The organism is Streptomyces violascens (assembly GCF_014649955.1).
Lineage (GTDB): Bacteria > Actinomycetota > Actinomycetes > Streptomycetales > Streptomycetaceae > Streptomyces > Streptomyces violascens.
Map to the genome: position 1 here is coordinate 112,871 of NZ_BMUA01000012.1, position 112,610 is coordinate 225,480.

A 112,610-nucleotide genomic window follows, 5' to 3' on the forward strand; every position below is an offset into this window, starting at 1 on the left:
AAGTCGCCGTCCGCGCCGAGCGGGTGCACGGCGAGGTCGGTCTCGCGAGCGGCACGCTCCCCACTCACCCCGTGCCGGAAGAAAACCCGCCCCTCCCCGCCGGGCGAGCCGACCCACTCGCCCTCGTCCGCCCCCAGCACCCCCGCAACCGACTCCGCGAACGCGGAGGCCCACCGCCAGGTGAGGAACCCCAGCCGGTCCGCTCCCAGCATCCCCCGCAGCAGCTGCCGCGCGATGTCGTCCGGGAGCATCCGGAAGTAGTCCACCGGCGCCCACGGAGTGTGCGAGAAGTGGGCGATGCGCAGATCGGGGCGGAGCGAGCGGAGCATCCCCGGCACCAGGGCCAGGTGGTAGTCCTGCACCAGGACGCGCGCCGCGTCCCCCGCCTCCGCCGCCAGCGCCTCCGCGAAGGCGCGGTTGTACGCCTCGTACGACGCCCACTGCCGCCGGAACTCCGCGTCGAAGACCGGCTCGAGGGGCGTCTGGTACAGCATGTGCTGGACGAACCACAGCACCGAGTTCGCGACGCCGTTGTACGCGTCGGAGAAGACGGCCGGGTCGATGTCCAGCATCCGGACGCCCGTCTCGCCCACGCCGCGCCGCACCGCCTCGCGGTCTCCCTCGCCGAGCGCCGCGCACACCCACACCGACTCCACGTCGGAGCCGATCGCGCTCAGCCCGGACACGAGCCCGCCCCCGCCCCGCTTGGATTCGAGGGACCCGTCCTCCTTCAGCGCGTACGAGACGGGGCCGCGATTCGATGCGACGAGTACCTGGGCCCTGGGGGCGGCGTGCGCGGTGACCATGTTGCGGAACCTAGCCCGCCCCGCAACCCCTCAAACACGCGTACGCCCGCCCCCGGGAGCGGGATCCGGCCGTCCTACGCCGCCCGGTGCACCGCGTACTCCTCGACGTCCCGCATGGGCGGCCGCTCCTCGGTGTCCACGGCGTACGTATGCGGTACGAAGCCGTGCTCGCCGCGTTCGAACTGGGTCAGCTCCGGCCGTACGAGATGGCCCCGGGACAGCCTCAGCTGCGCGGTGCGGTAGATCGCGGCGGCCATCCGGCCGAGCGCCTGCCCGTCCTGGTGGCGGTGCTTGCGTACGCCCACGTCGACCTGCGCCAGCGCGTCGAGCCCCACCGTGTGCAGCGCGTCGACGAGCAGCGCGAGCTCCACCCCGTACCCGACGGGGAACGGCAGCCGCTCCAGGAGCGAGCGCCTGGCCGCGTACTCGCCCCCCAACGGCTGGACGATTCCGGCCAGTTGGGGCCAGTGGAGATTGAGCAGCGGCCGCGCCACGAGCTCGGTGACCCGACCCCCCTGGCCCGGCGTCCTGCCGGAGGCGAGCGAATCGGACTCGGCGCCGAAGGGGCGGTCGTACATCGCCTTGACGAAGTCCACGTCCGGGTCGGTCAGGAGCGGCCCGACGATCCCGGAGACGAACCCCGCGTCGAAGTCCTTCAGGTCCGCGTCGATGAAGCACACGACGTCGCCGCTGGTCACGAGGAGCGAGCGCCACAGCACCTCGCCCTTGCCGGGCAGCGCGGGTATGCGGGGCAGGATCGCGTCCCGGTGGACGACCCGGGCGCCGGCCTTCGCCGCGACCTCGGCCGTGCGGTCGCCGGACCCGGAGTCGATCACCACGAGCTCGTCGACCAGGGGCACCGAATCGGTCATCAGCTCGCGCCGGATCGCGGCCACGATCTCACCGACGGTGGCCTCCTCGTCGAGGGCGGGCAACACGACACTGACGGTCGTACCCGTGCGCTGTTTCGCGGCCAGGATCCGCTCGACCGGCCGCTCACTCGCGGACCAGGAACGCCTGCTCAGCCAGCGCTCCACCTCTTCCAGCACGGTTCCTGGCCTCCTCATGTGATCCATCTCGCGGTTCGGACGACTATCTCAACCGTCCGGGCCTTCGGTTACAGTCTTGAACAACGCGGATGACCGTCGCATGTCGGGGGTCGTCGTCACGCTGACAATCGAATACCGCTCATCCAGAGGGGCAGAGGGAAACGGCCCGTTGAAGCCCCGGCAACCCTCCAGTCGGTTCTCGTCGATCTCTACGATCAAGACACGAGGCCACCGGCTAGGGAAGGTGCCAAATCCGTCTCATGGCGATGTTCGCCATGAGGAAGATGAGGAGAAAGGGCCTCCCCTCCATGTCTGCACAGACTGTCGAAAACCGTACCTCTGCCGACCACGCCGTTGATCTCGGTCCGGCGTCGGGGCTTTCCTGCCGCGAGTGCGGCCAGCGTTTCGAACTTGGCCCGATCTTCGCCTGCGAACTGTGTTTCGGACCGCTCGAAGTGGCTTATGACCTGCCGCTCGGCGACCCCGAGGCGCTGCGCAAGCAGATCGAGGCGGGCCCGGAGAACATCTGGCGTTACGCGCCGCTGCTGCCCGTCCCCGCCGACGTCGCCGACAAGCCGAACCTGAACCCGGGCTTCACCAAGCTCGTCAAGGCCGAGAACCTGGCGCGCGAGCTGGGCGTCGAGCCCGGCAAGCTGTTCGTCAAGGACGACTCCGGCAACCCGACGCACTCCTTCAAGGACCGCGTCGTAGCCCAGGCCCTGGAGGCCGCGCGCGCCTTCGGCTTCACCACGCTCTCCTGCTCCTCCACCGGAAACCTCGCGGGCGCGGTCGGCGCCGCCGCCGCGCGGGCCGGCTTCCGCTCGTGCGTGTTCATCCCGCACGACCTGGAGCAGGGCAAGGTCGTCATGGCCGCGGTGTACGGCGGCGAGCTCGTCGGCATCGAGGGCAACTACGACGACGTGAACCGCTTCTGCTCCGAGCTCATCGGCGACCCGCTGGGCGAGGGCTGGGGCTTCGTCAACGTCAACCTGCGGCCGTACTACGGCGAGGGTTCCAAGACGCTGGCGTACGAGATCTGTGAGCAGCTCGGCTGGCAGCTGCCCGACCAGCTGGTCATCCCGATCGCCTCGGGCTCCCAGCTCACCAAGATCGACAAGGGCCTCCAGGAGCTGATCAAGCTCGGCCTCGTCGAGGACAGGCCGTACAAGATCTTCGGCGCGCAGGCCGAGGGCTGCTCCCCGGTGTCGACCGCCTTCAAGGCCGGTCACGACGTCGTACGCCCCCAGAAGCCGGACACCATCGCCAAGTCGCTCGCGATCGGCAACCCGGCGGACGGTCCGTACGTCCTGGACATCGCGCGCCGTACGGGCGGTGCGGTGGAGGACGTGAACGACGAGCAGATCGTCGACGCGATCAAGCTCCTCGCCCGGACCGAGGGCATCTTCGCGGAGACCGCGGGCGGCGTGACGGTCGGCGTCACCAAGAAGCTCATCGAGGCCGGCCTGATCGACCCGTCGCTCACCACGGTCGTGCTCAACACCGGCGACGGGCTCAAGACGCTGGACGCGGTGGCCGCCACGTCCCAGGCGACCGCGACCATCCGCCCGAGCCTGGACGCCTTCCGCGAAGCCGGCCTCGCCCACTGAGGCGCTGCCCGACGGGGGCCTCGTCCACTGAGCCACTGCCGACCTGAACGACTAGGAGCACCGAACCATGAGCGTGAACGTCCGCATCCCCACGATTCTCCGCACCTACACCGGCGGCCAGGCCGAGGTCGCCGCCGAGGGCGCCACCCTCGCCGAGGTCATCGCCGACCTGGAGAAGAACCACACCGGCATCGCCGCGCGCGTCCTGGACGACCAGGGCAAGCTGCGCCGCTTCGTCAACGTGTACGTCAACGACGACGACGTGCGCTTCGAGCAGGGCCTCCAGACGGCCACCCCCGAGGGCGCGGGCGTCTCGATCATCCCGGCTGTGGCAGGCGGCTGACCGACCGCGCGTTCAACTTCATCCATACCCAGAGTTGAACCCAGAGTTGCCCTCTCCGCACGAGAAGCGGAGGGGGCAATTCAGCATGGTTGAGCGGGGTACAGTTGGGGAAGCGCCTTCGCTTCGAGTGCCAAGTGCATATGAGAACGCGACAACATGAGGTCAAAGTGTGTGTGTCCTTTGTGCCTTAAGTGCGCTTTGCCCGGCCCGACTTGCCCCGGAATGTTGAATTCACGGCATTCCGCTCCCGGTGTGTGCCCGGAATTCTCGTCCGATTGACCTGTTGCAGAGGGCAGTTGGGCAGATACATTCAGCCGCGGTCGACGCGTTCCGGCGCACACCCTCTCCTGTCGGAGGGTGGAGGTCTGACCCGGGTCCGCGAAGTGTGGTCCCGTGCAAGGGCCAGTAATAGGGGAGTTAGGCATGGCTCAGGGCACCGTCAAGTGGTTCAACGCGGAGAAGGGGTACGGCTTCATCGCGGTCGACGGTGGTGCGGATGTTTTCGTCCACTACAGCGCGATCCAGATGGACGGTTACCGCACCCTTGAAGAAGGTCAGCGAGTCGAGTTCGAGATCTCGCAGGGCCAGAAGGGTCCGCAGGCGGACATGGTCAAGCTCGCCGTCTGATCTCGGCGCGATCGGCCACCGACGCACGCACGCATGAAGGGGGCTGCCCAAAAGGGTGGCCCCCTTCACGCGTCCCTGCGTCCTCCGCGGCGCAGCCCGGTGGGTCCCTGCCAGGGCCTTCGCCCCGAACCCCGTTCGCGCCCCTGTCAGAGGCGCGGCGAACGGTGCGACCAGCCAGGTACGACCCGAGGTGGAGATCGGGTTTTTTGGGGTGCGGGGAGCGGCGCGAGCACGACGCACGGCCCGCAGTCGAAAGCGGTCCCAGGGGCGCGGGGAACTGCGCCACCAGGCACGCACGGCCCGCGGCCGGGGGCGGGTTTTTGGGGTGCGGGGAGCGGCGCGGGCACGACGCACGGCCCGCAGTCGAAAGCGGTCCTAGGGGCGCGGGGAACTGCGCGACAAGCTACGCACGGCCCGCGGACGAAACGGACAGCCCTCCGCAGGAGCCGGGGTGTGGGGGCGGAGCCCCCGCCGCCCCGGGAGAACCGGACAGCACCGGTAAGTGGAGGCGCCCGGTTCAAGAGACTCGCTTGCACTCGCAGGTGCCGAGTGCTAATCATTGGGCTTAGCACTCTCCCAGTGAGAGTGACAGAACTTGGATCGGGTCAGTGAGGCCCGCAGCCCGCGTGGGGCAAGGAACCACAAGGGCCGCAGGCCGTCCGTCGCGGGCGCCGGCGCGATCCACGAAGAACGCCACCCCTGTCCGGGAGGACCACTTCACATGGCCAAGATCATCGCGTTCGACGAGGAGGCACGGCGCGGTCTCGAGCGCGGGATGAACCAGCTCGCCGACGCCGTCAAGGTCACCCTCGGCCCCAAGGGCCGCAACGTCGTCCTCGAGAAGAAGTGGGGCGCCCCCACGATCACCAACGATGGTGTTTCCATCGCCAAGGAGATCGAGCTCGAGGACCCGTACGAGAAGATCGGCGCCGAGCTGGTCAAGGAAGTCGCCAAGAAGACGGACGACGTCGCCGGTGACGGTACGACCACCGCGACCGTCCTGGCCCAGGCCCTGGTGCGCGAGGGTCTGCGCAACGTGGCCGCCGGCGCCAACCCGATGGCCCTGAAGCGTGGCATCGAGAAGGCCGTCGAGGCCGTCTCCGCCGCCCTCCTGGAGCAGGCGAAGGATGTCGAGACCAAGGAGCAGATCGCTTCGACGGCCTCCATCTCCGCCGCCGACACCCAGATCGGCGAGCTCATCGCCGAGGCCATGGACAAGGTCGGCAAGGAAGGCGTCATCACCGTCGAGGAGTCGCAGACCTTCGGTCTGGAGCTTGAGCTCACCGAGGGCATGCGCTTCGACAAGGGCTACATCTCGGCGTACTTCGCCACCGACATGGAGCGTATGGAGGCGTCGCTCGACGACCCGTACATCCTGATCGTCAACTCGAAGATCAGCTCGGTCAAGGACCTGCTGCCGCTCCTCGAGAAGGTCATGCAGTCCGGCAAGCCGCTGCTGATCATCGCCGAGGACGTCGAGGGCGAGGCCCTGTCGACCCTGGTCGTCAACAAGATCCGTGGCACCTTCAAGTCCGTCGCCGTCAAGGCCCCGGGCTTCGGTGACCGCCGCAAGGCCATGCTCGGTGACATCGCCATCCTCACGGGCGGCACGGTCATCTCCGAGGAGGTCGGCCTCAAGCTGGAGAACGCCGGTCTCGACCTGCTCGGCCGCGCCCGCAAGGTCGTCATCACCAAGGACGAGACGACGATCGTCGACGGTGCCGGTGACAGCGACCAGGTCCAGGGCCGCGTCAACCAGATCCGTGCCGAGATCGAGAACAGCGACTCGGACTACGACCGCGAGAAGCTCCAGGAGCGCCTCGCCAAGCTCGCCGGCGGCGTGGCCGTCATCAAGGCGGGCGCGGCCACCGAGGTCGAGCTCAAGGAGCGCAAGCACCGCATCGAGGACGCCGTTCGCAACGCGAAGGCGGCCGTCGAGGAGGGCATCGTCGCCGGTGGTGGCGTGGCGCTGCTCCAGGCCTCCGCGGTGTTCGAGAAGCTGGAGCTCGAGGGTGACGAGGCGACCGGCGCCAAGGCCGTGAAGCTGGCCCTGGAGGCCCCGCTCAAGCAGATCGCCGTCAACGGTGGTCTCGAGGGTGGCGTCATCGTCGAGAAGGTGCGCAACCTGCCCGTCGGCCACGGCCTGAACGCCGCGACCGGTGAGTACGTCGACATGATCGCCGAAGGCATCATCGACCCGGCGAAGGTGACGCGCTCTGCCCTGCAGAACGCCGCCTCCATCGCCGCGCTGTTCCTGACCACCGAGGCCGTCATCGCCGACAAGCCGGAGAAGGCCGCTGCGGCCGCTCCGGGCGGCATGCCGGGCGGTGACATGGACTTCTGAGCCCCGGCTCAGTAGCTCCTGGCTGTACGCCGAGGGCGGCACCCCCATAGCGGGGGTGCCGCCCTCGGTCGTTTTTCCAACCCCGTACAGAACCTGTTCCGAACCCTTGGGGTACGGAAAATACGAAGGCCGAAGGTGGTGCTGGCTCCATGGTGCGGGGCCTGCGGGCCGGGCAGAATTTGTGATCAGAGGGGGCGGGACCGGCCCGACTCGCAAGGAAATGACGCACATTCGGGGGAGTTTCATGAGCACCACACGTCTGCGGATCCGAGCCATCGCGGCCGTGAGCCTCACCGCCCTTGCGGCCGGCGCGCTGGGTGCGTGCGGCCCGCTGGACGACAAGACGTTCAAGGACGACGCGACCGTGAAGGACAGGATCACCGCGGTCCGCATAGACGGGAATGCGGACGGCTTCCGGATCCGCGGCAGAAAGGGCCTGGACAAGGCAGCTGTGCACCGGGAGGTCAACTACCGGGGCAAGTCCAAGCCGGACGACACGACGTACCACGTGGAGAACGGCGTTCTGGTCCTTGAGGGCTGCTCGGGCCACTGCTCGGTGGACTACACGGTGGACGTGCCCGCGGGCATCCCGGTCACGGGCTCGACCGAAGCGGGCGGGCTGAACCTGTCGTCGGTGGGCGAGGTGAAGGTGTCCACGACCGACGGCGGGGTGAAGGTGCACGACGCGACGGGCCCGGTCGACATCCGCACGACGAACGGCTCGATCGACGCGGACGCCCTGAAGGGCACGGACATCACGGCCCGGGCGTCCAACGGCTCGATCTCCCTGACCCCGGCCACGGTGCAGAACGTCACGGCCCAGACCACCAACGGCAGCATCACGCTGACCGCCCCGTCCGCCCCGTACGAGGTCTCGGCCCAGACCCAGAGCGGCGGCAGGAAGCTGTCGATACCCAACACGGCGTCGGCCCCCCACCACCTGAACCTGACGACGAGCAACGGTGACATATCGCTGAGGTCCGCCAAGTAGGCACTGGGGTACGGGACTTGAGCCTGGCCTACCGGAACCGCTCGGTGGGCATGACGCGGCTCACAGGGAAACGGTGACAGGGGGCTGTCGCGAAGGGCTGCGATTGTCGACCGCATGACGATCACAGATGAGGACTGCCTCCCCGAGACCTTGGCGTTCAACGAGCAGTTCGAGGCGGCGGCCGCGAGCCGCCCACCTCGCGGGCAGGCACCGAGCGCGGCCACGCTGGCGCTCCTGCGGCGCAACCGGCTCGGCGGCGACGCGCCACCGGTAAGACTGCCGCAGGGCCAGGACCGCGTGGTCGAGGGCGGAGTGAAGGTACGGGTCTTCGTCCCGGACCAGGTCGACGGTGTGTATCTGCACATCCACGGAGGGGGCTGGGCGTTCGGGTCCGCGGACGGACAGGACGAGCGGCTCTGGCGCCTCGCCGAGCAGGCGCGGCTGGCCGTGGTGAGTGTGGAGTACCGCCTCGCGCCGGAGCACCCGTTCCCTGCCGGGCCCGACGACTGCGAAGCCGCTGCCCGGTGGCTGGTGAAACACGCCGCGGCCGAGTTCGGTACGGAACGACTGATGATCGGCGGTGAATCGGCCGGTGCCCACCTCGCCGTCGTGACGCTGCTGCGCCTGCGCGACCGGCACGCCACAGCGGGTGCGTTCCGGGCGGCGCATCTGCTCTTCGGCCCCTACGACCTGTCGATGACCCCGAGCCAGCGATCATTCGGCCCCCGGCAACTGTTGAGCAATACCGACGCGATCCGGGGCAGCTACGAGCTGTTCACACCAGGGATGGGAGAGGAACAGCGCCGCAGTCCGGAGGTCTCGCCCCTGTTCGGGGACTTGACGGGACTGCCGCCCGCCCGGATTGTCGTCGGCACCGAGGACCCGCTGCTGGACGACTCACTGTTCCTGGCCGCACGGTGGCAGGCGGCGGGGGCACCGGTGCAACTGGGCGTCGTCGCGGGCGCGATGCATGGCTTCACTCTGTTCCCCCTGACCATCACCGAGCGGGAACTGCGCCGCGAGCGGGACTTTCTGGCCTCGGCGTGACGGGGGGTCGTGGGCGTTCGCGACTCACATTGGCCTGTTTCTGTCGCTCTTTGCGATGGGCGAACTGTGTTCTGTAACTACCGATAGTTAGAGTTGCACGTGAGAACAGGGCTGTACGGGGGAGGGTGTTTTGGCACCGAGCGAGGACAAGGGTGCGTCGCAGTCGCCGCCGTGGGTGTTCGACGTGCTCGACGTGGCGAGGGCGGCCGCGGGCGATGTGGTCACCGAGCTGTCGTCGTTCACGAAGTTCCAGCAGCGGGTCGATGAACTGATCCGAAACCTCAAGGGCTCGCCGGCCGGCCCGGGCGAGGTGGGCCAGGAACGCCTGGCGCGCGACCAGTTCGGGGGAGGGGCCGGCGCGTTCACCGAGGCATCGGGTCTGTTCACCTCGTACGAGACGGTGATCACCGAACTGGAAACGCTGTCGGGGCTGTTGTCGGACTCCATCGAAGGCATGGGCATCGCGGTCCTCGCCTCGCACAAGGGCTACCAGAACATCGACGCGGAGATCCGTGAGCGTATGGCGGCGATCAGCGTGGAAACGGAGAAGCACTACGGGGGCACCTACGACCCCGCCCAGGCGAAGCCGAAGAGCGACCTGGGCAACACCGATAGCAAGCCCAGTCCGAAGCCGTCGGGCGGCGACGCCGGAGGGACGATCTGATGGGCGGCAGCACGCCGTTTGAGGGCATGAGCCACGAAGCCATGCTGGCCTGGCTGGACCAGGCGAACAGTGGCACGGTGCAGGGGGCTGCCGACCGGCTGGCGGCGGCGGCCAAGGAGATCCGCAAGATCGCGGAAGACCTGAAGGTCCGCCCCCAGTGGGTGGAGTGGAAGGGCGCGGGCGCGGACGCGTTCCGCACCTGGAGCGCAGACCTGGCCAACGCCACGCTGAGACTGGGCGACTTCAGCGAGGGCTCCTCCACCTGGCTGGGCCACGCCTCCGACGCGATCGCCTCGGCCCAGGCCACCATCCCCCGCGACAAGCCGGGCGCCCAGGCAAACCTGGACGCGGCACGAGCAGCCCACAACGACCCGGACGCGGCAGCGATCAGCAAGAAATCCGCGGGCGAACTGGCGGCCCTGGAGGCGGACAAGGAAAAGGTGCGGCAGGAGGCTGTCGCACAGATGCGGAAGCTGGGACAGGCGTATCAGCAGTCTGCGACGCAGATGAACGGCTTGGAGCGGCCTAAGTTTCCTCCGCCGCCGCAGGCGATTGCGCCGCCGACACGTGATTCGTACGACGCTCAGCAAACCAGGACGAGCTCCGGTGGCACGGCTGAGGGTGCCTACTTGGCCGGCCGCGGCTCTGAGCATTCGGTACAAGCCCCCGATTCTGCTTCTGGCGGCTCCAGCCCGAGGACCCATTCGGAGCTCACCTCACCAGTGCACCCCACGTTGGGGGACGCTCACCAGCCCGCGCGGGTGGACATCGACTCGGTGGCCACGCTGCCTCAGACGTCGCCGCCGCCGAGCCCCACTGGGAGTGGCCCGGGCCCGGGCCACGGCGGTGAGACGTCGGCAGTGCGGATGCCGCCGTCGGCTTTCGGCGCAGGACTAAGTGTGCCTCCGGGCCCCTTCGGTACGGGGCGGGCTACCGCCGGGGAGGGCCCCTTGGCGCGGACTGGGCAAGCCGCATCCGGGCGCAGCCCCGTGCGCATGCCGGGCGGCAGCCCCGGCATCGTCGGCGGTCGCCCCGTTCCAGCAGGGCCGGATCGGCCAAACGGTAGTGTCCCGAAGGGAACCGTCGTCGGGGCGGAAGACGCGGGCAGTCACGGAGTGGCCCGGCCCGTCGCGGGAGCTGGCCCTGCTGGGCAGGCAGTGGGGCGTCCGGGAGCGATGCCTGGCCGTGGTGCGCTGACTCCGCGCAACGGGGTGAGCGGCGGAAGCGCACAGCAGTCGGGGCGAGCTGGCGGTCCCCGTTCCGTATCGTCCGGTGCAGGTGCGGAACGAGGAGGCATCTCTGGCGGGCGGCCGGTCGTTGGGAGTCCCGGCGGCGGAGCCCATGGCAGTGGGCGACCGCCCCGAGACTCTCAAAAGGGACGTTCACGGCGTGAGACGGGCGGGAGAGGTCCCGGCTACCTAGTCGAGGACGATGAGACGTGGCTGCGGGACGACCCGCGCGTTGTGCCGCCAGTCATCGACTGATGATGCGTTCAAGAAAGGCGCGAGGGAAGCTCATGCCATCGAGCAGTGTTCGGCGCAGGCGAGGGTCCGCTGCGGTATCGGCGTTGTGTGGCTTGGTACTCGTGGGTGCCACCGCTGCGCCGGCCTTGGCGAGGCCGGCGCGCGAGGATCAGTGGTTCCTCGACTCCATGAAGGCTGAGGAGATGTGGCGGACCAGCACGGGCAAAGGCGTCGTCGTCGCAGTAATCGACACAGGCGTTGACCCGAACAACCGGGACCTCTCGGGACAAGTTCTACCGGGCAAGGATTTCGCGCAGAACCAACCGGGAGATGCACACGTCGACTACGACGGCCATGGCACTGGCATGGCGGGGCTGATCGCTGGCACCGGGGCTTCCGACGGAGGAAGGGGTGCTTTCGGCCTTGCCCCAGGTGCAAAGATCCTCCCGATCCGCATGCCTAACTCGACTGATGGTGCCAACCAGGCCGAGAGCGACAAGCAATTCCACACGATTGCTCCTCAGGCGATCCGATATGCGGCTGACCAGAACGCGAAAGTCATCAACCTCTCCCTGGGGAGGAGTGAGGGCTCGCCGCAGCTGACCGCAGCAGTGAAATACGCCTTGGACAAGGGCTCGTTGGTCTTCGCTGCCGTGGGGAACTCCGGCAACGAGGACAACGGAGTCAAATACCCGGCGGCCACACCAGGCGTGGTGGGCGTAGCGGCGGTGGGCAAGGACCTTCGCAAAACTGCTGAGTCTGAATACGGCCCTCAGGTGGACCTGGCAGCGCCTGGCGACGACATGGTGCACGCCTGCAAGAGCGAGACCGGCGTGTGCACATCACACGGCACCAGCGACGCCACCGCCATCGCCTCCGCCTCCGCCGCCCTGATCTGGTCCAAGCATCCGGAATGGACCAACAACCAAGTCCTGCGGGTCATGCTCAACACGATCGGCGCCCCTACCAACGGAGCCAAGCGCAACGACTCGATCGGCTACGGGATCGTCCGCCCCCGAGTCGCCCTGGAAAACCCCGGTGACCCCGGCCCCGCCGACGTATACCCCCTGACCGACCTCACTCTGCCAGCCGCGCCCCCCGCGCCGAAGCCCAAGGGGAGCTCCATCGAGAGCCCCGCCGGGGATGATGTGCCCCCGACGGCAGAAGCTGGTGAAAGCAAAGCAACAACTTACGCAGTCCCCCTGGGTGTTGGCGCCCTAGGGCTCACAGGCGTGCTCGTCGGCCTCTGGTTTCTTCGCTCTCGCCGCCGCCGAGTTGCAGCCGCCCAGGCTTCAAGTGAGCTCCCCAAGCAGGGGATTGGGGCGGCCAGGGAATAAAGGCAGCAGGCGCACGTGGAGCTTCTGCGATGGCGTGGGACGAGTGGGCGCGGTTAAAGGTCGACGCGGTGGTGCGGCGTCAGAATCAAATGCGGCTGGATGGGTGCGGGCGGTGGCGCAGGGGCAGCGCGGATGCTCTGAGTACGAATGGCTCAGGGAATAGAGCGGTGGTCAAGGCGTTACGGGTGGATATACGGCCCAGGACGGACAAATCTGGCCGTCAAACCGAAGAGCGCTTGGCATCGGTCGCCCGAGCGTCCTCGGGCTGGGCAAATCCGGTTCTGCCCTGGGGGCACGCAGTTTCAAACAGACAGGTACGGTGCAAGCTGAGCACCCGTGTTGCGCCCGCACGGTGCTGGATCACGGGGAGGCGCGTGCATGAGGGGACGGCTTGTGGGGCACGGGGGGCTGGAAGACCAGCAGTTGATACCCAGTCAGGCAAAAGAAGGCGCACTGAGCGGCGGTGACGAGACGTTCGCGAGTTCCGTGAGCGACAAGGCGCGTGCCGCGACGTTTATGGAGAAGCATCTGCTACTGGATACACAGGCTGCCGGTCGCATGGGAGAAGGCGGTGGCCAGGTGCATCCGCCGATGACAGGTCCGGGCGGCGGGCCGCAGTCGATATTTCTTAAGCCAGACACTGGGTTGAAGGGTCTGTCCGCCTGGGCTGCAGAGTCTGGGCTGTCGGAAGCGATGACCGTCTGGCAGGGACAGGTGGACCGCCTGATGGGCCGACTGCATCAGGAACTGAACGCACTGCACGGCACGAAGACCCTCTTCCAGGACCAAGACCACGCCGCAGGAGCACAGTTCGGCCCACCGTATGGCGCGCCCCGTCCGGCCAGCAGTTTCGACCAGTGGTGACCAGGGGACTGCTGTGACACTTAGTTTTCACGACGTGATGACCGCCGACTTGTCGCCGCTGTCAGACGTGTCCGAGGCGTGGCAGAAGATGGGCGAGCGCTTCGGTGAACTGGCAGTCGACTACGGCAAGCACATACAGCGCGCGCTGGCCAACGGCAACTGGCAGGGGCAGGCCTTCGGAGCGCAGCAAGGCAAGTCCACCGCCACGGCGTCTGAATACGAGGCAGCCAAGAAAGAAGCGCTGGCTGTCGCCAGCCTCTTGAAGGAGGCGCATACCCAGCTGACCCGTCTGCAGAAGGCGGTGAAGGACCTGGTCACTGACGCCGAGGCGAAGAACTACAGAGTCGATGGCTCGGGCAAGGCCACTTACACCGGCTTCGACGACCTCTCCGCTCAGGAGCAATACGCCCTCCATCATGATCCGGACTACCCCGCGCTGATGGCAGATGCCCGCCAGAAGGAGCAGGGTTGGACCGAAGACATCGCCAAGGCAGTGCAGGCGGTCGACGAAACCGATCAAAGCGTGAGGCGGGCGTTGACCCGCGCGGCAAGCACCATCTCGCTGGACGGCCGTGGTGGCCTCAGCGGGTTCAATGCGCATGCTGAAGGCGACTTGTCGAAAGCTGGGAAGCCAGACGAGCCCGTGACCACCATGAAGACCGACGGCTTGGATACCGGCGTCTCCGTAGGCGGCCCCAAGTATGGCAAGGAAGCCTCAGTCAAGGCGTATGCGGACCTCCTCCATGGAACCGCGAAGGGGTCGCTTACCGACGGGCCAATGAAGCTCTCGGGCATCGCCGATGCCTACGTGGGATATAGGGCATCGGCGAATTTCGGCATCACCGACAAGGGCGTCACCGGTAAGGCCGAGGCGTCTGAGGGAGTACGGGCCCTTGCTGAAGGGCGTGCCGAATACGGGCATGTCGGCATTTATGGACGGGGTGAGGGTTTCGCTGGCGCTGAGGCCCAAGTCAGCGCCGGGGTCGGTCCGGAGGGTGTCAACGCAGGTGCTAAGGCGTTCGCTGGGGCGAAAGGCACGGTCGCCGGTGGCGCGGAGGTCGCCGGCATCGGAGCCGGCGGGACGGCTGAAGGGTGGGCTGGCGTGGGGGCTGAGGCCAAGGTGACCTTTGGAAAGGGGGACGATGGCAAGTTTCATATCGGCGGCAAGGCAGGCGTTGCTGTCGGTCTCGGAGGCTCTGTGGGCGGGGAGTTTACAGTCGACCCAGGGAAGGTGAGCGACGCAATCAGCGATGCGGCCGAAGCAGTGGGTGACGCAGCCGATGAAGTCGGAGATGTCGCTGGCTCAATCCTCAAGCACACCGTCACCAGCTGGCTCTGATGTACTTTCGCGTGGAAGGAGGGCGTGAGATGCCCACGACGCTGCCAGTCCCGATTCAATTCCGCCTACCCCAAGGTTGGCAGGCGGCGCCTCCGGAGGAGGTCGGCGCTTCGGACGTCGCTTTCATCGCGTTGCATCCGCATCCTGATGCCGGATTCACCGCCAACATCACCATCGATGGCGACTACCGGCCGGACAATGCAACGCTGGTCGACATCGCTGATGCGTCGGTGGAACGCTTGCGTGAAGTAGCAGACTCTGTGGTGGTGACTAGCCGTCGCGAGATCGGCTCCGCAGATGCGCCCGGTCTGACACAGCGGTTGGCTCTCTCTGCCGTCTCCGGCGATGTCCTCCGCGATCTAGTTCAGTCCCATGTCTATCTGTCCATGCTGGACGTCGGAGACCCGCGCAGACGGGCAGTGATCCGGATGGTTCTGACTGCCACCGCGACACAGCACGACAGCATCGTGGGAGACTTCCAAGACTTCCTGCGCACGGTTCGCCCAGACACAGGTACTGGGCCATAGTTCGTCACACCAACGTCGGAGACCTTGTGTTGAACAACTAGATATTCATAGGTTTACCTGATGCGTCTCTTCGACAAGCTGACCGGTACAAAACGCCCGAACAGCGGTGTCGCACCGTTTTCCGCCGAGGACGTCCGAGCCGCACTGCTCGCGCTCAACGGGCCCAATGTGCCCTACCTTGTGCGCAGCGGCACCTCGTCGGAACGCGCCGACCTGGTAGCGGAGTGGCGGATCCGCGAACCCGCTTGGCACACCTTCTTCGCCCGGACCCAGATAAGCCGAGTGCTTCAGGTCCGGCTGCGCATCGTACCGGCGCGCCATGAAGTTCGCGCTCTCGACCGGCAGTGGGACGTCACATGGGTAGGTGGCACCCCCACACTAGCCGTGTCGACTGAGTACACGCGTGGACAGGTACACACGGTTTCCCGACGCTGGACACCCGGACGAGGGCCTGACGGCGGGTTCGAGGCGACTAAGACATTTCACCTAGACAGCTCCGAGATAAAAAAGCCCCTGCAACACACAGTCCTCCAGTCGGGGTGGACATGGCGCGGCGTAGTGGTCGGACGGCTATGACCAACCAGTGAGCCCCGGCTCGGTAGCTCCTGGTTGTAAGCCGAGGTCGGTATCCCCATCAGAGGGGGTGCCGCCTTCGGCGTTTCTCCGACCCTGCTCCGAGCCCGCTCTGCTCTGTCGCTGGGTGCGTGCGGGCTGAACCTGTCGTCGGTAGGTGAGGTGGAGGTGTCCACGACCGACGGCGGGGTGAAGGTGCGCGACGCGACGGGCTTGGTCGACATCCGAGCAGGAACTGCGCCATGAGCGGGACTTTTGGCCTCGGCGTGACGGTGGCGTTCCGCGGCATGAACCTCTACAGCGCGTAGTCCTTGAGCTTCTCGGTTTCCAGGGTGATGCCTACCGGGTCGGGTAGTTGGACAGTCGCGCCGTAGGGGTGGGGGACGGTCTGCGTGTAAGTGCCGTCGTGCGGGTCGCTGTGGACGACGAAGGTGTTGGCGTCGCGGTCGATGAGGAGGTAGACGGGGATGCCGGCCTGGGCGTAGCCGTCGCGTTTTTCGACGCGGTCGCGGCGGTCGGTGCCGGAGTCGTGGGAGGTGACTTCCACGGCCATGAGGACGCCGGCGGGATCTGCCCATTCGCCCAGGCCGGCGAAGTGGCCCACCGGTCCGAGCGAGCCGTCCGCCTGGCCCGGCCGTTGCGGTACGCCCCTACCTTCAGGCCCTGCTCGGGATGCAGGTCCAGGTCGGGCCGATGCCGTATGCATTGGCGGAGCAGCCACATGAAGATCGTTACCTGGTCGCCGTCGGGGAGGGGCTTGTCCGCTGGCTTTCCGTTGATGAACTCAAGAGTCACCGTCTCGGGAGCGTGGCGAGCGAGCTCCTCGAAGTCCTCGACGGACATCTGGGGTGCTCGGCGGTGCTGGGGGTCATCGGATCGCCTCCTCCCCTACGCCGTGCCCCGCCACGCGCGCGGATGGGCTGCATCGTCATGCGGGAGCCCTATCGGGGCGGGACCGGGTTGCTGCCGCGCGGGCCTCGGCGGCGTGGGCGTGGACTTTTTCGCTGGGGAGGGTGGAGACGGTCGGGCGGGGTTCGGGTTCGCCTCGGCAGGGGCCGCATTCGCCGCCCGGCAGGGCCTCCGGGCGGCCCGGGGTGCCGCACTTCGCGCACTCCAGGATGCGCAAGGCCGGGCGTACCGGCGCGGCACGCTCCGGGGGCAGCTTGCCGATGAGGCGGGTCCGGGTGATGGCGGCGGCGCTGTACACCGGGGTCGGGAGGCCGGTCGTCAGGGCGCGCAGTACGTCCTGGTCCGTTGCGCCGCGCTCGAACCACGGCACCACCAGCGGCTCCAGATCCGAGCAGTCCCGTGCGGAGAGGGAGAGCGCTGGGGCGGTACGTCCCAGGGCGGCAAGGAGTATGAACGCCCGGCTCCGGGTGGGGGGTTGAGTCGCTGAGGGGGAGACCGTGGATGCCGGTGCGGGCGGCGCCGGTTCGTCGGCGACACACCCCCGGGTGAATTCGGCCCACCACGTGTCGTCCCTCGCCGTACGCGAGAACCACGTACGGGTCACCCAGCGTGCACTGTCCGAGCCGATCAGATGTTCCCGTCCTCGGCGCAAGTGACCTGCTCCTACGAGGCGTTGGAGCGCGGTGCGCAAGGCGCACTGGCCGTACGGCAGCACCTTGGCCAGCGTTTTCACGGAGATGTCCGCGCCTTCCGGCAGCCGGTCGACGTACGCGGCGACGGCGGCTTCACGGGGCGGAAGGTGCGAGAAGTCGTCGTTCGTGCGGGCTCGTTGGCCGGGTACGCACCGTTTTCCGTAGCCCGGATTGGCCATGGGATGCGGGTCCGCGTGCGCGGCGGGGGGTGCGCTACTAAAGTGGCTGTCAGCCATCGGATCGGTCCTGACGATCTAGGTGGTCATGCCGCCGGATCGTTGCTAGCGATCGCGGCGGTGGCCCCCGGAGGCGTTTCTGCGCCCCGGGGGCTGTTTGTCGTCTTGGACGCTAAAGGGTCGTCACCCTCCGTCGCAAGTCGAACGCGGAAAGTGCGAATTCTCTGTACGGCTCGCTCAACTGGCCGGGAGGGAGGGCGGGTTGAGGCCCTCCGCCCATTCGATTTCAAGCACGGCTCGGGGCTCACCGCTTGAGCTTCGAGCCGTATGCGATGTCCTGGCCATGCCGCGAAATTGGCAAGGTCGGCAACGTAAAAGGGCCCGGGGTTTGAGCCCCGAGCCCATTACGCATTCAGTGCGACGACCCCATCACGACGAGGCCGACGATCACCCCGATGACCGTGACCACGATCAGTACGCGGCCCACCGGGTTCGCTGGGTTGTACTCGTACCTGTTGGTGCCGAACCTGCACTTGCGGAAGACGGGTTCGTCGTCCCCGTCCCTCACGCCCGTACGTCTTCGATGAACGCCGACCAGGCGGCTGCCGGGAAGACGAGCACCGGTCCGTTCGGGTTCTTCGAGTCCCGGACCGGCACGATGTGGCGGAAGTCGTCCGAGACTTCGAGGCAGTCGCCGCCGCTGCCGCCGCTGTGGGTGGACTTGCGCCACTCGCCCACCTCCAGGCAGTCGCCGCCATCGCCGCCGCTGTAGCTGGACTTCTGCCAGCGGGCGATCTCCAGGCAGTTGCCGCCTTCGCCGCCGCTGTAGCTGGACTTGTGCCAACTCGCCTTGCTCAGGTCGTACTCAGGGCTGATCTCCATGGGCGTAATCCTCTGCCACTGATTCGATCAGGGCCAGGGATTCGGACGGTGACAGTGCGCTGGCCCCAACCAAATCGTAGGTCAGTTCGTGCCGGGCGACGGTGGCCGGATCGTCTTCCAGTCGTCCAGTGCCCAGGCCGTCGATGAAAGCCAGTGGGGGAGCGTCGTTGAACGCCATCAGCTTGAGGGCGCCGCTCATTGCTGCATGCGCTCCCGCATTGAATCGAAGTACCTGCACGATGATGCGGTGGCGGAGGCCAAGGGTGGCGACATGGGTCAGGGCCTCTGCCATCACCGTGTCCCCTCCCACCCTCCGACGCAGTACGGATTCATCAAGTACCGCCCACAACAGGGGGATTGTTGGATCATCGAGGAGCCGGGCGCGCTCCAGTCGCGCGGACACTAGGTCGTCGATGACGGCCTCCGTTGCGGTGGGCCGATGGGCGCGGAAGACGGCTCGCGCGTATGCCTCGGTTTGAAGGAGGCCCGGGATGAGAGAGGGGGCGTACTCGCGGATCGTCGTCGCTACCGCTTCCGCCTCTGCCGCCTCGGCGAAGTGGTCCGGGTACTTGGACTTCGCGGCGGCGACGCAGTTGCGGGTGAAGAAACCCTCCGTGCCCAGGATTTGGTCGATCTGGCGGGCGTATTCGAGGTGCATGCGGCGAGTGCCCGATTCGAGCTGGCCGATGAAGGAGCCGGAGACGAAGAGGGGCTGGCCGAGTTCGTCCTGGGTGAGGCCGGATTTTTCTCGGGCGAAGCGGAGTTCGGCGCCGAGGAAGGCGCGAGGGGAGGCGGACGGGTCGAGGTCCTTGGGGCCTGGAATGGGCAACTCCCTGGACATGCGGGGTTGTTGGGTCGCCGTCTGTAGTCAGGCTAGCTGGATTCGGCCACGCTGGGTAAGGAAAGTAGGACACTCGGTTCGCAGGAGGGCAAGGCAGATGGCGCTGACGGCTGTGGAGAGGGTGCGGGCGACGGAAGAGGCGGTGGAGCAGTTGCGGGAGGAGCTGGCGCGGGCCGGGGTGGTGCTGCCGTCGCTGCGGATCGACCCGTTGACCTGCGCGGGGCACGTGCTGTTCCCGCTGGTGGACCTGGGGCGCTGCAACCTGGACATGGCGCTGCGGCTGGTGGCCGTGCTGTCCGGGGCGTACGGCCCTGACGGGGCGCGGGTGGGTGAGGGTGCCCCTTCGAGGCTCAGCAACTGATGGCCCGTCACGCCGAGTTCGCCTCCTGGGGCTCCGCCCCAGACCCCGTTCGCGCCTCAAGGGCGCTCGTCCTCAACTCCCCCAAGGCCTTGAGGGCCAGGGGGACCCCCATGACGGGCTGGGAGTGCCTGCGTGGGCACTCTGCCAAGGACGGCCCCGACAGGGGCCCGGGGCTGTGGCATTGTGCGGCTCCGCCGCGATGGGGGTCCCCCCCTGTTCGAGCGAAGCCGAGAACTTGGGGGAGCGACCAGCCACGACGTACCCGCAGCCGAACACTCAGCCCCCGCACCCCCAGGATTAAGCCCCGCCAGGGCTACGCCCCCGGGGGCCCAGGGGCACGCCCCCGCAGGGGCTAGCCCCCAGGGCCCCAGGTTTACGCAGGATCACGCCCCCCAGGGGCCCCAGGTATACGCAGGGTCAGGCCCCGCCCGAGGCCCTGCGGCGGTGGCGGAGCCACACCAGGCCCGCGCCCGCTGCGAGCAGTGCGACCGCCGCGCCGGCCACCGTGGCGATCTGGGTGCCGGTGTTGGCCAGGCCCCCGCTCGCGTGGTGGTCGTTGGACGGCACCCCGGTGGGGCCGGGGTTCGGGCTGTGTGTGGTCGGCGGAGTCGAGGGCCGGCCGGGGTGGGTCGGTGTGGGGGTCGGGGTCGGGTTCGTGCCGCCTCCCGTGCCGGTGTGGGCGGCGGTGTTGCCGCCGAGCGCGAGCAGCGCCTTGTTCTCGGCGTCGTCGGTCATCGCCTTGACGGAGATGTCGGTCGTACGCGGCAGATTCTTGTGTTCGGCGGTGAACTTGGCCTGGGTGACGTTCTGCTTGGGCGACTTGGAGAAGTCGACGCCGCCCATGACGCAGGTGCCGGGGCGGCCGGCTTTCTCGCAGGGGTAGCTGTAGTCGCCCTGGGTGAAGGACTTCACGTAGTCCTTGTACGTCTGCTCAGGCGTCCAGGAGGCGTTCTTGCCGCGCAGCGGCCAGTCGGCGACCTTGTTGCTGTTGATGGTCGCGTGGTAGTCCGTCGGCGACTTGGCGTCCTGCTGGCGGATCCACTCGGCCGCGACCCGCGCGTTGTAGACGGCACGCAGGTCGGCGTACTTGCCGTCCGTGTTCACCTTCTTCTCGATGTCCGGCACGATCATCGCGTCCATGAGCTCCTGAACGCGCTTGTGCTGGGCCTCGGTGAGGTTGCAACTCCCGTTGGGGCTGGGGGTCTTGAAGTCCTGCGGGACGGAGTTGACCTTGAGCGGGGCGTCGAGGATGTAGAGCCCGCCGTTCTGCTCGCGGACCTCGGCGGGCTTGGGGACGATCCAGTTCCGTACGCCGTGGGTGCAGGGGATGTTCTCGGCGGTGAGCTTGTCCCAGAGCTGCTTGCCGACGCCCGTGCGCGGGTCCATGTCCTTGGCGTAGTCGTGCTTCATCTCCAGGTCGGCCTGGAGCAGGACACGTCCGGCGTCGGTCTTGCCGAACGTCTTGTCCATGATCTTGTCGGGCTGGTCCGGGTTGAGGTTGACCCAGAACTTCTCGGGCGTCAGGGCGAGCCAGGTGAAGAAGGAGTCCGAGATCAGCTCGGCCTTCTGCTGCCCGCCGTAGCCGAGGCCGGACGACTCGTCGACCTTGTTCGCGGAGAACGAGTAGTTGAGGCCCTGGCCCTTGACGGGCTTGCCGACGTAGCGGAGTTCCAGAGTGGAGAAGTCGACGCCACCGGGGCCGCGCACGCGCATGCCCTCGGGGTCGGCGGCCCGGATGCGGTCCATCTGCCGCTTCATGTCGGCCGGGTTGGGCGGCGACTGCCGGACGACGTCGGCGCCGCGGCCGATGCTCTTCGCGGTGTCCTGGGCGGTGTACTTGCCCGGCTGGAACTCGGGCTGCGGCGTGGAGACGTGCTCGTACGTCGTGACCCGGCCCTGCCCGCCGAGCTTCTTGAGCCCGTTGGTGAACTTGAGGGTGTCCTCGGACTGCGGCTGCCCGAAGGCGTACCGGAGTTTGTAGTCCTTGTACTTCGGGTCCTTCAGGAACGCGCGGTCCTTGGGCGCCTGCTCAGTGTCGTGGTTGCCGCCGGACTTGATCTCGACGACTTCCTTGGTCTTGTGGTTGACCGCGTCGAAGCGCCGCTTGTAGGGCTTGCCGGTATCCGGGTCGGTGACGTCGAACGTCTCCTCGCAGATCCAGTCCGGCCCGAGGAGCCCGAGGTCCTTGACGACCTTGCCGTGGAAGGTCTCGCCGCGCGGCTGGCGCCCGTACACCTCGATGTAGGCCTCGTACAGCCAGTTGCCGAAGCCGCCGTACTTGGTGTCGGTGTTGCCGTTGCGCGACAGGTAGTCCTTGTACGTCGCGTAGACCCGGTCGGGGGTGCCCTCCGGGTACTTCTTGTAGGGCAGGGTGAGCTTGTCGAGGATCTTGTCCCGCTCGGCGGGGTCGTCGGGCAGGGTGAGGCCGTCCATGGCCTGGCGCTGGTTCGGGAACCCGTAGGAGTCCCAGTCGGTCTCGGGCCGCACCGCGTCGCCGTTGGCCCACGGCAGCTTGCCCGGGTCCGTGGGCTTGCCCTTGAGCTTGAACATCTGCTCGCAGGGCTGTGCCTTGACGGCTGCGTCGGCCGTGCCCTGGAGCTGCGGCAGGCCGCTGACGGAGAGGATGCCGACGGTGGCGAGAGCGACCGCGGCGCGCGCCCAGAGGTGGTGCCGGCGCGTGGATATCGAAGACGTCGGAGGGGACTTCGGACGGGACATCGGATGGTTCACGCGAGCGTGTCTTTCCCCGGGAGCCCAAAGAGGTGGGCGTGAAGCGTGCAGCGACACCAGGGGCCCCCGTGCTCAATGGCGTCGCGCAGCACCACACGCTAGCCCTCGCGTGCCACAGGAGCCTCACAGTTTTCCGGCCCCCCAAACTCCCAACTCCCCTTCTCCACAAGCCCCTTACGCCACTCCCGTACCCTCGTTGCCCATGAGCGAGCAGCAGTGGACGGACCATCCCCGGCTGAGGACGTGGCTGTCGGACCAGGAGGCGGCGTTCGCGGAGTGGGCGAAGTCGCACCCGGGCACCTGGGACTTCTCGGCCGACTCGGTCGACGGCCTGGAGCGCGCGGTGCAGGCGGACTTCTCGTCGTCCGAGTCGTCCGAGTCGTCCGGATGGGAGGACGTGCGGGCCGCGCAGCACACCCCGAGGGTGACCGCGCCGGCGTGGTACCTGGGCGAGGTGTGCGTACGGGCGGGCGCGGTGTGGAAGGTGAACCCGGCGGCGCCGATGGACTCGGAAACGTGGGAGGGCCCGTTCGTGGGCGTCCCGGACGACCCGATGGAGGACCCGGACCACGAGGACCTGTACGAGGACGAGGACTACCGCCCGGCAGCGGTCCCGGTGGCGGAGCTGCGCGGCATGTTCCTGAAATCCCCGCCGTGGCGGCTGCGGGATGTGGTGGGGGAGTTCGAGGAGTGGGGGCGGCAGAACCCCGAGGGGGATTAACCGCTCTCGTGTGGCGCCGGGTTTGGGTGAAATGGTGCAGTTAGGGACGCCGCAATGGTTGCGCCGGATCTGTCCTGCGGGTGATGGGGATGCGGGGGCGAGCCCGGGAACTAGGGGGCCGGGGTGCTGGGGGGGGGCGGGGTGGTGGCGGACCAGAAGGGGTCGTGGATGTCGGGGGGTTCGCCAGTCCCGCCCGAACTAGGCGGGATCGTCAGGCGGCAGGGTGGGCAGTGAACGTGATCCGTTCTGTCTCCGCGTCCATCGCGACGTACAGCGACGCGTTCAGGCCCACCGCCAGGCGGCGCAGCAGGGGGAGGGTCGGGAACGAGGCCGCGCTTTCGATGCGGGCTATCTTCGCCTGGGAGAGGCCCGCGCGTTCGGCCAGCTCTGCCTGCGACAGGCCCAGTTCGGTGCGGCGGTCCAGGACGGCCTTCGCGAACGACACGGACAGGCGGAACCTGGCCACCTTCGCGGCGCCCTTGGGGGCGGGGGCGTACCCCTTGGTGGGTGAGGTCTCCCCGGTCGGATTCCCTCGGGCGTGGTCCATGACGCGTCCCCCTCTTTGCCTTCGCCGCACGTCAGTTGGTCTGCGCCTACCTTATGAGTGGGCCGGTTCCATCGGCTTCGGGGCGGCGGGCTCCGTCGGGGACGGCGACGCGTTCAGGTCCGTCAACGACTGGCGCGTGAAGCCGAAGTAGTACGTGGCCAGGAAGCCGACCACGTAACCCGTCAGCAGGCCGCCCGCGTAGATCGCGACCGTCGTGCCCAGGCCGTGGTTGCCCTGGAGCAGGGGGAACAATGCCCAGCCGGACGGGCCGATCGCCGTCGAGCCCACCTTGTCGCCCAGCATCGAGAACAGGCCCACGAACGCCCCGCCCGCCGCCCCGCCCACACACGCCGTGACGAACGGGCGGCCCAAGGGGAGTGAAACTCCGTAGATCAGCGGTTCGCCCACGCCCAGCAAGCCTGCTGGGAGGGCTGATTTGATCGTGTTGCGGAGGGATCCATTACGCCTCGCGCGGAGGTATACCGCTACCGCGCAGCCCACCTGGCCCGCTCCCGCCATCGCCAGGATGGGGAGCAGCACCGTGTAACCCTGCTGCTCGATCAGCGTCGTGTGGATCGGGATCAGGGCCTGGTGCAGGCCCAGCATCACCAGTGGCAGGAACAGGCCGCCCAGGACCAGGCCCGCGAACGCGCCCGTGTTGTCCAGGAGCCAGTTCGCACCGTGGCCGATGCCCGTCGAGACCTCACCCGCCAGGAACATCAGGCCGTAGAGAGTCACCAGGCCCGAGAGCAGGACGGTGAGGGTCGGGGTGATCAGGACGTCCAGCGCCTCGGGGACCCAGTGCCTGCACCACCTCTCCACGTACACCGCCAGGAGCGCCGCTCCGAGTGCGCCCAGCACGCCGCCCTGGCCCGGTGCCAGCGTCTGGCCGAAGACCGTGATCTTCGCCACCCCCGCGAACACGATGATCGACGCCACCGCCCCGCCCAGGATCGGCGTACCCCCGAACTCCTTCGCCGTGTTGAAGCCCACGAACACCGCGATCAGCGCCATGAAGCCCGACGCGATGGCGGCGAGCGCGGGGGTCACGCCCGTCAGCCGGCCCAGGTTCACCAGGAGGCCGTTGAGCCCCGCGATGATGCCGCAGCCGATCAGTGCCGGGATCAGCGGGACGAAGATGTTCGCGATCCGGCGGAGGAAGAGTTTGAACGGCGTGGCGTTCCGTTGCTTACGGGCTGCCTTCAGTTCGGCGCCGCGGTGCGCCAACTCGGCTGCGGTGAGCGGGGGTTGGGATGTCTCCTCCGCCATCAGCGCCTCGAACTCCGGGGCCACCCTCGCCACCGTTCCCGGGCCCAGCACGATCTGGTACGTGTCGTCCTCGACCACGCCAAGGACCGCCGGCAGGGCCTTCAGCGCCTCGTCCTGGACCAGAGTGCGGTCCTTCAGGCCGAGCCTGAGGCGGGTCATGCAGTGGGCGATCGAGTCGATGTTCCGGGCACCGCCGACGAGCGGGAGGATCGCGGCGGCTGTGGCGCGGTTCTTGTTCTCTGGTGCCATGGTGCTGGTGCCTTGCTGTGCGGAGCTGTGAGCGGGGTCAGGGGGCCGCGTGCAGGGCCGTGCGCAGGTGGCCCCGGCTCTCCGACAGGAGGCGGGCCGCCGTGCCGCCCTCCACGCCGCCGAGGATGACCAGGATCGCGTTCTTCACCTCGCCGTCCGTCGCGGCGAGCGCGGCCTCGATCTCGGCGTCGTCCGCGCCGGTCGCGAGCGCCACGATGCGGCGCGAGCGGGCGCGGAGCTTCTCGTTGGAGGCCCGTACGTCGACCATCAGGTTCCCGTAGGTCTTGCCGAGCCGGATCATGGTGATCGTCGAGATCATGTTGAGGACCAGCTTCTGGGCCGTGCCCGACTTCAGGCGGGTCGAGCCGGTCAGTAGCTCCGGGCCCACCACGACCTCGATGCCGTGCTCGGCCACCGCCGCGAGCGCGCTGCCCGCGTTGCAGGACAGGCCGATCGTGAGGGCGCCCACGCGCCGGGCGTGCTCGACCGCGCCGATCGCGTACGGGGTGCGGCCCGAGGCCGAGATGCCGACGACGGTGTCGAGGTGGGTCAGGTGAAGGGCGTCCAGGTCCTCCGCCGCAAGGAGCTTGGAGTCCTCGGCGCCTTCGACCGCCTTGACCATCGCGGACGGGCCGCCCGCGATGAGCCCGACCACCTCGGACGGGTCGGTGTTGAACGTCGGCGGGCACTCGCTCGCGTCCAGGACGCCGAGCCGCCCGGCCGTGCCGGCGCCCGCGTAGATCAGCCGGCCGCCCTGCGACATCCGTGCGGCCGTGGCGTCGATCGCCGCCGCGATGTCGGGCAGTTGCTCGGCCACGGCCGCGGGAACCGTGGCGTCCTCGCTGTTCATGATCCGGGCGATCTCGGCGGTCGGCAGCCGGTCGATCTCCGCGAGATCGGGCCGGAACGCCTCGGTGGTGAGAGTGGCGAGCTCGGCGCGGAGTTCGGCGTAGTCCTGGGTGGTCATGGCGTGGGCGGCTCTTTCTCTGCGTACGGCGGCTAGCGGGTGCGGGGGTTGTGGCGGTGGGCGAGTGCCTCGTACGAGGCGGACAGGGCCGGGGCCGCCGTCTCGTACGTGCGCTGGGCGATGCCGATGAACAGGCAGTCCACGACGAGGAGTTGACTCGTGCGGGACGACATGGCGGCCGGGCGCAGTTCGCTCTCGCGGGCCGTGGAGGTGGTCAGCACGTGGTCGGCGTACTGCGAGATCGGGCCGTCCGGCCGGCCGGTGATCGCGATCGTGGTGGCGCCGTGGTCGAAGGCGACCCGCAGCGGCTCGATGACGTCGCCGGTCGAGCCGGAGTGGGTGATCGCGACCGCCGCGTCGCCGGAGCGCAGCTGCACGGCGTTGGTGACGGCGAGGTGCGGGTCGGTGTGGGCGTGCGCGATGAGGCCGATGCGCAGGAGCTTCTGCGCGAGGTCCTGGCCGACCAGGGATGAGGCGCCGACGCCGTAGATGTCGATCCGCCGGGCACCCGCCAACGCGCCCACGGCGGCGCCCAGCTGGACGGTGTCGAGGGCGGCCGCGGTGTCGGCGAGGGTCTGCTGCTCGTCGTAGGCCAGCTTCGCGACGACGTCCGCGATCGGGTCGTCGACGGCTATGTCGGCGGTGACGGCCGGGGCCCGCCCCGACTGCTGCTGGGCGGCGAGCCCGGCGAGCGCGAGGCGCAGGTCGCGGTAGCCGGGGTAGCCGAGCAGGCGGGCGGTGCGCACCACGGTGGCCTCGCTGGTGCCGGTGAGCTCGGCGAGGCCGGTGACCGTGAGGGCCGCGCAGCCGGCCGGGTCCCCGGCGACGGCTTCGGCGACCCGCTGCATGGAGCGGGTCATGGACGGCGCGAGCGTGCGCACCTTGGCCGCGAGGGCCGCCGGTGCGGGCGGGGCGCCGCCGTTGAAACTTTCCTTCACGTCATTGGTCACTCTTGAAAGATATTTTCGGCTTCTTCTCCGGTCAACCCCCCTTTGGTCCCGTCACCGCCCGGCCCCAGGTCCCTCCGCCCGGGCTCCGGGCGCGGCCGGGGTGACAATGGAGGGCATGGACGACGTACAACCTCTGGAGCAAGCCCTGCACGCCGCCCGCGCCCTGGTCCTGGCGGATCTGGCGGCGCGCGACGTGGCGCACGCGGACGTCGTCTCGCTGGTCGAGGACGCGGTCACCCACCGGCGCTGGTGGGTCGAGCAGTGGCCCGAGGGCACGGAGTACGTCGCGGGGCTCGTCGCCCAGGACGTACAGGACGCGCTCCTGGAGCGGTACGGGCGCTGGCCGCTGTGCCCGGTGTGCGACGCGGGCGATCCGCACGCCCTGGACGTGGAGCCGGAGCTCGGGCCCGACCCGCACTGGGTGTGCGGCAAGGCGGGCGTCGTGGTGGCCCCGGTCGGCGGTCTCGGCGGATGACGCTGTACATCGACCCGCCGACGTGGCCGGGTCACGGCCGTATGTGGTCGCACCTGGTCAGCGACGTCTCGTACGAGGAACTGCACGCGTTCGCGGCGTCCATCGGCTGCCCGCCGCGAGCCTTCGAACGTGATCACTACGACGTGCCCGCGCACCGGTACGACGACGCGGTGCGGGCGGGCGCGGTGGAGATCGGCTCGAAGGAGCTCGTACGCCGCCTCACGGAGGCGGGTCTGCGGCGGCCGAAGGGGCGCCCGGCCTGAGGCCGGGCGCCGGGTCGTGGGGCGTCCGGAGGGCGTCCGGGACCCCGCCGGAGGAACACTCTCTGGCGGGATCTTGTCGCCGGTTCGGCTGCGGCCCGTAGCCAGACGACTGCGGATCGGCTAACTTCCTTGCCAGTAGTCGTGGTTCCGAAGTCTCAACGCCCGCGGTTTACGCCGTGGGCGTTTGCTGTGCAGCAATGTCCGAGGACCAGGGCGATCACCTCACCCAGGGGTACTGACAAGCCAGTACCCCGCGATCCTCGACAGGGGAAACACATGGCAACCGGCACCGTGAAGTGGTTCAACGCGGAAAAGGGCTTCGGCTTCATCGCGCAGGACGGCGGCGGCCCGGACGTTTTCGTCCACTACTCCGCGATCAACTCCACCGGCTTCCGTGAGCTGCAGGAGAACCAGCAGGTCAACTTCGACGTCACCCAGGGCCCGAAGGGCCCGCAGGCGGAGAACGTCACCCCCGCCTAAGCAGTGACCTCGTGACCCCGGCTCCGGCCGGGGGAACACCGAAGCGCCCCGCACCCGAGCAATGGGTGCGGGGCGCTTCCGCGTATGCGCTTTTCGCGCGTTCGCTTTCCGTGTACGGGTCAGACCTCCGCGTGGGCCGCCGCGACGGGCCGGTCCGTCGAGCGGGCCACCACGCGGGAGCGGGACTTGTGCAGGCGCAGGGAGGCGGCGACCAGGGCGAGGGCGAGAACCGTCATCGCGGCGCCCGCCCAGGCAGTGGCGGCGAAGCCCAGGTTCGCGCTGATCACGATGCCGCCGAGCCAGGGGCCGGCGGTGTTGCCCAGGTTGAACGAGGACGTCGTGGTCGCGCCGGCCAGCGTCGGGGCGGCGCCGCCCACGTTGAACATGCGGGCGTTGAGCGCGGGGGCCGTGTAGAAGGCCGAGAGGCCGAGCAGGAACGACAGGGTGATCGCGACGGCGGGCGTCGAGGCGAACAGCGCGAGCGCGACCAGGAACACCGTCGAGGCGGTGATGCCGCTGAGCAGCACCCCGAAGAGGTGCGCGTCGGCGACCCGGCCGCCGATCGTCGTACCGATCAGCGCGCCCACGCCGAACAGGCCGAGCACGGCCGGGACCCAGCCCGCGTCCACGTGCGCGACGTCCGTGAGGAGCGGCTTGAGGTAGCTGAACGCGCAGAACACACCACCCGCGGCGAGCGCGGTGATCGCGACGGAGAGCAGCACCTGCGGGTCGCGGTAGATCCGCAGCTCGCGGCTGAGCCGGGGCTTCTCGGTGGGGAGAGGGATGCGCGGGATACGGGTCACGACGCCGACCAGCGCGATCGCGGAGGCGGCGCCGACCGCCCAGAACGCCGCCCGCCAGCCGAGGCCGTCGCCGAGCAGTGCGCCAAGCGGCACACCCAGGACGTTCGCGATCGACAGACCGCCGATCATGACGGCCATCGCACGGGCCCGCGCGGTCACCGGGACCATCGCGATGGCGACCGCCGCGCCGACCGCCCAGAACCCGGCGCAGGCCAGCGCGGACACGACGCGCGAGGCGAAGAGCAGCGCGTAGTTCGGGGCCAGCGCGCCCGCGACCTGGCCCAGGCCGAAGACGGTGATCAGCGCGATCAGGGTGGTGCGGCGCGGCAGCCGCAGGGTCGCCACCGCGAGCAGCGGGGCGCCCACCACCATGCCGATGGCGAACGCCGAGATCAGCAGACCCGCCTGCGGAATCGACACGCTCATGTCGTCCGCGATGGCCGGGAGCAGTCCCGTGAGCATGAACTCGCTCGTGCCGAGCGCGAAGACGGACAGGCCCAGGATGTAGACGGCGAGCGGCATGCGTTTCGCCGCGGAGTTCGCCGCGGAGGCGGAGCCGGAGGAGTTCGCCGGAACGGAGCCGGAGACGCTTTCTGCGGAGGGAGTGGGGGCGGGCACGGGCGTGGGTATGGGCTCGGCGGGCATATCGGGTGCCAACGAGGGTGGCCGGTTCCGTATTCCCCGGGGTATTCCCTCGGGTAGTTCCCCGGGCTGTTCCTCGCCCGCGGAATTCCCTGCCGGGTGCCGGGTGCCGGGCCGGGTCGGCCCGGACGGGCCCGCCGATCCCGGTTCCGGTCAGTCCCGGTTCTGACCGAAGGGGTTCGGTTCGCAGCGGTTCCGCTCGAAGAGGTGCTGGGCCTCGCGGCCGCCTATCGGGCGCGGGGTGTCGCCGATGCGGCGGAAGCCCGCCCGTTCCAGGACGCGCTGCGAGGCGGTGTTGTCCTCGTCGGTCGTGGCGTACACCGTCTCGACGTCGGGCTGCGCCAGCGCCCAGGCGGTCAGCGCCCTGACGGACTCGGTCGCGTACCCCTGGCCCCGTGCGGACTCCGCCAGGTCGTAGCCGATCTCGACGCGGCCGTCCTCCGGCGGGCCGTGGAAGCCGATGCCGCCGATGGCGCGGTCGTCCTCGGTCCGGACCATGACGTACGCGCCCCAGCCGTCACGGTGCCGGCCGGTCTCCATGCCCGCCAGCATCTTCCCGGCGGCGAAGCGGCTGCCCTCGTGGGGGCCGCCGGGGGCCCACTCCCAGCCGCCGTCACCGCCGTCCTGGAGCTCTGCGGCCGACGCGCGGGTCAGCTCGTGAAGGGCGAGGCGGTCGGCCTGGACTGTCACGGGGAGCACGCGGGTTACCTGCTTTCCGGAGGGAGTTGCGGGGTGAGCGGTGGGCTCTGGCTGATTATGCGGCCGGTCATGTGGTGAGCAGGGTCAGTTCCGCCTCGATGTTCTCCCGGGCCGGAGCCTCCCATGCGCGTTCTCCGTGCGGGGTGCGGAACAGCTTTGGCAGGGCGAGCAGTTGGGTCAGCACCTCGGCGCGGCCGGACCGGAACGCCTCGTCCGGTACGAAGGCGTACTCCTCGCGTACGGCGGCGGCGTACGCGGCGTAGGCCTCCGGGGCGGCGGCGAGGATCGCGAGGTCGGCGTCGCACAGGACCGCGCCGTTGCCGTCGCCGTCCTCGGGGGCGTGGGTGACGGTCAGGCGCACGAGGCGGGCCACCTCGGCGGTGTCCTCCTGGCTCAACCCGGCCTCGGGTAGGGCGCGTTCGGCCAGGCGGGCGGAGCGTTCCTCGTTCTCGGAGCGGTCCGGAAGGTACACGGCGTCGTGGAACCACGCGGCCAGGCGCACCAGTTCGGGGCTTTCCGCGTACTGCTCCAGTACGTCGATGTGGTCCAGGACCGCTTGGAGGTGGGCGGTGTTGTGGTATCGGCGGTGGGGCTCCGCCCAGCGGGCCAGGAGGGCGTCGGCGTACGGCTCCGGCCGGGCGGCGGGGGCGGCCGCGAGCAGGGCGCTGTGCAAGCGGGCGCGGAGGGCGTCGGTTTCGGGCATGCGGCCGAGGGTATCGGGGGCCGGTTCTCCCACCCTTCGGTTCATCAGGTGCCGGTAAGCGCCCCGGCACAGACGACGATCCGCCGAATGGTGATCACACAGATGCCGCATCCAAGTGGCGCGAAGGAGCCGACCACCAGGTAATGGCAACAACTGGTAACTCAGTGCACAGGTGGGCCAAAGGTAAACGCACCCGTCCCCATGGAGCCGAGCATGACGACCCCTTCTTCGTCACCCCTACCCGAACCGCCGGGCATACCGCCTCTCCCCTCGGCCGACCCGTACCCGCAGGCCGGGTACGAGGGACGCGTCGCGGAACCGCCCCCGTCCCCGCCCCCGCCGGCCGATGACGTGCCGCCGCCCCTGCCGACCGAGGACACGCCCCCGTCCCCGCCGGCCGAGGTCGCCCGGCCCGTCGCCGGCAAGCGCGGGTCCGCGTACTCCAGCCCGGTCGACAGCCTGGTGCACGCCGCCGTCGCCGACCGGCCGTTGGAAGAGGTCGTCCAGCTCATCACGCTCCTGGAGCAGTCGCCGGAGTACGCGCGGGCCACGGTCGACGCGCTCCACGCGGTCGGCATGGACCGCTCGGTGGAGGACATCTCCCGGCTGGTGGCGCTCCTGACGCGGCCGCCGCGCAGCCCCGACAGCGCCGACGAGGCGATCCGCGCCGCGGCCGAATACCGGCCCGTCGAGGAAGTCACCCGGCTGATGTCGCTGCTGCACCGGTCTCCGCTGGAGCGGCACTGCGGAGAGGAGGCGATCCGGACGGCCGCGACCAACAGGCCCGTCGAGGACCTCGTGCAGCTGATCGGCCACCTGGCCCAGGAGAAGCACGTGGAGGTGCCGCAGCCCGCACCGGAGGCACCGGCATCGGGCCATGTGTCGGACGAACCGGATGCCGCCCTGTTGTTCGTGGACCCCCCTGCGGGCCTCCCCATGGTCGCCCAGGGCGCACCCGCCGACGCCTTCGTCCCGGCCGCCGAACGGCGCGGCCCTGCGCAGGCGCAGGGCAGCAGCACTCCTCGCGCGTGGCCGAGGTGGCTGACGTCCGCGGCGCTCATCGTGTGCAGCCTGGCCTATCTCCCGCTGCACCGGGGCGGCGCGTCGTTCGGCGCCTCCGCCCTCGACCTCGGCGTGTCGGCTGTGTGCTTCCTGCTGGGGGTGGCGCTGGCCTTCACCGGATCGCCGGTGGTTCTCGCCCTCGGCGTGCTGGTGCCCTCCGCACTGGCCTCCGTGCAGCTGCTGCAGGGCCAGTTCCATTCGCGGACCCTCTCCAGTGCTCTGGAGGTCACCGCCGCGCCGTCCTGGGCCGCCGGTGTCGCGGCCGCGATCGCCGTGCTGCCGGCCCTGATGGCCGTGCTCGCCTACATCGCGTCCGTACAGCCGGAGCGGCACCCCGGGACCGAACCCCGGCCCGTGGTGGAGGCGAAACAGCCGGTCGGATGACAGCACCCCCCGTACAAGCGACTCGGGCGGCCGCCTCACCGTGAGGCGGCCGCCGGCGTCGTGTCCCGCCGGATCCGTGTCACATCCGCCGACGCCGGAGCGTCAGCGGTGTGACGGATCGATCGGGTTGCGGCGAGGGGATGCGGGCCATGGACGGGCAGGAATATCTGGCGGAGCGGTTCGAGTCGCACCGGGGGCAGCTGAGGTCGGTGGCCTACCGGATGCTCGGGTCGCTCCACGAGGCCGATGACGCCGTGCAGGAAGCCTGGTTGCGGCTCAGCCGGTCGGACACCCAAGGGGTGGCCAATCTGGGGGGCTGGCTCACCACCGTCGTCGGGCGGGTCTGCCTCGACATGCTGCGCGGCCGGGCCTCCCGCCGCGAGGAACCGCTCGGGCTGCGCATGCCCGACCCCATCGTCGGCGGCGCGGACGGTCCCGGCCCCGAAGGCGATGTACTGCTCGCCGATTCGGTGGGTCTGGCCCTGCTCGTCGTGCTGGAGACGCTGGGCCCGGCCGAGCGGCTCGCCTTCGTCCTGCACGACCTCTTCGCCGTTCCCTTCGACGAGATCGCTCCCGTCATCGGGCGTACTCCGGCCGCGGCCCGCCAGCTGGCCTCCCGCGCCCGGCGCCGGGTCCAGGGCGGCGCCCCGGCCTCCGACACCGACCTGGCGGGCCGCCGCGCGGTGGTCGAGGCGTTCATGGCGGCGGCCCGCGACGGTGACTTCGAGGCTCTGGTCGCCGTGCTCGACCCGGACGTGGTGGCCCGTTCCGACGGCGGCGAGCTCCGGCCCGGCGGCATCCTGCGCGGCGCCGAGGCCGTAGCGAACGGGGCGCTGTTCGGGGCCCGGCTCGCCGAGTTCACCGTCCTCGCGCTGGTCAACGGCAGCCCGGGGCTCGTCTCGCTCACCGAGGGCCGACCCCTGTCGGTCATGGCCTTCACCATCGCCGAAGGCCGGATCGCCACCATCGACATCCTGGCCGACCCCGACCGCCTCAGCCGGATCGATCTGACCGTCCTGACGGCCTGAGCGCCGGTGCCGGTGATCACCTGAATACCGGTGATCAGTGGTTGAGTACCGGTGCTCAGTGGTCCGCCGCCTTGAAGCGCCTCAGGCGCAGCGAGTTGCCCACCACGAACACCGATGAGAAGGCCATGGCCGCGCCCGCAATCATCGGGTTCAGCAGGCCGGCCGCTGCCAGCGGCAGGGCGGCCACGTTGTAGGCGAAGGCCCAGAACAGGTTCGACTTGATCGTGCCGAGGGTCTTGCGGGAGAGCCGGATCGCGTCCGCCGCCGCCCGCAGGTCGCCCCGTACGAGGGTGAGGTCACCGGCCTCGATGGCGGCGTCCGTGCCCGTGCCCATCGCGAGGCCGAGGTCGGCCTGGGCGAGGGCGGCCGCGTCGTTGACGCCGTCGCCGACCATGGCCACCGAGCGGCCCTCCGCCTGAAGGGACTTGACGACGTCGACCTTGTCCTCGGGCATGACCTCCGCGTACACGGTCTCGATGCCGACCTCCGCCGCGACGGCCTCGGCGACCGCCCGGTTGTCGCCGGTCAGCAGGATCGGGGTCAGGCCGAGGGCGCGCAGACGGCGGATCGCCTCGGGGCTGGTCTCCTTGACCGCGTCGGCGACTTCGAGGACCGCGCGGGCCTCGCCGTCCCAGGCGACCGCGATGGCGGTACGTCCCGCGGCCTCGGCCTCCTCCTTGGCCCGCTTCAGGGCCGGGGTCAGCTCCATGGCCCACTCGCCCAGCAGCCTCTCGCGGCCCACGAGCACCGCGTGCCCGTCGACCACGCCCTGGACGCCGAGGCCGGCGATGTTCGCGAAGTCCTCGGGGACCGGCAGCGTGCCGACCTCGGAAGCCGCTCCGTCGGCGACCGCGCGGGCGACGGGGTGCTCGGAGGAGTGCTCCAACGCGCCTGCCAGGCGCAGGACTTCGGCCTTGTCGGTGTTGTCGGCGGTGTGGACGGCGAGGAGAGTCATGCGGCCCGTGGTCACGGTGCCGGTCTTGTCCAGGACGATCGTGTCGACCTTGCGCGTGGTCTCCAGGACCTCCGGGCCCTTGATCAGGATGCCTAGCTGGGCGCCCCGTCCCGTACCGACCATGAGGGCGGTCGGGGTGGCGAGGCCGAGGGCGCACGGGCAGGCGATGATCAGTACGGCCACGGCGGCCGTGAACGCGGCGGTGACGCCGGAGCCGGTGGCGAGCCAGAAGCCGAGGGTGGCGAGCGCGAGGCCGATGACGACGGGGACGAAGACGCCGGAGATCCGGTCGGCGAGGCGCTGGGCGGCGGCCTTGCCGTTCTGGGCGTCCTCGACGAGCTTGGCCATCCGGGCGAGCTGGGTGTCCGCGCCGACGCGCGAGGCATCGACGACGAGGCGGCCGCCCGCGTTGAGAGTGGCGCCGGTGACGGTGTCGCCGGGGGCGACCTCGACCGGGACGGACTCGCCGGTGAGCATGGAGGCGTCGACCGCGGAGGTCCCCTCGACGACCACACCATCGGTGGCGATCTTCTCGCCGGGCCGGACCAGGAAGCGGTCGCCGACCTTCAACTCGTCGGTGGGGACGGTCTCTTCACGGCCGTCGGCGCGCAGGACGGTCACGTCCTTGGCGCCCAGTTCCAGCAGTGCCTTCAGGGCGGCGCCCGCCTTGCGCTTGGAGCGGGCCTCGAAGTAGCGCCCGGCGAGGATGAAGGCGGTGACCCCGGCGGCGGCCTCCAGATAGATGTTGCCCGCGCCGTCCGAGCGGCCGATGGTCAGCTCGAAGGGGTGGGTCATGCCCGGCATGCCGGCCGTGCCGAAGAACAGCGCCCACACGGACCAGAGGAACGCGGCCGAGGTGCCGAGCGAGATCAGCGTGTCCATGGTCGCCGCGCCGTGCCTGGCGTTGGTCCAGGCGGCCCGGTGGAAGGGCCAGGCGGCGTACGTCACGACCGGCGCGGCCAGGGTGAGGGACAGCCACTGCCAGTACTGGAACTGGAGGGCCGGGACCATCGACATCGCGATCACCGGCACGGCGAGGACGACCGCGGTGAGCAGCCGCTGCCGCAGGGGCCGCAGCTCGTCGTCCGGGTCGGTGGTGTCCTGGGCCTGCGCTTCAGCCCTGGGCCGTACGGGCGGGGGTTCCTGGGCGGTGTAGCCGGTGGCCTCGACGGTGGCGATGAGATCGGCGACGGCCACGTCTTCGCGGAAGGTGACCTTGGCCTTCTCGGTGGCGTAGTTGACGGTGGCCTCGACCCCGTCCATGCGGTTGAGCTTCTTCTCGATCCGGGCGGCGCAGGAGGCGCAGGTCATGCCGCCGATGGCGAGCTCGACGGCGGTGGTGGTGGGGGTGGTGGTGGGCATTGCGGCTCCTCGGGGCGGGCGGGCGGGTGCTGGGCGTCGGTGCGCGGTGCCGGGTGCGCGGTGTCGGGTCGGGGTGATACCCCCAGGGGGTATCTCGCTCACCTATATATACCCCCAGGGTGTATGCGACGCAAGAGGTTGCCCCGGGGTTGGGGTGGGGTCAGCGCGGGGTCGGCGCGATACCCCCTATGGGTAGGGCGAACTCCGTCGGCCGCGGCGGAAAGGTCCGTACGGCCGCGTTTACCGTCCACGTGGGTGGGCATTTCGCGGCGTAGGCTGGTCAATGGACTAGACCTATTTGGGCCGAGCCGGGCCCGGGTTACGGAGGAATGGGGTCAGATGAGCAACCGTGCACTGCTTGAGGTGATCGCGCTCGACGCGGAGGACGCCGTCGCGGCCCAGGCCGGCGGGGCGGACCGCCTGGAGCTGGTCACCGACATGGCGGCCGACGGACTGACCCCGACCGTGGAGACCTTCGCGGCGATCCGCGCGGCCGTCGACATCCCGCTGCGGGTGATGCTGCGGGCGGCGGACGGGTTCGCGGCGGGGGACGTCTCCGCGCTCGTGCGGTCCGCGGAGGCGCTGCGGGCGGAGGGGGCGGAGGAGTTCGTCCTCGGCTTCCTCGACGAGACCGGGGGGCCGGACATGGCGGCCGTACGGGCCCTGGCCTCCGCGCTGTCCGGATGCCGCTGGACCTTCCACCGGGCCATCGACCGGGCCGCCTCGCGGGATGCCCTCCGCAAGGAACTCTCGGGCTTGCCGGGCCTCGACACGTACCTGACCGCGGGGTCGGCGCTGGGGGTGGATGACGGGCTGCCCGTCCTCCTGGCGGAGGCGGCGCGTCGGGATGAGCCGGGGTACGAGCCCCGGATCCTCGTGGGGGGCGGGCTGCGGCTGTCCCACCTGCCGGTGCTGCGGGCGGCGGGGATCGACGCGGTGCACATCGGCGGGGCGTCGCGTCCCGGCGGGTGGGGTTCGCCGGTGTCCGCGGCGGCCGTTGCGGAGTGGCGGGCGGCGCTGGACGCGTAGCGGGGGCGGGGTGGGCTGCACCTTCCGGTGCGGGGTGGTGGGGCTCGGGCGGCTCGGGGTTGACCCCGGCCCCCCCTCTCCCACCCACTCGCCCGTGCGCCGGGGTTGGTGTCCCGGGGCTCCGCCCCGGCCCCCGGGGGGTTTGCCCGCCCTCCCGCCCGTGCAGGGGGTGGAGAGGTTGAGCCCTGGGGGCTGTGCCCCCAGACCCCCTGCGGGGACTTCGTCCCCTGCGCCCCTTTCCGGGGCTCTGCCCCGGACCCCGTTCGCGCCTGAAGGGCGCTCGTCCTCAATCGCCGGACGGGCTGGGGATGCCCGCACGGCCCGTACGCAAGAGGCCAGGCGGGCTGAGGATGCCGGTGCCGCCCAGGATCGACCCTGCCAGGGGCGCGGGGAACTGCGCGAGCAACTACCCACGGTCCGCAGTCGAAAGCGTCCATCGTTGGATGGGCTGAGCATGCCGCCCCGGCCGGGATCGGCCCTGCCAGGGGCGCGGGGAACTGCGCGAGCAACTACCCACGGCCCGCAGCCGAAAGCGTCCACCGTTGGATGGGCTGAGGATGCCGCCCCGGCCGGGATCGCCCCTGCCAGGGGCGCGGGGAACTGCGCGAGCAACTACCCACGGCCCGCAGCCGAAAGCGTCCACCGTTGGATGGGCTGAGCATGCCGCCCCGGCCGGGAGCAGCCCTGCCAGGGGCGCGGGGAACTGCGCGACCGGCCACCCACGGCCCGCGGCCGAAAGCCCATCCACAGCGGGCCCCCGGCCGTCCCGCCGTCTCGCCACGAAGAGATCGACGGGGGTGGGCTCTTCATGGCCGGCGCCGCGACGTGTGCCGTAGGTGCTGTTCACCCGGGAGCTCGTACGAAGTGGCTTTCGCCGATTGCCAGTTGGGCCCATACCGTCTTCAGCGGGGGTGGGCCCTCGGCCGTGCCCCAGTGATCGGCGACCCCCTGGACGATGAGCAGGCCGCGTCCCGACTCGGAGTCGGCGGGCGCGCCGACGGCCACCACCGGCAGCGCCTTGTCCGCCCGGGTGTCGGTCACCTCGATGCGCAGTACGCCGTCCTCGCGCAGCAGCAGCCCCAGCTCGAAGCCCCGTCCGGACACGTACGCGTGCAGCACCGCGTTCGCGGCCAGCTCCGCCACGATCAGCGCCGCCGTGTCGGAGGCCTCGCTGCCGTGCGGGACGCCCCACGCGTCCAGCTGCCCCTGCGCCAGCCTCCGGGCCAGGACGGTTGCCCTCCGCGTCGACGCGAACCGCTTTCTGAACACGCGCACGGTAGCGGTGAGTTGACGCGCTCTTGCTTCTGTATCGAGGTGCATACGACCACGTTGGCGGGGCCGGAACACCCGCGACCAGGCATCCGCCGCGTACGCTCCGCGAGCGTACGCGCACGTGGTGTAGACGGTACGAGCCGTGTGCCGTAACTCTGGGTGAGTTGCGAACGCGGGGCGATCCGTTCACCGGGAGGTGGCCGCCGATGGCATGGGACCACGAAGCACACGATGGGGAACCCGACTCCTCCGACAGTCTGCGGACGTTCGGCGCGGTCGTCCAGGCCCTGCGCGAACACGCCGGCCTCAGCCGCGAGGACCTCGCGGCGCTGGTCGGCTACTCCAAACACACGGTCGCCTCGGTGGAGTTGGGCCGCCGCATGCCCTACCCCGACTTCATCGAGGGCACGGAGGCGGCCACGGGCAACACGGGCGCACTGAAGAGGGCGGCCCGCTATCTGAGCAGGCAGCCGGGCCTCGCATCCTGGTTTCGCAAGTGGGCCCTCCTTGAGCGGGAGGCAATCAGCCTGTACACGTACGAGTCCCGGCTGGTGCCGGGGCTGCTTCAGACGGAGGCTTACGCCCGGGTGCTGTTCGGCGAGCGCCTTCCGCCCCTGACTGACGAGCAGCTGGAGTCGCAGATTTCGGCTCGCCTGGAACGGCAGAAGCTCCTGACCGAGCGGCCCAACACCTCGTACAGCTTCATCGTCGAGGAGCACGTCTTCCTGCGGCGTACGGGTGGGCCGGAGGTGACCCGCGAGCTCATCGATCACGTGCTGGCCTGCGTCAAGCCGCGCAACGTCCAGTTGCAAATCATGCCGCTGGAGAGGGGAGTACATGCCGGTCTCAACGGGCCGATCCAGCTGCTGGAGACACCGACCAACAGGTGGTTCGGGTACTGCGAGGGGCAGGAGAGCGGCCAGTTCATCTCCGATCCCCAAGTGATCAGCACGCTCCATATGCGGTATGCGAAACTGCGCTCACAGGCCATGACCTACGAGGAATCCGTAGGCCTGTTGGAGCAACTGCGAGGAGCGCTATGAGCAGCACCGCACTGGCTTGGTTCAAGAGCAGCTACAGCGGCGACTCCAGCGGAGACTGCGTCGAAGTCGCCCTCGACTGGCGGAAGGCCACGTACAGCAGTGGGTCGGACGGCGACTGCGTCGAGGTCGCCGAATGCTGGGCCAAGTCCAGTTACAGCAGTGGTGACGGCGACAGCTGCATCGAAGTAGCCGCCACCCCCGCCACCATCCACATCCGCGACTCCAAGAACAAATCCGGCCCTCAGCTCACCCTCTCTCCCGCCGCCTGGGGCGACTTCGTTGCCTTCGCCGGGCGGGGGTGACGGTCGCGGGTTGTCGCGTAGCCCACCCCAAGTGACAGCAGGGTCAAGGCAGTTGAGGCGAAGGGGAACCATCTGTCTCCCAGGGTCGCTATCGCCGCGCTGCCCGTGACGCCCGCTGCCGCTATGCCCAGGTACAGGGCGGTGGAGTTGAGGGACAGGAGCAGTGGGGCATTCGGCGGGTCGATGGAGACCAGGCGGGCGGGGAGAGCTATCGCTACCGCCCAGCCTGCCAGCGGGTTGAGTACCGAGGCGATGAGGGCGGTCGTCATGGACTGCATGAGCCAGGGCAGGGCGAAGCTGACGGCCGCCTGCACCGTGCCGCCGACCAGCATCACGCCCCTCGGGCCCCCCTTGTCGACGAGGCGGCCGCCCAGGTTGCTGCCCGCCACCGAGAAGATGCCGGACACGAGCAGGAGCAGGGTGAGGCGGGACTGGTCGCCGCCGGTCGCGGGGGCGGCCGCGACCGTGAAGTAGATGAAGACCGTCTGGAAGGCGAGCAGGACCAGGAAGGTCGTGGCGGTCCCGCCGAGTACGTCGCGGTTGGTGAGCGGCGCGAGCCGGGTGCGCAGGGAGACGGCGGGCGCGGGCGCCGGGAGGTCGCGCAGCAACAGGGCGAGGCCCGCGAACGCGGCCGCGCCGAGCACGGTGACCAGCCACATCGTGAGCCGCCAGTCGGAGCGGCCGATCCAGGTGCCCAGCGGTACGCCGAGCGCGGTGGCCACCGTCATGCCGCCCATGACCGTGGCGATGGCCCGCCCCCGGCGTTCCGGCGGTACCAGCGCCGTGGCGGCGGCGCTCGCGGTCGGGGTGTAGAGCGCGGCACCGACGGCGGCCAGGACTCTGGTCAGGAGCAGCGCCCCGAAGGTGGGAGCGAGCGCGGACAGGGCGTTGGCCAGGGTGAAGACGGTGAGCGCGATCAGCAGGGTGCGGCGCCGCGGCCACTTCGCCGTCAGCGTTGCGAGGACGGGCGCGAGCACCGCGTACGAGAGCGCGAAGACGGTGATCATCTGGCCCGCGGCCGCTACGGATACCTCCAGGTCATGGGCGACCAGACCGAGAATTCCGGCGATCACCATGCCGTCCGTTCCGACGGCGAAGGTGCCGAGGGCGAGCAGGATCAGGCGTAAGCGCATGGGTGGTCCCCTTCCACGGGCAGCGCGGTGCGAGAATGGTTTGACGATCATCAAACGAAACGGGCGCCTCGAATCCTAGGTGCTGTTTGATGGTTGTCAAACAGTTTCGGGGGGAGGGAGAGTGCGGGCATGGAGACGGAGAAGGGGTCGCGGAACGACCCGCTGGTCGACGGCGACCCCGGCGGGGAGCAGCTTCCGCAGCCCGAGGTGGCCGACATCGAGCTGGTCAAGGTGCTGCAGGCGCTGGGTGACCCGGTACGGCTGTGGCTGCTCAAGGTGTACGCGGACGGCGACCAGTACAGCTGCCGGCCGGGTGCGCTGGGGCTTGACCACCTGCACAAGTCGACCGTCTCGCACCACATGCGGATTCTGCGTGAGTCCGGGGTTACCTCTACGCGGGTGGTTGGGCGCAACCGGTACGTTCGGCTTCGGCGGGAGGATCTGGATGCGCGGTTTCCTGGGCTGCTTGATGCGCTGATCGGGGCGTTGCCTTACTGAGCGCGCGGGGGGCGGGGGGTTTTGCGCAGTTCCCCGCGCCCCTTAAATGCGCTTTCGGCCGCGGGTCGTTGGTGGCTGGTCGCGCAGTTCCCCGCGCCCCTGAAAAACCCGATGTCCGCTGCGGGCTGTGCGTGGCTGGGCGCGCAGTTCCCCGCGGCTCTTGAAACCCGATGTCTGCTGCGGGTCGTGCGTGGTTGCTCGCGCAGTTCCCCGCGCCACTAAAAGGCCGATGTCTGCTGCGGGGCTCCCCGTGTCGACCGCTGGGCACCCGGGTGGGCCGCACCGGTCGCCGGGTTGTGGTGGGGCGCGTACCGTTCGAAGGCATGGAGACGCGTTTGGACGAGGTCGCCGATGGGATCTATCGGATCTCCACGTTCATCCCCGAGGTGGCCCCACCTGCCGGGTTCACGTTCAACCAGTTCCTCGTGGACGCCGAGGAGCCGCTGCTCTTCCATACGGGGATGCGGCAGCTCTTCCCGCTCGTTTCGGAGGCGGTCGCTCGGGTCGTGCCTGTCGAGTCCCTGCGGTGGATCACGTTCGGGCATGTGGAGTCGGACGAGTGCGGGGCCATGAATGAATTCCTCGCGGCGGCCCCGCACGCCCAGGTCGCCCACGGGCTGCTCGGCTGCCTCGTCTCGCTCAACGACCTCGCCGACCGCCCGCCCCGGCCGATGGCGCACGGCGAGACGCTCGACCTGGGCGGCAAGCAGGTGCGCCGACGACTGCGCCACCTCAACACGCCCCATGTGCCGCACAATTGGGAGGCCCGGGTGCTCTTCGAGGAGACCACCCGCACGCTGTTCTGCGGCGACCTCCTCACCCAGGTCGGCAACGGCCCCGCCGTCACCGGCGACGACCTGACCGACCAGGCCCTGAACGCGGAGGCCGCCTTCCGGCAGACCTCCTGCCTAACCGCCGCCGCGCAGACGCTCCGCTCCCTGGCCGACCTGGAGCCGACGACGCTGGCCGTGATGCACGGCTCCTCGTTCCACGGCGACGGCGGCGCCGCACTGCGCGCCCTGGCCGACGGGCTTGAGGAACGCTTCAGTCCCGAGTCCGAGTTCGCCTCGCAGCCCAGCATGCTGGAGGGGCCGCCCGCCTGATGCGGCCGCCCCGCGTCATCCGGTCAGCTGCCGCGGCAGCGGGGCCGTGTGGACGATGGTCAGGCCCGAGACCGCTCGGGTCAGGGCCACGTACAGGCGGCGCAGGCCCGTGCGCTCGTCCGGTTCGCCGTCCACGACCGCCGCCGGCTCGTCCAGTACCACGTAGTCGTACTCCAGGCCCTTCGCCAGCGAGGCCGGGACCAGGGTCAGGCGGGACTCGGCCGTCGTCTCCTCGCCCGGGGCCAGGCAAGGGAGGTTCGCGGCCGCAAGTGCCGCCGCCAGTGCGGGAATTCGGGCATCCGCCGCGATCAGGCCGATCGAGCCCTCGTGGGCCAGGGACTCCACGCAGGCCGCCACCACATCCGCGTCCAGGCCGGCCGCATCGCGCGATTCCCGCACGTCGAGCGAGCCCGGCGTCTCACGTACCGACTCCACCGCCGCCAGGCCGGGGGAGATCGACGGCAGCAGCTTCGAGGCGTACGCGATGACCTCGCGCGGCACGCGGAAACCGGCCGTCAGCTCCTCGATCACCGCCTCGCCCTTGCCGAGGTGGCGCAGCGCCTCGGCCCAACTCGCCGTCGCCCAGGGCGTGGTGCCCTGCGCGAGGTCGCCGAGCACGGTTGCCGAACCGGTCGTGCAGCGGCGGCCCACCGCGCGGTACTGCATGGGGGAGAGGTCCTGCGCCTCGTCGAGTACGACATGGCCCAGCGAGTGGGTGCGGGCCACCAGATCGCTCGCCTCGTCGATGAGGACCGCGTCCGCCGCCGTCCACTTCGCCGACTTCACGCTCCGGGCGGGCCTGGGGGAGAGGATCGTTTTCTGTTCCTCGGCCGTCAGGATGCCTTCGGCGTGTTCCGCCAGGAAATCCGGGTCGTTGAGGAGGCGCAGGACCAGCTTCGCCGGGTCCACCGGGGGCCAGATCTCCTTCACGGCCGCCTTCACCGCCGTGTTCCGAGCCACCGCGTCCTGGACCCGGTCGTCGGGGGCCTCGCCCGCCTGCTCCATCCGTACGAGAACCGTGTGCGCGATCCGCTGCGGCAGGGCCTCGCGGGCGGCGCCGTAGCGGATGTCCCGATCCCTCAACTCATCGACGATTTCCGTGAGTTCGTACGCCGGGACTCGCCAGCGGCGCGAGCCCCGTACGACTACGAGCGGCTCGGTGGGGGGCGTGACGTGTGACCACACGGCCCTGCGGAGCACCTCGGCCATGCGGGCGTCGCCCTTGACGACGGCCGACTCGGCCTCGTCGGTGCCGCGCACCTCGACGCCCGCCGTCACGAGGTCGTCGACCGTCGCCTGCTTCACCTCCAACTCACCAAGGGCCGGGAGGACTTGCTCGATGTAGTGCAGGAACGACTTGTTCGGGCCGATGACCAGGGTGCCGGTGCGGGCGAGGCGGTCGCGGTGGGCGTAGAGCAGGTACGCGACCCGGTGCAGGCCGACGGCGGTCTTTCCCGTGCCGGGGCCGCCCTGCACGCACACGCTGCCGCTCAGGCCGGACCGTACGATCTCGTCCTGCTCGGGCTGGATCGTGGCCACGATGTCGCGCATCGGGCCGACTCGGGGGCGCTCGATTTCCGCCTGGAGGAGTTTGCTGGTGGTGGCGGCCTCGGTGGGGTCGGTGAGGTGCTCGTCCTCGTACGCCGTCAGCTCGCCGCCCGTGTAGCCGAAGCGGCGGCGCAGCCCGATGTCCATCGGGTCCTTCTTCGAGGCGCGGTAGAACGGCTGCGAGACGGGGGCGCGCCAGTCGATGACCATCGGGTCGCCGTCGGCGTCGTGGACGTGCCGGCGTCCGATGTAGAACTGCTCTCCCTCGGCTCCTTCGGCCAGGTCCGCGCCGGGGGCGTGCAGGTAGTTCAGGCGGCCGAAGAAGAGGGGGGTGTGGGAGAGGTCCGCGAGGGCCTTGATGCGGTCGTCGATCTGGCGCTGGAGGACGGCGGCGTTGACCCAGTTCGCGGTGACGTCCTTGATGTCGAGGTTCTCGACGTCCTCGCGCATCGCGCGGAGGGCTGCGCGGGAGTTGGCGAGGTGGGTGCGTTCGTGGTGCAGGGGGTTCTGGGGGTCCTGCGGTTTTTGGGGGGCGGGGGGTTCTGGGTCGTGCGTCTGCACGGGGTGCCTCCGGCGGTTTGGCGGAGGGGGGATTTTAGGTGGGGGGTGGGGCGGGGGGCCAATGGTTTTCCCCCGCCCCACCCTGCCCCTTCCCGTAGAGGGTCACAGCGGGAAGGGGCGGGGCGGGGGCTGATCACCCCTTCAAGAACGACACGTCCAGGTCCGCCATCCGCTTCGGGTCCGCCAGAATGTTCAGCTCCGTGATCCGGCCGTCCGCACCCAGCGTGAAGGACAGGAGCGAGAACGCACGGCCGTCCTTCGCCGCCACGATGCCCGGCATTCCATTGACAAGCACCGGCTGGTTGAGCGCCGCGAACTTGCGGAAGGTGTAGGCCTGTTCGGCCACCGCCCTCGCCCCCCGCACCAGCTTCGTCGCCGGCAGCGAACCCGCGTCCGCCCGCAGCAACACGTCCGGGTCCAGGAGCGCGAGGAGGGCCTCGAAGTCGCCTCCCCGGGCTGCCGAGATGAAGGCGTCGACCACCTCGCGCTGGCGGGCCCGGTCCGTCGAAGGCGAGGGGGACTGGCCCTGGACCCTCCGCCGCGCCCGGCTCGCCAGCTGGCGCGTCGCCGCCGGTGTCTTGTCCACGATCGGCGCGATGTCCTCGAACGGCACCGCGAACATGTCGTGGAGGACGAAGGAGAGGCGTTCGGCGGGGGACAAGGTCTCCAGGACCACCATCAGCGCCAGGCCCACCGAGTCCGCGAGCAGCACCTCCTGCTCCGGGTCGACCACGTCCACCGAGCCCACGATCGGGTCCGGTACGTGGACGTACTCGTACTCCTCCACGTCCAGCGCCGCCTCCCGCCGGGTGCTTCGCGAGCGCAGCATGTTCAGGCAGATCCGGCCCACGATCGTGGTCAGCCAGCCGCCCAGGTTGTCGACCGCGCTGCTGTCCGCGCGGCTGGCCCGCAGCCAGCCCTCCTGGACGGCGTCCTCGGCCTCGCTCAGCGAACCGAGCATCCGGTACGCCACCGCACGCAGATGCCCCCGGTGCTCCTCGAAGCGCTGCGCGAGGTATTCGTCGTCGTCCATGTCCCGTCGTTCCTCCGTCGTGTGGTGGCACTGCTCTGACAAGGGGGAGAGTGCGGATGTGACAGCTGGGTGGAGATCGCTGCTCATACCCGTAGGGGACGAGGTCGGACCAGAGGACTACGCGGGAGGTGGGGAGGCTCAGCCCCGGGAGCGATGTGCCTGGGTTGTCCGGAATCCATCATGGATACATGAGTGCAGCGACCTTCACCCCAGCCCCCTCCGCCCGCCCCGGCACCCCCAAGGGCGCCACGGCCTCCGGCGCCGCCCCTCACCGTACCCACATGATCGGCAACGCGGTCCGGGCCGCCAAGGTCCTCGCCGGTGCCGCGTTCAGCGTCGTCGTCATGGGGGAGTACGCGGAGGAGGCCGGCGTTCACCGCCGCCACCACTGACGACCCCCCCCCGACGGGTACGGCTTCCCGACAGGTACGGCTTCCGTACGCTGATCACCGCTGCTGCCCGCCACCTGCCCCGCCCCGTCCGCGGCCCCGCGCTCCGGGCAGACCAACCTCGCGCCCGCCTGCCTCGTACTCTGGGACCTCTCCCGGCCGGCGGGCGCGACCGTGGTCGGTCAGGCATCTTGGTGCCGGGTCAGTTGCCCGCCAGGAGTTCGTCCGCGTCCATGATCCGGTAGGCGTAGCCCTGCTCGGCCAGGAAGCGCTGGCGGTGGGCCGCGAAATCCTGGTCGATGGTGTCGCGGGCGACCACCGAGTAGAAGTGGGCCTGGTGACCGTCCGCCTTCGGGCGCAGGACCCGGCCGAGGCGCTGAGCCTCCTCCTGGCGGGAGCCGAACGTGCCCGACACCTGGATGGCGACGGTCGCCTCCGGCAGGTCGATCGAGAAGTTCGCGACCTTGGACACCACCAGGACGCTGATCTCGCCCTCGCGGAACGCGCCGAACAGCTTCTCGCGCTGGGCGTTGGTGGTCTCGCCCTTGATGACCGGCGCGTTCAAGTGCTCGCCCAGCTCGTCGAGCTGGTCGATGTACTGGCCGATGACGAGGATCTGCTGGCCCGCGAACTTCCGTACCAGCGCCTCCGTGACCTTCCGCTTCGTCGCGGTCGTCGCGCAGAAGCGGTACTTCTCCTCGGTCTCGGCGGTCGCGTACGCGAGGCGCTCGGAGTCCGTGAGATTGACGCGGACCTCGACGCAGTCGGCGGGCGCGATGTAGCCCTGCGCCTCGATCTCCTTCCACGGGGCGTCGAAACGCTTCGGCCCGATCAGCGAGAATACGTCCGACTCGCGGCCGTCCTCGCGGACCAGCGTCGCGGTCAGGCCGAGGCGGCGGCGGGCCTGGAGGTCGGCGGTGAACTTGAAGACCGGCGCGGGCAGCAGGTGCACCTCGTCGTAGACGATCAGACCCCAGTCCCGCGAGTCGAACAGCTCCAGGTGCGCGTACACGCCCTTACGGCGGGTGGTGAGCACCTGGTACGTCGCGATCGTGACCGGGCGGATCTCCTTCTTCGTGCCGCTGTACTCGCCGATCTCGTCCTCGGTCAGGCTGGTCCGCTTCACCAGCTCGTGCTTCCACTGGCGGGCCGAGACGGTGTTGGTGACCAGGATCAGCGTGGTCGCCTTCGCCTCGGCCATCGCACCGGCCCCGACCAGCGTCTTTCCCGCTCCGCAGGGCAGCACGACGACACCGCTGCCGCCGTGCCAGAAGCCCTCGACGGCCTGCTTCTGGTACGGGCGCAGCGCCCAGCCGTCCTCGGCGAGCTCGATGGGGTGCGCCTCGCCGTCGACGTACCCGGCGAGGTCCTCGGCCGGCCAGCCCAGCTTCAGGAGGGTCTGCTTGATCTGGCCGCGCTCGGAGGGGTGCACGGCGACCGTGTCCGCGTCGATGCGGGCGCCGACCAGCGGGGTGACCTTCTTCGAGCGCAGGATCTCTTCGAGTACGGGCCGGTCGGTCGAGGTCAGGACGAGGCCGTGAGTGGGGTGCTTGCTCAGGGTGAGGCGGCCGTAGCGGGCCATCGTCTCGGCGATGTCGACGAGCAGCGCGTGCGGGACGGGGTAGCGCGAGTACTCGACCAGCGCGTCGACGACCTGCTCCGCGTCGTGCCCGGCGGCCCGCGCGTTCCACAGACCCAGCGGGGTCACGCGGTAGGTGTGGATGTGCTCGGGGGCCCGCTCCAGCTCCGCGAAGGGCGCGATGGCGCGACGGCAGGCGTCGGCCTGCTCGTGGTCGACCTCCAGGAGCAGGGTCTTGTCGCTCTGGACGATGAGTGGTCCGGTCACCTGGGGCATGTCCCTTCCGACGGATGGCCCGCCGGGCAGGGCGGGCAAACTTCCAGTCTGCCGCATCGGCGGCCCCGGTGGGCTCGCGTACGCGGGGGTGCCCGGTGCCGGCGGTGAGTACGGGGGCTCGTGGATGAGTACGGGGTGAGTATGCGGACGGTGCCGGTGGGGCGGGGGTGGAAGGTGGGATGGGGGCATGACGACGCAGTGGAACCCCTTCGCCTACCGGCCGGACCTGACCCGGCAGGACCTGACCCGGCGCTGGGCCCCGGCCGACGGGCCGGACGCCCGGTGGTGGGTGGCGCCCTCCGTGTGCACGCCGGCGCTGATGCTGTCCGTGTGGCTGGACCTCTCGGTGCTGTCCGGGATCGGGTCCACGCCGGAGGTGGCCGCGCTGATCTACACGCTGCCGGTCGTGCTGGTCGGCGTGAGCTGGCTGCTTCCGCACCGGCGGAGTCTGCGGGGGGCGCGGATCGCTCTGTCGGCCTCGGGCGTGGGCGTGGCCCTCATGGCCTCGAAGGTCCTGGCCATGGGCCTGATGTTCCTGTTCCTGTTCGTCGCCCTGCTCTGTGGGTGGAATTACGAGGGGTAGGTCCCACACAAGGCGGCCCGAGGATAGTCGGCTGATCCCGGCAGGTCTAAGGTCTGGAATCCAGGACCAGAACGATGGGGGGCGCCAGGCCGTGGATCAGGACGATGCCGTCATCGGCTGCCCCGGAGTGCTGCTCGTCGCCACCCGTGGAACCGCCGGACCCGGCGAGGTCGTGGTGAGCGTACGAGGAGGTACCGAGGCCTTCCTCGCCTGGTCGGAGGAACCCCTGCCGAAGGGGGCGACCGTGCTCGTGATCGGGTCCCGTGGCACCCGCCAGGTGGACGTCATCGAGTGGGCCGATCCGTTGGACGCGTTGGGCGGCTTCTCCGCCGACGCCGGCTAAGAGTCGTTTCTAAGGAGACAAAGGATGTTCGGTTACCGGGTGCCCGCCCCCGACGAGGCGATGCTGATCTCGGGTGGCAGGCGCGGTCTCGGGGGTGCCCCCTTCCGCGTAGTGACCGGCCACGGCAAGTTCGTCCTGCCGATTTTCCGCAAGACCCGCTTCCTCACGCTGTCGATGTGCGAGGCCGAGGTCACCGAGACGTGTGTGACCAAGCAGGGCATCGCGCTGCACGTGCGCGCGGTGATCGCGTTCAAGGTCGGCAACGACACCGAGTCCATCGTGAACGCGGGTCAGCGCTTCCTGTCCGACCAGGACCAGATGTCCGTCCTGACCGGCCGGATCTTCGCCGGTCACCTGCGGTCCATCATCGGCTCGATGACCGTCGAGGAGATCGTCACCGAGCGGCAGAAGCTCGCGGCGGAGGTCCTGGAGACCTCGAAGAGCGAGATGGCGAAGATCGGCCTGATCGTCGACTCGCTGCAGATCCAGTCCATCGACGACGGCGACGTCGGCTACATCGACGCGATGTCCGCGCCGCACAAGGCCGCCATTCAGCGGGCCGCGCAGGTCGCCCAGGCGCAGGCCACCCAGGCCTCCGTCGAGGCCGAGCAGGTCGCGGCGCGCAACCAGGCGGAGTACGCGCGGCAGACCGCGGTCGTGAAGGCGGAGTACTCGGCGGAGGTCGACCGGGCGCAGGCCCACGCCGCCCAGGCCGGGCCGCTCGCGCAGGCCCACGCCCAGCAGGAGGTGCTCCTCGCGCAGACCGAACTGGCCCAGCGGGCCGCCGAGCTCCGCCAGCAGCAGCTGGTCGCCGAGATCGTCAAGCCGGCCCAGGCCGAGGCCGAGCGCATCAAGGTACTCGCGATCGCCGAGGCCGAGCGCATGAAGATCCAGGCGGAGGCCGCGGCGTCGTACGACCGGGTCGCGCTCGACCGGATGCTGATCGACCAGCTGCCGCAGATCGTGAAGGAGGCGGCGGGGGGTCTCGCGGGGGCGAACGTCAACGTGCTGAACGGGGCGGACGGGCTCGGCGAGATCGCGGCGGGTCTGGTGGGCCAGGGTCTGACGATCCTGGACTCCGTCCGGCAGAACCTGAGCGGGTCCGGCGACCCGCGCCCGGACTCCAAGACCGGGGCCCAGCTGTCCCTGCCGGGCCTGCTGTCCGGCAAGGCCGAGCGGGGTGGCCCGGAGGGCAGGGGGGACGGGCCGGTCGACATCGACTAGTCGCTTCGCGGGGGGTGCGGTTGGTTCGACTGCGGGTCGGCGGGGGCTGGCCGCGCGGTCCCCGCGCCCCCCAGCAGGGTTGTCCCCAGCGGGATCGATCCTGGCCAGGACCGGCGTCACGCCGGGTCGTCGGCCAGTTCTGATACTCCTGTGATGCGGTGGAGCGGATACGTGCGCACCTCGTCCGCCGTGTGGTCGTACGCGGTGACGAACCCGCCCTCCACCCGCACCGGCGCGATCACCCGCTGGCTCGCCGCCCCCTCCGCGTTCACGTACCCGATCCACAGCGCCGAGCCCGTCATCGCCGCCGCCTGCACCGTCGCCAGGGTCTCGGCCGCCGACGTACGCGGCAGGGAGCCGTCCGTCCGCGCCGCCGCCTCCGGCGACTTGTGTACGACCGTCGCCGCCGTGTCCCCCGCCCGGATCGCCCGTACCGCAGCGTCGAGCAGCGTCTCGTCCGGCAGGGGCGGGCCGTCCGGGACCGGGACGGGCGCCGCGCGGCGCGGGGTGCGGCGGGAGTCGGCGCGGGTGATCAGGACATCGCCCTCGGCGGACTCGGCGGCCGGCGCGTACCCCATCGAGCGAAGCCCGTCGAGCAGCGCGGCCGGCTCGGCGGTGGTGGCCAGGACGGTCGGGGCGAGGCGGCGGAGCCGGAGGGGCTGGCTGCGCTTGTCGGCGAGGATCTCGCCCAGCATCGCCTCGTCGTCGCAGCGTACGTACGCCGAGGCGGCGCCCACCCGGAGGTGGCCGTGTCGGCGGGCCACGTCGTCGATGAGGTAGCTCAGCGGCTGCGGCACCGGCGTACGGCTGTGGTCGGTGAGGAAAGCCTGCAGGTCGGAGGCGGTCTGGCCGGCGTCCAGGGCGCGGCGCACCGAGCCCGCGGTGAAGCGGTAGACGGTGGCGCCGCCCTTGGACTCGACGTCCGCGAGCACCCCGAGCATCGCCGCGAGCGGGCGCCTGAGCGGGCCGGGCGCGACCGCCGTCAGGTCCGCCTGGAGCAGGACGTGGTCGACGGGCTCGGGCAGGTGCGGCGCCAGCGCCTTGGCGGCGAGCAGGCCGAGCGCCTCGCGTTCGACGGGGCCGGAGGCGGGGGCGAGGAGGGCGCGGCCGTGCGTGGTCAGCGCGCCCCGGCCGGTCACGCCCAGCAACTCGGCCTCGGACAGCGTCCACCCGGCAAGCCGCGAGCGCAGGTCCTCGGGGCCGCTGCGGGCCGGGCGCTCCCAGCGCAGGCGGGCGAGCAGCGATTCGGGGTCCGGCGAGGTGGCCTCGGGCAGGGTGGTGAGCAGGGTCAGGACGCGGTGGCGGACCTCGGGCGCGGGCGAGCGGTCGAGGTCGGGGCCGAGCGCCGAGAGGGTGCGGCCCTTGGCGTCCTGCTCGCCGACGAGCCCGGCGGTACGGGTCGCGGCCAGCCAGGCCACCGCGAGCCGGGCCCACCGTTCGGCGGGCGGCAGCTCCAGCCAGTCGTCGTACTCGGGGGTCGGCGCATAGTGCTCGTCCGCCTCGCCGTCGGACGCCAACAGGCCTGCCGCATAAGCGAGTTCGAGCCAGAACGCGGCGACCGGCTCGGGTGCGTCCAGGGCGGTCGCGGTGCGCTTGAGGTCCCGTACGGACAGGCCTCCGGCACGCAGCACGGCGGGGCCGCCCTCGTTCCACTCGGCGAGCAGGTCCTCGACGGTGGTCAGTGCCATGAACGCCTGGCCCGCGGCGGTCGCGTCCACAACCTGTGGACGGTATTCGCGCAGCGGCGCGACGGCGGGCGGCACCGGCTCGGTGGTGCGGTGCGCGCGCCCGGCGCGCAGGTGCAGCGCGACCTCGCGCGGCAGCACCAGGGTGCGGGCGGACGCCGGAAGGAGCAGCCCGTGGTCGCGCAGCCAGCGCACCGGGGGCGGCGGATCGGCGGAGACCTCGCCGTACGGCGGGCCCCACACCAGGCGGTCGAGGACCGTGAGCGCCTCGGACGGCGCGGAGTCGAGCAGTGCCGCCATCCTCGCGCGGTCGGTGAACAGCGAGGTCAGCGCGGCGACCGCGGACACCGGGTCGTGCGTGGCCGGCAGCCCGGCGGCCTGGAGGATCTCCTGGACGCGGCCCGGCGACATCCCCGCGGTCGCCTCGGCGACGGTCGGGCCGAGGCCGGTCGGGGAGGGGTGTGTGGGGGAGGGGGCGAGCAGTTCGCGGGCGGTGCGCACCAGACGAAGACGGTCGTCGCCGCCCCAGACCAGGGCCTGTTCGCGCAGCGCGGCGAGCGCGCCGGGCAGCGCGACCTCGATCTCCGGATCGCCATCGTCTCCGGCGAGCAGGCTGCGTACGGACTCGTACGGGGCCGGGTCCGGGGCCACGGCCAGGACCTGGGCGGTCTGCAGCGTGAACTTGTCCAGCCGTTCGAGGGCCCGTACGACGGAGGCGCGGGTGCCGGCGCGGGTGGCCAGCTGGGTGAGGTCGCCCGGTACGGGGCTGAGCAGGTCGGGGCGGGTGCGCAGCAGCGCGGCGAGGGACTCGTCGGGGCGGGAGCGCAGGGCCTCGGCGAGGGTGCGGGGTGCCGTGGCGGCGGCTCGGGGCGCCGCGGCAGCCCTGTTCGTCGCGCCGGTCGTTCCTTCGGGCACGTGCGCCTCCTGATTGCGCTCGCCGGTCCCCATCCGCCCCACGGTAGCCCGTGCGCGCTACCGTCAGGACCCAGAGCCGGTGTCCGAAACGCGACCGGACCGGCGGACGCGGCCGTCGGTCCGGTCGCGGGTGGGGTCCGCGGAGGGGAAACGGGCGTGGGGATCGAGAGCGACCAGCTGGTCTACGACTACCTGAGCCGGGTCGGCGACCTGGCCCAGCAGCGGCAACTGCCCTCCGGGGACCGGATGCGCCTGGTGTCGTCGCTGCGCAACGAGATCGACAAGCAGCGGGCGAAGTACGGGAGCGAGACGCCGGCGACGGTACGGCGTGTTCTCGGGCGGTTCGGAACGCCGGAGGAGGTCGTGGAGCGGGCTGCCTCCGGGTCGGGGTCGGGTTCCGGTTTTGGTGCGCCGTACGTTGCGGAGTCCGCGCCGGATGTGGCCGTGCCGGTTCAGCGGGACCGGCTGTTCCCGGGGCGGGGCAAACGCGTACCCCGTCCCCGCCCGCGCGAGGCGGACGAGGCGCCGCCCGCGCTGCCGGCGCCGCCGCACCTCGCGGGCATGGACGAGCTCGGCGTGCAGGGCGACGAACCCGACTGGTGGCGGGTCGAGCCCGGCCCTCTCGGGGGCGGCGCGGGCGACTCCGTGGCGGGGTTCGTGGGCGGGGTGGAGATCCCGGAGCTTCTGAAGCCGCCGGAGGAGGGGGAGCAGGAGCCGGGCGATCCGGTCGGGTCGGCCGAGGCGGTGGATGAGGACGTCGAGGCCGACGACCTGGTCGAAGAGGCTCCGGCGCGGCGGCGGGGACTGCGCCTGCGCCGCCGTGCCGCGGAGGTGCGTCCCGGCCTGACGAACCCCCTCCTGCTCCTCGCGGCGGCGCTGCTCGTGGCGGGCGCGCTGTTCGGCCTGTGGCTGGCGCTGGGGGCGGGCTGGCTCCTGGCGTACGCGTCCCGCAGGCTGAGCCGGGCGGAGTCGAAGTGGGCGGTCCTGGGCATGCCGGGCCTGACCCTGCTCGGCGGCCTGATCTGGCTCTGGGGCCGCCAGGACGGACGCTGGGGCGACCCGATCGCGCAGGGTGAGATGGGGGCGGCCCTGACGGGCATGTGGCCGTGGCTGATCAGGGTGGCGGCGGTGTCGTCGGCGGGGTTCTTGGTGTGGAGGTCCCAGCGGGGTGGGAGGTGAGGCTGGGTAAAAACCCCCGGCCCCCTACCGCGGCAGCATCCTCCCCAGCTCCCCCAGGACGGCCATTGCCGCCCCGTACCCGATCCCCTGGATCCACAGCTGGTCGTCCACCGCGTGGGCCCGTCCCGCGCGCACCGCGGGCAGGCCCTTCCACAGCGCGCTGCCCAGCGTCTGCGTCGCCTTCGCCTTCGCCGGGTCGCCGTACGTCGTGTGGAAGATGACGTCCGCGTCCGCGAGGTCGATCCGCTCGGGGCTCACGTCGTACGAGAAGCCGTCCTTCGCCTTGTCGACGACGGCGGGCCGCCCGAGGCCGACGTCGGCGAGGATGGTCGCGATGTAGTTCTTGCGGCCGTAGATGCGGATGTCCGCGCCCTCGACGAAGCGGACGACGTTGACCTTCAGCGCCGCCGCCTTGGCCGGACCGCCGAGCCGCGCCGTCAACTCCCGTACATGCGCGCCGTATTCGTCCGTGATCGTTTTCGCCTCGGCCGCCTTGCCCAGTGCCAGCGCGTGCAGCTGGAAGTTCTGCTTCCAGGGGTAGCCCGTGGTCTCCGACATCACCGTCGGCGCGATCTTCGACAGCTCCGCGTACTTGTCGCCGTGCCGCACCTTGCTGGTCAGGATCAGATCGGGCCCGAGCGCCGCGACGGACTCCAGGCCGGGGCTCATCACCGCGCCGACGTCCTTGATCCCGGCCACCTTGTCCTTGGGCAGGTAGTCGAGGAACCCGGAGGCCGCGTCGGCGTGCGTCGCGCCCACCGGCTTCACGCCCAGCGTGATCGCCGAGTCGAGTTCCGCCGTGTCCAGGACGACGACCCGCTGAGGGTGCTCCTTGACCCGTACGTCCCCCATCGCTGTCTTGACGAGGTGTGAACTGCCGCCCTTGGAAGGAGAGTCGGGCTTCCCCGAGGAGCATGCCGTCGCCGTCAGGGCCAGCGCGCCCGCCAGTGCGGTGCGGCGGGGGATCGTCATCGGGGAATCCTCTCCGAAGGGGGCGAGTAGGGGGCGCCGGGCACCACCAGCGGCGAGCCCGTCACCGGGTCCGGGACCACCACCGAGTCCAGGCCGAACACCTCGCGTACGAGATCCGCCGTCACCACGTCCTCGGGGCGGCCCTCGGCGACGATCCGCCCCGCCTTCATCGCCACGAGGTGGTCGGCGTACCGCGCGGCCTGGTTGAGATCGTGCAGCACCATCACCACCGTACGGCCCCGCTCATGGTTCAACTGCCGTACCAGGTCCATTACTTCGACCTGGTGGGAGATGTCCAGATAGGTGGTCGGCTCGTCGAGGAGGAGTACGTCGGTCTCCTGGGCGAGTGCCATCGCGATCCACACGCGCTGGCGCTGGCCGCCGGAGAGCTCATCGACCGGGCGGTCGGCGAGCGCCGCCACATCCGTACGCTCCATCGCGTCCGTGACCGCCCGCTCGTCCGCCTGTGACCACTGCTGCCACCAGTGCTGATGCGGCTGGCGCCCGCGCGAGACCAGGTCGGCCACCGTGATCGCCTCGGGCGCGACCGGCGACTGCGGGAGCAGCCCGATCGACTGGGCGATCTTCCTGGTGGGGATGCGCGCCAGCTCCGTACCGTCGAGCAGCACCGCACCGCCGCGCGGCTTCAGCAGGCGCCCGAGCGCCCGCAGCGTCGTGGACTTGCCGCACGCGTTCGGGCCGACGATGACGCTCACCCGCCCGTCCGGCACGGCGAGGTCGAGGCCGTGCACGACGGTGCGGTCCTCGTAGGCGAGGGTCAGCTCGCGGGCCGTCAGCCGGCTGGTCATCTACTTTCCTCCAGTCGTACGGCTGCGCACGATCAGCCAGATCAGGTACGGGGCGCCGATCACCGCGGTGAGCAAGCCCACCGGCAGCTCGGTCGGCGAGAAGAGCTTGCGGGCCAGCAGATCGGCGAGAACGACGATGACCGCACCAGTCAACGCCGAGCAGAACAAGGGTATTTGGGCCGTCCGCGTCATCCGGCGGGCGATCTGCGGGGCGAGCAGCGCGACGAAGTCGACCGGCCCCGCCGCGCCCGTCGCGACCGAGGCGAGGACCACGCCGATGACGACCAGGCCGAGCCGCACCCGGCCGAGCCGCACGCCGAGCGCGGTCGCGGTGTCGTCGTCGAGGGAGACCGTGCGCTGCGCGCGGGCCGCCCACAGCACGGCGGGCACGAGCGCGAGCAGCACCCAGGAGAGCGGAGCCGCCTCCTCCCAGCCGCGCCCGTTGAGCGAGCCCGTCATCCAGATCTGCGCCTGCTGGGCGACCAGATAGTCGCCCTTGGTCATGAACAGCGTGGTGACCGAGCGGAGCGCGATCGCGAAGCCGATGCCGATCAGCACGAAGCGCGTCGCGTGCAGCCCGCCCCGCCACGCGAAGACGTACACGAGGGCGGCCGCCAGGACCCCGCCGACGACGGACAGGTACGGCAGCACGGTGTACGAGGTGACGCCGAACGTCATCGCGCCGACCGTGAGAGCCGAGGCGCCCTGGCTGATGCCGATGATGTCGGGGCTGGCGAGCGGGTTGCGCGCGACGGTCTGGATCAGCCCGCCCGCGATGCCGAACGCGGCGCCGACCATCAGGCCGACCACCATGCGGGGGAGCCGCAGCGTGCCGACGACGAGCTCGGCGTACGAGTCCTGGCCGGTCAGCACCTTGAGCACGTCACCGGGCGCCACGAAGCTCTCGCCCACGCAGAGGTAGGCGACGCAGATCGCGGCGAGGAGGACGAGGAGCGAGGCCGCGACCACAGCCGCCCTGCAGTGCAGGAGGAAGGCCGCGCGTCCTGCCCGTACGACGGTGTAGCCCGCGGGGCGGACAGGCGTGGTGACGGTGCTCATGCGGCGACCGCCTTTCCGGAGAACCGCATGCCGCTCATGCCGGCACCGCCTTCCTGCGGACCAGCGCCACCAGGAACGGCACGCCGATCAGGGCGGTCATCACGCCCGCCGGGATCTCGCTCGGCGGGAACACGATCCGGCCGACGGTGTCGGCGACCAGGAGCATCACCGGGCCCACCAGGGCCGCCATCGGCAGCACCCAGCGGTGGTCGCTGCCCACGATCGCGCGGGCGATGTGCGGGATTGCGAGACCGATGAAGGCGATCGGCCCGGCCGCCGCCACCCCGACGCCGGTCAGCACGGTCGCGCCGATGCCGCCCAGGACGCGTACCGCCGCGACGTTCTGGCCGAGGCCCTTCGCCACGTCCTCGCCGAGCGCCAGCGCGTCCAGGCCGCGCGCGACCCAGGCGACAAGGACGACGCCGACGAGCAGGAACGGCCAGATCTGGTGGGCTACTTGGGCGTCCCGTCCGGCCAGGGAGCCGACCTGCCAGAAACGGAACTCGTCCAGCGCCGCGGCCTTCGTGGTGAGCACGCCCATCGTGACCGACACGAGCAGCGCGTTGATCGCGGCGCCGCTCAGCGCGAGCTTCACCGGTGTCGCACCGCCGCGCCCGCTGGAGGCGATCGCGTACACGACGACGGAGGCGACGGCCGCGCCCGCGAACGCGAACCACACGTACCCGGTCAGCGTGTGCACGCCGAGGAACGCGATCGCCAGGACCACCCCGACCGAGGCGCCCTGGCTGATGCCGAGGATGCCGGGGTCGGCGATGGGGTTGCGGGTGATGCCCTGAAGCACCGTGCCCGCGACGGCGAGTGCGGCGCCGACCATCAGGCCGATCAGGGTGCGCGGCACGCGCAGTTCGCGGACGACCTCGGCGTCGGGGGTGTGCGCGCCGCCGAACAGCGCGTCCAGGACCTGTGACGGCGGGATCTGGCGCGCGCCGACGGCGAGCGAGAGCAGGACGGCGACCAGGAGCGCCGCGACGGCCGCCGCCGTCGCGAGCACGCGTCTGGTCCGGCGGGGTGCGGCTGGCATAGGGCCCATCACAGGTCGGTGTTCGGCGGGGAAGACGGTCGGGTTTTGGTAAGGCTTGGCTAACTGCGGCCGTCAGTCTAAGGGCCCGGCCGCCCCGCCCACCTGGGCACAATGGCCTTCATGCCCCTAGACGCGCCCACGGTCGGCTTCGACCTCGACATGACCCTGATCGACTCCCGGCCCGGCATCCACGCCGTCTACCAGGAGCTTTCCGCCACGACGGGGACGTACATCGACGCCGACCAGTGCGTCAGCAGGCTCGGGCCGCCGCTCGACTGGGAGCTGCGGCACTGGTTCCCCGAGGAGCTCATCGCCGAGATGGTGCTCAAATACCGTGAGATCTACCCCACACGCGCGATCCTGCCCACGCCCGCGATGCCGGGAGCCGCCGACGCGATCCGCGCGGTGCGGGAGCTCGGCGGCCGGGCCGTCGTCGTCACCGCCAAGAACGCGCCCCAGGCGCGGCTGCACCTCGACCACCTCGGCATCGCCCCGGACGAGGTCGTCGGCGGGCTGTGGGCCGAGGGCAAGGCGACCGCGCTGCGCGAGCACGGTGCCGCGGTGTACGTCGGCGACCACCTCGGGGACGTCCTCGGGGCTCGCGCCGCGGGCGCCCTCTCCGTCGCGGTGCCGACCGGGCCGATCGGCGCGGACGAGCTGCGCGAGGCCGGCGCCGATGTCGTCCTCGACGATCTGACGTCATTTCCGGCCTGGTTGAAGGGTTACGCCGCCGAACGCGCTTGACAGCGGGGCCTCGTACTTGCGTACGGGACCGGCCGGTTCAGGTGAGCGGCGGGCGGGTCAGGCGCGGGCCTGGCGGCGCTGCTCCGCGATGGTGCGCAGCACGCCCGCCCCCGCGATCAGGAAGCCGACGCCCATCAGCATGCACACGAGATAGGCGAACGACGGGAACCGCGCGGTGTGCAGGAACAGCGGCGCCACCGTGACCAGCGTGGCGAGCGCGCCGACGAAGAACACGACGACGCCGATGCGAACCAGCCGATCACCGGTGGTGGGGGCGTCGCGGTCGGTCTTGGCCTGGGTTTCGGTACTCACCCCGCCAGGGTAGTTCCCTGCTCGTAAGGACAGGCCGGGACGTCTTGTCAGCTGCCCCTGGACCATTAGCCTTGGTGTCGGCGGGTCGGAAGGCGACCCGCTGTAGTGCTATCCAGAGCCGTTTTCGGCGCCCCGCACACAACGACGAGTACGAGGACGAGGACAGACGTGCCTACCGGCAAGGTCAAGTGGTTCAACAGCGAGAAGGGCTTCGGCTTTCTCTCCCGGGACGACGGCGGCGACGTCTTCGTCCACTCCTCCGTGCTCCCCGCCGGGGTCGACGCACTCAAGCCCGGACAGCGCGTCGAGTTCGGCGTCGTCGCCGGGCAGCGCGGTGACCAGGCCCTCTCCGTCACGGTCCTCGACCCGGCCCCCTCGGTGGCGGCCGCGCAGCGCCGCAAGCCCGACGAACTGGCCTCCATCGTGCAGGACCTGACGACGCTCCTCGAGAACATCACGCCGATGCTGGAGAAGGGCCGCTACCCCGACAAGGCGGCCGGCAAGAAGATCGGCGGCCTGCTGCGCGCGGTGGCCGACCAGCTCGACGTCTAACTCCGTACGAAATTCAGCGCATCGCGGCCGAGGGGCGGTACGAGCCCCTCGGCCGCGGCGCGTGTCAGGAGGCCGCGCACCGCGGCGTAGCCGTCCTCGCCGAGGTCGGCGGTGAACTCGTTGACGTAGAGCCCGATGTGCCGGTCGGCCACGGCCGGATCCATCTCCTGGGCGTGCTCCAGTACGTAGGGCCTCGATGCCTCGGGGTCGTCCCAGGCGAGCCGCACGGAGGTGCGGGCCGACTCGGCGAGCAGCCGCAGCGTGTCCTCGCCGAGGGAGCGCTTGGCGATGATCGCGCCGAGCGGGATGGGCAGTCCGGTGGTCGACTCCCAGTGCTGGCCCATGTCGGCGAGGCAGTGCAGGCCGTAGTTCTGGTACGTGAAGCGGGCCTCGTGGATGACGAGTCCTGCGTCCACCTTGCCGTCGCGCACCGCGGGCATGATCTCGTGGAACGGCATGACGACGACCTCGCCGACCCCGCCCGGCACGACGTCGGCGGCCCACAGCCGGAACAGCAGGTACGCCGTCGACTTCTCGCTCGGCACGGCGACGGTTTTGCCCGTGAGTCCCCCATTCCCGGCTTCCCGGGTGAGGACCAGCGGACCACAGCCGCGTCCCAGCGCGCCGCCGCACGGCAGCAGCGCGTACTCCTCAAGCACCCACGGCAGCACCGCGTACGACACCTTGAGCACGTCGAACTCGCCGCGCTCGGCCATGCCGTTGGTGATGTCGATGTCGGCGAACGTCACGTCGAGTCCGGGCGCGCCGGGCACCCGGCCGTGCGCCCACGCGTCGAAGACGAAGGTGTCGTTCGGGCAGGGAGAGTAGGCGATCTTCAGCGCCGGTTCAGTGCTCATGTGACGTCCAACTCTCCAGTACGGGCGGGAGCTTCCCGAATGCGTCGGTGAGGGCGGCGAGCGCGTCGCCGATCCGCCAGGCCGAACGGTCGCGCGGGCCGACCTCGTTGGAGATCGCGCGGATTTCGAGGGCGGGCAGGCCGTACTGGTCGGCGGCCTCGGCGACACCGAAGCCCTCCATCGCCTCGGCGGCGGCCGAGGGGTGGCGAGCCAGGAGTTCGGCGGCGCGCCCGGCGGTGCCGGTGGCGGTGGTGACGGTGAGGACGGGGCCGTACAAGGCGCCCAGCGCCCGCATCGCGCGGCGGCCGAGCGAGCCGAGTACGTAGACTTCGTGGCGGCCGAAGCCGAGTTCGGTGACGGGGATGAAGCCCTCGGCGGAGCCCGCGCCCAAGTCGGCCGCGATGATGCGCGAGGACACGACGACGGAGCCGATCGGGGCGACGGCGGGGAAGCCGCCGCCGATGCCGGCCGAGATCACCAGGTCGTAGCGGGAACCCCGGCCGAGGGCGTGGGCGGTGCCCGCGGCGGCCGCGGCGGGGCCGACGCCCGCCGGGTAGACATCGATCTCGTGCCCCGCGCGTCCGTGCCGGGTCAGCGGTGCGGGGCTGTCCGGCCCGGCGACCAGGGCGCGCCGGACGAACTCCTCGCCGAGGCGCGCGTATCCGGCGGCGCCGAGACCGGCGGCGACGGCGTCCGCCTCCGCCGCCACCGCGGTCACGACCAGCACACGCATCAGGCGGGGCCCGGCCGTCAGGAGTTGGTGCGCTTGAGCGTGAAGCTCCAGACCGACTCGGGCTTGTTGTCCTTGTCGACCTGAATGATGCTGACCTTCTTCTCCTTCGGCGCGGCACCCTGCCCGCCGGTCGAGAAGACGTCGGCGCCGGGGAAGCTCCGGTAGGTCTGGGCGGACGGCTCGGTGATCGGGCTGCCGTCGAGCAGTGCGATCCACTTGCTGCCGTCCTCGACGACCTTGGGGTCGACGCCGAGGCGCAGGGTCGAGCCGGGCGCGTAGTCGATCGACTTGGCGTCCTTGACGCCGCTGAGGCAGCTGGTGAGCTTGGCCTCGGCGAGCGGCTTGCCGTCGCCGCGGCAGGACGCCTCGGTGCTGACGGAGTGCGTGCCGACCGTCACGGTCGCGAGAGGCGTCGGCTTGTCGCAGGCGGAGAGGACGAGGAGTCCGGCGGAGGCAGCGGCGAGTGCGAGGCCGGCCCGGCGGGTCCTACCGGAAGTGAACGCAACGGTCATGAAGCGAAGGCTATCGGTCGCCCCTGGCCAAGCCGCGCGGGGGTGCGGCGTGCCGTGTCGTCCGTCGTCGGACATCCGTCGTCCGTCGCTCACGCCACCCGGGGATGCGGGGTGCCGCGCCGGGCCGCGCCCAGCAGGCCCCGTACCGAGGCGGCCGCTCCAAGGGCCAGCAGGGCCGCGGCCACCGACATGCCGAGGATGCCGTTCAGCGGAAGCGCTATGCCGATCGCGCCGCCGAGGACCCAGGACACCTGGAGCAGCGTCTCCGAGCGGGCGAACGCGGACGTACGGACCTCTTCCGGTACGTCGCGCTGGATCATCGCGTCCAGGGACAGCTTGGCGAGCGCCTGGGTGAACCCGGCCGTCGCGCCGAGCACGGCGACCATCAGGCCGCTGAAGAACGCCGCCGACAGGACGGCCGCTCCCAGCGCGATGGACAGCATGGTCACGATCAGCACCTCGGGCCCGCGCGCCTTCAGCAGCGAGCCGACCGCCGTACCCAGCGCGTTGCCGACGCCCGCCGAGACGCCGACGATGCCGAGCGAGACGGCCGCGCTCTGGCCGGACAGGGGGTGTTCGCGCAGCAGGAACGCCAGGAAGAAGATCAGGAACCCGGAGAGCGCGCGCAGCGCGGCATTGGCGTACAGACCGTTCAGGACGGACACGCCGACCGTACGCAGGCTGGGCTTGCGGCCGCTGCGGTCGGAGAGCTGCGCCCTGGCCTCGCCCTTCGCCGAGTCGACCTTGTGGGGCAGCGTGAACGCCAGGAACGTACCGCCGACGAAGACGCAGAACGCCCCGTAGAGCGGCCATTGGGGCCCGATACGGGAGAGCCCGGCGCCGATCGGGGCGGCGATGCCCGTGGCGAGCAGGCCGGCCAGGGTGACCCGCGAATTGGCCTTCACCAGGGAGAAGCGGGGTGGCAGCAGGCGCGGCACCACGGCGCTCCTGACCACGCCGTACGCCTTGGACGCGACCAGTACGCCCAGCGCCGCGGGATAGAGCTCCAGGCCGCCGGTGGCGACCGCGCCGGACATCGTCAGGGCGAGCAGCGCGCGGGCCAGCATCGCGCCGGCCATCGCGGCGCGCCGGCCGTGCGGCATCCGGTCGAGCAACGGGCCGATCACGGGCGCCAGGAGAGTGAACGGCGCCATCGTGATCGCGAGGTAGAGGGCGACCCTGCCGCGTGCCTGGTCGGTCGGCACGGAGAAGAACACGGTCGAGGCGAGCGCCACGGTGATCATCACGTCGCCGGCGCCGTTCACCGCGTGCAGCTCGATCAGTTTGCCGAGCCCCGACTCACCGGCGCCGTGCGCGTGGGTCGCTTTTCTGATCGAACGGACCGTCCCGGTGAACGGCAGATGCAGGGCGCGGCCCACCGTCCGGCCTGCCTTGCGCAGGCGGCCGGCGGTGTCCGAGGACCCTGACGACCTTGCGGTTGCCACCCCGCCATAGTGCCCCAAGCCCGTCCGACCCGAACCAGGATTCGGACGCGCAGGTGGGCCGGGGGCCACGAAGGGGGTAGCGTGACAGGCGCGCCGCCCGCGGCTGCCCAAGGCCGCGCGCCTCTCCGCGATCCCGCAGAATGGATCGTAGAAGGTGCGCCTCCACGCTCATACGGAGCAAGGGGGACTCCCTTGGTCAGTGAAACTGGACAGCCGCTGGGCAGTTGATCGCCCGGGCGCGGACGTTGACGCGGCCCCCTGGTCCGCTCCGCCCGCCACCCGTACGCATTCGGCTCCCCGGCGCACCCGTGAGACGGCGTAGGAGAGAAGCGAGACCTGTGAGTGCTGCGACGACGCGAAGCCGTACCCCTGACCGCCTGTGCGCCGAGGCGGTCGACCTAGCCCGCGAGGCGGCGGAGGAAGCCGCCGCACCCGGTGTGGTCGGCGAGCATGTGGCCCTGGTTTCGGAGGGCGACCGGGTCGTCACGCACTTCTTCGAGTGCAAGGAGTTCGGCTACCGGGGCTGGCGCTGGGCGGTGACCGTCGCCCGGGCGTCGCGCGCCAAGCTGGTCACCCTGGACGAGACGGTCCTGCTGCCCGGCCCGGACGCGCTGCAGGCACCGGAGTGGGTGCCGTGGAGCGAGCGCCTTCGCCCGGGCGACATGGGCCCCGGCGACCTGCTGCCCACCGAGGCCGACGACCTGCGCCTGGAGCCGGGGTACTCCGGCGAGGACGCGCCGCCGCCCAACTCCGTGGTCTCCGAGGAGATGGCCGAGCGGGTCGACGCGGAGGACGCCGAGCTGTCCGACCTGGAGGCCCCTGCGGCCACCGCGCGCGGCTCCGTCGCGGCCGTCGCCGAGGAACTCGGCATGCGGCGGGCGCGGGTCCTTTCCCGGTACGGGCTGCACACGGCGGCCGACCGGTGGGAGGAGTCCTTCGGCGGCAAGACCGCGATGGCTCAGGCGGCGCCGGCCTCGTGCGTGTCCTGCGCGTTCCTCGTCCCGATCGCGGGATCGCTCTCCCAGGCGTTCGGGATCTGCGCCAACGAATTCGGTCCTGCGGACGGGCGTGTCGTGGCGCTGGACTACGGCTGCGGGGGCCACTCCGAGGCGGCGGTCATGCCGAAGCCGCCCCGTCCGGCGCCGCCGGTCCTGGACACGGTGGCCCCCGACGTCCTGGCCCTGCGGCCCCCGCGCGAGGGCTCCGTCCCGGACACCGCGCCGGACGCGACGGAGGATCTGGGCCACTCGTAGGGGCCTTTGCGGCGCCGGGCTCCCCGACCTCCTGGGGGGTTTGCGCGCCCTCCCGCCCGTGCAGGGGGTTGAGAGGTTGAGCCCTGGGGGCTGTGCCCCCAGACCCCTTGCGGGGACTTCGTCCCCTGCGCCCCTTTCCGGGGCTCCGCCCCGGACCCCGTTCGCGCCTGAAGGGCGCTCGTCCTCAATCGCCGGACGGGCTGGGTATGCCCGCATGGCCCGTACGCAAGAGACCGGCCGGGATCGACCCTGCCAGGGGCGCGGGGAACTGCGCGAGCAACCACCCACGGTCCGCAGTCGAAAGCGTCCACCGTTGGACGGGCTGAGGATGCCGCCCCGGCCGGGATCGACCCTGCCAGGGGCGTGGGGAACTGCGCGAGCAACCACCCACGGTCCGCAGCTGAAAGCGTCCACCGTTGGACGGGCTGAGGATGCCGCCCCGGCCGGGATCGACCCTGCCAGGGGCGTGGGGAACTGCGCGAGCAACCACGCACGGTCCGCAGCCGAATGACCCCATCACATCCCGCATCCCCCGGAGGGTTTAGGGAAGGGGCGGGGAGGGGCCTTCCGGGGTCTGGGGCGGAGCCCCAGCGCAGCCCCCGCAGAGGCGACCCCCGCCCCGGAGGGGCACACCGGGCACGGGCGGGGTGGGGGAAATTGAAGGACCGCGGCCGACGCGCGGTACCTTCGGCCCGCAGCCCCGGCACCCGCGGGGGCAGGACAGAGCGGAGTACGGCGTGATCGTCAAGGCGATGGCGGCCGAAGGGGCCGACCCCTTCGGGACGGCGCGGCTGCGGCGCGGAGTCCTGAACGCCTGGGGCGCGGGCCCGGCCAGATTCCGCGAGGACGCCAACGCCGAGGAGGACCTCGCACTGGGCGGCTACCGCGACCGCCTCGTCGTGGAGCTCGCCCAGAACGCCGCCGACGCAGCCGCCCGGGCGCGCACCACCGGCCGGCTCCGGCTGACCCTGCACCCCGCCACCCACGACACCCCCGCCCTGCTGGCCGCCGCCAACACCGGCGCCCCCCTGGACGCGCTCGGCGTCGAGTCGCTGTCCACCCTGCGCGCCAGCGCCAAGCGCGCCGACACCGAGGTGGCCGTGGGCCGGTTCGGCGTCGGGTTCGCCGCGGTGCTCGCCGTCAGCGACGAGCCCGCCGTGGTGGGACGTACCGGCGGCGTGCGCTGGTCGCTCGCCGAGGCCCGCGAACTGGCCGCCGACGCCGCCCGCGTCAGCCCCGGCCTGGGCGACGAGCTGCGCCGCCGCGACGGACACGTACCGCTGCTCAGGCTGCCGCTGCCCGCCGAGGGCGCCGCCCCCGAGGGGTACGACACCGTCGTGCTGCTCCCGCTGCGCGACGGCACCGCCGAGGATCTCGTACGCCGCCTCCTCGACGGCATCGACGACGCCCTCCTCCTCACCCTCCCCGGCCTGACCGAGATCGTCGTCGAAACGCCGGACGGGACAAGGGTGTTGAGGCGCGCCGTGCCCGCCGACGGCGGCGACGCCTACGTGCACATCGACGACAGCCGGGACGGAGTCGCTCATCGCTGGCGGGTCGTCAGCCATCACGGGCCGATCACCCCGGACCTGCTCGCCGACCGGCCCGTCGAGGAGCGGCTGCGGCCGCACTGGACGGTGACCTGGGCGGTCCCGGTGGACGAGGACGGCGCGCCCGCGCGGCCCCGTACCGCCGCCGTCGTGCACGCGCCCACCCCCACCGACGAGCCGCTCGGCATCCCCGCGCTGCTCATCGCCTCGTTCCCGCTGGACACCGCGCGCCGCCACCCCGCACCCGGCCCGCTCACCGACTTCCTGGTGCAGCGCGCGGCCGACGCGTACGCCGAACTGCTCGGTGCCTGGCGGCCGGTGTCGGCCGGCACCGTCGACCTGGTGCCCGGCCCGCTCGGCCGGGGCGAGCTGGACGGCGCCCTGCGCGCGGCGGTCCTGGAGCGGCTGCCCCGCGTCGCGTTCCTGGCGCCCGCCGCGCCCACCGAGGAACTCGTCGCGCTGCGCCCGTTCGAGGCGGAGGTCGTCGAGGGCGCGGGCGCCGACACGGTGCGCGTCCTCGCCGAAGTCCTGCCCACCCTGCTGCCCGCCGGGCTCGAACGCCGCCCGGAACTGCGCACGTTGGAGGTCGGGCGGCTGCCGCTCGGCGACGCCATCGAGCGGATCGCCGGGGCGGAGCGGGCCCCCGAGTGGTGGTACCGGCTGTACGACACGCTCGCCGGGGTCGACCCCGACCGGCTCTCCGGGCTCCCCGTGCCGCTCGCGGGCGGCCGCACCGTGATCGGCCCCCGCCAGATCCTGCTGCCGCTCTCCGACACCCCGGCCGACCTGGGCCGCCTCGGCCTGAAGGTCGCCCACCCGGACGCGGCCCACCCCCTGCTCGAAAAGCTCGGCGCGCTGCCCGCGACCCCGCGCGCCGTTCTGACGACCCCTCAGGTGCGGGCGGCCGTCGCCGGCTCGCTCGACAGCGGCGAGATCTGGGACGAGGACGCCCTCGACGCGGACGAACTCGCCGACACCGTACTGATGTTGGTGCGCGAGGCGAACCTCTCGCCCGGCGACGAACCCTGGCTCGGCGCGCTCGCCCTGCCCGACGAGGACGGAGAGCTCGCCCCCGCCGGCGAACTCGTCCTGCCGGGATCGCCCTTCGCCTCCGTCATCCGTGAGGGTGAACTCGCCGAGGTCGACCGCGAGTTGGCGGACCGCTGGGGAGAGCAGCCGCTCACGGCGTGCGGGGTGTTGGCGACCTTCGCCCTCGTGCGCGCCACCGATGTCGTCCTGGACCCGGACGAACTGGAGCCCCGTGACGGCGACTTCGCCGAACCGGACGACGCGGGTCTCCTGGACGCGGTGGACGTCTGGTGCGAAGACGCCCTGGACCGCCTCCCGGACTCGCCCGTGCCCCCGGTCGCCACGGAGATCATCGCGGTCCGGGACCTGGACCTGGTGGACGACGACTGCTGGCCGCAGGCCCTCGCCCTGCTCGCCCGGCCGCCGCTGCGGGACGCCTTGATCCAGCCGGTGCGCGTCCTGCTGCCCGACGGCACGACCGAATCCGTACGCCCCTACACGGCCTGGTGGCTGCGCGACCACCCGGTCCTCGGCGGCCGCCGCCCCGCCGGCCTGCGCGCGGCGGGCTCCGACCCGCTGCTCGCCGGCCTGTACGAGCCCGCGGACGCGACGGGCTTCGACGACGCGCAGGTCCTGCGGGCGCTGGGGGTACGCACGTCGGTGCCGGCGCTGCTCGACGAGCCGGGGGGCGCGGCGGAGCTGCTCGGCCGCCTGGCGGACGGGACGCGCCCGGTGACCGGGTCCCAACTCCACGCCCTGTACACGGCGTTGGCGGACCTGGACCCCGAACAGGTGACGCTGCCGGACGAACTGCGGGTGGTGGTGGACGGGGAGGTGCGGGTGGTCGACGCGTCGGAGGCCGTGGTCGCGGACGCACCGGACTTGTTGCCGCTCGCTGCCGGCCGCGCCCTGCTCCCGGTGGCCCCGGCCCGCGCGGCCGAACTCGCGGAACTGCTCCAGGTGGGGCGGCTGAGCGAGCTGGGGTCGGCGGAGGTGACGTCGACGGGCGTCGAGCACGAGGTGCCGGAGGCGGTACGCGCTCTGCTGGGCCCGTCCACGCCTGCGACGTACGTCGAGCACGAGGAACTCCTGGCAGGCGGCGTGGAACTGGACTGGCGCCGCCCGGCCGACGGGGTGGTCCACGCGGCGACTCTGGAGGGCGTGGCAGCGGGCCTCGCCTGGGCGGCGGGCCAGTGGCCTCGCCGCTTCGAGGTGGCAGCGCTTTTGGAGGACCCCTCCAGGACGGATGAACTGGCCCGGGACCGCTGGTTCGACTAGACGCGCTGGTCCGGCCCCTCTCCCCTTGCAGGGGAGGGGGGCGGCTGATCCCCTAGTCGGGCCAGCGGCGTACGACCCAGCGCCATGCCAGCTCCAGCACCCCCGACGCCACCACCGCAATGCCGACGGCGGTCCACGGCATCACCGCCCCCACCAGCTTCAGCGCGAAGAAGTGCTGAAGCCACGGCACCGCCAGCACCAGCAGGAACGCCGCCCCCATGGCCACCACCAGCGCGATCCGCCACCACGTGTACGGGCGGGCGATGATCGCCAGGACCCACATCGAGACCAGGAACAGCGTCAGGGTCGTGACGCTGGTTTCCGCGTCCAGTTCGCCCGGTCCCGAGTAGTACGCCCGCGCGATCATGTACGTCACGAACGTGGCCACCGCCGCGATGACCCCGCTGGGGATCGCGTACCGCATCACCCTCCGCACGAAGTGCGGTTTGGCGCGCTCCTTGTTGGGGGCCAGGGCCAGGAAGAACGCCGGGATGCCGATCGTGAACGTCGAGAGGAGGGTCAGGTGGCGCGGCAGGAACGGGTACTCCACCTGCGAGCACACCACGAACACCGCAAGCAGGACCGAGTACACCGTCTTCGTCAGGAACAGCGTCGCCACCCGCGTGATGTTGCCGATCACCCGCCGGCCCTCCGCCACCACCGACGGCAGGGTGGAGAAGCTGTTGTTGAGCAGGACGATCTGAGCCACCGCTCGCGTCGCCTCCGAGCCCGAGCCCATGCTCACACCGATGTCCGCGTCCTTGAGGGCCAGGACGTCGTTCACGCCGTCACCGGTCATCGCCACCGTGTGGCCGCGGGACTGGAGGGCCGCCACCATGTCGCGCTTCTGCTGCGGGGTGACCCGGCCGAAGACCGCGTTGGAGTCGAGGACGTCGGCCATCTCGGCCTGGTCGGCGGGGAGTTGGCGGGCGTCGACCGTGTTGGCCGCGCCGGGCAGGCCGAGCTTTCCGGCCACCGCGCCCACCGACACCGCGTTGTCGCCGGAGATGACCTTGGCCTTGACGTTCTGTTCCTCGAAGTAGCGCAGGGTGTCGGACGCGTCGGGCCGCAGCCTCTGTTCGAGGACGACGAGCGCGCTGGCCTTGGCGTCGGAGGCGATGTCGGGGTCGTCGAGCTCGCGGGAGGCACGGGCGAGCAGCAGGACGCGCAGGCCCTTCTCGTTGAGCGTGTCGATCTCCGTCAGCGCCGGGTCGCCCGGCTTCAGGAGCACGTCGGGCGCGCCGAGGAGCCAGGTGCTGTTCTCGCCGTCGCCCTCGCTGAACGCGGCGCCGCTGTACTTGCGGGCGGAGGAGAACGGCAGCGACTCGGTGCACCGCCACACCTCGCTGTCCGGATAGGCGTCGATGATCGCCTGGAGGGAGGCGTTCGGGCGCGGGTCGGACTCGCCGAGCGCGCCGAGCACTTTGCGTACGTAGGCCTCGTCCGAGCCGTTGAGGGGGCGCAGCTCCGTGACGTCCATGCCGCCCTCGGTGAGCGTGCCCGTCTTGTCGAGGCACACCACGTCGACGCGGGCCAGGCCCTCGATCGCGGGCAGTTCCTGCACCAGGCACTGCTGGCGGCCGAGCCGGATGACGCCGATCGCGAAGGCGACCGAGGTCAGCAGCACGAGGCCTTCCGGGATCATCGGGACGATGCCGCCGACGGTGCGGGCGATGGAGTCCTTGAAGTTGTTGTCCTTGACCACGAGCTGGCTGATGACCAGGCCGAGCGCGGTCGGGATCATCATCCACGTGACGTACTTGAGGATGGTGGAGATGCCGCTGCGCAGCTCGGAGTGGACGAGGGTGAACCGGCTCGCCTCCTCGGCGAGTTGAGCCGCGTACGCCTCGCGGCCGACCTTGGTGGCGGTGAACGCGCCGCCGCCCGCGACCACGAAGGCGCCCGACATCATCTTGTCGCCGGGCTTCTTCAGGACCGGGTCGGCCTCGCCGGTCAGGAGGGATTCGTCGACCTCCAGGCCGTCGGCCTCGACGGCCTCGCCGTCCACCACGATCTTGTCGCCGGGCCCGAGTTCGATGACGTCGCCGAGCACGATCTCGGAGGTGGAGATCTCGGCGGCCCGCCCGTCGCGCCGCACCGTGGGCTTCGCCTCGCCGATGACCGCGAGCCCGTCCAGGGTCTTCTTGGCGCGCATCTCCTGGATGATGCCGATGCCGGTGTTGGCGATGATCACGAAGCCGAAGAGGCTGTCCTGGATGGGCGCGACGACCAGCATGATCGCCCAGAGCACGCCGATGATCGCGTTGAACCGGGTGAAGACGTTGCCGCGGACGATCTCCGCGGTGGACCGGCTGCTGCGGACCGGAACGTCGTTGACCTCGCCGCGCGCCACCCGTTCGGCGACCTCGGCCGTCGTCAGCCCGCCGGCCCGCCCCGCCGGAGCGGGCGGCTTCATGGGATGGACGGGGTCGAGCTCCGCCCCGGCGTCGATCTTGGCACGCTGCGTCATGATTTCGACGGTACGGCGGGAACGGCCGCTTCACCTGCCGGGACGGCCGAACATCCGACCCTGGTAGGAGGCGAATGGTCCTCTGGCGGTACGCAGGGCCCGGGAGTTACTGACTTTCGGCTCTTGCGCCCCGCTCGGCGTCGGCCGCCTGCTGTGCGGCATGCCGCTTGATCGCCGCGTCGCGGCCGCGGACGTACCAGATGCCGATGAGGCCGAGGCCGCCGCCGGCCAGGCAGGTCCACACCCACCACAGGTGGCCGTGGTCGTCGAACCAGCCGTAGAAGGGGAGCTGGACGAGGAAGAGGACGAACCAGAGGATCGTGCCGCCGGTGATGGTGGCGACCACGGGGCCCTCAAGGGGCTCCGGCGCCTCGTGCTTCGGTGTCCACTTCGCCATGCGATCAGTGTAGGGCGCGGCTATTCACGGGAATCCGGTCTGCGGCTCGCCCAGTCGGCCCTTGGGTCTACGCGCGGAGATGGTGATCTTCGCCTTATGTATTCATACTGAAACGGCTTACGGCTGACTCATTCTGTTCGTTAAAACGTCCAAAGAAGTTCGGGTACGTGCCGTTTTCCTGCCCCTTCACGACTGAGGTTCCGCATGCCCTCCTCGGCCCCCGACAAGGTCGACGCCGCAGCTCAGCCGCCGGTACCCGCCCAGCCGACCAACGGCCTGGACCGCTACTTCAAGATCTCCGAGCGGGGCTCCACCATCGCCCGTGAGATCCGTGGCGGATTCGCGACCTTCTTCGCGATGGCGTACATCATCGTGCTGAACCCGATCATTCTCGGCAGCGCGAAGGACATGTACGGTCACCAGCTCAACAGCGGGCAGCTGGTCACCGCGACCGTGCTCACGGCGGCCTTCACCACGCTGCTCATGGGCGTCATCGGCAATGTGCCGATCGCGCTCGCGGCGGGGCTCGGCGTCAACACCGTGGTCGCGCTCCAGCTGGCGCCCCGGATGAGCTGGCCCGACGCCATGGGCATGGTCGTCCTGGCCGGCTTCGTGGTGATGATCCTGGTCGCCACCGGGCTGCGCGAGCGCGTCATGAACGCGGTGCCGCTCGGCCTGCGCAAGGGCATCGCGATCGGCATCGGCCTGTTCATCATGCTGATCGGCCTGGTCGACTCCGGCTTCGTCTCGCGCATCCCGGACGCCGCGCACACCACCGTGCCGCTGCAGCTCGGCGGCAACGGGCACCTGCTCGGCTGGCCGGTCCTGGTCTTCGTCCTCGGCGTGCTGCTCACGCTCGCGCTGATGGTCCGCAAGGTGCCCGGCGCGATCCTGATCTCCATCGTGACGATGACGGTCCTCGCGATGATCATCAACGCGGTGGCCACCGTGCCGTCCTGGGGTCTGACCACCCCGAAGTGGCCGGGCAACCCCGTCGACACCCCGGACTTCGGGCTCGTCGGCCAGGTCAGCCTCTTCGGCGGGTTCTCCAGGGTCGGCATCCTGACCGGCGTCCTCTTCGTCTTCACCGTGCTGCTCTCGTGCTTCTTCGACGCGATGGGCACGATCATGGGCGTCAGCGACGAGGCGGGCCTGACCGACTCCGAGGGCAACATGCCCGGCATGAACCGGGTCCTGTTCGTCGACGGCATCGCGGTCGCGGCGGGCGGCGCGTCGTCCTCGTCCGCCACCACCTGCTTCGTGGAGTCCACGGCGGGCGTCGGCGAGGGGGCGCGGACCGGGTTCGCGAACGTGGTCACCGGCGGGCTCTTCACCGTCTCCCTCTTCCTGACCCCGCTCGCCACGATGGTGCCCTCCCAGGCCGCCACCCCCGCGCTGCTCGCGGTCGGCTTCCTGATCCTGTCCGCCTCGATCAAGGAGATCGACTGGGCGGACTGGACGATTGCCATCCCGGCGTTCGTGACGATGCTGATGATGCCGTTCACGTACTCGATCACCAACGGCATCGGCATGGGCTTCATCACGTTCACGATGCTGCGGCTGGTGGCCGGACGTGCCCGCGAGATTCCGGTCGCGATGTACATCGTCTCGGCGGTGTTCGCCTTCTACTACCTGATGCCGGCGCTCGGACTCACGTAGCCCGGCCCACCGCGCGGATCACGCCGCCCCGTAAAACCGCTCCGTCTCGTCCACCGCCGCGTTGAAGCGTTCGTCGAAGTCGTCGCGTATGAGCGTCCGGACCACATAGTCCTGGACGCTCATACCGCGTTTCGCGGCATGGTGCCTGAGCCGTTCGAGCAGCTCACCGTCAATCCGCAGGCTGAGCACGCTGGTCCCCATGGAGCGAGGGTCGCCGCCCGCAGGGGCCGCGCGCGTCACTTTTCGCAGGCGTCTCACTCGTTCGGGTGAAGTGTGGCGCGATGGTGCCGGTGTGGCGCTGGACACCTGGGCTTAACCCGGTGGTATTTAGCCAGAGTAATGAGTTATGCTAACGAACATGTCTGACCTGTCCCACGGCAGTGGCGAGGACGCCGCCGCCGTGAACTCCCTGCGCTCAGCCGTCATGCGGCTGGGCCGGCGCCTCAAGCACCAGCGCGTCGACGAATCGCTCAGCCCGACCGAGATGTCGGTGCTCGGCACCCTGGCCCGTTGCGGCTCGGCCACCCCCGGTGAGCTGGCCCGCAAAGAACACGTACAGCCGCCGTCGATGACCCGAATCGTCGCCCTGCTTGAGGCGAAGGGCCTGGTCAGGCTGGAGCCGCATCCCGACGACCGCCGCCAGAAGGTGGTCAGCCAGACCGAAGAGGCCGAGGCGATGCTCGAAGAGAGCCGCCGAAAGCGCAACGCCTGGCTGGCTTCCCTCGCGGAAGGTCTGGACGAGGACGAATGGGCGAAGCTGCGCGCGGCCGCCCCGGTCCTGGAGAAGCTCGCACACCTGTAAGGCGCATAGCTAGGAGGCGAACCCTTTTTGAGTACGGGAACCGGATCACCATCCGCCCCCGCACCTACTCCCACCTACAACAAGCGCGGCGGGGGGACGTTCTCCTCGCTTGCGGTACGCAATTACCGGCTGTTCTTCTCCGGCGCCATCGTGTCCAACATCGGCACCTGGATGGCCCGGATCACCCAGGACTGGCTGGTCCTGACGATCACCGGCTCCTCCGTGGCGGTGGGCATCACCACGGCCATGCAGTTCCTGCCGATGCTCCTGTTCGGCCTGTACGGCGGCGTCATAGCCGACCGGTTCGCCAAGCGGAACATCCTGTTCGTGACGCAGGCGGCGATGGGCCTCGGCGGCCTGTTCCTCGCCGTGATGACCCTGTCCGGTCACGTCCAGGTGTGGCACGTCTACCTGACGGCCTTCTTCACCGGCCTGGTCACCGTCGTCGACAACCCGACCCGGCAGTCGTTCGTCTCCGAGATGGTCGGGCCCGACCGGGTGCGCAACGCGGTCAGCCTCAACTCGGCGAACTTCCAGTCCGCCCGGCTCGTCGGCCCCGCCGTCGCGGGTGCCGTCATGGCGGCCGTCGGACCCGGCTGGGCCTTCCTCGCCAACGGCCTGTCCTTCACCGCCCCGCTGATCATGCTGACGCTGATGCGGACCAAGGAGCTCCAGCCGACCCGCCTCGCCCCGCGCGGCAAGGGCCAGCTGAAGGAAGGCCTCGCGTACGTCTCCGAGCGGCCGGAGCTGATCTGGCCGATCGTGCTGGTCGGCTTCGTGGGCACCTTCGGGTTCAACTTCCCGATCTGGCTGAGCGCGTTCGCCTCCGACGTCTTCCACGGCGACTCCGGCATGTACGGCCTGTTCAACAGCCTGATGGCGATCGGCTCGCTGATCGGCGCGCTGCTCGCGGCCCGGAGGTCCTCGACCCGGCTGCGGATGCTGGCGCTCGCGGCGTTCCTTTTCGCGGTGCTCGAACTCGTCGCCTCCGGGGCCCCCGACCTCGGCGTGTTCATGGCGCTGCTCATCCCGGTCGGCATCCTCGGCCTGACGGTGAACGTGACCGCCAACGCCTCGGTGCAGATGGCCACCGACCCCGAGATGCGGGGCCGCGTGATGAGCCTGTTCATGATGGTCTTCACCGGCGGCACCCCGCTGGGCGGCCCGCTCTTCGGCTGGCTGACCGACGTCTACGGCGTCCGCGTCAGCCTCGCGCTCGGCGGTCTCATCTGCGGCGCGGCGGCGATCGGCGTGGGCCTGATGCTGGCCCGCGCGGCCAACCTGCGCCTGAAGGTCGACGTACGGCCCGGCCACCGGCACCTCGCGTTCGTCCCGAGGAATCCCGCTCTGGTGACGGCCGCCTGACGGCACCCGGTACGGGAAACGGCCCGGCCCCCGCATGCGGGGGCCGGGCCGTTTCCCGTACCGGGTTCAGAAGATGTCGCTCCTCGCCCAGTTCCAGTCCTCGCGCCCCTCGCCCAGGGTGCCCGTGCCCGTGCCCGGGTACGTCGTGAGCTCGCGGTCCGACTTGGCGAGGAGGTCGGGCGCGTTCCAGGCGAGGTCGTCCAGTACGTCGCCGACGCACAGCAGCGTCGGGTACTTCTGCCAGCCCCCGCTGCCGATCAGGACCCGCGGGCCGAACCCGCCGTGCCCGTTGCCGGGGTAGCGCCACAGCCTGCCCGCCGTGTCGCTGGCGACGACGTCAGCGTGCCCGTCGCCGTCGAGGTCGCCCGTGCCGGTGAACGTCAGGACCGAGCCCCAGCCGGCGCCGAGGCTCTTGCGGTGGCCGAAGCCGCCGTGGCCGTTGCCCGGGTAGAGCCAGGCGTGCCCGGACGCGTCGAGGGCCATGAGGTCGCCGCGGCCGTCGCCGTCGAGGTCGCCCACCGGCGCGAAGCGGCGCATGCCGGACCAGCCGGCGCCCACGCGCGAGCGCTTGCCGAGGCGCCCGTCGCCCTTGCCCGGGTACAGCCACAGCACGCCGGCCTTGTCCCGGGCGAGCAGGTCCTCCTTGCCGTCGCCGGTGAGGTCGCCGTGCCGGGCCAGCGTCATGCCGTTCCAGCCGCGGCCGAGGAAGGTGCCGTTCCCGTCGCCGTCGAGGAAGTACAGGCTGCCGTTCCAGTTGCGCTGGAGGAGGTCGGCCTGGCCGTCGCCGTTGAGGTCGCCGAAGGGCAGCGCCTTCGCGTCCTCGCCGTCGCCGGAGTTCCAGTCGGAGTACTCCTTGCCCGACTGGCACTCGCGCAGCGTCCGCCCCCAGCGGAACGAGCTGTTCTCGTCCTTACGGGGCTTCGCGCCGTGCGGCGGGGCGGGCTTGGGCGCGGTGCCCATGCCCGGGGCGCGCACGTACATGTCGCGGCCCGGGTCCAGGTACTGGAACTCCGCCGGGCTCCACATGCACGAGAAGTCGCCGCCCGAGCGGTTGTAGACGGCCGGCGCCTCGTCGTCCCACGGCTCGGCGGAGGCCTGCGGGCCGGCGTACGCGTCCATCGAGGCCTGGCTGTCGGCCCGGTCGAAGACGCAGAACTTGCCCACCGGACAGTGGTCGAGGCCGACGGAGGCGTCGGCCGGGGCGACCGCGGTCGCGGTGAACCCCACGACGGCGGCAGCCGTCGCCAAAGCGGTGCGGATGGTCGGCCGCATGGATGATTTCCCCCCAGGGAAGCCGGGGCCGGGGCCCCGCAGAAACGAGCGACGGGATCTTACGCCTGCCCCTTCGGCGGCTTCGCACAGGGGGCCGGTCTTGATTGACTGTCCCCATGCGCCTCTTCGCCGCCGTGCTGCCCCCAGCGTCGGCCATCGACGAACTCGGCCGGACCGTACGGCAGTTGGAGCACCTGCCCGGCGCGCAGGGGCTGCGCTGGACCGGGCGCGAGGGCTGGCACCTGACCCTCGCGTTCATGGGCGAGACCGACGAGGCGGTCCTGGCCGAGCTGCACGAGCGGCTGCGCAGGGCGGCCCGCCGCACCGACCCGTTCACGCTGCGGCTGCACGGCGGCGGCCGCTTCGACGGGCGCGCCCTGTGGGCCGGCGTCGCGGGCGGCCTCGACCAGCTGCGGCTGCTCGCCGAACGCGCGGACGCCGCCGCCCGCCGCTCCGGCATCCCGATGGACCAGCACCGCCGCTATGTGCCGCACCTCACCCTGGCGCGGTCCCGGGCGCCGATGGACCTGAAGACGTACGTCGAAGTCCTCGCCGCGTTCGAGGGCAGCCCGTGGCAGGTCGGCGAGTTGGCGCTGATCCGCAGCACCCTCCCGGGCGGCGGCACCCCCGGCGAGCGCCCCCGCTACGAGGCGGTCGCCCGCTGGCCTCTCGGCCAAGGCGGTTAGGCTCAAGGGGTGGACCCGAAGACCAGGAACCGGATCATGGCCGGTGTGCTCGTGCTGATGTTCGTCGTCGTGGCGGTGGCGGCCGCCGTCGGCTGACCGCCCCCGCCCCCACGCGTACGCACTCGCGGGCGCGTACCGCCTGCGAGGTCCTGCGGACCTACCAGGCGAAGGCCTCCGGGGACGGCCCGGGGCCCGGGAAGATGTCGTCGAGCGCGGTCAGGAACTCCTGCGGCAGGTCGAGTTCGACCGCCCGCAGCGGCGCGTCCAGCTGGTCCGCCGTGCGCGGCCCGACGATCGGACCCGCCACGCCCGGCCGGGTGAGCAGCCAGGCCAGCGCCACCTCGGCGGGGTCGAGGTCGTGCTTGGCGACGAGCTCCTCGTACGCCTGGACCTGCTCCCGCACGCCCGGCTTCGCGAGGGTCTGGACCGCGATGCCGCCCTGGGAACGCGAGCCCGAGCCCTCGCGCTCCTTGCGCAGGATGCCGCCGAGCATGCCGCCGTGCAGCGGCGACCAGGGGATGACCCCGAGCCCGTACTCCACCGCCGCCGGGATGATCTCCATTTCGGCGCGGCGTTCGGCGAGGTTGTAGAGGCACTGCTCGCTGACCAGGCCGAGGCGTCCGGTGCGGGCGGCGATTTCGTTGGCCTGGGCGATCTTGTAGCCGGGGAAGTTGGACGAGCCGGCGTACAGGATCTTGCCCTGGGTGATCAGGACGTCGATGGCCTGCCAGATCTCCTCGAACGGGGTGTCCCGGTCGATGTGGTGGAACTGGTAGACGTCGATGTGGTCGGTGCCGAGCCGCTTGAGCGAAGCCTCCACCGAGCGGCGGATGTTGACCGCGGACAGCTTGTGGTGGTTGGGCCAGGGCTCGTCGACGCCCATGTTGGCGTAGAGCTTGGTGGCCAGGACGGTCTTGTCGCGCCGGCCGCCGCCCTTCGCGAACCAGCTGCCGATGATCTCCTCGGTGCGGCCCTTGTTCTCGCCCCAGCCGTAGGCGTTGGCGGTGTCGAAGAAGTTGATGCCCGCGCCGAGGGCGGCATCCATGATCGCGTGGCTTGCGCCTTCGTCGGTCTGCGGTCCGAAGTTCATCGTCCCCAGGACGATCCTGCTCACCTGGAGACCCGTGCGTCCGAGCTGCGTGTACTTCATGGGAATCAAGCCAACGTCTTCGAGCGCGCTCAAGGCAAGGGGCCGGGCCGGGACTTCCCGGCCCGGCCCGGCCCCTTGGCGTACGTGACTACCAGGCGAAGGCCTCCGGAGAGGGACCGGGGCCCGGGAAGATCTCGTCGAGCGCGCCGAGCAGCTCCTCGCTCAGCTCCAACTCCACGGCGCGCAGCGCCGATTCGAGGTGGGCGGGCGTGCGCGGGCCGACAATGGGGCCGGTCACGCCGGGCCGGGTGAGCAGCCAGGCGAGCGCCACCTCGCCGGGGTCGAGGTCGTGCTTGGCGAGCAGGTCCTCGTACGCCTGGATCTGCGCCCGCACGGCCGGGTCGGCAAGGCCCGCCGCCGAGCGGCCGCCCTTGGTGCGCGAGCCGGCGCCCTCGCGCTCCTTGCGCAGCGCGCCGCCGAGCAGGCCCTGGTGCAGCGGCGACCAGGGGATGACGCCGAGCCCGTACTCCTGGGCGGCCGGGATGATCTCCATTTCGGCGCGGCGTTCGGCGAGGTTGTAGAGGCATTGCTCGCTGACCAGGCCGAGGCGTCCGGTGCGGGCGGCGGTCTCGTTGGCCTGGGCGATCTTGTAGCCGGGGAAGTTGGACGTTCCCGCGTAAAGGATCTTGCCCTGGGTGATCAGGACGTCGATGGCCTGCCAGATCTCCTCGAACGGGGTGTCCCGGTCGACGTGGTGGAACTGGTAGATGTCGATGTGGTCGGTGCCGAGCCGCTTGAGCGAAGCCTCCACCGAGCGGCGGATGTTGACCGCCGAGAGCTTGCTGTGGTTGGGCCAGGAGGGGGTGTTCCAGGCCTTGCCCTGCGTCATGTCGCCGTACATCTTGGTGGCGAGGACGACCTTGTCGCGCCGGTCGCCGCCCTTCGCGAACCAGGAGCCGAGGATCTTCTCGGTGAGCCCCTTCTCCTCGTCCACGCCGTAGATGTCGGCGGTGTCGAAGAAGTTGATGCCCGCGTCCAGGGCGGCGTCCATGAGGGCGTGGCTGCCGGCTTCGTCGGTCAGCGGTCCGAAGTTCATCGTGCCGAGGACGAGACGGCTGACCTGGAGTCCGGTGCGTCCGAGCTGTGTGTACTTCATGGGGCCATCAAAGCGTGTTCGAGTGTGCTCAAGGCAAGGGTTTCGTTCAACTGCCCAGCCAGCTGGACGCGTCGAGGCGGAAGGCCTCCGGGGGCACGGCGGCGCGCAGCGAGGCTTCGAGCTCGCGCAGCCGGTCATGGCCCAGGGTGTCGGCCCAGCTCGCCCGCAGCTCGTCGAAGACGGCCGCCGACCGGGCGAGCGCGTCCAGGCCGTGCGGGGTGAGCCGGACCAGTTTGCGGCGGGCGTCGTCGGGGTCGTCGGCGCGCTCCGCGTAGCCAAGGGCGATGAGACGGTCGACGGTCTTGCCGGCCGCCTGCTTGGAGACGCCGAGCCGCCGCCCGATCTCGCTGGCGGTCGACCCGGGCAGGCCGATGGCCTGAAGGGCGAAGCCGTGCGCGGGCCGGATGTCCGGGTGCCCCTGGCGCGCGAGCTCGGCGTGCAGCCGGTCGATGAGCGAGCGGAACCCGGCGAACAGGAGCAGCGGGAGCTCGTATCCGGGCGCGTCGGGGTGGCCCGCAGGCCCGGGGGCGGCGTTGTGCGCACCGCGATCCGAACGCGGGCCGTTGCGCGAATCGACAACCTGGTTTACCTTTTTTTCGTCAACCACGTTGTCCATTCTAGGGCCCGGGTCCGATCCGGGCCGTACGGAAAGTGGAGTCGCGTCATGTCCCTGTTCACCGAGCACACCCTGGAATCGGCCCCGGCCGCCTCGCGCAAGTCGATGGAGGCGACCGTCCGCCACCTGGGCCGGCTCGCCCCGCCGGTCGCCCGGCTCGCCACCTCCCCGCACCTCCTGGACGGCTTCCTCAAGCTGACCGGGATCTTCGAGCAGACCACCCTGGGGCCGGTGGCGCGCGAGGTCGTCGTCATGACGGTGGCCGTCCGCAACGAGTGCCACGTGTGCGTGGCCATGCACACCGGCAAGCTGCGCGAACTGGGCGCCGACGAGGACCTGGTGACCGCCCTGCACGAGCGGCGCCCCCTCGCCGACCCGAAGCTCGATGCCGTACGCCGCTTCACGCTCGCGGTCCTGGCGACCGCGGGCGGCGTCGAGGACGAGGCCGTCAAGGACTTCCTGTCGTACGGATACACCGAGCAGAACGCCCTCGAGGTCGTCCTCGGCATCGGCACCTACACGCTGTCCACCTACGCCAACCGCCTCACGGGCGCGGGCCTGTGAGGCGCCAACTCGTCGTGTTCGTACGCTACTTGGAGCCCACCGGACTGATGTAGGTGCCCGGGTGGGTGGCCCCGTCCTGGAGCAGGACCGAGGAGAACTCCCACGGCAGGGTGTGGGAGTGGGTCTCGTTCGGCGGGGTGATCACGATGCTCTTGGGCTTGAACTCCTGCCCGTCGCCCTTGTTGAACGGCAGATAGAAGATGTTGAAGGTGGTCGTGGCATTCGGCCGTACCGTGACCGTCTTCGGGGTCTCGGCGGTCCCGCGGGTGAGCGACCACCTGGTCGAGCCGCCGACCAGGTCGACCCCCGGATAGCCCTTCATCGTGCAGGACTTGGCGCCCTTGTTGGTCAGCGTGATGGTCACGGCGCCCTGCGAACCCTGCGACTGGGCGCCGCTGCCCGGGGCGACGGCGAAGGCGAGCTGGGAGGTCAGGCAGTGGTCGCCGCCGGTTCCGGTCCCCGCGTCCGTACCGCCGCCGACGCTGCCGCCGGAGGGGGCCATGGTGCGGCCGCCGTCCGCGCCGGGGGAGCTCGATCCGGTGCCGGTGCCGTTCGGGGCGGTGGTGCTCGGGGTGTCGGTGGCGACCTTGTCCGAGCCGCCGTTGTCGCTGCCGCAGGCGGTCAGGGTCAGGCCGGCGGCGATGACGGCGATCGCGGCCAGGGGGGCGGTACGCAGGCGCAACACGGCGGTCCTTTCGGTCGTTGTCCGTTCGGATGCCCAGCGGGCCCGGTCCCAAGCGGAACTCGGGACGCGTTGTGGACGTTCCGCACCGCCCGACGGTTTCATCGCGCACCCGTGATCATGGAGGCGGCGCGCCGAAACTTGTCCACAGGCTGTGGGCGGCCGGGCCTATTCCTGCTCGCGCACGGCCGCCGCGTACACCTCGATCGCGGGCTTCGGGGCGCGGCCGAGCAGGTGGCGCAGCTCGCCGGTGTCGGTCGCGCCGAGGAAGCCGTGCGCGATGGCGGAGTACGTGCCGACCAGCATCGGCACCTGGAAGGGCTCGGCGCCGGACGCGGCGAGGGCCGCCCGTGCCCCGGCGAGCGTGCCGGGCTCGTACGCGGTGGAGGTGGCGGCGGCCAACTCGGCGCCACCCAGGGCGTGTTCGCCCACCAGCTCGTAGGTCCGGCCGGCGTGGGCCGCCGGATCCAGGGCCACCCGGGCCGCGATGTCGGCGAGGTCCTCGCGGGCGACCGCCGCGAGCCGGCCGGTGCCGAGCGGTGCGGTGATGCGGCCGTCCGCGCCGGGTGCGGCGAGGTGGGCGAGCAGCTCGGCGTACAGGCCGTTGCGCAGCACCGTCCAGCTCAGCGCGGACGCGCGCAGCCGGCGCTCGGTCCAGCGGTGGGCCAGCGCGTAGGGGAGGTGGTCGCCGGGGGCGGCCAGGCTGGTGTAGACGACATGGCGCACGCCCGCCTTCTCGGCGGCCGAGACCGCGGCCTCGTGGCGGGCGACGACCGTGTCGTCCTCGCCGTACCCGGCCGACACGAGCAGCAGGGTGTCGACGCCGGCGAAGGCCTCCGGGAGGGAGGCGGGGTCGTCGAAGTCGGTGCGGCGGGCGCCGGGCAGGGCCGCGCGGGTGCCGGTGAGTACGTCGTCGCGGCCGGCGAGGCGTTCGGCGATCAGCCCGCCGAGCCCGCCGGAGGCCCCCGTGATGAGCAGCATGGAAGCTCCCCCCGTTTCGTTGTCGCGTTCGTTTGCTGGGACGATCGTGATCGACAGCGGGCGGATCGGTAAGGAGGCACTTTCATGTCAGTGGGGCACATCGCGGTAACCACCCCGGCCCCGGCCGAGCCGGTCATCAGCTGCGAGACGCCGCAGGAGGAGTGCGGGGTGCGCGACGTGCTCGACCGGCTCGGCGACAAGTGGTCGGTGTACGTGGTCGTCGAACTCGCGGCGGGCGTGCACCGCTTCCGCCAGTTGCAACGGGCCGTGCCCGGCATCTCCCAGCGCATGCTGACCCTCACCGTACGGCGCCTGGAGCGCGACGGGCTGGTGAAGCGGACCGTGTATGCGACGGTGCCGGCCCAGGTCGAGTACGAGCTGACCGCGATGGGCCACAGCATGACGCACCTGATCAAGGCGCTCGCGGACTGGTCGATCGACCACCGCGGCGCGATCGCGGACGCCCGGCGGTCCTGGGACGCGGAACACGAGGCGCCCTGATGGAGGCCGTCGACCGCGCGTTCGCCGCGGCGCTGTACACCGAGGGCGACGCGGCCCTCGACACCGGCGCCTCACTGCTCGCCGCCGCACCGGACACCGATGCCGAACTTGCCCTGCGGGGGCGGGAGTTCGTGCGCCGCGCCTGGGACCGTGGCTGGCAGCCCGCCGATGTCGTACGGATCGTACGGCGTGATCTGGACGAGCCGCACGTACGCATCCTGAGCGGGCTGATCCGCGACGAGCTCGGGCGCTACGAGCGGCTGCCCGCGCGGTGGCAGGGCCAGCTGGACGAGCTGCCCGACGAGGCGTGGCGGGCCGACCGGTTCTCGTACGCCACCGCCGTCCTGGAGCTCTACCGGCTGCTGCTCGCGCTGCCCGCGATCGAGCCGGCCGGGCCCGCGCCGGGGGCCGGCGTGCTCGGGCCGCCGGTGCACGGCGAGCCCAAGATGCTGGGCCGCATCCGGGCGCTGCTCGCCAAGGCCGAGGCGACCGGGTTCCCCGAGGAGGCGGAGGCGCTCTCCGCCAAGGCGCAGGAGCTGATGGCGCGGCACAGCGTGGACGAGGCGCTGCTCGCGGGGCGCGGGCCGGGCGACGAGGTGCCGGGGGCCTGCCGGATCGGGGTGGACGCCCCGTACGAGACGGCCAAGGCGATCCTGCTCGACGCGGTCGCGTCCGCGAACCACTGCCGGGCGGTGTGGAACGCGGAGCTCGGCTTCTCGACGGTGGTGGGCTTCGAGGCGGACCTGGAGGCGGTGGAGCTGCTGTACACCTCGCTCCTGGTCCAGGGCACGGCGGCGATGACGAAGGCGGAGGCCGCGCAGCGGGCGGGCGGCCGCAAGCGCACGAAGACGTTCCGCCAGTCCTTCCTGCTCGCGTACGCGGGCCGGCTGGGCGACCTGCTCGCGGCGACCGCCCGCGACGTGGAGGCGGAGTTCGGCAGCTCGCTCCTACCGGTCCTGGCGACGCGGGCGGTGGCGGTCGCGGGGCGGGCGGAGGAGATGTTCCCGCGGACGGTGTCGACGCGGGTGCGGGGCGTCTTTGACGAGTCGGGCTGGCGGGACGGCCGCGCGGCGGCGGACCGAGCGCATCGGGCTTCGCCCCAGCCCCGAGAACTTCGCCCACCCGCCCACCCGTAGCCCCAGGGTTGGTTGGGCTGGCCTCCCTGGGGCTGCGCCCCAGACCCCGGGGGGTTTGCCCACCCGCCCGCCCGTGCAGGGGGCGGAGAGGTTGAGCCCTGGGGCTGCGCCCCAGACCCCGGCGGGGGCTCTGCCCCCTGCGCCCCCGGGGGGTTTGCCCGCCCTCCCGTCCGTGCAGGGGATTGGATGGCCCGGCTCCTGGGGGCTGTGCCCCCAGACCCCCTGCGGGGACTTCGTCCCCTGCACCCCTTTCGGGGCTCCGCCCCGGACCCCGTTCGCGCCTGAAGGGCGCTCGTCCTCAAACGCCGGACGGGCTGGGTATGCCCGCACGGCCCGTACCCAAGAGACCGGCCAGGATCAACCCTGTCAGGGGCGCGGGGAACTGCGCGAGCAACCACGCACGGTCCGCAGTCGAGTCCACTGTTTGGACGGGCTAGGGATCAGCCCTGCCAGGGGCGCGGGGAACTGCGCGAGCAACCACCCACGGTCCGCAGCCGAATGACCCCATCACACCCCGCATCCCCCGGAGGGTTTAGGGAAGGGGCGGGGAGGGGCCTCCCGGGGTCTGGGGCGGAGCCCCAGCGCAGCCCCCCGGGACGGTTCGTCGGGGCGCACCCCGGTGGCCCGGAATGCCGGGATCGTCCAGGTTCCCGATACCCTCGGGGCATGAGCTGGCTTCGGGCGCTGAGGGAGACCGCCCGCTCGGGGCTGACGGTCGAGCGGCGGCGGCTCGAACCGCTCGTCGCGCTGCGCGGAGCCGCGGGACTCGCCATCGTCGTCGGCATCAGCCTCACCCTCTTCGGCCCCTCCGTCGCCGCAAGCTCCGCGTTCGGCGCGTTCCAGGGCGCCATCGCCACGTACCAGCGCAGCTGGCGCCCGAGGCCCGTGCTCGCCCTCGCCTCGGGCCTCTCGCTCGCGATCTCCACCTTCCTCGGCTATCTCGTCGGCACCCACTCCCCGTTCTTTCTCGTGCTGCTCGCGCTGTGGACGTTCCTGGCCGGGCTCGCCTGGGCCGTCGGCCCGACCGTCGGGGTCATCGCCTCGTCCAACGTCGCGATCATGCTGGTCACCGTCACCCTGCCGAGCTCGCTCGTCGACGCCGCCGGGCACGCCGGGATGATCGCGTTCGGCGGGGTCGTCCAGGCCGCCCTCGTCGTCCTGTTCCCGATCCGCAGATGGGGCGCCCAGCGTGACGCGCTCGCCGACGCCCTGGCCGCGGAGGCCGACTACGCGCGCCGGCTGCGGCACGACCCCGTCGCCCCCTTCGACCCCCAGCCCCTGATGACCGCCCGCCTCGCCGCCGCCGTCACCCCGCGCGAGGCCCGCCGCCGCCCGGCCGAACTGCACGGAGCCCGCGGCGTCGCCGAGCGGATCCGGCCGGTGCTCGCCTCGCTCGCCGACCCCGCGCTCGGCGTCCCCGCGGAGGGCGAGGAACGCCACCGGGTACGGGAGTTGCTGGCCGCCGCGGGCACCGTCCTCGACGCCGCCGCCCGAGCCGTCCGGCACGGCGAGGCCCCCGTCATCCCGCCCGCCGCCGAGGCCGCCCTCGCCACCCCCGACACCGGCGCCATCCTCACCGGCCCCGCCCGCCGCGCCGCCGCCCGGCTCACCGCACTGCTCGCGGACGTCGTCGAAACCGCCCAGGGCAGCGGCACCGGCGCAGGAGCGGAACCCCTGCTGCGGCCCACCCTGCCCCGCCTGGTCCCGCTCGCCCTGCGCACCATGCGCGACGAACTGGGCCACCGCCGCTCCCCGGTGTTCCGGCACGCGGTACGGGTCTGCGCGGTGGCGACCGCGGGCTATCTGCTCGGCCACGTCCTGCCGTTCGGCCACGGCTACTGGGCCCCGATGGCCTCCGTAATGGTGATGCGGCCGGACTTCTCGCTCACCTACGCCCGCGCGGTCGCCCGCTTCGGCGGCACCCTCGTCGGCGTCGCGCTCGCCACCGGCATCGTCCAGCTCACCCACCCGGACACCGGCCTGTCCGCCGCCATCGCGGTGACCTGCGCGTTCCTGGCGTACCTGCTGATGCGTACGGGCTATGCGGTGCTGAGCGGCTGCGTCTCCGCGTACGTCGTGTTCCTGCTCGGCATGGGCGGCCTCCAGTGGACGCAGACCGTGCCCGACCGGGTGTTCCTGACGCTGATCGGCGGCGCCCTCGCGATGATCTCGTACGCCGTCTACCCGGCCTGGGAGACACCGCGCCTGCGCACCCGACTCGCCGACTGGCTTGCCGCGAACGGCCGTTACGCCTCCGCCGTCGTCGCCCACTACGCCGACCCGGGGCGCGCCTCCGACGAGATCCGCCAGGCGCTCCTCGACACGCGCGCGGCCCGCATCGCCTGGCAAGAGGCGCTCGACAAGGCCACCCACGAGCCGGTGCGGCACCGGGGACTGTCGCGTTCGGCGGCCGAGGAAGCCGCCCACGCGCTCAGCCAGTTGGGGCGTACGGCCATGCTGATGGAGGCGCACCTGCCGGACCGGGACGCGGTGCCGGTACCGGCCGCCGCGAAGTTCGCCGAGGCGCTGCGGGAGGCCACCGAGCAGGGCGCGAAGGCGGTGCGCGAGCGGCGCGTGCCGCGGTGGGAGGGGGTCGAGCAGGCCCTGGCCGCCTGGGACGGCGAGGGCGTGCCCGACCGCGTGGTGCGCAGGGGCGCCGGCCTGGTCGTGCACTGCCTCGACGACCTGACCGACGCCCTGACGGTACCCAGCTCTCCCAAGCCGTAAGGGAGTCGGGTTCACCTGTAGTTCTCAGGTTTTCCCGGCGTCACGGGGTCGGGAGGCCGGCCGTCGGGAGACCTGCCGTGGGGAGGTCGGTCGGGAGCGAGCCCGCCTTGCCGCGGGTGAAGGATTCCGTCCCGCCACCCTCCCACTTGACCTCGAGGTTGCCGCCCTTGATCGTGGCCATGCCCTGGGTGCGATCGGTGTTCCCGTCGGCGCACTTCATGGTCAGCATCGTCATGCCGGAGGTCTCGGCGACGGTGCCGGAGCACACGTGCGGGGAGAGCAGGGCCACGCCCTTGTCCGCGATGGCCATGGTGACGGCCTTGGTACCGACCTTCGCGGTCCAACTTCCCTGCAGGTCACTGGACTTGGCCGGAGTGCCGTTGCCGCCCCTCGCCGGCGAGGAGCTGTCCGAGCCGGACGGTGACTTGGTGGCCGGCTTGTCATCGCTCTTGCTGCTGCCGCAGCCGGTCAGGACGAGTGCGACCGAGAGCCCGGCCGCGGCGAGTCCGGCGGTGCGTATGTGCCTGTGCACGGTGTGTCTTCCCCCTGTGAACGGTGTCTGGGACCGCGACAAGCTACCAGCCGTGCCGCGCCGCACAGGTCTGAACCAGCGGGCCCTCCTGTGCGTCTCTTGCTGAGGGACGTGCAGGTACGCGTCGGGCACGTGTCGGCGGCCGCGCCCCGGCGGGCCCGCACGAGCGGTCCGGCCCGGGAGCGGGTGTAATTGCCCGGGCACCCCCCGTGCACGTGCATCTTCCCATGCATGCGCACATGAACACAGATATGATCCGGGGCAGTTGACCATTCACAGTTGCACGTCTGCACATCCCGGGAGCGACCTTGCACCACGCGTACAACGGCATGGCGGCAGCGGAGCTTCAGGGTGCCGCGTGGCAGAAGAGCAGGCACAGCAACTCGCAGGGATCCTGCGTCGAATTCGCCAAACTGCCCGGTGGAGGGGTGGCGGTACGCAACTCACGCCATCCGGACGGGCCTGCCCTGGTCTACACCAGGGCGGAGATAGAGGCGATGCTGCTCGGCATCAAGGACGGCGAGTTCGACCATCTGATAGTCGACTGAGGGCCGCGGCCGACAGGCGGCGACCCGCCGGTGACCACTTACGCATGACCACTCACCCATGACCACTCGCCCACGACCACTCGACCAGGACGACTCAGGGATGGCGACTCACGGCCGTCGGCTGACAGACGACCACTGACAGACGACCACTGACAGGTGGCCGCTGACAGGCGGCAGACTCTGAAATCTGTCAGCTCACTCCGCCGGTGCCAGCCGGAACAGCGCCCATACGACCTTGCCGCTGATCGCGCCCGACAGCGGGTGCCAGCCCCAGCTGTCGGCGAAGGACTCGACCAGGAACAGGCCGCGGCCGGACTCCGCCCCGAAGTCGTCGCTCTCGCGCTCGATCGGGCTCTCGTTGCTGGGGTCGCGTACCGCGCACACCAGCCGGCTCGTCCAGCGCATGAGATGGAGCCGCACCGGCACCTCGGTCTCGCGCGGGGTGTCGGCGGGCAGGGCGTGCCGCAGTGCGTTGGTGACGAGTTCCGAGACGACCAGGGCGACGTCGTCGAAGCGCTCGCCGAGGCCCCACTGCGTGAGCGTCGACCTGGTGAACTTCCGGGCCCCGCGCACCGCTTCGTAACGGGCGGGCAGCGCACAGGACGCGGAACCGGCCACGGTCGAGGGGTCGATGGGGGGAAGCGCCTGCCTTAAGGGCTCAAAAGGCTCCAGCATGGTCGATCCATTCGTCCCCATGCGAGGCACTCCCGTGGTTCGCGGCCGTGGCGGTACAGGACGCAAGCGACTAGACGCAGTTGAGCACGCAGGTGCGCGGGGACCATGGTTCCGAATGCTTCGGCACGATGCAAGGGCAGATGCACGTGCACGCGACCGACCTGTCCCCGCCCGTGCCGTTTCTTGCTCATTTCTTCCTCGGAAGTTCCTCAGGCCGATTTCACTCCTTGACCATTTCCGTAATCACGCGGGTACGGGGTGAAGCGTTTTGATGGCAGACTGCCCACCACCATTGGATGGGGAGGACGGCGAAGTGACCGCAGGGGAGGCATGGGGATCCCCCCGGCCGAGCGCAGTCGAGGCCGGCGGAGGTTCGGTGGTCCGGCGCATTCTGCTGGGCTCTCAGCTCAGGCGCCTGCGTGAATCGCGCGGCATCACGCGGGAAGCAGCCGGCTATTCGATCCGGGCGTCCGAGTCCAAGATCAGTCGTATGGAGTTGGGGCGGGTGAGCTTCAAGGCCAGGGATGTCGAGGACCTGCTCACGCTCTACGGTGTCGGCGACGAGTCGGAGCGCATGTCGCTGCTCGGCCTCGCCAAGGAAGCCAACATCGCGGGCTGGTGGCACAGTTTCGGCGATGTGCTGCCCGGCTGGTTCCAGACGTACATCGGCCTGGAGGGCGCGGCCTCGCTGATCCGCGTCTACGAAGTTCAGTTCGTACACGGTCTGTTGCAGACCGAGGCGTATGCCCACGCTGTGGTCTCGCGGGGCATGCGGGGCGCGCCCGCGGCCGAGATCGACAAGCGCGTCGCGCTGCGGCTCGAGCGGCAGAAGGCCCTGGTGTCCGAGCGGGCCCCGCAGTTCCACGCGGTGCTCGACGAGGCCGCGCTGCGTCGGCCCTACGGCGAACGGGATGTGATGCGGGGGCAGTTGAAGCATCTCATCGAGATGTCGGAGCAGCCCAACATCAACCTTCAGGTCATGCCGTTCAGCTTCGGCGGGCACGCGGGGGAGAGCGGCGCCTTCACGATGCTGCGGTTCCCGGAGTCGGACCTGTCGGACATCGTGTATCTCGAACAGCTCACCTCCGCACTGTATTTGGACAAGGCGGAAGAGGTCGCGCAGTACGAACGGGCGATGGCCCGGCTCCAGCAGGACAGCCCAGGCCCGGAGGAAAGCCGCGATCTTCTGCGCGGACTCCTCCAACTCAGCTGACTCATCAGTAGGATGACGTCACATCAGGCCAGTAACGCGGTTGACCGCGCGGAGCCGGCGGACACAGCAGTAGGGGATGGCATGTCCTTCTTCACCGACCTCGCCCACCAGTTCATAGACGGCCAGTGGCGCACCGGCAGCGGGTCGTGGGACATCATCGACTTCGATCCGTACAACGGGGAGAAGCTCGCCGCCATCACCGTCGCCACCGTCGAAGAGGTCGACGAGGCCTACCGTGCGGCCGAGCGCGCCCAGCGCGAATGGGCCGAGACCAATCCGTACACCCGCAGACTCGTCTTCGAGCGCGCCCTGCGCATCACTGAGGAGCGCGAGGCGGAGATCATCGAGGCGATCACCACCGAGCTCGGCGGCACGCGGCTGAAAGCGGTGTACGAGGTCCATCTCGCCAAGGAATTCCTGCGCGAGGCGATCCAGCTGGCGCTGCGCCCCGAGGGCCGGATCCTGCCGTCGCCGGTCGACGGCAAGGAGAACCGCGTCTACCGCCTCCCGGTCGGCGTGATCGGGGTGATCAGCCCGTTCAACTTCCCGTTTCTGGTCACCCTCAAGTCCATAGCCCCCGCACTGGCGTTGGGCAACGCGGTCGTCATCAAGCCGAACCAGAACGCGCCGGTCGTCGGCGGCGGGCTCATAGCGAAGATATTCAAGGACGCGGGACTGCCCGCCGGGCTCCTGAACGTCCTGGTCACCGACATCGCCGAGATAGGCGACGCGCTCATAGAGCACCCCGTCCCCAAGGTCATCTCGTTCGCGGGCTCGGACCGCACCGGCCGCCACGTCGCCTCGGTCGCCGGCAGCCATTTCAAGCGCGTCATCCTGGAGCTGAGCGGCAACAGCGCCCTGGTCGTCCTCGACGACGCCGACCTCGACTACGCGGTGGACGCGGCGGTTTTCAGCCGCTTCGTGTATCAGGGCCAGGTCTGCATGGCCGCCAACCGGATCCTGGTCGACCGCTCGATCCTGGAGGAGTTCACCGGCAAGTTCCTCGCCAAGGTGACCTCGCTCAGAACCGGCGACCCGGCCGACCCCGCCACCGACATCGGCCCCGTCATCAACAACTTCCAGGCAGAGGCGCTGACTTCACTGGTCGACCAGGCCCTCGCCGAGGGTGCGACCGCGCTCGTACGGGGCCGCACGCGCGGCAACCTGGTGGAGCCCACCGTGCTCACCGGACTGCCCGCCGACTCTCCCGTACTGCGCCAGGAGATCTTCGGCCCGGTCGCCCTGCTCATCCCGTTCGACGGGGAGGAGGAGGCCGTACGCATGGCGAACGACAGCCCGTACGGACTCAGCGGCGCCGTGCACACCGCCAACGTGGAGCGCGGGGTGCGGTTCGCCAAGCGGATCGACACCGGGATGATGCACGTCAACGACTCGACGATCCAGGACGAGCCGCTGGTCGCCTTCGGCGGCGAGAAGTACTCGGGGCTCGGGCGGCTGAACGGCGACTCGACGGTCGAGGCCTTCACCACCCAGAAGTGGATCTCGGTCCAGCACGAGCGCAGCCCGTTCCCGTTCTGACGGATATCGGCGGGCGGCTGACACTGGACAGAGAGGGCAGCGGCTGACAGCTGAAGGAGGACAGCTGACAGCTGACAGAGGACAGAATCTGACCTCTTTCCTTCGTACCGTGTTTCTTGTCAGCAGGCCGGTACACCGGATGCAGCACTCGAACGAAGGCGGTCGGATCATGCCCACTCACGTTCCCGCAGAGGCGCACGGCGACGAGCGCGGCGCTCTCCTCAACTTCGTGGAAGCCCAGCGCGGCGGGCTGCGCCGCGCCGTCCTCGGCCTCACCGAGGAGCAGGCCACCAGCCGCCCGAGCACCAGCGAGCTCTCCCTCGGCGGACTGATCAAGCACGTCGCCGAGACCGAACTGAACTGGCTGAGGATGGCTCAGCAGCGCCCCAACGAGAAGCAGCGGGACCAGTCGAACTGGCACGAGAGCTTCCAGCTCATGGGCGACGAGACCACTGCGGGCATGCTGGCCTTCTGGGACGAAGTGGCCGCCGAGACCGAGGAGTTCATCCGCAAGGTCCCCTCGCTCGACGACACCTTCCCGCTGCCGCCGGCCCCGTGGTTCCCGAAGGAGGGCCGGGTCTCGATGCGCTGGCTGATGATGCACCTCGTGGAGGAGACGGCCCGGCACGCCGGGCACGCGGACATCATCCGCGAGTCGATCGACGGCAAGACGGCGTTCGAGCTGGTGGATCTCGCGAACGGCTGAGCCGGGGTGCGGCGGGCCGTCACGGCGGAGGTCACGAGCCGTCGTGACGGCCGAGGCCGCAGGCAGTCGCGACAGGTGAAGCCATAGGCTTGCGGCCATGTCAAGCATCCGTCTCCTCGTCCTCGGCGCGGTACGTCAGCACGGCCGGGCGCACGGCTATCAGGTGCGCAACGACCTGGAGTACTGGGGCGCCCATGAGTGGTCCAACGCCAAGCCGGGTTCGATCTACCACGCGCTCAAGCAGATGGCGAAGCAGGGCGTCCTCCTCGCCCATGAGGTGGCGCCCAGCACGGTCGGCGGCCCGCCGCGCACGGAATACGAGCTGACGGATGCGGGCCGCGAGGAGTTCTTCCGGCTGCTGCGCGAGGCGCTCGCCTCGTACGACCAGAAGATGGACGTCCTGTCGGCGGCGCTCGGCTTCATGGTGGACCTGCCGCGCGCGGAGGCGGTCGCCCTGCTGCGCGACCGGCTGGACAAGCTCGCGGGCTGGCGCGCCTCGGCGACGGAGTACTACACGCCGGAGGAGGGCCCGGGCCAGCTCGGCCACATCGGCGAAATCATGAACATGTGGGTCCACTCCGCGGATGCCGAGGCGGAGTGGACCCGCGGCCTGATCGCCCGGATCGAGGGCGGGGCGTACGTCTTCGCGGGCGAGGGCGAGCCGTTCGTGGGCGTCCTGGCTGACGGTGAGGAGAACCCGTTCGCGACGGGTGAGCGGGACCCCGGAGACGATCTCTAATCAAGTTTGACGAGTGGAGGGAGGTCGGTTACCTTCGATGAGGTAATCAAGTTTGATTACCTCGCGAGAGTCGCTGAATGCGCGACATCTGCTGCCTCGCGAGAGCTGGTGAAGGAGAAGAGATTGCCGGACGCGGACGTGAACGGAAACTCGATCCTCGTGGAGGACGTGGGCAAGCGGTACGGGGCGAAGCGGGTGCTCGACGGGCTCGACCTGGCCGTGCGGCGCGGCACGGTGCACGCGGTGCTGGGGCCCAACGGGGCCGGCAAGACCACGGCCGTACGGATCATGACCACGCTGTTGCGCCCCGACGCGGGCCGGGTGCTGGTCGCGGGCCACGACGTACAGCGGGAGGCGGGCGAGGTGCGGCGGCGGATCGGGCTGCTCGGGCAGCACGCGGCCGTCGACGAGGAGCTGGGCGGGCGGCAGAACCTGGAGATGTTCGGCCGGCTCCACCATCTCGGGGCGCGCCGGGCGGGGGAGCGGGCCGATGAGCTCCTCGCCCGTTTCGGCCTGGCGGACACCGGGCGCAAGGCGGTCGGGAAGTACAGCGGGGGCATGCGCAGGCGGCTCGACCTGGCGGCGTCGCTCATCACCGACCCGGAGGTGCTGTTCCTGGACGAGCCCACGACGGGCCTCGATCCGCGCGGCCGTGCGGAGGTGTGGGGGGCGGTTCGCTCGCTGGTGGGCGGCGGCACGACGGTCCTGCTGACCACGCAGTACCTGGAAGAGGCCGACCAGCTGGCCGACCGGATCTCCCTGATCGACGGCGGCAGAGTGGCCGCCGAGGGCACGGCGGACGGGCTGAAGGCGACGGTGGGCTCGGACCGCATCGAGGTGGTGGTGCGAGACCCCTCTCAACTGGCGGACACCGTACGGGTGTTGGGACTGCCCGGGGTCACCGTGGACCGGGACCGGCGCTTGCTGAGCGCGCCGGTCACGGACCGGATGGGGGTGCTGGTCGATGTCGTACGGGAACTGTCGGCGGCGGGTATCGAGGCGGAGGACATCGCGGTGCGCAGGCCGACGCTGGACGAGGTGTTCCTGTCCCTGACGGAGGGCGGGCCTGTGGGGGACGGAGAGTCTCTGGCGGAGAGCGACCGGGGCGAGCGGGGGGTGGCGGTGTGAGCGCGGTCGGCTGGGTGGTCGCGGACTCCTGGACCATGACGCGGCGCGAGCTGGCGCACTGGGCGCGGCAGCCGGTGCAGGTGGTGGTCGGGCTGGTCTTCCCCGTGATGCTGCTGCTGGTGTTCGGCTACCTGATCGGCGGCGGACGGGGCGTGTCCGGCCCGTACGTCGACTTCCTGGTCCCGGGGATGCTGGCGCTGACCATGGCGTTCGGGCTCGAAGGCACGATGCTGGCGGTGACGCAGGACCTCAACAAGGGGGTGGTCGACCGGTTCCGCTCGATGCCGATGGTGTCGGGGACGGTGCTGGTCGGGCGGGCGGTGGCGGACATGCTGCAGTCGGCGGTGGGACTGGTCGTGCTGATCGGCGTGGGGTACGCGATGGGGTGGCGGCCGGGAGGGGGCGCTGGGTTCCTCGCGGCTGTGGGCCTCCTGCTGCTGTTCCGCTTCGCCATGCTCTGGGTCGGGATTCACCTGGCGATGGTGGCGGGGCGGCCGGAGCTGGTGCAGGCGGTGCAGATCCTGGTGTGGCCGGTCGGCTTCCTGTCCAACGCGTTTGCCGTGCCGGCGTCGATGCCGGGGTGGTTGGGGGCGGTCGTGGAATGGAACCCGCTGTCCGCGACGGCCACGGCGGTGCGGGAGTTGTGGGGCGCGGGGGCGGGGGGTTCGTCCTGGGCGGCCGAGCATGCGGGGGTGTTGGCGGTGGGGTGGCCGGTGGTGCTGGTGGGGTTGTTTCTGCCCCTGGCGGTGGGGCGATTCGGGAGGCTGAGGGGGTAGGGGACGGCCCGGCGGGGTGCGCTGGGGCTCCGCCCCAGGCCCCGGGAGGCCCCTCCCCGCCCCTTCCCTAAACCCTCCGGGGGATGCGGGATGTGATGGGGTCATTCGGCTGCGGACCGTGGGTGGTTGCTCGCGCGGTTCCCCGCGCCCCTGGCAGGGTCGATCCTGGCCGGTCTCTTGGGTACGGGCCGTGCGGGCATACCCAGCCTGTCCGGCGTTTGAGGACGAGCGCCCTTCAGGCGCGAACGGGGTCCGGGGTGGAGCCCCGGAAAGGGGTGCGGGGGCGCAGCCCCCAGGGGCCCAGGGGCTAGTGGTGGAACGCTGTTGCTACCGATTCGTCCCGGCCCAGTGGGCCGGCCTGGCGGCGGAGTTCCGGCAGCAACCGCCCCAGGTCCTCAAGGAGCAGCGCCCCCAGGTCCGAGGAGAACCCGTTGCGGCACACCACCCTCAGCACCGACAGGTCCTCCCGGTTCGCCGGGAAGGTGTAGGCCGGCACCAGCCAGCCCCGCTCGCGAAGGCGCCGCGACACGTCGAACACGTCGTACCGGTGCACCTCCGGCGCCGTAGTGAAGGCGAACACGGGCAACTCGTTGCCCCGCGTCAGGAGCTGGAAGTCCCCGAGCGCCTCGATCCGTTCCGCGAGCCCCCGCGCGACGTCCCGCGTGGTCTGCTGCACCGCCCGGTAGCCCTCGCGCCCGAGCCGCAGGAACGTGTAGTACTGCGCCACCACCTGCGCCCCCGGCCGCGAGAAGTTCAGCGCGAAGGTCGGCATGTCGCCGCCGAGGTAGTTCACCCGGAAGACCAGTTCCTCGGGCAGCTCCGCCGCCGAGCGCCACAGCGCCCAGCCCACCCCCGGGTACACGAGCCCGTACTTGTGCCCGGAGGTGTTGATCGAGGACACCCGGGGCAGCCGGAAGTCCCACACCAGGTCCTCGTCGACGAAGGGCGCGACCATCGCCCCGGACGCCCCGTCGACGTGCACCGGGATGTCCAGACCCGTACGCTCCTGCAAATCGTCGAGCGCCGCGCACAGCGCGCCGATCGGCTCGTACGAACCGTCGAAGGTCGAGCCGAGCACCCCGACGACGCCGATCGTGTTCTCGTCGCAGAGCGCGGCCGCGGCTGCGGGGTCTAGGTGGAAGCGGTCGCCCTCCATGGGCACCTGCCGCGCCTCGACCTCCCAGAAGTTGCAGAACTTCTCCCAGCACACCTGCACGTTCACGCCCATGACGAGGTTCGGGCGGGCCTCGCGCGAGGGGTAGCGGTCGGCGTTCTTCTGCGCCCAGCGCCGCTTGAGCGCCATCCCCGCCAGCATGCACGCCTCGCTCGACCCGGTCGTCGAGCAGCCGACCGCGGTGTTCGGGTCCGGCGCGTGCCACAGGTCCGCGAGCATGGCCACGCACCGCCGCTCCAGCTCGGCGGTGCGCGGGTACTCGTCCTTGTCGATCATGTTCTTGTCCCGGCACTCCGCCATGAGCACCGTGGCCTGCGGCTCCATCCAGGTGGTGACGAACGTCGCCAGGTTGAGCCGGGCGTTCCCGTCGAGCATCAGCTCGTCGTGGACCAGCTGGTACGCGGTCGACGGGGCCAGCGGCCGGTCGGGGAGCCGGTGCCGCGGTGGCGCGGAGGTCATCGAGCCGACCGGGTCGGCCTCCCCGTAGAAGGGGTTCAGCGCGAGCCGCCCGTACTCCTTCTCGTCGCCGTGCTCCTTCTCGCTGCCGCCGCGGTGCAATGCCATGAACTGTCAACTGCCTTTCCAGAGAGGAGAGTTGATGCAGTGGAGCGTGTGCTCAGTTCCGGGTCAGGACCACCGCGGTTCCGTACGCGCAGACCTCCGTACCCACGTCCGCCGCCTCGGTCACGTCGAACCGCATCATCAGGACCGCGTTCGCGCCGCGCGCCTTCGCCTGCTCCACGAGCCGCTCCATCGCCTGGTTCCGCGTCTCGACCAGCGTCTTGGTCAGGCCCTTCAGCTCGCCGCCGATCATGGACTTGAGGCCGGCGCCGATCTGGCTGCCCAGGTGCCGGGAGCGTACGGTGAGGCCGAAGACCTCCCCGATGACCTGTTGCACGGTGTAACCGGGTACGTCGTTGGTGGTCACCACCAGTACGTCCGACTGCGGGCCCTGTCCGCCGCCGTACTCCTCGATGCCCATGTGGTTTCCCCTTCGGTAGCCCTTGTCGGCCCTACCCAGCCTGCCCCTGGAACCACGAGTTCGCGCGTTACGTTGATAACTTTGGCTGCCGACGGCAGACAGCCCGCCCGATACCCACACCCAGGAGCCCGGTACCCGTGACTTCCCTTGCCCTCGGGCCGAGCTGGCTGGACCCCGACTATCTGCTGGGGACCTTCGGCCTGGCCGGTCTGCTGATCATCGTGTTCGCCGAGTCCGGGCTGCTCGTCGGCTTCTTCCTGCCGGGCGACTCGCTCCTGTTCACCACCGGTCTCCTGGTCACCACCGGCAAGCTGGACACCCCGCTGTGGCTGGTGTGCGTGCTCGTCGTGCTTGCCGCGGTTCTCGGTGACCAGGTGGGTTACCTCTTCGGCAAGAAGGTGGGGCCGTCCCTCTTCAGCCGGCCCGACTCGAAGCTCTTCAAGCAGGAGAACGTCGAGAAGGCCCACGAATTCTTCGAGAAGTACGGCCCGAAGTCGCTGGTCCTGGCCCGCTTCGTGCCGATCGTGCGCACCTTCACGCCGATCGTCGCGGGCGTCAGCGGCATGAACTACCGCCCGTTCGTCACCTTCAACGTCATCGGCGGCACCCTGTGGGGGGCGGGCGTCACGCTGCTCGGCGCGGCCCTGGGCAACGTCGACTTCGTGCACAAGAACATCGAGCTGATCCTGGTCGCGATCGTGCTGGTCTCGGTCGTCCCGATCGCCATCGAGTTCCTGCGGGCCCGCTCCAAGGCCAAGAAGAACCCGCAGGTGGCAGACGGGCAGGCGCCTCAGCGTGGCGGCCGCCACGCCAAGCGCTGACCCCACCGGAGGCCTAGGGGGTGTCCCCCTAGAACCCGCGCGTCCGCTTCGCTGCCGCGCGGCCCGCGCCCGGGGCCCGCAGGAACATGCGGGCGATCTCGTTGCCGAGGTTCACGCCGATCGCGATGGCCAGGGCGAGCGCCGACGCCTTGGCGAGCGAGGCGAAGCCCCGGTCCAGATGGTTCTGGGCGATCAGGAGCACCCCGAAGTACGTGGCGCTACCGGGCAGCAGCGGGCCGATCGCGGCGGTGACGTACAGCAGCGCCGAGGTGTTCCAGTACCGCGAGAGCAGCTGGCCGAAGAGGCCGACCACGCCGGCCGCGACCGCCGTCGCCATGATCGGCGAGCCCCCCGCGGTGACCGCGATCGCGGCGTAGATCACCCAGGCGACCGCGCCGTTCGCGGCCGCGATCAGCACGGTGGAACGATCCTGCTGGAGCAGGACCGCGAAGGTCAGACAGAGCACGAACGACGCCAGGATCTGGACGACCGGGCGGTCGATGGGCTTGAACGTGCCCTCCGGATTGAGCTCGGCGTGGATCTGGAGCCCGCCGTACAGGACGCTCAGGACGCCGACGACGATCGCGACGAAGAAGTACCCGACTTCGAGCAGCCGCGCGGACGCGGTGACGTAGAAGCCGGTCAGGCCGTCCTGGACGGCCGCCACCAGGGCCCGCCCGGGGATCAGCGCGAACAGGCCACCGGTGATCACCGCGGATGGACTGAGGTTCCAGGAGAGCAGGCTGAGCGCCACGCCCATCGCGGCGGGCGGCATCGCGGCCACCACGAACTGGTAGAACTCCGGCAGCCCGCGCGCCGCGCACAGCCAGGCGAGCCGGTCGCCGAGAACCGCGCCGACCGCCGCCACCAGGAACACCGCGACGCCGCCGCCGAGCAGCACGGAGGCCGCTCCGGCAAGAAGGCCGCAGGCGGTGGTCAGGACCCAGCCGGGGTAGGGGTGGCGGTTTCGCCGTATCTCCGCGAGGCGCCGGTAGGCCTCCTCCAGGGAGACCTCGTGCTCCTCGGTGGTCATGTCCGTGACGAGCCGGTGCACGGCCGCCAGGCGCGTGTAGTCGGTGCCGCGGCGGCGCACCGTGCGGTTGGCGGTCACGGGGTCGTCCACCAGGGACGGCTGGTGCGTGATGGCCAGCATGGTGAAGGTGACGGTCGGCTCGCAGCGGTCCAGGCCGTAGCTGCGGCAGATCGCGAACATCGCGGCCTCGACGTCCTCGGCGCCCTCGCCGCCGGAGAGCAGCAGCTCGCCGATACGCAGCGTCAGGTCGAGCACGCGGGGCACGGCGGGGCCGGTGTCGTCGTGCTTCTGGATCGGCTCGGCCACCGGCCGGTCGCCCACCGGCATCCGCAGCATGGTGCGCATCCGGTCCTGCCAGGGCGCGTCCTTGGACAGCCGCACCAGCGGCAGGCCCGCCGTGGTGATCAGGGCGTTCGGGGTGTCACGGGCGCTGTAGGTGCTCGGCGTGGCGAACGCGGAGGCCGACTGGTCGGCGGGCGCCTCCACGACCGGAGCGGCGAGCCCCGCGGGCAGCGCGAACTCGGAGGTGGGCGATTCCTCTTCGGGCACCTGCGGCTGCTCCACGCCCTCGGGGGGTGCGAAGGCGCTGCGTGCCTCGTCGGACTGCGGCTTGCGGTCTTCCACCGCATCGTGCTGCTCGGCCACCACTGGTCCCGTGCCTCCCTCCGGCCGCTTGGGTGCGTGTGCCCAGTATGTGGTCGGTCATGAGCCGACACGACAGCGGGCGGCGCACCGTGAAGGTGCACCGCCCGCTGTTCACGGAAGATCGCGCGTCAGTGCGCGCCGCCCTGCGCCTCGAGGCGCTTGTAGGAGGCCTCGACCTCGGCCTCGGCCTCGACGCGGCCGACCCAGTTGGCGCCCTCGACGGACTTGCCGGGCTCCAGGTCCTTGTAGACCTCGAAGAAGTGCTGGATCTCCAGGCGGTCGAACTCGGAGACGTGGTGGATGTCGCGCAGGTGCTCCACGCGCGGGTCGGACGCCGGGACGCACAGCAGCTTGTCGTCGCCGCCGGCCTCGTCGGTCATCCGGAACATGCCGATGGCGCGGCACTTGATGACGCAGCCGGGGAACGTCGGCTCGTCCAGCAGGACCAGCGCGTCCAGCGGGTCGCCGTCCTCGCCGAGGGTGTCCTCGACGAAGCCGTAGTCGGCCGGGTAGCTGGTCGAGGTGAAGAGTCGACGGTCCAGGCGGATCCGGCCGGTCTCGTGGTCGACCTCGTACTTGTTCCGCGACCCCTTCGGGATCTCGATGGTGACGTCGAACTCCACGGGTGGCTCTCCTCCATGATCAGCACATGCATCGGACGGGTGCTGCGTCGATGCCGTGTTCGCGGCAGGACGCAGTTCTGGTGATTAAGTGTCCCTCACGCAGGTGTGTGATCGCGAAAGGGGCTGGTCCTCGGTGCCGGGACCCAAGACATGGCAGCTCACAGCGGGTGCGGCGGCGGTCGGCCTGGCACTTTCGGCCGGGGCCGTGGCCCTCGCCGGACCGTGGGACTCAGGCCAGCGTAAGGCCGAGCGTGACCGGGCCGCATCGTGGGCCGGCAGGGGTGGCGCACATCACGGGCCCCCCAAGGATCCGGAAGCCCCGGCTCCGGCGCCGAGCGCGCCCGGCGTGCTCGCGGCCCTCGGCGCCCCGGTCGCGGCCCCCGTCCCGGCGGCCCTTCCCTCCGACCTGGGCCGGCTGCTCGCCGACCCCGCGCTCGGCCCGAACCCGGCGGCCTCGGTCCTGGACACCGCCACCGGGCGGGTGCTGTATGCCGTCCGGGCGGACGCGGCCATGACGCCGGCCTCCACCGTGAAGATCGCCACCGCGACCGCTGTGCTCAGCGCGCTGCCGCCCGACCACCGCTTCGCGACCAGGGTGGTGGCCCCGCCCGGCTCCGCCGCGCTCACCCTGGTCGGCGGCGGCGACCCCACCCTGGACAAGGCTCGCCTGGCCGCCCTGGCCGACGACACGGCCCGCGCGCTGGGGGCGCGCTCGCTCGGCAACGTACAACTGGCCTACGACACCGCGCTGTTCAGCGGCCCTGCGGTGCATCCGATCGGGGCGAACGAGAACCTCGCGCCGGTCGTCGCGCTGATGACCGACGAGGGGCGTACGGACAGCTCCGACAGCGGGCCCGCGGCGCGCACCTCCGACCCCGCGGGCGACACCGCACGGGCCTTCGCCGAGCTGCTGCGCGCCCGCGGGGTGCGGGTGGACGGGCCGGTGTCCGCCGCCGCGCCCGCCGGTGCCAAGCCGGTGGCGAGCACGCTGTCCGCGCCGCTGCCCGAGATCGTCGAGCGGATGCTGACCAACAGTGACAACGACATCGCCGAGGCCCTGAACCGCGCGACCGCGATCGCCACCGGCAGGCCCGCGAGCTTCGACGGCGGCGCGGCGGCCGTGCCCGCGCAGCTCGCCAAACTCCAACTCCCTTTGAACGGAGTCGTGTTCGCGGACGGCAGCGGCCTGAACCGAGTCGACAAGGTCACCCCGGACCTCCTCACCCGGCTGCTCGCCAAGGCCGCCGACCCGGCCCGGCCCGAGCTGCGCCCGATCCTGACCGGCCTGCCCGTCGCCGGCTTCACCGGCACCCTCAGCGGGCGCTACGACACGGCCTCCGCGGCCACCGGCCTGGTTCGCGCGAAGACCGGCACGCTCAGCGGCGCGGGGGTCAACACCCTGGCCGGGACGGTCGTGGACGCGAGCGGCCACCTCCTCGCGTTCGCGTTCCTGTCGACGGGCACTCCGGGCGCCGACCCGGCCCCCGTACAGAAGGCGCTCGACCGGCTCGCCACCCGGCTCACGGCGCACTGAGCGGCGCCAACCGGGTTCCCTTCAGGGGCCGACAACGTACGGTTGACGCATGACTGGCATCGGCGGTGCAGGTACCTCTGGGATGGTCGACTGGAACCTCGCGGTCGCGACCGCGACCCGACTGGTGCGGCCGGGCCCCGACGTGAGCCGCGACGAGGCGCGCGAGATCGTCGCCGAGCTCCGCCGGCACGCCAAGGCCGCCGAGGAGCACGTACGGGCGTTCACCCGGATGATCCCGGAGGGCGCCGAGCCCGAGGACACCCCGGTCCTGGTCGTCGACCGGGCCGGCTGGGTGCGGGCGAACGTCGCGGGCTTCCGCGAGGTCCTGCGGCCGCTCCTCGACAAGATGCAGGAACGCCGCGGGAACATCCCCGGCGGGGCCGTGCTCGGCGCGGTCGGCGGCAAGGTCACCGGCGTCGAGCTGGGCATGCTCCTGAGCTTCCTCTCCTCGCGGGTCCTCGGCCAGTACGAGACGTTCGCGCCCGCGACCCGCGAGCTCCCGGCGGCGCCCGGCGGCGGGGGCCGGCTGCTCCTGGTGGCGCCCAACATCGTCCACGTCGAGCGCGAACTCGACGTCGCCCCGCACGACTTCCGGCTCTGGGTGTGCCTCCACGAGGAGACCCATCGCACCCAGTTCACGGCCGTGCCCTGGCTGCGCGACCACCTGGAGGGCGAGATCCAGTCATTCCTCGGCGAGACCGAGGTCGACCCGATGACGGTCCTGGAGCGGCTGCGCGAGGCCGCCCAGTCGCTGGCCGGGGGCCGTCCCGAGGGCGAGGAGGGCGAGGAGGGACGCTCGCTCGTGGAACTGGTGCAGACGCCGGCCCAGCGCGAGATCCTCGGCCGGCTCACCGCCGTCATGTCGCTGCTCGAAGGCCACGCGGACTACGTGATGGACGGGGTCGGGCCGCAGGTCGTGCCCTCGGTGGCCGAGATCCGCGAGAAGTTCAAGGAGCGCAGGGCCAAGGGGGCCTCCCGGCTCGACATGGCGCTGCGCAAGCTGCTCGGCCTCGACGCCAAGCTGCGTCAGTACCGCGACGGCGAGCGCTTCGTGCGGGCCGTGGTGGACGAGGTCGGCATGGACGGCTTCAATCGGGTGTGGACATCGCCGAACACGCTCCCCACCAAGGCCGAGATCGCCAAGCCGGCGGACTGGGTCGCGCGCGTGCACCGCAAGGCGGAGTCCTGAGCGAAAAGCCGCCGGTAGGCGGGTGTCAACGCGGGAATCACCCATCCGAGGGACCGTGAGGCATGGGTAGGCGTGCAATGCTCGGGTAACGGCTCTGTTCTGTCACCATCTACGCACTCTGTGTGACTGAACTTCCCTCCTGCTCCCTCTGATTCCCCCCGCTTCCTCTCCGCACCAGAGGCACCCCCAACACCGAAGGGCACCGGACATGGGTCCCCATCCTGCGGTCGCAGCGATACGCCTGGCGGTTCGCCGCGTACTCCACGACGTACTGAACGAACACTCCCGCGACCATGAGAGCGCCGCTGCCGCCGTGAGCGCGGGAGCCTGTGCCGGTCCCGGGGCCGGCCTGCTCACCGCGCCGCCCGCGCCCCTCGTGCTCGTGGCCTGCTCCGGCGGCGCCGACTCCATGGCGCTCGCCTCCGCCCTCGCCTTCGAATCCCGCAAACTCTCGCTGCGCGCCGGCGGCATCACCGTCGACCACGGCCTGCAGCACGGCTCCGACCTGCGGGCCGCCGAGGTCGTGTCCCGCATGACGGGCCTCGGCCTGGAGCCCGCCGAGGCCATCGCCGTCCACGTGGGCCGTGAGGGAGGCCCCGAGGCCGCCGCCCGGGACGCCCGCTACGCCGCCCTGGACGCCGCAGCCGAGCGCCACGGCGCCGCCGCGATCCTGCTCGGCCACACCCGCGACGACCAGGCCGAGACCGTGCTGCTCGGCCTCGCCCGCGGCTCCGGCACCCGCTCCCTGTCCGGCATGGCCGCCGTCTCGGGGGCGGCGGGCCGCTACCGGCGCCCCTTCCTGGAGATCGACCGCCAGACCGCCCGCAAGGCCTGCATGGTGCAGGCGCTGCCCGTCTGGGACGACCCGCACAATGCCGACCCCGCCTACACCCGCTCCCGGCTGCGCCAGGAGGGCCTGCCCGCGCTTGAGAAGGCGCTCGGCAAGGGCGTCGTCGAGGCGCTGGCCCGCACCGCCCAGCTCTCCCGCGACGACGCCGACGCCCTGGACGCCTGGGCCCTCCAGGCGGACGCGACCGTACGGGACGACGCGGGGCTGCTCGAATGCGCGAAGCTCTACGCGCTGCCGCCCGCCGTGCGCCGCCGCATCGTGCGCCGGGAGGTCATCGGGGCGGGCGCGCCCGCCGGTTCGCTCTTCGCCCGCCATGTGGAGGAGGTCGACAAGCTGATCACCAGCTGGCGCGGCCAGCGGGCCATCAATCTCCCCGGCCGCGTCGTCGCTCGTCGCCAGGGTGGCAGACTGGTCATTCGGCAGAGCTGAGACCACGCACGTCACTCGGCTCGCGTACGGACAACAGAACCCCCCAAGAAAGCGGCCCGGGTGAACGAGAAGGACATGGGCACCGACCTCCAGTCGGTGCTCATCACCAAGGAAGAGATCGACGCGAAGCTGGCGGAGCTGGCCGGGAAGATCGACGCGGAGTACGCGGGCAAGGACCTGCTCATCGTCGGAGTCCTCAAGGGCGCCGTCATGGTCATGGCGGATCTGGCCCGCGCGCTGTCCACCCCGGTCACCATGGACTGGATGGCCGTCTCCTCGTACGGTGCGGGCACCCAGTCCTCCGGCGTCGTGCGGATCCTCAAGGACCTCGACACCGACATCAAGGGCAAGCACGTCCTGATCGTCGAGGACATCATCGACTCGGGCCTGACCCTGTCGTGGCTTCTTTCCAACCTCGGATCGCGCGAGCCCGCCTCCCTCGAGGTCTGCACGCTGCTCCGTAAGCCGGATGCCGCAAAGGTTGCGATCGACGTGAAGTGGATCGGCTTCGACATTCCCAATGAATTCGTCGTGGGTTACGGCCTCGACTATGCCGAGAAGTACCGCAATCTCCCCTTTGTCGGGACACTTGCGCCGCACGTGTACGGCGGCTGACGCAACCCGGCCCGTTCGGGGAACCACAGGCCTCCTCCCGCCGTTGGAGCAGGGGAAGGGCCCTTTGTCAGCCGTACCGTGCGACCACGGGTGACAATGCTGGGGTACCGTCCGAAGAACAGTCTTTACACACAGTCTTAGTCATACTCACAGCAGCATTTACCTACGGGCAGGAGGGACGGGGCGTTCTCGCTCCGTATGGATGGACGTGAAGCGATACTTCCGTGGGCCGGTCATGTGGATCGTGCTGGCCGTCCTCGCCGTGGTCGTGTTGATGCAGGTCGTCGGCTCGTCGGGCGGCTACAAGACGGTCGACACATCCGATGTCGTTCAGGCGATCAACAACAAGCAGGTCGAACAGGCCAAGATCACCACTGGTGACAGCCAGGTCATCAAGATCGACCTGAAGGACGGCCAGAAGGTCAAGGGCAGCAGCAAGGTTCAGGCCAACTACATCGGTGACGCCCAGGCGACCTCGATGGCCGACTCGCTGCAGACCGGCGTGAAGGGCGGTGACATCCCGAAGGGATACACCGTCTCGCCCGACAAGCAGAACCCGTTCCTCGGGATCCTGCTGTCCCTGCTCCCCTTCGTCCTCATCGTCGTGGTCTTCCTGTTCCTGATGAACCAGATGCAGGGCGGCGGCTCCCGAGTCATGAACTTCGGGAAGTCCAAGGCCAAGCTCATCACCAAGGACACCCCGAAGACGACCTTCGCCGATGTGGCGGGGTCCGACGAGGCCGTCGAGGAGCTCCACGAGATCAAGGAGTTCCTCCAGGAGCCGGCGAAGTTCCAGGCCGTCGGCGCCAAGATCCCCAAGGGCGTGCTGCTGTACGGCCCGCCCGGTACGGGCAAGACGCTGCTCGCCCGTGCTGTCGCGGGTGAGGCCGGTGTCCCGTTCTACTCGATCTCCGGCTCCGACTTCGTCGAGATGTTCGTCGGTGTCGGCGCCTCGCGTGTCCGCGACCTCTTCGAGCAGGCCAAGGCGAACGCCCCGGCCATCGTCTTCGTCGACGAGATCGACGCCGTGGGCCGGCACCGTGGCGCAGGCCTCGGCGGCGGTCACGACGAGCGCGAGCAGACCCTCAACCAGCTGCTCGTCGAGATGGACGGCTTCGACGTGAAGGGCGGCGTCATCCTGATCGCCGCCACGAACCGGCCCGACATCCTCGACCCTGCGCTGCTGCGGCCCGGCCGTTTCGACCGCCAGATCGCGGTCGACCGCCCGGACATGCAGGGCCGTCTGGAGATCCTCAAGGTCCACCAGAAGGGCAAGCCGGTCGCTCCGGACGTCGACCTGTCGGCCGTCGCGCGGCGCACCCCGGGCTTCACCGGCGCCGACCTTGCGAACGTGCTGAACGAAGCGGCGCTCCTGACGGCGCGCAGCGACCGGAAGCTGGTCGACAACAACGCGCTCGACGAGGCGATCGACCGCGTCGTGGCGGGTCCGCAGAAGCGGACGCGGATCATGTCCGAGAAGGAAAAGAAGATCACCGCGTACCACGAGGGCGGTCACGCCCTGGTCGCCGCGGCTTCCCCCAACTCGGACCCGGTCCACAAGATCACGATCCTGTCGCGCGGCCGGGCCCTGGGTTACACCATGGTCCTGCCGGACGAGGACAAGTACTCGACCACGCGCAACGAGATGCTCGACCAGCTGGCGTACATGCTGGGCGGTCGCGCGGCCGAGGAGCTCGTCTTCCACGACCCGACGACGGGCGCGGCCAACGACATCGAGAAGGCCACGGCCACCGCCCGCGCGATGGTCACGCAGTACGGCATGACCGAGCGTCTGGGCGCGATCAAGTTCGGTGGCGACAACACCGAGCCGTTCCTCGGCCGTGAGATGGCGCACCAGCGCGACTACTCGGAAGAGGTCGCGGCGCTCGTCGACGAAGAGGTCAAGAAGCTCATCGAGACGGCGCACAACGAGGCCTGGGAGATCCTGGTCGAGAACCGCGACATCCTCGACAACCTGGTCCTGCAGCTCCTGGAGAAGGAGACGCTGGGCAAGGAGCAGATCGCCGAGGTCTTCTCGGGCATCGTCAAGCGCCCGGCCCGCCCGGCCTGGACCGGCTCCTCACGGCGTACGCCGTCGACGAGGCCGCCGGTGCTCTCGCCCAAGGAGCTGGCGCTCACCAACGGTGCTGCCACCAACAACGGCTCCGTGCAGATGGACAAGACGACGGAGGCGATCCCCGCCCCCGAGGACCGTCCCGAGAGCTGAGCACCGGGGCCGCACCGGCCCCGGAATGCATGCCGCGCCCCCCAGGTTTTAGCCTGTGGGGGCGCGGCTGTTTTCCGGCCACGCGCATGAACGACTGTCGAGGAACGAGGCACAGATGACCGACCCGGTGACGCTGGACGGCGAGGCGCAGATCGGCGAGTTCGACGAGAAGCGGGCCGAGAACGCCGTGCGCGAGCTCCTCATAGCAGTCGGCGAGAACCCGGACCGCGAGGGCCTCCTGGAGACGCCGGCGCGCGTGGCGCGGGCCTACCGGGAGATATTCGCGGGGCTGTGGCTGAGGCCGGAGGACGTGCTGACGACGACGTTCGACCTCGGGCACGACGAGATGGTCCTGGTGAAGGACATCGAGGTGCAATCGAGCTGTGAACATCACCTTGTCCCGTTTCACGGCGTCGCCCACGTCGGCTACATCCCGTCCACGGACGGCAAGATCACCGGCCTGTCGAAGCTGGCCCGGTTGGTGGACGTCTACGCCCGCAGGCCGCAGGTGCAGGAGCGCCTGACCACGCAGATCGCGGACTCGCTGATGGAGATCCTGGAGCCGCGGGGCGTGATCGTGGTCGTCGAGTGCGAGCACATGTGCATGACCATGCGGGGTGTCCGCAAGCCCGGCGCCAAGACGATCACCTCGGCGGTGCGCGGCCAACTGCGCGACCCGGCGACCCGTAATGAGGCAATGAGCCTGATTATCGCGCGATAGGTCGATTGTCAGTGGTGCCCGGTACGGTCCCGGATCAGCAGAGTTGGTCGCTGGTCAAAGGGGATCGCGATGGGGCTTCCGAGTAAGCAGATCGTCAACATGGTCGGGGGGCATGCGCAGGCCAGGAACGTATGTGTCGGCCATAGTTTGTGGAGCCTGGATGGTGAGCGCACCGTCGCGACGGAGGTCACTGAGGTCTCGGTGGCCAAAGCGCGGGACGTCGTCGATGTAGTGACTGATCGGGCGACGTTCACTGTTGCTCGCGATCAGGAACTGGGCACCCCAATGGCTGGTCGCCTGTGCTGGACGCGACAGGCGCCATGGTGGCGTGGACGCCTGCGCGGAAGCTATGCCGAGTTCGGCCGACGCTTCGACCCGGTTATGACTTCGGTTACTTCGTGGGAGCCACGTGCGCCGACGGAACCGTCGGCAAGAACTATGTGTCGTTGGTGGTTAACGACGAGGGCTTCGCGGAGCGGTACGCGGCCAGCCTGATGGCTGCTACTGGGCTGGCCGCGCGTTTGGAAGCCGTGACGCGGCCCTCCGGCTTCCTGCAGCGGGATGTGCCTGGCTTCAGGGTGCGGGTGGTTTCGTCGTACTTGGCAGATCTCATGCGGCAGTTCGTGGGCGGCGATGCCCATCACATGCGGCAACGCTTCCCGCGAGTGGTGCTGAGTAACACTGATGCCTTCGAAGGGTTCCTGGATGGCTATGTTGATGGCGACGGGTTCCGGGCCAAGACCTGGCGCGGTCGGATCGTCATCAGTGCGAACGTGCCGTTCCTTGCCGAGCTGGCGGAGATCATAGGTGCCAGCTTCACCCCGGTGGTCAACGGGCGGGCGTCCAAGCTGGTCATAGCGGATAGCTGGCCCAGACGAGGCACCTTCCAGCCGGAGGAACATTCATGGGAGTTGGCTGAGTCGGAGTGGATCCGGGTGCACGAAGTGCGTCCGCGCAGGGCAGAGGGAACGAAGCGCTTCACGCTGTATGGCTTCCGGCTTTCTCCCCATCCAGGGTTCCTGGTGAACGGCCATCTCGTGCGTGCGTCACGGTGACCGGGGTCAGGTTCTACGTCAGGTAACCGGGGCCTTGTTGTCGTCCTCGTCCTCGGGGAGTTTGCAGATGCGTTCCAGGAACAGGGCGGCCGCCACGACTCCGATGCCGGCCAGGACCGAGAAGCCGGCGTAGATCGCCTGGTCGCGGCGGGCCGGCACATCGAGATAGCTGAGCAGATAGACGCCGGTGCCGCCGTACATCCCGCACACCAGGGCCGCGACCAGCGCGCTGGCCTGGCCGAAGACCACCGCGCGGGCGGCCATCAGCGGCTCGACGCCCTTGGCCTCCGGGCGGCGCTCGCGCTGGGCGCGCAGCCGGGAGCGGATGGACAGGGCGGTGGCGAGCAGGATGACCGCGATCACCCCGAGCACGATGGGCGCCGCGATCGGCACGCTCGGCAGCGTGGACACGGAGTCCCACAGCCGGGCGGCCGCCCAGGAGAGCACCCCGGCGACGACGAACAGACCGGCCAGCACGCCCAGGCGCAGTTGCTTCACGGAGTAGTGCCCTTCGGGTCTCGGGAGATCGACCTCAGAAGCGTAACGACTACTCGGGCAGCCGGAGTTCCAGATCGGCGCGCGGCAGCACACCGTCGCGGCCGACGGCGCTCAGCAGGTCGGCGACCGAGCCGTGTCCGGGCAGCTGGGCCTCGGGGTCCACGTCGTGCCAGGGGGCGAGCACGAAGGCTCGCTGGTGGGCGCGCGGATGGGGGAGGGTCAGGACCGGGTCGTCGGAGACGACGTCGGCGTAGGCGACGATGTCCACGTCGATGGTGCGCGGGCCCCAGCGCTCGTCGCGGACCCGGTCGAAGGCCTCCTCGATGGCGTGGCCGCGCTCCAGGAGCGAAGCCGGCGGCAGGGTGGTCTTCACGACGACGACCGCGTTGAAGTACGAGGGCTGCGAGCCCGCCTCGACGCCCCACGGCTCGGTCTCGTACACCGGCGAGACGGCTTTGACGCGCAGGCCGGGGGTGTCCTCCAGGGCGTCGATGGCGCCCTGGAGCGTCTCCAGGCGGTTGCCCAGGTTGGAGCCGAGGGCGATGACCGCGCGGCGCGGGTTGGAGAGCGTCACGTCGGCCGCGTCCACCTGCTCGACCACGGAGGCGGGCACCGGCTGTACGGTCGGGTCGCTCTGGGCGGCCCCGTGCGAAGACACGCTCATACTCGGCTCCGGGTGATCGTGATGGTCACGTCGTCGAACGGGACGGTGATCGGCGCGTCGGGCTTGTGGACGACCACCTCCACCTCCTGGACGCCTTCGTGCTTGAGGCACTGCTGGGCGATGCGCTCGGCGAGCGTCTCGATCAGGTCGACGGGCTCGCCCTGGACGACGTCCACGACTTCTTCCGCCACCACGCCGTAGTGCACGGTCTTCGCCAGGTCGTCGTCCGCCGCCGCGAGGCGGGTGTCGAGGCCGAGCACCAGGTCCACGATGAAGGTCTGGCCCTCCTCGCGTTCCCGGGGGAAGACGCCATGGTGCCCACGGGCCTTGAGGCCGCGCAGCGCGACACGATCCACGCGAATCACTCCTGCTGTCGTTGGTCAGACGGACATGCGGCCGCGTGCGGGCGGCACGGTGCCCACAATCGAATCTACCTGCGGGCACTGACAGTGCTCGCCCACGGGGGCTATGGACAGAACCGGACAGGCCTGGTAGCCGCCCCTACCCGATGGCTCCGGATTCAATCCTGCAAAGCCCGCAATCGTGCCCGGATTCAGCCCTGCGAGGCCCGCAACCGGGCCCGGATTCAGTCCTCTTCCGGCTCTTCGTCTCCCGATTCGGCGAGCACCGGCGAGCCGTGGTGGGACCAGAGCCGCCAGCCCTGGGATGTGCGGCGGAACACATTGGTGGCGACCACGAGCTGGCCGACGAGCGGGCCCAGCTCGCCGCTCTCCTCGGCGGGGCCGCCGCTGAGGATGTTCTCGGTGCAGGTGACGAGCGCGGTCTCGCCGAGGATGACGACCTTCACATCGGTCAGGAAGAACTGGATGTACTCGGTGTTCGCCATGATCAGCGCGTACGAGCGGAGCACCTCGCCGCGCCCGGAGAGCACCGGCCAGCCCGGGTGGACGCAGGAGATCCCGGTGTCGCCGGCCTCGGTGGCGTCCAGCCAGAGCTCGGACAGCTCGTCGAAGTCGCCGCGCTCCAGCGTCTCGTAGAACGCGGTGTTGGCGCGCTCGACCGCCTCGCTCTCGGTGCGCCGGCTCACCGGGCTCCCTCGACGGCGCGCGCCACGCGGACGGCGTCGGCGGTGGCCCGCACCTCGTGGACACGGACCGCCCAGGCGCCCTCGTGGGCGGCGATGGCGGAGACGGCGGCGGTGGCCGCGTCGCGCTCGCGGGCGGGTGGCGGGGAGCCCTCGTCGCCGGCCAGGACGTGGCCCAGGAACCGCTTGCGGGAGGCGGCGACCAGGACGGGGCGCCCGAGCGCGCGCAGCTCGGCGAGGTGGGCGACCAGGGCGAGGTCGTGCCCGGCCTGCTTGGCGAAGCCGAGGCCGGGGTCGATGACGAGGCGCTCGGGGGCGATGCCGCCCTCGATGACGGCCTCCATGCGCAGGCGGAGCTCGGCGACGACCTCGCCGACCACGTCGTCGTACACCGCGCGGCTGTTCATGTCCTGGCTGAAGCCGCGCCAGTGCATGACGACGAAGGGGGCGCCGGTGGCGGCGACGGCGGGGATCATCGCGGGGTCGGCGAGCCCGCCGCTGACGTCGTTGACCAGGACCGCGCCGGCGGCGATCGCCTCTTCGGCGACGCGGGCGCGCATGGTGTCGACGGAGACGGTGACGCCCTCGGCGGTCAGGCCCCGGACGACGGGGATGACGCGGCGGAGCTCTTCGGTCTCGTCCACGCGGGAGGCGCCGGGTCGGGTCGACTCGCCGCCGACGTCGACGAGGTCGGCGCCCTCGGCCACCAGGTCGAGGCCGTGCTTGACGGCGTTGGAGGTGTCGAACCACCGGCCGCCGTCGGAGAAGGAGTCGGGCGTCACATTGACCACGCCCATGACCGCGCAGCGGTCCCATTCGGGCAGGCCTTCGACGGACCCCCGCCCGTTCAACGTACTCATACGTCAAGCGTAGGCGTCAGCCCGGCGTTCCCGGACCACGCTCGGGGGTGGCGAAAAGGCGCTGGAGGAGATCGTGCAGGGCGACGCGGTCGGCGTCGGGCAGCGCGTCGAGGGCGCCGTGGGTGGCGAGCATGCCGGTGCGGATGGTCTCCACGGTGCGGATGCCCTCGTCGGTCAGGACGACGTTCTTGACGCGGCGGTCGGTGGCGCTGGGCTCGCGGCGCACCAGGGCGCGGGCCTCCAGGCGGTCGATGATCCCGGTCACGTTGGAGGCGTCGCAGTGCAGCGTGGTGGCGAGCGAGCGCATGGAGGCGGGGCCGCGGCGCAGCACGGTCAGGGTCTTGGCCTGGCTTGAGGTGAGGCCCTCGTCGGCGGCGGCCGACGTGAAGTCGCCGTAGAAGCCGGCCAGGGAGTCCCAGATGGCGTCCATGAGCGTGGCGTTGCTGACGGCGGTCGGGCGGCTGGTTCCAGGCATGCCGTCCACTGTACCCGCGATTCGAGCGAAACTTGACTACCTCAACCTTTGATGTTTACCTTCATTAAGTTGCTTGAGGTAATCAAGCTCCATCTGCTCAAGTACCTACTCCTGCCGTACGGAAGAAAAAGTGACCACTAACCAACGCCCCAGCGGCGGTACAGGGCTCGTCCTGGTGCTCGGCCTCGCCGCCATGGTCGTCTCGATGATGCAGACCCTGGTCGTGCCGATCCTCGGGATCATCCAGAACGACCTCGGCACCACCACCTCGGGCGTCAGCTGGGTCACCACCGCGACCCTGCTCTCGGCGGCCGTCTTCACCCCGCTGCTCGGCCGCTTCGGCGACATGCACGGTAAGAAGCCGACGCTGATCGGCGTGCTCGTCGTCATGGTCGCGGGCTCCGTGCTCGCCGCCACCACGAGCTCGCTGGTGCTGCTCATCGTCGGACGGGTGCTCCAGGGCGCGGCCACCGCGATCTTCCCGCTGGCCCTTTCCGTACTGCGCGAGGAGATCCCGCCGCAGAAGCTGCACGGCGCGATGGCGCTGGTCAGCGGCACGCTCGCATTCGGCAGCGGGCTCGCGCTCGTCGGCGCCGGCCTGCTCACGCAGGGCTCGCACCCCGATTACCACCGGGTGTTCTGGCTCGCCGTGATCCTCGCGGTCGTCGCCCTGATCGCGGTCATCGCGGTCGTGCCGGCCTCCCGTACGAAGACGGGCGGGCGCACCGACTGGTTCGGCGCAGCCACCCTGGCCGTCTTCCTGGTGCTGCTCCTGCTGCCCATCTCGCAGGGCCACGAGTGGGGCTGGTCCTCCGGCCGTACGATCGGGCTCTTCGTCGGCGCCGTCGTGATGGCCGGGGTCTGGGTCCTGGTCGAGCGCAAGGTCGCCGAGCCCATGGTGGACATGCGGATGTTCGCGCACCGGCCGGTGCTCTTCACCAACCTGGCCGGGCTGCTCCTCGGCTTCGCGATGTTCTCGCAGTTCATCGGCGTCTCGTACCTGGTGCAGATGCCGGACAAACTGACCGGTTACGGCTTCTCCGCCTCGGTGCTCCGCGCCTCCGTCGAGTACCTGCTGCCGACCACGCTCGTCTCGCTGATCGCCGCGCCGCTGGGCGGGCAGCTGGTCGGACGGATCGGCGCGCGCTTCACGCTCGCGGCGGGTGCGGCCTTCGGCGTGCTCGGCTTCGCCTGGCTGACCGGCGCGCACGACTCGACGGCGTCCGTGATCCTCGCGGGCATGCTGATCGGTGCCGCTATCAGCTTCGGGTACGCGGCGATGCCGGCGCTCATCGTGGCGAGCGTCCCGCACCACCAGACCGGGATCGCGAACGGGATCAACTCGATCTCGCGCTCGGTGGGCTCCGCGATCGCCAGCGCAGTGATCACCTCTCTCCTTGCTTCAAAGGTGATCTCCGGCCTGCCGGCCGGGGTGCCGCCGCTGCCGGCCGAATCGCAGTTCACGCTGAGCTTCGCGCTCGCCGGGATCGCGTTTGTGCTGGTCGTGGGGGTGGCTCTGGTGGGCCTGTCGTCCGACGGGGCTCGGTCGCGGCGCGTGACGGCCTCGTCGACGGACGCGGCGGGCACGGCGGAGCCGGAGCTGGAGCGCGCCTGAGGTTTCGGGGTGGGCGCACCGG

At 70.7% G+C, this 112,610-nt stretch carries 107 protein-coding genes, 1 pseudogene and 1 riboswitch (1 of these 109 cut by a window edge); of the genes and pseudogenes, 56 read left to right on the plus strand and 52 right to left on the minus strand.

The window, feature by feature from the left end:
- Together IE206_RS23415 and IE206_RS23420 are read right to left on the minus strand one after the other, a co-directional pair.
- A protein-coding gene (locus IE206_RS23415) for an alpha,alpha-trehalose-phosphate synthase (UDP-forming) (protein ID WP_189965128.1) crosses the window boundary here: on the minus strand, positions 1-806 show its 5' portion. It extends 667 nt beyond the left edge of the window; only the first 806 of its 1,473 coding nucleotides appear in the window; its start codon is at positions 804-806; the stop codon falls past the left edge of the window.
- A gap of 74 nt (positions 807-880) precedes the next feature.
- On the minus strand, positions 881-1,855 hold the full coding sequence (locus tag IE206_RS23420; RefSeq protein ID WP_189965130.1) for a glucosyl-3-phosphoglycerate synthase: 975 nt from the start codon (positions 1,853-1,855) through the stop codon (positions 881-883).
- A gap of 136 nt (positions 1,856-1,991) precedes the next feature.
- Positions 1,992-2,146, plus strand: a riboswitch (SAM riboswitch).
- A gap of 17 nt (positions 2,147-2,163) precedes the next feature.
- Here IE206_RS23420 and thrC point away from each other — a divergent pair.
- The 11 genes from thrC to IE206_RS23475 all read left to right on the plus strand — a co-directional run bounded on the left by thrC (position 2,164) and on the right by IE206_RS23475 (position 15,008).
- On the plus strand, positions 2,164-3,462 hold the full coding sequence (thrC, locus tag IE206_RS23425; protein WP_189965131.1) for a threonine synthase: 1,299 nt from the start codon (positions 2,164-2,166) through the stop codon (positions 3,460-3,462).
- Positions 3,463-3,529: 67 nt separating this feature from the next.
- Positions 3,530-3,805: a MoaD/ThiS family protein gene (locus IE206_RS23430; protein ID WP_189965133.1), complete on the plus strand. Its 276-nt coding sequence runs from the start codon at positions 3,530-3,532 to the stop codon at positions 3,803-3,805.
- Positions 3,806-4,228: 423 nt separating this feature from the next.
- Positions 4,229-4,432 (plus strand): cold-shock protein, encoded by a 204-nt coding sequence (locus IE206_RS23435; protein WP_005315736.1) that lies wholly within the window; start codon positions 4,229-4,231, stop codon positions 4,430-4,432.
- Between the two features lie 721 nt (positions 4,433-5,153).
- Complete coding sequence (gene groL, locus IE206_RS23440; RefSeq protein ID WP_189965136.1) at positions 5,154-6,776, plus strand: chaperonin GroEL; 1,623 nt, start codon at positions 5,154-5,156, stop codon at positions 6,774-6,776.
- Between the two features lie 244 nt (positions 6,777-7,020).
- Positions 7,021-7,767: a DUF4097 family beta strand repeat-containing protein gene (locus IE206_RS23445; protein ID WP_226598992.1), complete on the plus strand. Its 747-nt coding sequence runs from the start codon at positions 7,021-7,023 to the stop codon at positions 7,765-7,767.
- A gap of 114 nt (positions 7,768-7,881) precedes the next feature.
- Complete coding sequence (locus IE206_RS23450; RefSeq protein WP_189965138.1) at positions 7,882-8,814, plus strand: alpha/beta hydrolase; 933 nt, start codon at positions 7,882-7,884, stop codon at positions 8,812-8,814.
- A gap of 130 nt (positions 8,815-8,944) precedes the next feature.
- Entirely contained in the window at positions 8,945-9,478 is a 534-nt protein-coding gene (locus IE206_RS23455; RefSeq protein ID WP_226598993.1) for a DUF2563 family protein, read from the plus strand.
- A 1,585-nt stretch (positions 9,479-11,063) separates the two neighbouring features.
- Positions 11,064-12,278 carry a type VII secretion-associated serine protease mycosin gene (mycP, locus tag IE206_RS23460; RefSeq protein WP_308433943.1) on the plus strand — a complete coding sequence of 405 codons (1,215 nt, stop codon included), beginning with the start codon at positions 11,064-11,066 and terminating at the stop codon, positions 12,276-12,278.
- A 378-nt stretch (positions 12,279-12,656) separates the two neighbouring features.
- Complete coding sequence (locus tag IE206_RS23465; RefSeq protein ID WP_226598994.1) at positions 12,657-13,142, plus strand: hypothetical protein; 486 nt, start codon at positions 12,657-12,659, stop codon at positions 13,140-13,142.
- Positions 13,143-13,179: 37 nt separating this feature from the next.
- Positions 13,180-14,481, plus strand: a complete 1,302-nt coding sequence (locus tag IE206_RS23470) for a hypothetical protein (RefSeq protein WP_226599017.1) — start codon at positions 13,180-13,182, stop codon at positions 14,479-14,481.
- Between the two features lie 29 nt (positions 14,482-14,510).
- Complete coding sequence (locus IE206_RS23475) at positions 14,511-15,008, plus strand: hypothetical protein (protein WP_189965143.1); 498 nt, start codon at positions 14,511-14,513, stop codon at positions 15,006-15,008.
- Positions 15,009-15,876: 868 nt separating this feature from the next.
- Here IE206_RS23475 and IE206_RS23480 read toward each other — a convergent pair.
- From IE206_RS23480 to IE206_RS23500, 5 genes and pseudogenes are all read right to left on the minus strand, one after another.
- Positions 15,877-16,453 (minus strand): annotated as a pseudogene (locus tag IE206_RS23480) (Uma2 family endonuclease).
- 56 nt (positions 16,454-16,509) lie between these two features.
- Positions 16,510-17,361, minus strand: a complete 852-nt coding sequence (locus IE206_RS23485) for a hypothetical protein (protein ID WP_226598996.1) — start codon at positions 17,359-17,361, stop codon at positions 16,510-16,512.
- A 409-nt stretch (positions 17,362-17,770) separates the two neighbouring features.
- Positions 17,771-17,926, minus strand: coding sequence for a hypothetical protein (locus IE206_RS23490; protein ID WP_189965147.1), 156 nt, complete (start codon positions 17,924-17,926; stop codon positions 17,771-17,773).
- The gene (locus IE206_RS23495; protein ID WP_189965149.1) at positions 17,923-18,240 is read right to left on the minus strand and encodes a DUF397 domain-containing protein; all 318 of its coding nucleotides are present in this window, start codon (positions 18,238-18,240) and stop codon (positions 17,923-17,925) included. The genes IE206_RS23490 and IE206_RS23495 overlap by 4 nt, the downstream gene beginning before the upstream one ends.
- Positions 18,224-19,081 carry a helix-turn-helix domain-containing protein gene (locus IE206_RS23500; RefSeq protein ID WP_373300971.1) on the minus strand — a complete coding sequence of 286 codons (858 nt, stop codon included), beginning with the start codon at positions 19,079-19,081 and terminating at the stop codon, positions 18,224-18,226. Before IE206_RS23500 ends, IE206_RS23495 begins: the two co-directional genes overlap by 17 nt.
- Positions 19,082-19,178: 97 nt before the next feature.
- Between IE206_RS23500 and IE206_RS23505 the strand changes: the two genes are divergently transcribed.
- Entirely contained in the window at positions 19,179-19,442 is a 264-nt protein-coding gene (locus IE206_RS23505) for a hypothetical protein (protein WP_189965151.1), read from the plus strand.
- 417 nt (positions 19,443-19,859) lie between these two features.
- Here the strand turns inward: IE206_RS23505 and IE206_RS23510 are convergent, their stop codons facing one another.
- Positions 19,860-22,160 carry a hypothetical protein gene (locus IE206_RS23510; protein ID WP_189965153.1) on the minus strand — a complete coding sequence of 767 codons (2,301 nt, stop codon included), beginning with the start codon at positions 22,158-22,160 and terminating at the stop codon, positions 19,860-19,862.
- Between the two features lie 214 nt (positions 22,161-22,374).
- Here IE206_RS23510 and IE206_RS23515 point away from each other — a divergent pair, with 214 nt between their 5' ends.
- A complete protein-coding gene (locus IE206_RS23515; RefSeq protein WP_189965156.1) occupies positions 22,375-22,893 on the plus strand; it encodes a hypothetical protein in 519 nt (172 codons plus the stop codon).
- A gap of 211 nt (positions 22,894-23,104) precedes the next feature.
- On the opposite strand, the gene IE206_RS23520 is transcribed toward IE206_RS23515, so the two are convergent.
- From IE206_RS23520 to IE206_RS23535, 4 genes are read right to left on the minus strand one after another with little or no spacing between them, the layout of a single operon-like run.
- Entirely contained in the window at positions 23,105-23,440 is a 336-nt protein-coding gene (locus IE206_RS23520; protein ID WP_189965158.1) for a helix-turn-helix domain-containing protein, read from the minus strand.
- A gap of 51 nt (positions 23,441-23,491) precedes the next feature.
- Positions 23,492-24,958: a PTS transporter subunit EIIC gene (locus IE206_RS23525; RefSeq protein WP_189965160.1), complete on the minus strand. Its 1,467-nt coding sequence runs from the start codon at positions 24,956-24,958 to the stop codon at positions 23,492-23,494.
- A 37-nt stretch (positions 24,959-24,995) separates the two neighbouring features.
- Positions 24,996-25,925, minus strand: coding sequence for an N-acetylmuramic acid 6-phosphate etherase (gene murQ / locus IE206_RS23530; protein ID WP_189965162.1), 930 nt, complete (start codon positions 25,923-25,925; stop codon positions 24,996-24,998).
- 32 nt (positions 25,926-25,957) lie between these two features.
- Entirely contained in the window at positions 25,958-26,875 is a 918-nt protein-coding gene (locus IE206_RS23535; RefSeq protein WP_189965164.1) for a MurR/RpiR family transcriptional regulator, read from the minus strand.
- Positions 26,876-26,990: 115 nt separating this feature from the next.
- Here IE206_RS23535 and IE206_RS23540 point away from each other — a divergent pair, with 115 nt between their 5' ends.
- From IE206_RS23540 to IE206_RS23550, 3 genes are all read left to right on the plus strand, one after another.
- The gene (locus IE206_RS23540) at positions 26,991-27,350 is read left to right on the plus strand and encodes a DUF8819 family protein (protein WP_053724152.1); all 360 of its coding nucleotides are present in this window, start codon (positions 26,991-26,993) and stop codon (positions 27,348-27,350) included.
- On the plus strand, positions 27,347-27,613 hold the full coding sequence (locus IE206_RS23545; protein WP_189965166.1) for a DUF4031 domain-containing protein: 267 nt from the start codon (positions 27,347-27,349) through the stop codon (positions 27,611-27,613). Before IE206_RS23540 ends, IE206_RS23545 begins: the two co-directional genes overlap by 4 nt.
- 276 nt (positions 27,614-27,889) lie before the next feature.
- Positions 27,890-28,093: a cold-shock protein gene (locus tag IE206_RS23550; protein ID WP_053724154.1), complete on the plus strand. Its 204-nt coding sequence runs from the start codon at positions 27,890-27,892 to the stop codon at positions 28,091-28,093.
- Between the two features lie 119 nt (positions 28,094-28,212).
- Here the strand turns inward: IE206_RS23550 and IE206_RS23555 are convergent, their stop codons facing one another.
- The 3 genes from IE206_RS23555 to IE206_RS23565 all read right to left on the minus strand — a co-directional run bounded on the left by IE206_RS23555 (position 28,213) and on the right by IE206_RS23565 (position 30,940).
- Entirely contained in the window at positions 28,213-29,418 is a 1,206-nt protein-coding gene (locus IE206_RS23555; RefSeq protein ID WP_189965356.1) for a Cmx/CmrA family chloramphenicol efflux MFS transporter, read from the minus strand.
- Between the two features lie 273 nt (positions 29,419-29,691).
- Positions 29,692-30,237, minus strand: a complete 546-nt coding sequence (locus IE206_RS23560) for a GNAT family N-acetyltransferase (protein ID WP_189965168.1) — start codon at positions 30,235-30,237, stop codon at positions 29,692-29,694.
- Positions 30,238-30,304: 67 nt separating this feature from the next.
- Positions 30,305-30,940 (minus strand): HD domain-containing protein, encoded by a 636-nt coding sequence (locus IE206_RS23565; RefSeq protein ID WP_189965170.1) that lies wholly within the window; start codon positions 30,938-30,940, stop codon positions 30,305-30,307.
- Positions 30,941-31,153: 213 nt separating this feature from the next.
- Between IE206_RS23565 and IE206_RS23570 the strand changes: the two genes are divergently transcribed.
- Together IE206_RS23570 and IE206_RS23575 are read left to right on the plus strand one after the other, a co-directional pair.
- A complete protein-coding gene (locus tag IE206_RS23570; RefSeq protein WP_189965172.1) occupies positions 31,154-32,386 on the plus strand; it encodes a hypothetical protein in 1,233 nt (410 codons plus the stop codon).
- 149 nt (positions 32,387-32,535) lie between these two features.
- Positions 32,536-33,414, plus strand: a complete 879-nt coding sequence (locus IE206_RS23575; RefSeq protein ID WP_189965175.1) for a sigma-70 family RNA polymerase sigma factor — start codon at positions 32,536-32,538, stop codon at positions 33,412-33,414.
- Between the two features lie 55 nt (positions 33,415-33,469).
- On the opposite strand, the gene IE206_RS23580 is transcribed toward IE206_RS23575, so the two are convergent.
- Positions 33,470-35,731 (minus strand): heavy metal translocating P-type ATPase, encoded by a 2,262-nt coding sequence (locus IE206_RS23580; RefSeq protein WP_189965177.1) that lies wholly within the window; start codon positions 35,729-35,731, stop codon positions 33,470-33,472.
- Positions 35,732-36,070: 339 nt separating this feature from the next.
- On the opposite strand from IE206_RS23580, the gene IE206_RS23585 reads away from it, so the two are divergent.
- Entirely contained in the window at positions 36,071-36,760 is a 690-nt protein-coding gene (locus IE206_RS23585) for a copper homeostasis protein CutC (protein ID WP_189965179.1), read from the plus strand.
- An 843-nt stretch (positions 36,761-37,603) separates the two neighbouring features.
- Here the strand turns inward: IE206_RS23585 and IE206_RS23590 are convergent.
- A complete protein-coding gene (locus IE206_RS23590; RefSeq protein ID WP_308433944.1) occupies positions 37,604-38,035 on the minus strand; it encodes an ATP-binding protein in 432 nt (143 codons plus the stop codon).
- A gap of 203 nt (positions 38,036-38,238) precedes the next feature.
- Between IE206_RS23590 and IE206_RS23595 the strand changes: the two genes are divergently transcribed.
- Together IE206_RS23595 and IE206_RS23600 are read left to right on the plus strand one after the other, a co-directional pair.
- Positions 38,239-39,075, plus strand: coding sequence for a helix-turn-helix domain-containing protein (locus IE206_RS23595; protein ID WP_189965184.1), 837 nt, complete (start codon positions 38,239-38,241; stop codon positions 39,073-39,075).
- Entirely contained in the window at positions 39,072-39,377 is a 306-nt protein-coding gene (locus tag IE206_RS23600) for a DUF397 domain-containing protein (protein ID WP_189965186.1), read from the plus strand. The genes IE206_RS23595 and IE206_RS23600 overlap by 4 nt, the downstream gene beginning before the upstream one ends.
- Here IE206_RS23600 and IE206_RS23605 read toward each other — a convergent pair.
- The gene (locus IE206_RS23605; RefSeq protein WP_189965188.1) at positions 39,317-40,510 is read right to left on the minus strand and encodes an MFS transporter; all 1,194 of its coding nucleotides are present in this window, start codon (positions 40,508-40,510) and stop codon (positions 39,317-39,319) included. The two genes, IE206_RS23600 and IE206_RS23605, sit on opposite strands and share 61 nt — an antisense overlap.
- 129 nt (positions 40,511-40,639) lie before the next feature.
- Here IE206_RS23605 and IE206_RS23610 point away from each other — a divergent pair, with 129 nt between their 5' ends.
- Together IE206_RS23610 and IE206_RS23615 are read left to right on the plus strand one after the other, a co-directional pair.
- Positions 40,640-41,008 (plus strand): ArsR/SmtB family transcription factor, encoded by a 369-nt coding sequence (locus IE206_RS23610; RefSeq protein WP_226598998.1) that lies wholly within the window; start codon positions 40,640-40,642, stop codon positions 41,006-41,008.
- A gap of 323 nt (positions 41,009-41,331) precedes the next feature.
- Positions 41,332-42,111 (plus strand): oxygen-binding di-iron domain-containing protein, encoded by a 780-nt coding sequence (locus IE206_RS23615; protein ID WP_189965190.1) that lies wholly within the window; start codon positions 41,332-41,334, stop codon positions 42,109-42,111.
- A 15-nt stretch (positions 42,112-42,126) separates the two neighbouring features.
- On the opposite strand, the gene IE206_RS23620 is transcribed toward IE206_RS23615, so the two are convergent.
- Entirely contained in the window at positions 42,127-44,220 is a 2,094-nt protein-coding gene (locus IE206_RS23620; RefSeq protein WP_506005478.1) for a HelD family protein, read from the minus strand.
- Between the two features lie 133 nt (positions 44,221-44,353).
- On the minus strand, positions 44,354-45,253 hold the full coding sequence (locus tag IE206_RS23625) for a sigma-70 family RNA polymerase sigma factor (protein WP_189965192.1): 900 nt from the start codon (positions 45,251-45,253) through the stop codon (positions 44,354-44,356).
- A 188-nt stretch (positions 45,254-45,441) separates the two neighbouring features.
- Here IE206_RS23625 and IE206_RS23630 point away from each other — a divergent pair, with 188 nt between their 5' ends.
- The gene (locus IE206_RS23630; RefSeq protein ID WP_189965194.1) at positions 45,442-45,645 is read left to right on the plus strand and encodes a hypothetical protein; all 204 of its coding nucleotides are present in this window, start codon (positions 45,442-45,444) and stop codon (positions 45,643-45,645) included.
- 199 nt (positions 45,646-45,844) lie between these two features.
- On the opposite strand, the gene IE206_RS23635 is transcribed toward IE206_RS23630, so the two are convergent.
- Entirely contained in the window at positions 45,845-47,488 is a 1,644-nt protein-coding gene (locus IE206_RS23635) for a DNA repair helicase XPB (RefSeq protein WP_189965197.1), read from the minus strand.
- A gap of 196 nt (positions 47,489-47,684) precedes the next feature.
- Between IE206_RS23635 and IE206_RS23640 the strand changes: the two genes are divergently transcribed.
- The 3 genes from IE206_RS23640 (at position 47,685) to IE206_RS23650 (ending at position 49,647) form a co-directional block, all read left to right on the plus strand.
- Positions 47,685-48,080, plus strand: a complete 396-nt coding sequence (locus tag IE206_RS23640; RefSeq protein ID WP_189965199.1) for a hypothetical protein — start codon at positions 47,685-47,687, stop codon at positions 48,078-48,080.
- Positions 48,081-48,171: 91 nt separating this feature from the next.
- The gene (locus IE206_RS23645; RefSeq protein WP_189965201.1) at positions 48,172-48,423 is read left to right on the plus strand and encodes an NfeD C-terminal domain-containing protein; all 252 of its coding nucleotides are present in this window, start codon (positions 48,172-48,174) and stop codon (positions 48,421-48,423) included.
- 24 nt (positions 48,424-48,447) lie between these two features.
- Positions 48,448-49,647, plus strand: a complete 1,200-nt coding sequence (locus IE206_RS23650) for a flotillin family protein (protein WP_226598999.1) — start codon at positions 48,448-48,450, stop codon at positions 49,645-49,647.
- Positions 49,648-49,763: 116 nt separating this feature from the next.
- Here the strand turns inward: IE206_RS23650 and IE206_RS23655 are convergent, their stop codons facing one another.
- Positions 49,764-52,280: a helicase C-terminal domain-containing protein gene (locus tag IE206_RS23655; protein ID WP_189965202.1), complete on the minus strand. Its 2,517-nt coding sequence runs from the start codon at positions 52,278-52,280 to the stop codon at positions 49,764-49,766.
- A 123-nt stretch (positions 52,281-52,403) separates the two neighbouring features.
- On the opposite strand from IE206_RS23655, the gene IE206_RS23660 reads away from it, so the two are divergent.
- Positions 52,404-53,426 (plus strand): hypothetical protein, encoded by a 1,023-nt coding sequence (locus IE206_RS23660; protein WP_189965204.1) that lies wholly within the window; start codon positions 52,404-52,406, stop codon positions 53,424-53,426.
- A 24-nt stretch (positions 53,427-53,450) separates the two neighbouring features.
- On the opposite strand, the gene IE206_RS23665 is transcribed toward IE206_RS23660, so the two are convergent.
- Genes IE206_RS23665 through IE206_RS23680 form a run of 4 tightly spaced genes read right to left on the minus strand, consistent with a single transcriptional unit; the run spans position 53,451 to position 57,308 of the window.
- Positions 53,451-54,398 (minus strand): ABC transporter substrate-binding protein, encoded by a 948-nt coding sequence (locus IE206_RS23665; RefSeq protein ID WP_189965206.1) that lies wholly within the window; start codon positions 54,396-54,398, stop codon positions 53,451-53,453.
- Positions 54,395-55,207, minus strand: coding sequence for an ABC transporter ATP-binding protein (locus IE206_RS23670; RefSeq protein WP_189965208.1), 813 nt, complete (start codon positions 55,205-55,207; stop codon positions 54,395-54,397). The genes IE206_RS23665 and IE206_RS23670 overlap by 4 nt, the downstream gene beginning before the upstream one ends.
- Complete coding sequence (locus IE206_RS23675) at positions 55,208-56,266, minus strand: FecCD family ABC transporter permease (RefSeq protein ID WP_189965210.1); 1,059 nt, start codon at positions 56,264-56,266, stop codon at positions 55,208-55,210. It lies immediately after the preceding gene.
- A gap of 34 nt (positions 56,267-56,300) precedes the next feature.
- Entirely contained in the window at positions 56,301-57,308 is a 1,008-nt protein-coding gene (locus IE206_RS23680) for a FecCD family ABC transporter permease (RefSeq protein WP_189965212.1), read from the minus strand.
- Positions 57,309-57,419: 111 nt separating this feature from the next.
- Here IE206_RS23680 and IE206_RS23685 point away from each other — a divergent pair, with 111 nt between their 5' ends.
- Entirely contained in the window at positions 57,420-58,052 is a 633-nt protein-coding gene (locus IE206_RS23685) for an HAD family hydrolase (RefSeq protein ID WP_189965214.1), read from the plus strand.
- A gap of 57 nt (positions 58,053-58,109) precedes the next feature.
- Here the strand turns inward: IE206_RS23685 and IE206_RS23690 are convergent, their stop codons facing one another.
- Positions 58,110-58,397, minus strand: a complete 288-nt coding sequence (locus tag IE206_RS23690) for a hypothetical protein (RefSeq protein WP_226599018.1) — start codon at positions 58,395-58,397, stop codon at positions 58,110-58,112.
- Between the two features lie 135 nt (positions 58,398-58,532).
- Between IE206_RS23690 and IE206_RS43435 the strand changes: the two genes are divergently transcribed.
- On the plus strand, positions 58,533-58,916 hold the full coding sequence (locus IE206_RS43435) for a cold-shock protein (protein WP_189965218.1): 384 nt from the start codon (positions 58,533-58,535) through the stop codon (positions 58,914-58,916).
- Here IE206_RS43435 and IE206_RS23700 read toward each other — a convergent pair.
- The 4 genes from IE206_RS23700 to IE206_RS23715 form a co-directional block, all read right to left on the minus strand.
- Positions 58,913-59,773, minus strand: coding sequence for a 1,4-dihydroxy-6-naphtoate synthase (locus IE206_RS23700; RefSeq protein ID WP_189965220.1), 861 nt, complete (start codon positions 59,771-59,773; stop codon positions 58,913-58,915). The two genes, IE206_RS43435 and IE206_RS23700, sit on opposite strands and share 4 nt — an antisense overlap.
- Complete coding sequence (locus IE206_RS23705; RefSeq protein ID WP_189965222.1) at positions 59,763-60,506, minus strand: futalosine hydrolase; 744 nt, start codon at positions 60,504-60,506, stop codon at positions 59,763-59,765. Before IE206_RS23705 ends, IE206_RS23700 begins: the two co-directional genes overlap by 11 nt.
- 17 nt (positions 60,507-60,523) lie before the next feature.
- On the minus strand, positions 60,524-61,018 hold the full coding sequence (locus tag IE206_RS23710) for a DUF2771 domain-containing protein (protein WP_189965223.1): 495 nt from the start codon (positions 61,016-61,018) through the stop codon (positions 60,524-60,526).
- An 89-nt stretch (positions 61,019-61,107) separates the two neighbouring features.
- Positions 61,108-62,463 (minus strand): MFS transporter, encoded by a 1,356-nt coding sequence (locus IE206_RS23715; RefSeq protein WP_189965225.1) that lies wholly within the window; start codon positions 62,461-62,463, stop codon positions 61,108-61,110.
- Positions 62,464-62,801: 338 nt separating this feature from the next.
- Between IE206_RS23715 and IE206_RS23720 the strand changes: the two genes are divergently transcribed.
- On the plus strand, positions 62,802-63,716 hold the full coding sequence (locus IE206_RS23720) for a DUF3027 domain-containing protein (RefSeq protein ID WP_189965227.1): 915 nt from the start codon (positions 62,802-62,804) through the stop codon (positions 63,714-63,716).
- A 752-nt stretch (positions 63,717-64,468) separates the two neighbouring features.
- Positions 64,469-67,573 carry a sacsin N-terminal ATP-binding-like domain-containing protein gene (locus IE206_RS23725; protein WP_189965363.1) on the plus strand — a complete coding sequence of 1,035 codons (3,105 nt, stop codon included), beginning with the start codon at positions 64,469-64,471 and terminating at the stop codon, positions 67,571-67,573.
- Positions 67,574-67,625: 52 nt separating this feature from the next.
- On the opposite strand, the gene IE206_RS23730 is transcribed toward IE206_RS23725, so the two are convergent.
- Complete coding sequence (locus tag IE206_RS23730) at positions 67,626-70,043, minus strand: cation-translocating P-type ATPase (RefSeq protein ID WP_189965229.1); 2,418 nt, start codon at positions 70,041-70,043, stop codon at positions 67,626-67,628.
- Between the two features lie 106 nt (positions 70,044-70,149).
- Positions 70,150-70,440: a DUF2530 domain-containing protein gene (locus tag IE206_RS23735; RefSeq protein ID WP_189965231.1), complete on the minus strand. Its 291-nt coding sequence runs from the start codon at positions 70,438-70,440 to the stop codon at positions 70,150-70,152.
- Between the two features lie 204 nt (positions 70,441-70,644).
- Between IE206_RS23735 and IE206_RS23740 the strand changes: the two genes are divergently transcribed.
- Positions 70,645-72,099 carry an NCS2 family permease gene (locus IE206_RS23740; protein ID WP_189965233.1) on the plus strand — a complete coding sequence of 485 codons (1,455 nt, stop codon included), beginning with the start codon at positions 70,645-70,647 and terminating at the stop codon, positions 72,097-72,099.
- 18 nt (positions 72,100-72,117) lie between these two features.
- Here IE206_RS23740 and IE206_RS23745 read toward each other — a convergent pair whose 3' ends face one another.
- Positions 72,118-72,300 (minus strand): ribbon-helix-helix protein, CopG family, encoded by a 183-nt coding sequence (locus IE206_RS23745; RefSeq protein ID WP_053724844.1) that lies wholly within the window; start codon positions 72,298-72,300, stop codon positions 72,118-72,120.
- Positions 72,301-72,457: 157 nt separating this feature from the next.
- On the opposite strand from IE206_RS23745, the gene IE206_RS23750 reads away from it, so the two are divergent.
- Together IE206_RS23750 and IE206_RS23755 are read left to right on the plus strand one after the other, a co-directional pair.
- Positions 72,458-72,901, plus strand: a complete 444-nt coding sequence (locus IE206_RS23750) for a MarR family winged helix-turn-helix transcriptional regulator (RefSeq protein ID WP_053724836.1) — start codon at positions 72,458-72,460, stop codon at positions 72,899-72,901.
- A gap of 27 nt (positions 72,902-72,928) precedes the next feature.
- Positions 72,929-74,266: an MFS transporter gene (locus IE206_RS23755; RefSeq protein WP_189965235.1), complete on the plus strand. Its 1,338-nt coding sequence runs from the start codon at positions 72,929-72,931 to the stop codon at positions 74,264-74,266.
- A gap of 66 nt (positions 74,267-74,332) precedes the next feature.
- Here IE206_RS23755 and IE206_RS23760 read toward each other — a convergent pair whose 3' ends face one another.
- Complete coding sequence (locus IE206_RS23760; protein ID WP_189965237.1) at positions 74,333-75,538, minus strand: FG-GAP repeat domain-containing protein; 1,206 nt, start codon at positions 75,536-75,538, stop codon at positions 74,333-74,335.
- Between the two features lie 116 nt (positions 75,539-75,654).
- Here IE206_RS23760 and thpR point away from each other — a divergent pair, with 116 nt between their 5' ends.
- Complete coding sequence (thpR, locus tag IE206_RS23765; protein WP_189965239.1) at positions 75,655-76,224, plus strand: RNA 2',3'-cyclic phosphodiesterase; 570 nt, start codon at positions 75,655-75,657, stop codon at positions 76,222-76,224.
- Positions 76,225-76,381: 157 nt separating this feature from the next.
- On the opposite strand, the gene IE206_RS23770 is transcribed toward thpR, so the two are convergent.
- From IE206_RS23770 to IE206_RS23780, 3 genes are all read right to left on the minus strand, one after another.
- Positions 76,382-77,374, minus strand: coding sequence for an aldo/keto reductase (locus IE206_RS23770; RefSeq protein ID WP_189965241.1), 993 nt, complete (start codon positions 77,372-77,374; stop codon positions 76,382-76,384).
- An 88-nt stretch (positions 77,375-77,462) separates the two neighbouring features.
- Positions 77,463-78,470, minus strand: a complete 1,008-nt coding sequence (locus IE206_RS23775; protein WP_189965243.1) for an aldo/keto reductase — start codon at positions 78,468-78,470, stop codon at positions 77,463-77,465.
- A gap of 46 nt (positions 78,471-78,516) precedes the next feature.
- The gene (locus tag IE206_RS23780; protein WP_189965245.1) at positions 78,517-79,086 is read right to left on the minus strand and encodes a MarR family winged helix-turn-helix transcriptional regulator; all 570 of its coding nucleotides are present in this window, start codon (positions 79,084-79,086) and stop codon (positions 78,517-78,519) included.
- Positions 79,087-79,134: 48 nt separating this feature from the next.
- Here IE206_RS23780 and IE206_RS23785 point away from each other — a divergent pair, with 48 nt between their 5' ends.
- Positions 79,135-79,650 carry a carboxymuconolactone decarboxylase family protein gene (locus IE206_RS23785; protein ID WP_226599000.1) on the plus strand — a complete coding sequence of 172 codons (516 nt, stop codon included), beginning with the start codon at positions 79,135-79,137 and terminating at the stop codon, positions 79,648-79,650.
- 25 nt (positions 79,651-79,675) lie between these two features.
- Here IE206_RS23785 and IE206_RS23790 read toward each other — a convergent pair whose 3' ends face one another.
- Positions 79,676-80,332: a DUF4232 domain-containing protein gene (locus IE206_RS23790; protein ID WP_189965247.1), complete on the minus strand. Its 657-nt coding sequence runs from the start codon at positions 80,330-80,332 to the stop codon at positions 79,676-79,678.
- 168 nt (positions 80,333-80,500) lie between these two features.
- Positions 80,501-81,313: an NAD(P)H-binding protein gene (locus tag IE206_RS23795; protein ID WP_189965249.1), complete on the minus strand. Its 813-nt coding sequence runs from the start codon at positions 81,311-81,313 to the stop codon at positions 80,501-80,503.
- Between the two features lie 84 nt (positions 81,314-81,397).
- Between IE206_RS23795 and IE206_RS23800 the strand changes: the two genes are divergently transcribed.
- From IE206_RS23800 to IE206_RS23810, 3 genes are all read left to right on the plus strand, one after another.
- Positions 81,398-81,814, plus strand: a complete 417-nt coding sequence (locus IE206_RS23800; protein WP_189965251.1) for a winged helix-turn-helix transcriptional regulator — start codon at positions 81,398-81,400, stop codon at positions 81,812-81,814.
- A complete protein-coding gene (locus IE206_RS23805; protein ID WP_189965253.1) occupies positions 81,814-82,950 on the plus strand; it encodes a DUF2786 domain-containing protein in 1,137 nt (378 codons plus the stop codon). The genes IE206_RS23800 and IE206_RS23805 overlap by 1 nt, the downstream gene beginning before the upstream one ends.
- A gap of 666 nt (positions 82,951-83,616) precedes the next feature.
- Positions 83,617-85,677: an FUSC family protein gene (locus IE206_RS23810; protein ID WP_189965255.1), complete on the plus strand. Its 2,061-nt coding sequence runs from the start codon at positions 83,617-83,619 to the stop codon at positions 85,675-85,677.
- Positions 85,678-85,717: 40 nt separating this feature from the next.
- Here IE206_RS23810 and IE206_RS23815 read toward each other — a convergent pair whose 3' ends face one another.
- The gene (locus tag IE206_RS23815; protein ID WP_189965257.1) at positions 85,718-86,209 is read right to left on the minus strand and encodes a hypothetical protein; all 492 of its coding nucleotides are present in this window, start codon (positions 86,207-86,209) and stop codon (positions 85,718-85,720) included.
- A 308-nt stretch (positions 86,210-86,517) separates the two neighbouring features.
- Between IE206_RS23815 and IE206_RS23820 the strand changes: the two genes are divergently transcribed.
- Positions 86,518-86,757 carry a DUF397 domain-containing protein gene (locus IE206_RS23820; RefSeq protein WP_189965259.1) on the plus strand — a complete coding sequence of 80 codons (240 nt, stop codon included), beginning with the start codon at positions 86,518-86,520 and terminating at the stop codon, positions 86,755-86,757.
- Positions 86,758-86,952: 195 nt separating this feature from the next.
- Here IE206_RS23820 and IE206_RS23825 read toward each other — a convergent pair whose 3' ends face one another.
- Complete coding sequence (locus tag IE206_RS23825) at positions 86,953-87,453, minus strand: ATP-binding protein (protein ID WP_189965261.1); 501 nt, start codon at positions 87,451-87,453, stop codon at positions 86,953-86,955.
- A gap of 292 nt (positions 87,454-87,745) precedes the next feature.
- On the opposite strand from IE206_RS23825, the gene IE206_RS23830 reads away from it, so the two are divergent.
- From IE206_RS23830 to IE206_RS23855, 6 genes are all read left to right on the plus strand, one after another.
- Positions 87,746-88,645: a Sco1979 family transcriptional regulator gene (locus IE206_RS23830; RefSeq protein WP_226599001.1), complete on the plus strand. Its 900-nt coding sequence runs from the start codon at positions 87,746-87,748 to the stop codon at positions 88,643-88,645.
- A gap of 81 nt (positions 88,646-88,726) precedes the next feature.
- Positions 88,727-90,184, plus strand: a complete 1,458-nt coding sequence (locus IE206_RS23835) for an aldehyde dehydrogenase family protein (protein ID WP_189965265.1) — start codon at positions 88,727-88,729, stop codon at positions 90,182-90,184.
- Between the two features lie 169 nt (positions 90,185-90,353).
- The gene (locus tag IE206_RS23840) at positions 90,354-90,890 is read left to right on the plus strand and encodes a DinB family protein (protein WP_189965267.1); all 537 of its coding nucleotides are present in this window, start codon (positions 90,354-90,356) and stop codon (positions 90,888-90,890) included.
- A gap of 97 nt (positions 90,891-90,987) precedes the next feature.
- Positions 90,988-91,629, plus strand: coding sequence for a PadR family transcriptional regulator (locus IE206_RS23845; RefSeq protein WP_189965269.1), 642 nt, complete (start codon positions 90,988-90,990; stop codon positions 91,627-91,629).
- Between the two features lie 123 nt (positions 91,630-91,752).
- A complete protein-coding gene (locus IE206_RS23850; RefSeq protein ID WP_373300973.1) occupies positions 91,753-92,757 on the plus strand; it encodes an ATP-binding cassette domain-containing protein in 1,005 nt (334 codons plus the stop codon).
- 35 nt (positions 92,758-92,792) lie between these two features.
- Positions 92,793-93,533, plus strand: a complete 741-nt coding sequence (locus IE206_RS23855; protein WP_189965369.1) for an ABC transporter permease — start codon at positions 92,793-92,795, stop codon at positions 93,531-93,533.
- 307 nt (positions 93,534-93,840) lie between these two features.
- On the opposite strand, the gene gad is transcribed toward IE206_RS23855, so the two are convergent.
- Positions 93,841-95,271: a glutamate decarboxylase gene (gene gad, locus IE206_RS23860; RefSeq protein WP_189965271.1), complete on the minus strand. Its 1,431-nt coding sequence runs from the start codon at positions 95,269-95,271 to the stop codon at positions 93,841-93,843.
- Positions 95,272-95,323: 52 nt separating this feature from the next.
- Positions 95,324-95,689, minus strand: coding sequence for a YbjQ family protein (locus IE206_RS23865; protein WP_189965273.1), 366 nt, complete (start codon positions 95,687-95,689; stop codon positions 95,324-95,326).
- Between the two features lie 137 nt (positions 95,690-95,826).
- Between IE206_RS23865 and IE206_RS23870 the strand changes: the two genes are divergently transcribed.
- Entirely contained in the window at positions 95,827-96,510 is a 684-nt protein-coding gene (locus tag IE206_RS23870; protein ID WP_189965275.1) for a DedA family protein, read from the plus strand.
- A 28-nt stretch (positions 96,511-96,538) separates the two neighbouring features.
- On the opposite strand, the gene IE206_RS23875 is transcribed toward IE206_RS23870, so the two are convergent.
- Both IE206_RS23875 and IE206_RS23880 read right to left on the minus strand, forming a co-directional pair.
- Entirely contained in the window at positions 96,539-98,188 is a 1,650-nt protein-coding gene (locus tag IE206_RS23875; RefSeq protein WP_373300974.1) for a threonine/serine exporter family protein, read from the minus strand.
- Positions 98,189-98,316: 128 nt separating this feature from the next.
- A complete protein-coding gene (locus IE206_RS23880) occupies positions 98,317-98,811 on the minus strand; it encodes an inorganic diphosphatase (protein WP_053731216.1) in 495 nt (164 codons plus the stop codon).
- A 133-nt stretch (positions 98,812-98,944) separates the two neighbouring features.
- On the opposite strand from IE206_RS23880, the gene dacB reads away from it, so the two are divergent.
- The 7 genes from dacB to IE206_RS23915 all read left to right on the plus strand — a co-directional run bounded on the left by dacB (position 98,945) and on the right by IE206_RS23915 (position 107,431).
- A complete protein-coding gene (gene dacB / locus IE206_RS23885; RefSeq protein WP_189965279.1) occupies positions 98,945-100,345 on the plus strand; it encodes a D-alanyl-D-alanine carboxypeptidase/D-alanyl-D-alanine endopeptidase in 1,401 nt (466 codons plus the stop codon).
- Between the two features lie 49 nt (positions 100,346-100,394).
- Positions 100,395-101,534, plus strand: coding sequence for an Rv3626c family coenzyme F420 biosynthesis-associated protein (locus tag IE206_RS23890; RefSeq protein WP_189965282.1), 1,140 nt, complete (start codon positions 100,395-100,397; stop codon positions 101,532-101,534).
- Between the two features lie 208 nt (positions 101,535-101,742).
- Positions 101,743-102,813: a tRNA lysidine(34) synthetase TilS gene (gene tilS, locus IE206_RS23895; protein ID WP_189965283.1), complete on the plus strand. Its 1,071-nt coding sequence runs from the start codon at positions 101,743-101,745 to the stop codon at positions 102,811-102,813.
- Positions 102,814-102,888: 75 nt separating this feature from the next.
- A complete protein-coding gene (hpt, locus tag IE206_RS23900; protein WP_053731222.1) occupies positions 102,889-103,428 on the plus strand; it encodes a hypoxanthine phosphoribosyltransferase in 540 nt (179 codons plus the stop codon).
- Positions 103,429-103,630: 202 nt separating this feature from the next.
- Positions 103,631-105,655 (plus strand): ATP-dependent zinc metalloprotease FtsH, encoded by a 2,025-nt coding sequence (gene ftsH / locus IE206_RS23905; protein ID WP_189965286.1) that lies wholly within the window; start codon positions 103,631-103,633, stop codon positions 105,653-105,655.
- 115 nt (positions 105,656-105,770) lie between these two features.
- Positions 105,771-106,376, plus strand: a complete 606-nt coding sequence (folE, locus tag IE206_RS23910) for a GTP cyclohydrolase I FolE (RefSeq protein WP_189965288.1) — start codon at positions 105,771-105,773, stop codon at positions 106,374-106,376.
- A gap of 398 nt (positions 106,377-106,774) precedes the next feature.
- Positions 106,775-107,431: a hypothetical protein gene (locus IE206_RS23915; protein ID WP_226599002.1), complete on the plus strand. Its 657-nt coding sequence runs from the start codon at positions 106,775-106,777 to the stop codon at positions 107,429-107,431.
- A gap of 18 nt (positions 107,432-107,449) precedes the next feature.
- Here the strand turns inward: IE206_RS23915 and IE206_RS23920 are convergent, their stop codons facing one another.
- The 6 genes from IE206_RS23920 to IE206_RS23945 all read right to left on the minus strand — a co-directional run bounded on the left by IE206_RS23920 (position 107,450) and on the right by IE206_RS23945 (position 110,973).
- Positions 107,450-107,929 carry a DUF3180 domain-containing protein gene (locus tag IE206_RS23920; protein ID WP_189965290.1) on the minus strand — a complete coding sequence of 160 codons (480 nt, stop codon included), beginning with the start codon at positions 107,927-107,929 and terminating at the stop codon, positions 107,450-107,452.
- A gap of 49 nt (positions 107,930-107,978) precedes the next feature.
- Entirely contained in the window at positions 107,979-108,593 is a 615-nt protein-coding gene (folK, locus tag IE206_RS23925) for a 2-amino-4-hydroxy-6-hydroxymethyldihydropteridine diphosphokinase (RefSeq protein ID WP_189965291.1), read from the minus strand.
- Positions 108,590-108,949, minus strand: coding sequence for a dihydroneopterin aldolase (gene folB / locus IE206_RS23930; RefSeq protein ID WP_053731208.1), 360 nt, complete (start codon positions 108,947-108,949; stop codon positions 108,590-108,592). Before folB ends, folK begins: the two co-directional genes overlap by 4 nt.
- Positions 108,950-109,179: 230 nt before the next feature.
- Positions 109,180-109,641: a nuclear transport factor 2 family protein gene (locus tag IE206_RS23935; protein WP_189965293.1), complete on the minus strand. Its 462-nt coding sequence runs from the start codon at positions 109,639-109,641 to the stop codon at positions 109,180-109,182.
- Positions 109,638-110,498 carry a dihydropteroate synthase gene (gene folP / locus IE206_RS23940; protein ID WP_189965295.1) on the minus strand — a complete coding sequence of 287 codons (861 nt, stop codon included), beginning with the start codon at positions 110,496-110,498 and terminating at the stop codon, positions 109,638-109,640. Before folP ends, IE206_RS23935 begins: the two co-directional genes overlap by 4 nt.
- 16 nt (positions 110,499-110,514) lie before the next feature.
- Positions 110,515-110,973 (minus strand): MarR family winged helix-turn-helix transcriptional regulator, encoded by a 459-nt coding sequence (locus tag IE206_RS23945; RefSeq protein ID WP_373300975.1) that lies wholly within the window; start codon positions 110,971-110,973, stop codon positions 110,515-110,517.
- Between the two features lie 130 nt (positions 110,974-111,103).
- On the opposite strand from IE206_RS23945, the gene IE206_RS23950 reads away from it, so the two are divergent.
- Positions 111,104-112,588, plus strand: coding sequence for an MFS transporter (locus tag IE206_RS23950; protein WP_226599003.1), 1,485 nt, complete (start codon positions 111,104-111,106; stop codon positions 112,586-112,588).
- The last annotated feature ends 22 nt before the right edge of the window (positions 112,589-112,610 follow it).

Excerpts from the sequence above, each read along its gene's own strand:
- IE206_RS23735 (WP_189965231.1), bottom strand. The coding sequence starts at position 70,440 with ATGGCGAAGTGGACACCGAAGCACGAGGCGCCGGAGCCCCTTGAGGGC.
- IE206_RS23680 (WP_189965212.1), bottom strand. The coding sequence starts at position 57,308 with ATGCCAGCCGCACCCCGCCGGACCAGACGCGTGCTCGCGACGGCGGCG.
- IE206_RS23465 (WP_226598994.1), top strand. The coding sequence starts at position 12,657 with ATGAGGGGACGGCTTGTGGGGCACGGGGGGCTGGAAGACCAGCAGTTG.
- IE206_RS23890 (WP_189965282.1), top strand. The coding sequence starts at position 100,395 with ATGACTGGCATCGGCGGTGCAGGTACCTCTGGGATGGTCGACTGGAAC.
- IE206_RS23825 (WP_189965261.1), bottom strand. The coding sequence starts at position 87,453 with ATGGGGACGAATGGATCGACCATGCTGGAGCCTTTTGAGCCCTTAAGG.
- IE206_RS23570 (WP_189965172.1), top strand. The coding sequence starts at position 31,154 with ATGACGACCCCTTCTTCGTCACCCCTACCCGAACCGCCGGGCATACCG.
- IE206_RS23945 (WP_373300975.1), bottom strand. The coding sequence starts at position 110,973 with ATGCCTGGAACCAGCCGCCCGACCGCCGTCAGCAACGCCACGCTCATG.
- IE206_RS23475 (WP_189965143.1), top strand. The coding sequence starts at position 14,511 with ATGCCCACGACGCTGCCAGTCCCGATTCAATTCCGCCTACCCCAAGGT.
- IE206_RS23605 (WP_189965188.1), bottom strand. The coding sequence starts at position 40,510 with ATGCGCTTACGCCTGATCCTGCTCGCCCTCGGCACCTTCGCCGTCGGA.
- IE206_RS23575 (WP_189965175.1), top strand. The coding sequence starts at position 32,536 with ATGGACGGGCAGGAATATCTGGCGGAGCGGTTCGAGTCGCACCGGGGG.
- IE206_RS23510 (WP_189965153.1), bottom strand. The coding sequence starts at position 22,160 with ATGTCCCGTCCGAAGTCCCCTCCGACGTCTTCGATATCCACGCGCCGG.
- IE206_RS23730 (WP_189965229.1), bottom strand. The coding sequence starts at position 70,043 with ATGACGCAGCGTGCCAAGATCGACGCCGGGGCGGAGCTCGACCCCGTC.
- IE206_RS23615 (WP_189965190.1), top strand. The coding sequence starts at position 41,332 with ATGGAGACGCGTTTGGACGAGGTCGCCGATGGGATCTATCGGATCTCC.
- thpR (WP_189965239.1), top strand. The coding sequence starts at position 75,655 with ATGCGCCTCTTCGCCGCCGTGCTGCCCCCAGCGTCGGCCATCGACGAA.
- IE206_RS23805 (WP_189965253.1), top strand. The coding sequence starts at position 81,814 with ATGGAGGCCGTCGACCGCGCGTTCGCCGCGGCGCTGTACACCGAGGGC.
- IE206_RS23700 (WP_189965220.1), bottom strand. The coding sequence starts at position 59,773 with ATGAGCACTGAACCGGCGCTGAAGATCGCCTACTCTCCCTGCCCGAAC.
- IE206_RS23650 (WP_226598999.1), top strand. The coding sequence starts at position 48,448 with ATGTTCGGTTACCGGGTGCCCGCCCCCGACGAGGCGATGCTGATCTCG.
- thrC (WP_189965131.1), top strand. The coding sequence starts at position 2,164 with ATGTCTGCACAGACTGTCGAAAACCGTACCTCTGCCGACCACGCCGTT.
- IE206_RS23430 (WP_189965133.1), top strand. The coding sequence starts at position 3,530 with ATGAGCGTGAACGTCCGCATCCCCACGATTCTCCGCACCTACACCGGC.
- IE206_RS23610 (WP_226598998.1), top strand. The coding sequence starts at position 40,640 with ATGGAGACGGAGAAGGGGTCGCGGAACGACCCGCTGGTCGACGGCGAC.
- IE206_RS23495 (WP_189965149.1), bottom strand. The coding sequence starts at position 18,240 with ATGGAGATCAGCCCTGAGTACGACCTGAGCAAGGCGAGTTGGCACAAG.
- IE206_RS23770 (WP_189965241.1), bottom strand. The coding sequence starts at position 77,374 with ATGAAGTACACGCAGCTCGGACGCACGGGTCTCCAGGTGAGCAGGATC.
- IE206_RS23795 (WP_189965249.1), bottom strand. The coding sequence starts at position 81,313 with ATGCTGCTCATCACGGGGGCCTCCGGCGGGCTCGGCGGGCTGATCGCC.
- IE206_RS23505 (WP_189965151.1), top strand. The coding sequence starts at position 19,179 with ATGGCGCTGACGGCTGTGGAGAGGGTGCGGGCGACGGAAGAGGCGGTG.
- IE206_RS23500 (WP_373300971.1), bottom strand. The coding sequence starts at position 19,081 with ATGTCCAGGGAGTTGCCCATTCCAGGCCCCAAGGACCTCGACCCGTCC.
- tilS (WP_189965283.1), top strand. The coding sequence starts at position 101,743 with ATGGGTCCCCATCCTGCGGTCGCAGCGATACGCCTGGCGGTTCGCCGC.
- IE206_RS23760 (WP_189965237.1), bottom strand. The coding sequence starts at position 75,538 with ATGCGGCCGACCATCCGCACCGCTTTGGCGACGGCTGCCGCCGTCGTG.
- IE206_RS23450 (WP_189965138.1), top strand. The coding sequence starts at position 7,882 with ATGACGATCACAGATGAGGACTGCCTCCCCGAGACCTTGGCGTTCAAC.
- IE206_RS23835 (WP_189965265.1), top strand. The coding sequence starts at position 88,727 with ATGTCCTTCTTCACCGACCTCGCCCACCAGTTCATAGACGGCCAGTGG.
- IE206_RS23780 (WP_189965245.1), bottom strand. The coding sequence starts at position 79,086 with ATGGACAACGTGGTTGACGAAAAAAAGGTAAACCAGGTTGTCGATTCG.
- IE206_RS23725 (WP_189965363.1), top strand. The coding sequence starts at position 64,469 with ATGGCGGCCGAAGGGGCCGACCCCTTCGGGACGGCGCGGCTGCGGCGC.
- IE206_RS23515 (WP_189965156.1), top strand. The coding sequence starts at position 22,375 with ATGAGCGAGCAGCAGTGGACGGACCATCCCCGGCTGAGGACGTGGCTG.
- IE206_RS23525 (WP_189965160.1), bottom strand. The coding sequence starts at position 24,958 with ATGGCACCAGAGAACAAGAACCGCGCCACAGCCGCCGCGATCCTCCCG.
- IE206_RS23435 (WP_005315736.1), top strand. The coding sequence starts at position 4,229 with ATGGCTCAGGGCACCGTCAAGTGGTTCAACGCGGAGAAGGGGTACGGC.
- IE206_RS23655 (WP_189965202.1), bottom strand. The coding sequence starts at position 52,280 with ATGGGGACCGGCGAGCGCAATCAGGAGGCGCACGTGCCCGAAGGAACG.
- IE206_RS23840 (WP_189965267.1), top strand. The coding sequence starts at position 90,354 with ATGCCCACTCACGTTCCCGCAGAGGCGCACGGCGACGAGCGCGGCGCT.
- IE206_RS23520 (WP_189965158.1), bottom strand. The coding sequence starts at position 23,440 with ATGGACCACGCCCGAGGGAATCCGACCGGGGAGACCTCACCCACCAAG.
- folK (WP_189965291.1), bottom strand. The coding sequence starts at position 108,593 with ATGAGCGTGTCTTCGCACGGGGCCGCCCAGAGCGACCCGACCGTACAG.
- groL (WP_189965136.1), top strand. The coding sequence starts at position 5,154 with ATGGCCAAGATCATCGCGTTCGACGAGGAGGCACGGCGCGGTCTCGAG.
- IE206_RS23865 (WP_189965273.1), bottom strand. The coding sequence starts at position 95,689 with ATGGGCATCGAGGAGTACGGCGGCGGACAGGGCCCGCAGTCGGACGTA.
- IE206_RS23470 (WP_226599017.1), top strand. The coding sequence starts at position 13,180 with ATGACCGCCGACTTGTCGCCGCTGTCAGACGTGTCCGAGGCGTGGCAG.
- IE206_RS23845 (WP_189965269.1), top strand. The coding sequence starts at position 90,988 with ATGTCAAGCATCCGTCTCCTCGTCCTCGGCGCGGTACGTCAGCACGGC.
- IE206_RS23595 (WP_189965184.1), top strand. The coding sequence starts at position 38,239 with ATGGCATGGGACCACGAAGCACACGATGGGGAACCCGACTCCTCCGAC.
- IE206_RS23640 (WP_189965199.1), top strand. The coding sequence starts at position 47,685 with ATGACGACGCAGTGGAACCCCTTCGCCTACCGGCCGGACCTGACCCGG.
- ftsH (WP_189965286.1), top strand. The coding sequence starts at position 103,631 with ATGGACGTGAAGCGATACTTCCGTGGGCCGGTCATGTGGATCGTGCTG.
- IE206_RS23855 (WP_189965369.1), top strand. The coding sequence starts at position 92,793 with ATGACGCGGCGCGAGCTGGCGCACTGGGCGCGGCAGCCGGTGCAGGTG.
- hpt (WP_053731222.1), top strand. The coding sequence starts at position 102,889 with ATGGGCACCGACCTCCAGTCGGTGCTCATCACCAAGGAAGAGATCGAC.
- IE206_RS23750 (WP_053724836.1), top strand. The coding sequence starts at position 72,458 with ATGTCTGACCTGTCCCACGGCAGTGGCGAGGACGCCGCCGCCGTGAAC.
- IE206_RS23630 (WP_189965194.1), top strand. The coding sequence starts at position 45,442 with ATGAGTGCAGCGACCTTCACCCCAGCCCCCTCCGCCCGCCCCGGCACC.
- IE206_RS23705 (WP_189965222.1), bottom strand. The coding sequence starts at position 60,506 with ATGCGTGTGCTGGTCGTGACCGCGGTGGCGGCGGAGGCGGACGCCGTC.
- IE206_RS23555 (WP_189965356.1), bottom strand. The coding sequence starts at position 29,418 with ATGCCGCTCGCCGTCTACATCCTGGGCCTGTCCGTCTTCGCGCTCGGC.
- IE206_RS23540 (WP_053724152.1), top strand. The coding sequence starts at position 26,991 with ATGGACGACGTACAACCTCTGGAGCAAGCCCTGCACGCCGCCCGCGCC.
- folP (WP_189965295.1), bottom strand. The coding sequence starts at position 110,498 with ATGAGTACGTTGAACGGGCGGGGGTCCGTCGAAGGCCTGCCCGAATGG.
- IE206_RS23785 (WP_226599000.1), top strand. The coding sequence starts at position 79,135 with ATGTCCCTGTTCACCGAGCACACCCTGGAATCGGCCCCGGCCGCCTCG.
- IE206_RS23550 (WP_053724154.1), top strand. The coding sequence starts at position 27,890 with ATGGCAACCGGCACCGTGAAGTGGTTCAACGCGGAAAAGGGCTTCGGC.
- IE206_RS23545 (WP_189965166.1), top strand. The coding sequence starts at position 27,347 with ATGACGCTGTACATCGACCCGCCGACGTGGCCGGGTCACGGCCGTATG.
- IE206_RS23810 (WP_189965255.1), top strand. The coding sequence starts at position 83,617 with ATGAGCTGGCTTCGGGCGCTGAGGGAGACCGCCCGCTCGGGGCTGACG.
- IE206_RS23775 (WP_189965243.1), bottom strand. The coding sequence starts at position 78,470 with ATGAAGTACACACAGCTCGGACGCACCGGACTCCAGGTCAGCCGTCTC.
- murQ (WP_189965162.1), bottom strand. The coding sequence starts at position 25,925 with ATGACCACCCAGGACTACGCCGAACTCCGCGCCGAGCTCGCCACTCTC.
- IE206_RS23745 (WP_053724844.1), bottom strand. The coding sequence starts at position 72,300 with ATGGGGACCAGCGTGCTCAGCCTGCGGATTGACGGTGAGCTGCTCGAA.
- IE206_RS23585 (WP_189965179.1), top strand. The coding sequence starts at position 36,071 with ATGAGCAACCGTGCACTGCTTGAGGTGATCGCGCTCGACGCGGAGGAC.
- IE206_RS23565 (WP_189965170.1), bottom strand. The coding sequence starts at position 30,940 with ATGCCCGAAACCGACGCCCTCCGCGCCCGCTTGCACAGCGCCCTGCTC.
- IE206_RS23710 (WP_189965223.1), bottom strand. The coding sequence starts at position 61,018 with ATGACCGTTGCGTTCACTTCCGGTAGGACCCGCCGGGCCGGCCTCGCA.
- IE206_RS23740 (WP_189965233.1), top strand. The coding sequence starts at position 70,645 with ATGCCCTCCTCGGCCCCCGACAAGGTCGACGCCGCAGCTCAGCCGCCG.
- folE (WP_189965288.1), top strand. The coding sequence starts at position 105,771 with ATGACCGACCCGGTGACGCTGGACGGCGAGGCGCAGATCGGCGAGTTC.
- IE206_RS23665 (WP_189965206.1), bottom strand. The coding sequence starts at position 54,398 with ATGACGATCCCCCGCCGCACCGCACTGGCGGGCGCGCTGGCCCTGACG.
- IE206_RS23675 (WP_189965210.1), bottom strand. The coding sequence starts at position 56,266 with ATGAGCACCGTCACCACGCCTGTCCGCCCCGCGGGCTACACCGTCGTA.
- IE206_RS23670 (WP_189965208.1), bottom strand. The coding sequence starts at position 55,207 with ATGACCAGCCGGCTGACGGCCCGCGAGCTGACCCTCGCCTACGAGGAC.
- IE206_RS23600 (WP_189965186.1), top strand. The coding sequence starts at position 39,072 with ATGAGCAGCACCGCACTGGCTTGGTTCAAGAGCAGCTACAGCGGCGAC.
- IE206_RS23800 (WP_189965251.1), top strand. The coding sequence starts at position 81,398 with ATGTCAGTGGGGCACATCGCGGTAACCACCCCGGCCCCGGCCGAGCCG.
- gad (WP_189965271.1), bottom strand. The coding sequence starts at position 95,271 with ATGGCATTGCACCGCGGCGGCAGCGAGAAGGAGCACGGCGACGAGAAG.
- IE206_RS23485 (WP_226598996.1), bottom strand. The coding sequence starts at position 17,361 with ATGGCCAATCCGGGCTACGGAAAACGGTGCGTACCCGGCCAACGAGCC.
- IE206_RS23580 (WP_189965177.1), bottom strand. The coding sequence starts at position 35,731 with ATGCCCACCACCACCCCCACCACCACCGCCGTCGAGCTCGCCATCGGC.
- IE206_RS23625 (WP_189965192.1), bottom strand. The coding sequence starts at position 45,253 with ATGGACGACGACGAATACCTCGCGCAGCGCTTCGAGGAGCACCGGGGG.
- IE206_RS23445 (WP_226598992.1), top strand. The coding sequence starts at position 7,021 with ATGAGCACCACACGTCTGCGGATCCGAGCCATCGCGGCCGTGAGCCTC.
- IE206_RS23685 (WP_189965214.1), top strand. The coding sequence starts at position 57,420 with ATGGCCTTCATGCCCCTAGACGCGCCCACGGTCGGCTTCGACCTCGAC.